We start from the raw sequence: 112,193 nt of genomic DNA on the forward strand, positions 1-112,193 counted from the left end.
TTTTTCAAATCGGTGTTCTCGTGGACGCCCGCCGGCATGATCCTGGAAAACTGGGCGCCGCTGACCGGTCTGTTTTCGGCGATCTGGGAATTGCTCAAGGCCTTGAGTGTGCCGGTGATGGCGCTCCTCAAGGGGCTGTTCGACTGGACACCGTTGGGGATGATCATCAACAACTGGGGGGCGATCACCGGGTTCTTTGCCTCGATCTGGACGGCGCTGCAACCGGCGGCACAAGCCATCAAGGACTTCTTCGGCACGTTGTTCGACTATTCCCCTCTGGGGATGATCGTCAACAACTGGGGCAGTATCGTGGCCTTCTTCGAACCGGTCTGGGCCGCATTGCAAACTTCGGCTCAGCAGATCAAAAGCTTCTTCCAGAGCCTGTTCGAGTGGTCGCCGCTGGAACAAATTGCGACGTACTGGCAGCCGATCAGCGAAGTATTTTCGGCGCTGTGGGGTGTGGTGCAGGCGCTGGCTGCGCCGGTACTGGAGTTTCTGCACAACATGTTCGAATGGACGCCGTTGGGGCAGATCATCAAGAACTGGGGGCCGATCACCGAGTGGTTCGGCGAGTTGTGGCAAAAGCTGCAAACCGTCATTGCGCCGATCAAGGAGTTGTTCGACGGTGGTTTCGCCGGGTTGATCGCCAAGGTCACCGGCAAGGTCGAAACCTTGACTCAGGCGCAACAGCAGACCAATGCAGAAGGCAAGGGGGAACTGGCGCCGGCGTTCTTTGGCGCAAGCCCTCAAACGTCGTCCAACGGTGTGTTGCAGGGCGGTTCGCTGCCACAAACCTCCAGCGCCCTGATCCAGCAAAGCGCCGCCAACAACCGTACGCAACTCGAAGGCGGCCTGACCGTGCGCTTCGAAAATGCGCCGGCGGGGCTGCGCACCGATCAACCGCAAACCAATCAACCGGGCCTGGCGCTGTCTTCGCGCATTGGCTATCGCTCGCTGTCGGCAGGAGGTTCCAATGAACTGGCGTGACCGTTTGTTGCCGGCATCGTTTCGCGGTGTCGGGTTCTGGATCGATCAGGCGAAAACCCCGGTCGGTCGCAAAGGTCAGTTGCATGAGTATCCGCAGCGTGACCTGCCGTTTTTCGAGGACCTTGGTCAGCAGGCAAAGACCCACGATCTGACGGCGTTCATCATCGGCCCTGACTGCCTTGAGCAGCGTGACAAGCTGCTCAAGGCGCTGGAGGCGGGCAGCGGTGAGCTGGTGCACCCGTGGCTCGGCCGCCTGCAAGTCAAGGTCGGCGAATGCGACATGACCCACACCCGCCAGGACGGCGGGTTGGTGACTTTCGCGTTGAAGTTTTACCCCGATAAACCGCTGCCTTTTCCGACCGCCACCGTCAGCACCCAGAAAGTGCTGCTGGCCAAAGCCGACACACTGTTGGGTTCGGCAGTGGCGCGTTTCGAACAGGCCATGACTCTGATCAAGGCTGCGCGGATCGGCATCGCGAATCTGCGCAACAGCCTCACCGGGGTGTACGAGGTGATCAAGGAACAGCTCAAACCGCTGATCGAGCAATACCGGCAGATCACCGAACTGGTCAAAGCGGTCAAGGAATTGCCCAAGGAAGTGGCGACCGAGTTCAAGGGCTTGCTTGGTGATATCAAAGAACTCAAGGCATTCGCGAAGGAAGGCTACCGTGGCGTGATTGCCGACGTGTCCCAACAACTCGAAGCCATCCGCAAGGCTGATGCGCCGAAGATCACCACCGGCAAGGACACCAACGCGGCGGCGCAAGCCATGGCCGATCTGGTGCAGGACACCCTGCTGGTGAAAGTGGCGCAATGGGTGGCGTCGATGCCGATAGCGACCCCTGCGGTGAAATTGTCATCGACACCGTCGGTGGCTCAGCAGGCGGATCAACCGGTGACCCGTCAGGAAGTACCGGTGACCGATGAGATGAAAGCGCTGCAGAAGGCAATCGGGGCGGCCATTGATCCGATGCTGGACAAGGCCGACCCCAAGCATCACCAGGCAATCAATGATGTGAAGGAAGCGCTGATCGCGCATCTCAAGGCTGTGGCGTCATCCGGTGTGCGACAGATCAGTAAATCGTTCCAGGAAAGCCTGCCGGCGCTGGTCGTGGCCTACAAGCAATTTGCCGATGCTACCCGGGTGACTCAAGTGACTCAGAGCAATGCGATGAACCATCCGGGCTTTTCACCTAACGACGTGAACGTGTCCAGGGAGTAAGCCATGAGCGAGATGGATAACCGCGTCACGCTGACGGTCAATAACATGGAATACGGCGGCTGGAAAAGCGTGGAAATCAGCGCTGATCTGGAGCGCCAGTTCCGCACTTTCAAACTCGACATCACCTGGCAATGGCCAGGGCAGACGGTGGATCAGCGGATCAAACCGGGCGACCCGTGCGAAGTGAGAATCGGCCAGGATCTGGTGCTCACCGGTTACGTGTTCAAGGCACCGATTCGTTATGACGGCCGGCAGATCAGCCTGAGTATCGAGGGCAGTTCCAAGACTCAGGACCTGGTCGATTGCGCCGCCACCAACCGGCCCAATCAATGGCAGGAGCAACCGCTACTGAGCATCGTGCAGGCACTGGCGATGGAGTATTCGCTGATGGTCGTCAACGAAATCCCCGAGACCGCACGGTTGACCAAACACACGATCGTGCCGGGAGAAACAGTCTTTCAGTCGATCGACCGTTTGCTCTCGTTGTTGCGGGTGTTTTCCACCGATGACGAGCAGGGCCGGTTGGTGTTGGCCAAGCCTGGCAGTGGCGGGCGCGCTAGCGATGCGCTGGAGTTGGGCAAGAATATTTTGTCGGCCAATGCAGCGATGGATCAAAGCCAGGTGTTCTCCGAATACCGAGTGATCGGCCAGCAGAAAGGCTCGGACAACAAGAGCGGGGCGGCGGTCAGCGAAGTTGAATCCACGGCGGCCGACCTGACCTTCAAGCGGCGGCGTACCACGATTATTAACGAGGGCACGGCGCTGACTTTCGAGCTGGCCCAGCAACGGGCCCAATGGGAGAGCGCCACCCGCATGGGCCGCGCGCAGTCCACCACTTATCAAGTGCAGGGATGGCGCCAGTCCAACGGTGATCTGTGGCGTCATAACACGCTGGTGAAGGTCAAGGATCCGGTGCTCGATTTCGATGGCGACATGCTGATCTCCAAAGTGACGTATTCGCTGTCGGCGCAGGGCTCGGTGACGACCCTGCAAGTGGCGCCGCCGCATACTTTCGATCCCGATCCAATCCCCCCGAAAAAAACCTGAGCCTGACACCCGCCCCCACGTTTGTCCGTGTCGGGGCTGCTCTTTGAGGACAATTCATGAGCCTACTGACACGCCTGCTGGCGCGCGGCACTGTCGTGCTCGCCCATTCGGCATCCAAGCTGCAATCGCTGCAAATGCGCCTCACCGCTGGCGAAGTGAACGATGACATGGAGCACTTCGAACCTTACGGCTTTACCAGTAACCCACTGGCCGGCGCTGAAGGTGTTGTCACGTTTATCGGCGGTGACCGTTCACACGCCATCGCCCTGGTGATCGCCGACCGCCGTTATCGCCTGCAATCGCTGGCCTCCGGTGAAGTGGCGATCTACACCGACGAAGGCGACAAGATTCACTTCAAGCGTGGCCGGATCATCGATATCGAAACCGCCACCCTGAACATCCGCGCCACGACCGCTGTGAATTTCGATACGCCGGTGATCAACCAGACCGGCAAGATCGTTTCCAGCGGCGACCAACTGGCTGGCGGCATCAGCCAGATCAAACATGTGCACGTCGGTGTACAGGCCGGCAACGGCCAGACCGGTGCACCGGCAGGAGGCCAATGATGTTGATCAGCCAGAACCTCCACGCCGCGCTGACCCGCGCCGTGCTTATCAGCCTGTTCACCTGGCGCCGTGCCGCCGATGACGACGCCCTCGACGACGACGAACGTTACGGCTGGTGGGGCGACACATTTCCCACCGTCGCCGACGACCGCATCGGTTCGCGATTGTGGCTGTTGCGCCGGGTCAAGCTGACCCGCCAGACCCAGATGGACGCCGAATTCTATGCCCGCGAAGCCCTGCAATGGCTGATCGACGACGGCCATTGCAGCGCCATCGACATCATCAGCGAACGCCTCGACGCCCAGCGCCTGAACCTGCGCACGGTCCTGACCCTGGCCGACGGCGAACGTCTGGACATCAACCCCGATAACAGTTGGCAGGTGATCTATGCCGTTTGAAACCCCTTCGCTGCCGGTGCTGATCAAGCGCACCCAAAGCGACCTGGCCGGCGATTCGCTGCGCCAGTCCGATGCGCAAGTGCTGGCCCGTGCCCTCGGCGGCGCCGCTTATGGCCTGTACGGTTACCTCGACTGGATTGCCGAGCAGATCCTGCCGGACAAGGCCGATGAATCGACCCTGGAACGCATCGCCGCATTGCGCCTGAATCAGCCGCGCAAACCTGCGCAAGTGGCCACCGGCAGTGTGAGTTTTACTGCGACGGCCGGTGCTGTTCTGGACGCCGACACACTGCTGCAATCAAGCGATGGTCGCACCTACAAAGTGACGACCGCGCGCACCACGGTGAATGGCAGCAACAGCACCACCATCGCCGCACTCGACGCCGGTAGCCTGGGCAATGCCGACGCGGGTCTGGCGCTGACACCGGTGCAACCGATTGCCGGCGTGGTCGGCAACAGTTTCGTGGTGCTGGCGCCGGGTCTCAGCGGCGGCGTGGCGCGGGAAAGTCTGGAATCGCTGCGCTCGCGGGTGATTCGCTCTTACCGCGTGATTCCCCATGGCGGCTCGGCCAGTGACTACGAGACGTGGGCGCTGGAAGTGCCGGGCGTGACGCGCGCATGGTGCCGGGGTGGTTTGCTCGGGCCGGGCACGGTAACGGTGTTCATCATGCGTGATGAAGATCCGCAACCGGTGCCCAACGACGAGCAACTGGCCGAGGTTCAGGACTACATCGAACCGCTGCGCCCGGTGACCGCCGAGGTCCATGTGCAGCGACCGATCCAGGTGCCGGTGGTCTATCGCTTCAAGAGCGTCAACCCGGACACCACCGCTGTGCGCGCCGCCGTCGAAGCGCAACTGCGCGACCTGCACAACCGTGAGGCCGATCTGGGTGTGCCGTTGCTGATCAGCCATATCCGCGAAGCCATCAGCAGTGCCGGCGGTGAATACGATCACACGTTGACCGCGCCGGCCGCTGATGTACCGGCCGGTCAAAGCGAATTGCTGACCTTCGGAGGTTGCGTATGGGGGGCATAAGAACCGCCGCGCAATATCAGGCGCAACTGCGCGCCCTGCTGCCGAGCGGCCCGGCATGGGACCCGGAGCATGTGCCGGAACTCGAAGAAGTGCTGCAAGGCGTCGCCGTCGAACTGGCCCGCCTCGACGCCCGCGCCGCCGACCTGCTCAACGAGATGGACCCGGCAGGCGTCAGCGAACTGGTGCCGGACTGGGAGCGGGTGATGGACCTGCCCGACCCGTGCCTGGGCGCCACGCCACTGTTCGACGACCGCCGCCTCGCCGTGCGCCGCCGCTTGCTCGCGGTCGGCAGCCAGGCCGTCGGCTACTACCTCGAAATCGCCAAAAGCCAGGGCTACCCCAACGCCAGCATCACCGAACACGAAGCCCCACGCATGGGCCGTGCGCGCTTCGGTGCCGCGCATTGGGGCACGTGGGAAGCGCAGTTCATGTGGACGCTCAACACCGGCGGACGGCTGTTGCTCGGCCGGCGATTCGGCGCGAGCTACTGGGGCGAGCGCTTCGGCGTCAACCCAGGCTCGGCACTGGAATGCCTGATCCACCGCAGCGCACCGGCGCATACCAAGGTGCACATTAATTATGACTAGGGAGGAATGAAGGGATGGATTATCCGAAAAGCATGCCCGGTGTCGGTTTGGTCAACAGTCGTTTTGTCGATGAAAATCCCGTCACCGGAACCCCCGGATCGCTGATTCCTGCGGAGTGGGGCAATGCCCTTACCGAAGAGGTGCTGGCAGTTATCAAAGCGGCGGGTATCGAACCGACCGAAGGCTTGAACACCCAACTGCTCGAGGCCATCCGTGGCAAAAAGCTGTTTGAAACGCCGCCACAATTCGATGTCAGTCAGAAAGTCGCGACGACGGAGTTTGTGCAGCGCGCACTCGGCAGTCTGGCGGGGCAGACCAATTACGTGGGTGATGTTTCGTTGACGGTCGCTGACGTCGGCAAACTCTCGATCTTCACCAGCCCAGGTACGGTGACCCTGCCGGAATGGTCAACTGTGCCTGCGGGAGGCTTGGTGTCGCTGGTCGCAGGTTCCGGTGGTTTGAACGTGAAAGTCAGGAGTGGCGAGAGTCTGGGCACCGCCAGCGCTGGTGCACCGGATAACACGTTGTCATTTGTCGGTGGCAGCTACGTTACTTTTCGCCGGCTTCTGCTCGGTGGTGGCTGGGGCCTGGATTCTGGTGATGGTGCGCTCAAGTACTCGCCAGCGTTTACCGCTTCCTTGAACACTGCAGGCGGTTATCAGCGTTTGCCCAGTGGCCTGATCCTGCAATGGGGAATGGCCACGGGCGGCGCACTCAGCGAAACCATTACCTATCCGATTGCCTTTCCCAAAAGCGTGCTCTTCCTGTCGGGCGGCGATATTTCGCCAGGATTCGCTGATCTGCGCTTCTCTCTGTTCAGACTCTCGCAAAGCCAGTTTCAGCGCTTCTCCAATGCTGACCCTGGCGGCTGGAACTGGTTCGCCATCGGCTTCTGAAATCAACGGTGAATGAAATGAAGTACATTGATTTTGATGCCCAGGGCGAACTGCTCGGGCGCTATGACTCGGCGATTCACACGCAGATGCCTGCCACTGCTGTAGAAATCTCCGATGAGCTGTTCCTGCGCACGATCGAGGAACGCGATGGCATCTGGAAGTGGACCGACGGCAAGGTCACCAAACATGCATTGCCCAACGCATCGCTGCTGGTTGAAAGCGAACAGCGAGCATCTGCCCTGGCTCGGCGTGACGAGCTGCTGGCTGAAGCCGATCAGCAGACCGTCGGTATGGCCGACGCCTACATTGCAGGATTGCTGGATGCCGAAGACATGCAGCGGTTCAAGGCGTATGCCTCCTACAAACTGGCGCTCAACAAGATCGACAGGCAGCCAGGTTATCCGCAGAACGTCGACTGGCCAGTGCTGCCGGCTTGATGCTCTTTCTGACATGAAGCCTGCAAAACAGCTTCGTAAACAGTCACCCAGAATAACGGGAGGTCCCCGCGTGGATTATCCAAACAGTGTGCCCAGCGCCGGATTGGTGAATGGGAAGTTCGTTGATGAAAACCTGATGACCGGAACGCCCGGATCGCTGATTCCGGCGGATTGGGGGAATGGGGTCACGCAGGAAATTCTCAACGTAATCAATGCCGGGGGGCTAACCCCCGACGAGAAAAAATACGATCAGTTGTTGCAGGCGATTCAATCGGTGACGGCCAAGGGCTGGAATCAGGATCTGGCGTTGCCGCTATCGGCTTTGCCTTTGCCAACCGTTGCCACGGCGGATGCCCGGTTAACCATCACGCCAGCCGCCGTATCGAGCAGTGGCGGGCGAGTGTCCGTACCGGCGGGCGTATACGTCAGCCTTGGTCAGGAAGTGGTGGCGGGTCAGTTGGGGCGTTCACGTACTTTCACTACCCAGGCCTGGAGCAGTGCAGATCTGCTGCCCAGCTCGAGCTACTTCTTGCGGGCGCAGGTGGTGGGTGGTGTGCTGAGTTTCTATACCCAGCGCGGTACGATTTACGACGTGATACCCGAGACGCTGAAAGGTGTGGCCAACGGCGCTGCCGGCGGCGGTTTTCAGAGTTCGGTGTTGGACATGTGTCTGGCCTGGGTCGTCACCGGCGCGCCAGGCTCCATGCCGACAGTGCGTGCGATTTACAACCGTGCACGCTTGACCTGGACTCAGACCGTCAACGGCACGGGTGCAGTGTTTCTGCCCCTAGACCCGCATGCGCGTGCTGCGCGGCTTGTGGTAGGCAATCCGACGCCGTCATCGACAGCCGTAACGAGCGTCGCGTTTCCGGCGACTGGATGGGCCGGGGGCAACTATAGCTATCTGTCACCGGTATCGACGGGTGTATCCAATAATGCGGGAGGCTGGAACCCGGCTACTGTGCAACCGTGCGTGATATTCACCAACAACATCGTCTACGACGTCACGGTCTCGACGCTGACCGCCAGTTTTGATCATGCCAATTTGCGCTCGCTCTGGCAGTCCTATCAGGCTGAGCACAATCTGGGGCAATCCAATGCTGACAGTGATGAATTGCTACTCAGCATGGGGATCAAGAGCCATCCGCTAACCGACTATACCGCCGGCATCGCGATCAATTTCGGGGACGCTGTGAACGTCCAATTGCAGTGGGAACTGATTCGATGATCGTCATTCAGGAACTCCATCAGATTGACGGCGAGTTGCGCCTTCCTCAACCCTCCGCTGCCCATGACTGGGACGGTGAGAAATGGGTATTGAACGACGATAAACAGGCTGCGCTGGACATGCAGGAAGCTGAACGCTTGTGTGCCAAAGTCGACGCCGCCGCTGACGGCGCCCGTACCGCTCTGGCTGGTGACCCGCTCAAAGCCATGGAGTACGCCCAGGCTGCCGCCGATGCTCAGGCCTATCAGGACGCCGGTTACCCGAAAAAGGAAGTGCCGCTGTCGGTCGCTGCGTGGGTTGCCAAAGGACGCAGCGCCAAACAGGCCGCCGAGCAGATTTTGAGCAAGGCCTATCAACTGACCGACCATCTGCTGGCGCTGCGTACGCTGCGCCTGAAGGCCAAAGCGCAAATTCGCGCGCAGGCTGCCAAGGGCAACATGGATCTGGCGCGTAGCGCTGGTGATGAAGCTTTGATCGCCATTCGCGAATCGGCCAGCGGCCTTTCCAGCTAAGCCTAAAGCCTTCTTTCAGCGTCACCCAAGCCCACTTCGTTGTGGGCTTTTATTTTCTGAAAACAGAGCGTGAACAGGTAGGCGAAGATCGCTTTGCCGATGCCAGTCATTTGTGACTTCAAAGGAACGAATATTCTATGGATTATCCAAAAAGTGTCCCCAGCGCCGGGCTGGTGGATGGCAAGTTTGTTGATGAAGACCCGCTGAGCGGCAAACCGGGATCGTTGATTCCGGCGAGTTGGGGCAATGGCGTCACCCAGGAAATTCTGGGGGTTGTACAAGCAGGTGGGTTGACGCCGAGTGAAGTGTCCAACAGGCAATTGCTGGGTGCACTTCGCAGTACTCAGTTGTTCAAGACTGCCGCGCCTTTCGATGTCAGTCGTTCGGCGGCGACATGCGAATTTGTCCAGCGGGCGCTTGGCAATTATGCGGGGGCGCGCGACATCACGGTCACTACGCAACTGACTCTCGCTGATCTGGGCTGGTCGTTGGGTCTGGGCGGTAATTCGCCATACACCGTGACCTTGCCGAACATCGACACGGTTCCAATTGGCGCAGCCATCGCACTTCATTGCCGCAGCAACGCTCCCGTCACCATTACTCACCCTGGCGCAGCAAAAATAAGCCCGCAAGGGGCTTTATTGAATTCGATTGTGATCAACAGTGGCGAGAGCGCCACCCTCGTCAGGGAAAGTGGAGCCTGGGCTGTTCACGGGACGGCGAGCCTTAAATATGCCGCGCTGTTTTCCGGTTTGGTGGGTAATCCCGGATATCAGAAGCACGCCAGTGGAAACATTGATCAATGGGGACTCGGCACTACAGATGCCAACGGGGAAATTTGGGTCAACTTTCCTATTGCCTTCCCGAATACTTTTTTCTCGTGTGTCGCCAGCCATGTCGGCGGTGATGGCGCCATGGTGATTGTCGTCGGCGGCACCGCCACCAAACTAGGTGTTCGCTTGAAAGTGCGCAACGCGATCAATCAGGTCGCGGCTGGTTGGACCGTGTTTTATTTTGCCAAGGGATATTAAATGAATACATTCAACGTTTTGTTCAGCGCCAGTACCCGAGGGGTATATGTACCGGGTATCAACTCATCGGACATTCCGGACGACGTCATTGAAATTCCTCAGGCCTATTGGATCTCGCTGCTCCAGCAATTGGCGGTCACTTCCAAAGTCATTGGCGTGCATGTGGAAACCGGTTATCCGGTCGCGATCGATCCGCCACCGCCTTCGGTAGAAAAGGCGGCAGAGGCAGAGCGCGATTGGCGTACCTCACAACTGGCGGCCACCGATGGCTTGGTCGTGCGCGATCGCGATGAATTGGAGGACGGCGGTGGCACCACGTTGACCACCGGTCAATATGCCGAACTGCAAACCTATCGGCGCGAGTTGCGCGACTGGCCGCAAGGCTCTTATTTCCCGTTGAGCGAGCATCGTCCAGTAGCGCCGCGGTGGTTGGTAACGGCACTGTGAGTCCACTTTATTCCACGAGGATGCGGGCGCGGAAAACTCCGGAAAGAAATGGCTGGCACGCGTGGGCCATCGGCCATGGTTCAATCGCAGGACATCCAGGGAGGATCAAGCATTATGCAAATAACTGAAAGCAACCTTATCGACATCATGCCCAACGCCCGCTCCCAAGCGGGCGTTTTTGTTTCTGCACTCAACAGCGCCGTGGCGCGCCGTCATATCGACTCGCCCAAACGCGTCGCGGCGTTCCTTGCGCAAGTCGGTCACGAGTCCGGGCAATTGCGCTATGTGCGCGAACTGGGCAACAACCAATACCTGAGCAAATACGACACCGGCACGCTCGCCCTGCGTCTGGGCAACACACCTGAGGCTGACGGCGACGGGCAAAAATACCGAGGACGCGGGTTGATTCAGATTACCGGCCGTTCGAATTACCGTCAGTGCAGCCTCGGCCTGTTCGGCGATGAACGTCTGTTGTCCCTGCCCGAACTGCTCGAACAGCCACAATGGGCCGTCGAGTCTGCGGCATGGTTCTGGGAACAGAACGGCTTGAACGAACTGGCCGATCGCGATCAGTTCAACACCATCACCCGGCGCATCAACGGCGGGTTGAACGGCCTGCAGGATCGCTTGGAAATCTGGGCGCGGGCGAGGGCGGTGCTATGCCAATCCCCTGGCGAGTGATTGGCATTGTGTTGCTGGCCGCTGCTGCTTTTGCCGCGGCCTGGCAGTTTCAAGACTGGCGTTACGGTCGGCAGTTGGCCGAGCAGGCTCGGTTAAACGCCGAAACGCTCAATCAACAGACCACGGCCGCCGCCACCGCACAACAGGCCGAACAGGATAAACGTCTGGCGCTGGAGCAACGCCTTGCGGCCAGTGAACAAACCCACTATCGAGCCATGAGCGATGCCCAACGTGATCAGGATCGCCTGCGCGATCGTCTTGCCACTGCTGATCTGCGCCTGTCAGTCCTTCTCGACACCGGCGACGTTGCCCAAGGCTGCCGGGTGCCAGCCACCGCCGGTACCGGCAGCGTGGATCATGCAACCGTACGCGCCCGACTTGACCCGGCGCATGCTCAACGAATTGTCGCCATCACCGACACCGGCGACCGCGGACTGATTGCCTTGCAGGCCTGTCAGGCCTATGTCAGAGCATTGGCGCCTGAACATTTTGAATGAGTCTGTGTATTGAAAGCGCAACCGGCTCGTGTACGGTGGTACGCATTCCACACGATCCGGAGAGCACCTTGAAAGAGATCACTCAATTGGCCGCCGAGCTGGGCCGACGTCTGCAAGTGCTCAATGCCCACGTCACCACGGCCGAATCCTGCACCGGCGGCGGCATCGCCGAAGCCATCACACGGATACCGGGCAGCTCGGCGTGGTTCGAGGCCGGCTATGTGACCTACTCCAATCGCCAGAAAACCCGGCAACTGAATGTGCCGGCCGAGTTGTTCGAAACGGTGGGAGCGGTCAGTCGTGAAGTGGTTGAGGCCATGGTGTGCGGCGCCCAGGACAAAAGCCTGGCGCGGTTCGCCGTGGCCGTCAGCGGTGTGGCCGGCCCCGACGGCGGTACACCGAACAAGCCTGTGGGCACGGTGTGGCTGGCGTGGGGCGTCGGCGACGCGGTTTGCAGCGAGGTTCAGCACTTTGCCGGTAACCGCGATGAAGTCCGCCGACAAACGGTGAAGGCCGCGCTAGAGGGGCTCCTGCGACTAGCGGCAAGAGAAATCGAAAATCAGGGGTAGGCGATCCACGAACGCTGTGGAATAATACTGGCTACTTATACAGGTGTTGGCCGTCAGGCCTTATTGATTACGTGAGGACTTTAATGGACGACAACAAGAAGAAAGCCTTGGCTGCGGCCCTGGGTCAGATCGAACGTCAATTCGGCAAGGGTGCCGTAATGCGTATGGGCGATCAGGACCGTCAGGCGATCCCATCCATCTCCACTGGCTCTCTGGGTCTGGACATTGCACTCGGCATTGGCGGCCTGCCAAAAGGCCGTATCGTTGAAATCTACGGTCCTGAATCTTCCGGTAAAACCACACTGACGCTGTCCGTGATCGCCCAGGCTCAAAAAGCCGGCGCGACCTGCGCATTCGTCGACGCCGAACACGCACTCGACCCTGAGTACGCCGGCAAACTGGGCGTCAATGTCGACGACCTGCTGGTTTCCCAGCCGGACACCGGCGAACAGGCCCTGGAAATCACCGACATGCTGGTGCGCTCCAACGCTGTTGACGTGATCATCGTCGACTCCGTGGCGGCATTGGTGCCTAAGGCTGAAATCGAAGGCGAAATGGGCGACATGCACGTCGGCCTGCAAGCCCGTTTGATGTCGCAGGCGCTGCGTAAAATCACCGGTAACATCAAGAACGCCAACTGCCTGGTCATCTTCATCAACCAGATCCGTATGAAGATCGGCGTGATGTTTGGTAGCCCGGAAACCACCACCGGTGGTAATGCGTTGAAGTTCTACGCATCGGTCCGTCTCGACATCCGCCGTACTGGTGCAGTGAAAGAAGGCGACGAAGTGGTGGGTAGCGAAACCCGCGTCAAGGTTGTGAAGAACAAGGTGGCTTCGCCGTTCCGTCAGGCCGAGTTCCAGATTCTTTACGGCAAGGGCATCTACCTCAATGGCGAGATGATCGACCTGGGTGTGCTGCACGGTTTCGTCGAGAAGTCCGGCGCCTGGTATGCCTATGAAGGCACCAAGATCGGTCAGGGCAAGGCCAACTCGGCCAAGTTCCTCGCGGACAATCCTGAAATCGCCACCAAGCTCGAGAAACAACTGCGTGACAAGCTGCTGGCCCCCGTAGCAGACGTCAAGGCTTCGCTGGCCAAGGACAAGGTTGACGATATGGCCGAGGCCGATGTCGACGTTTGAAGCCTTTGAATGACACTTGTACTCGATACCCTCGTCGCGGTGCGGCGAACCGCCATGGACCTGCTCGCACGTCGTGAGCACGGTCGAGTCGAGCTGACGCGTAAACTGCGTCAGCGCGGCGCTCCGGCGGAGATGATCGAAACAGCCCTGGACCGTTTGACGGAAGAAGGGCTGCTTTCGGAGTCTCGTTACCTTGAAAGCTTTGTTTCCTACCGCGCCCGTTCCGGTTATGGCCCTCTGCGAATCCGTGAGGAACTGAGCCAGCGCGGTTTGCAACGTGCCGATATCGAACTCGCCTTACGCGAAAGTGGTATCAGTTGGCAGGAACAACTTCGGGACACGTGGCAGCGAAAGTTCTCCGGGCATCTGCCGATTGATGCCAAAGAGCGGGCCAAACAAGGTCGGTTCCTGGCGTATCGGGGCTTCTCGATGGAGATGATCAACCGCTTGTTCAGCGGCAGAGGGATGGACGATTAAAACGGTTAAACAAAAACGGCCCGCTATGAAAATAGCGGGCCGTTTTTTTTTGCCTTCAAATTACCTTCGAAGGCTCTCGGTTGCGTTGCGCGGTTTGCGGTTTGGAATGGGCCCAGTTTTCCGGCAAGTTGATGTAGTCCACCAGCTCCCTTAAGCGTCCGTGATTGCGGGCATTGAAGGCGAATGCCAATCGCGTCAGGTGGCTGAACTGTGCCTCGTCGTGTTCCTCACCATTGAAAGTGTGTTGATGGAACTGGTCGCTCAAACACAAATCGGCAAAGGCTTCCTGCAGATGCGCCAGTGCCTGATCGCTGAGCTTGTGGTTCATGCGGATCACGAATTGGCGCTTGAGCCAGCGGCTGGAGTGGAAGTTGCTGTAAAACTGGTTGATTTCTTCTACTGCCTCCTCGACCGAGTAGACCAGCCGCATCAGTTTCATGTCGGTCGACAGGATGTAGTGGTTGTCCGCCAGTTGCTGGTGGATGAAATCCATCGCACCCTGCCAGAAGGTGCCCCCTGGTGCATCCAGCAGTATCACCGGTACCAGTGGGCTTTTACCGGTCTGAATCAGCGTCAGCACTTCCAGTGCTTCATCCAGCGTGCCGAAGCCGCCAGGGCACAGCACCAGTGCATCGGCTTCCTTGACGAAGAACAGCTTTCGGGTGAAGAAGAAGTGGAAGGGCAACAGATTGCCGGTGCCGCCCACGGTGGGATTGGCATGCTGCTCGAAGGGCAGGTTGATGTTGAAGCCCAGGCTGTGATCGCGACCTGCCCCCTCATGCGCGGCGGCCATGATGCCGCCACCTGCCCCGGTGATGACCATCATTTCCGAGCGCACCAGCGCTGCACCGAGTTCCCGGGCCATGGCGTACAGGGGATGCTCGACCGGCGTGCGCGCCGAGCCGAAGACGGTGACTTTGCGTCGGCCCTTGAATTGCTCCAGCACCCGAAACGCCTCCTCCAGCTCGCGCAGGGCTTGCAGGGTGATCTTGGCATTCCATCGATTGTGATCTTCCTGAGCCATACGCAGCACGGTCAGGATCATGTCGCGATAGATAGGGATATTGGGGCTATTGGGTGAAACGCGGTTGAGTTGTTCTTCGACCTTGATGACGAGGTCAGGGCCGCTTTCCTGAAAATGACGGCTTAAGAGGTCATTCGGTTGGTAAGGCATTCAACGTCTCCTTCTGCACAGAGCTTGTGGCCCTGACGAGCGGCGTCAGTGCCGCGCTGCAAAAACACACAGTCGGCAGTTCCTTTTCTGCCGTTAACAAGTGATCGGGAATACTCTGAATCTAGACCCTTGTGCGCGATTGCGCCGACTCGATCATTGCGCCGCACGTCCAGACTGGCAATCGCTGATTGATTTTTACGCGATGACAGCACCGCTCGTCCGAACGTGCGCCGAGCGGCAAACCCTCTGATTAACTGATTTACAGGCACCGTACGACAACGTTGCGTCAACGACAGTACGCAAGGTGCGCGCTATTGAAGGATTTGCGGTTGGCAAGGAGGCGGGACATATGCCCAGAGTGATTCTGGAAATCGATACGCAGCTGTATCGGATGTTGAAAGCATCGGCCGAGACCCATCAAGTCAGTCTCGAAGATGAATGTTGCCGGCGGTTGGCGGGAGGAGAGCGCCGTTCACACTATTTACAGGCCTTGCTGGCTGAGCTACGCGCCGAGGATGAACAGCGGCGCGCCAATTCGCGATGATTACTTCTTTTTCGCCGGTGCGGCTTTCGGGCAATCCGATTCCTGGTAACTGGCGGAGCCGATCGCTTTGTTGGTTTTCACTTCGGTGAAGTCGTAACGCATGATCGCGCCCTTGGCCATCAGCTTGCGGTACGACGGGTTATTGCAAACCGAGGCGCCCAGCTGGAAATATACGGCTTTGGGATCAGCGCGCATTTTCTCGGCGTGGCTCTTTTGCACGCTCAGGTGGTTGATCAACTGCGTGCCTTCAACGGTGTAGCCCTGATCAAGAATGTCTTCATTGATGGCCCGTGGCGTACCGACGCTGCTTTGAGCGGCGACGTTGCGCAGCTCTCTGTTCAGATTCTGCTCACTCAAGGACGCCGCCTGAGCGGTGAAGGACGACGCCAGCACAATGGCAGCGGTGGGAACGATAAGGCGCAGCATGAAACTCTCCTGATTCGGTGACTGGTGGTTCGACCAGCCACGGGGCTGTGCGTTCAGTGGCGGCGAATTATAGGGGAGCCGGTCTGGACGGTACAGGCTTGTGCCCGCCGCTCTGGTAAACTGCCGGCCTTTATTGCCCTGCCGAGTGTTGTTCGTGTCGAGTTTTCCTGTCTGCCGGTCGTCCCCGCGATGAATCATGCCCCCAACGCTGTAGCCCGCCTGCGCGATGAGCGCGAGGACGCGGGCATCAAGCCGATTCAGGCGCGAGGTTTTCGCTCCGAGCGGTGCCGCGACTGCCGGGTGATCATCAGTCATTGCCTGTGCGCCTGGCGGCCAAGCGTCGAAACCCGTTCCGGTGTGTGTCTGATCATGACCGGCAAGGAAGTGTTCAAACCGAGCAACACCGGTTGGCTGATAGCTGATGTGGTCAGCGATAACCATGCGTTCATCTGGTCGCGCACCGAGCCGGACCCGCAGATGTTGGCGCTGCTCAACGATCCGCAATGGCAGCCGTATCTGGTGTTTCCCGGCGAATACGTCGAGCCATCGCGAGTGACCAATACCGTCGCGGCTGATGGCAGCAAGCGGCCGCTGTTCATTTTGCTCGACGCAACCTGGACCGAGGCGCGGAAAATCTTTCGCAAGAGTCCGTACTTCGATCGCCTGCCGATTCTCAGTCTGTTGCCCGACAAACTCTCGCGCTACCGCCTGCGCCGCTCAACCCGAAGCGAGCACCTGTGCACCGCCGAAGTGGCGGCGTTGTGCCTTGAGCTGGCCGGCGATACGGACGCCGCCTCGGCGCTGGACGCCTATTTCGATGTGTTCAGCCAGCATTACCTCGGTGCCAAACAGCAATTGGACGTGAACGAATCAACCCCGGCCCACGCCGAGCTGCAACCCTTTATACGAAAGCCGCAAGCAGCGTTGGCCCAATAGTGGCCCATACTGTACAGCGCGCTGGCCGTGCTGCTTGACCGCCCAGTCTTCGCTGGGCATGCTTGGCGCCGATTAGGGTGCGGCCAAGGTTTGAAACGCCGTGTTTGCAAGTGATTGGCGTTGAACGTGCCCCTGTGGATACCGCTACAAAGCGGCATCTTGAGTTGCTTTGGCCAGACCCGAATGCACCGGGCCGGCCATCAAAAACAGGATCATTTGAAAAATGGCCACATACGACATCCTGATTGCCGATGATCACCCCCTCTTTCGTAGCGCACTGCATCAAGCGATTACGCTGGGCCTTGGCCCGGATGTGCGCCTGGTGGAAGTGGCGAGCATCGCCGAACTGGAAACGCGTCTGACTGAAAAGTCTGACTGGGATCTGGTCCTGCTGGACCTGAACATGCCCGGCGCTTTCGGATTTTCCGGGTTGGTGATGTTGCGCGGCCAATACCCGCAGATTCCGGTGGTGATGGTTTCGGCGCAGGAAGAAGCATCTGTGATGGTTAAGTCCCGCGAGTTTGGCGCCAGTGGTTTTATTCCCAAGTCCAGTGGCCTGAGCGTGATTCAGGAGGCCGTGCGCAAAGTGCTCGATGGCGACGTGTTCTGGCCACCGCAAGCGTTCGAGGCGGTCAGCGTTTCGGCTGAGGCCAAGGCTGCCAGCGATGGCCTTGCCAGCCTGACGCCGCAGCAATTTCGCGTATTGACGATGGTCTGCGAAGGGTTGCTGAACAAGCAGATTGCCTACGAGCTGAGCGTGTCGGAAGCGACCATCAAGGCCCACGTCACGGCAATCTTTCGCAAGTTGAATGTGCGCACTCGCACGCAGGCTGCTTTGCTTCTGCAACAACTTGAGTCAATTGCGAGCCAATAATGACTGGCGTCTTCACGCTTTTTTGACTGTCGTTGATCTAGCTTTCCCACTCCTTTTTGGTTGGTTTCTACTTTATGTCACCTTTCAAGGGCCAGACTGGCCTGAAACGCATCCTCAACGCTTCCGGTTACTCGCTCGATGGCCTGCGCGCGGCCTTCACGGGCGAAGCGGCGTTCCGTCAATTGGTGCTGCTCAATGTGGTGCTGATTCCGTTGACGTTCTTCCTCAATGTCAGCCGGGTTGAGCGGGCGCTATTGATCGCTGTGTGCCTGTTGGCGCTGATCGTCGAGTTGCTGAATTCGGCAGTGGAAGCGGCCATCGACCGCATCTCGCTGGAATTGCACCCACTGTCCAAGAACGCCAAGGACATGGGCAGCGCGGCGCAATTCGTTGCGCTGAGCATGATCGCCCTGGTGTGGGCCGTGATTCTGCTTTAAGCGATGGTTGGCAAGACGATCTCGTCGCTGCGCTGCACCCCGGCGGTGAAAGCGCGGCACAGTTCGAGAAACTCGCGCATGGCCGACGTCTGGTATTTCTGTTTGTGCCAGATGAAGTAGAACTGTCGCGCCAGATCCAGATCTGGCGTTTCCACCGCCACCAGACTGCCGCGGCGGAAGGCATCGCGCAGCGCCAGTCGCGAGATGCAGCCAATCCCCAATCCTGATTCCACTGCACGTTTGATCGCTTCGGTGTGCTCCAGCTCCAGCCGGATGTTCAACGCACTGCGATGGTGACGCATGGCCTGATCGAAGGTCAGGCGCGTGCCGGAGCCTTGTTCACGCAGAATCCATGCCTCATGGGTCAACTCTTCCATGGTCGCGCTGCCGCGTTTGGCCAGCGGATGCTGCGGGGCGCAGAACACCACCAGCTCATCCTCGACCCAGCTCTGCACTTCGATGTCCGGGTGGTTGCAATCACCTTCGATTAGACCCAGATCAATTTCGTAGTGGGCCACCTGGTGCACGATATTGGCTGTGTTCTGTACATGCAGCTTTACCTGGCTTTCCGGGTGGCGCTGCATGAAGCCGCCGATCAGCAGGGTCGCCAGATAATTGCCGATGGTCAGCGTCGCGCCGACGGAGAGCGAGCCGAAACCGGATTTGCCGTTGAGCAGGTCTTCGATTTCCTTGGCCTGATCGAGCAGCGCCACTGCTTGTGGCAACAGCTGTTTGCCGAGGGCATTGAGGCTCAACCGTTTGCCGGCGCGGTCGAACAGTTGGCAGCTGGATTGGCGCTCAAGCTCGGTAATAGAGGTGCTGGCCGCCGATTGCGAGAGGTTGAGCAGACCCGCAGCACGGGAAACGCTTTCCTGCTGGGCGACGGCGACGAAGACTTGCAGTTGACGGAGAGTAAATCGCATATCGATATAACCGATAACCCTTATCTTAATAATCCAGTTAACAGATATTGTCGGCGCTATTAGAATGCGATGCAATTGCGCACCATCGGCATTTATTCAGCCCAGAGCAAGCGCAGAGCCAATATCCAGGAGTCAAACGTACATGAGCAACATGAACCACGAGCGTGTCCTCAGTGTTCATCACTGGAACGATACCCTGTTCAGCTTCAAGTGCACCCGCGATCCGGGCCTGCGCTTTGAAAACGGGCAGTTCGTGATGATCGGCCTGCAACAGCCCAACGGCCGCCCGCTTATGCGCGCTTACTCGATCGCCAGCCCGAACTGGGAAGAGCATCTGGAATTTTTCAGTATCAAGGTGCCTGACGGCCCGCTGACCTCCCAGTTGCAGCATCTGAAGGAAGGCGACGAGATCATCATCAGCAAAAAGCCTACGGGCACGCTGGTGCTGGACGATTTGAAGCCAGGCAAACACCTTTACCTGCTCAGCACCGGTACCGGTCTGGCGCCGTTCATGAGCGTGATCCAGGATCCGGAAACCTACGAGCGTTTCGAAAAAGTCATCCTGTGCCACGGCGTGCGCTACGTGAACGAAGTCGCTTACCGCGAATTCATCACCGAGCACCTGCCGCAGAACGAATTCTTCGGTGAAGCGCTGCGCGACAAGCTGATTTACTACCCGACCGTCACTCGCGAGCCGTTCGAGAACGAAGGTCGTCTGACCGACCTGATGCGCAGCGGCAAACTGTTCAGCGACATCGGCCTGCCACCGATCAACCCGCAGGACGACCGCGCCATGTTGTGCGGTAGCCCAAGCATGCTCGACGAGACCAGCGAAGTACTCAACAGCTTCGGCCTGAGCGTGTCGCCGCGTATGCGCGAGCCGGGCGACTACCTGATCGAGCGTGCGTTCGTCGAGAAGTAAGCACCGTCAAAACCCGTGGGAGCGAGCTCCTGAAGAGGGCGGAACATTCAGCCGTTGTGTTGACTGACACGCCACCTTCGCGAGCAAGCCCGTTCCCACATTGGGTTTGTGGTGTGACAGTAAAAAACCCGCGTGCCTGAGAAGGTCACGCGGGTTTTTTCGTTTTCGGGGTTTATGCTTCGGCGGGGATGACCTCGAGGACGCAAATCTGCGCAGGCGTCGGGTAATGCCAGCGCACATCCAGATCCCAGAATTGCGCGCCGTATTCGCGTTCCGGCGCCGGGGTTTGATAGGCCGGGCGCGGATCCTGGGCCAGGCATTGCTCGATCAACTCGACCAGTGGCTCGGCAAGGCGTCGCGCGTGGGCATGCGCCTGTTGCAGCGCGCTGTCCGTCCACTGCACGTCGATCAGTTGCGGCGCGGCGCTGGCGATGCTGTTGGAGGCGCTGTTGATGATGTCGGCGTAAGGCACGTAGGGTTTGATGTCGAGGATCGGCGTGCCATCAAGCAAGTCGATGCCGGAGATGAACAGGCGATGAGCTTCAACCTTGTCCAGTTTCACCACGGATTGGCCGATGCCATTCGGGCGATGGGTGGCGCGGGTGGCGAACACGCCCATCGACTTGTTGCCGCCCAGGCGAGGCGGGCGGACCTTCAGGCGCGGTTTTTCTTCCAGCGCTTGATGGAAGAGGAACAGTAACCAGATGTGGCTGACGTGCTCCAGCCCCTGCACCGCGTCACCCTGATCGAACGGCGTCACCAGTTCCAGCACACCACGGGCGGCGGGGGCCAGTTGTGGCTGACGAGGGATGGCGAACTTCTCCTTGAAGCAGGAGCGCACGAAGCCGATGGGGGAGACGCTGTAAGTCATGGTTTAGAGTCAGAAGCGGGATCGGGCGGGCATGATACCCCGGCATGCCTCAAGACGGGTGCTGGCAGGGCTGGCCTCTTCGCGAGCAAGCTCCACACAGAGAACGCATTGCAAATGTGCAAGCGAGCCTGCTCGCGAAGGCCGCGCCGCCAATATCAGAGGTTGAACCCACCATCCAGCGGAATAATATTCCCCGTCATATAAGCGCCGGCGGTGCTCGCCAGACTGATAGCCAAGGCCGCCATCTCTTCCTCACGCCCCCAGCGCTTCATCGGAATCAGCGCCGTATCCTCGGCCAACGCCTGCTGATCATTGCCAATATGCTGGGTCATCTTGCTCGGAAACCGACCTGGTGCAATCACGTTGACGTTGATGTGCTGGCTCACCAGTTCGCGCGCGAGAATTCGCGACAGTTGATGCAAAGCCGCTTTACTCGGCCCATAGGCATACGCCTGCTCACCAAAAGAAGACATTCCGGCCACTGAGCCGATATTGATGATCCGCGCCGGATTGGCCGCCGACCCCGCTTTGCGCAGCAGTGGCAGAAACTGCTGGATACAGGTGAACACCGACGTCACGTTGAGCTGCATGACTTTCTCCCAGCCCTTGACCGGGTAACTCTCCAGCGGGGCGCCCCAGGTCGTGCCGGCATTGTTCACCAGAATATCCAGATGGGTGATCTGCTCGCCCAGTCGCGCGGCCAGTTCTTGGACGCCTTGTTCAATCGCCAGATTCGCCGCCACGCCATGGCAGATGCCCAGGGCGCTGAGTTCTTCGGCGGTTTGATGACAGGCTTCTGCATCCCGGGAGCAGACGTACACATGGGCGCCGGCCTCGACAAACGCCTTGGCGATCATTTTGCCGATACCACGGGTGCCGCCGGTCACCAGAGCGGTGCGGCCTTTCAGGGAAAAGTACGGGTGCATGGCAAGTCCTGAGGGCTAGGGATGAGTACACCCTAGTCGTCAACCGCGAAAAGCGGAGCCACTATTTTTGCAAGGAATGAACGGTCATGCGCAGCGGCGGCGATTGGATATCGCCGCCGCTGAAGAGCGATCAGGTGCGAACGCGTAGGGTCAGGCCCTTGAGGAAGTTGCGCAGCAACTGGTCGCCGCACGGGCGGTAGTTGGTGTGGCCGACCTTGCGGAACAGCGCGCTCAGCTCGGGCTTGGACACCGGGAACTCGGCAGCCTTGAGGATGGCATGCATGTCGTCTTCTTTCAGTTCGAAGGCCACGCGCAGCTTTTTCAGGATGATGTTGTTGGTCACCGGCACTTCGATCGGCTGCGGCGGACGGCTTTCGTCCTTGCCACGCTTGAAGATCACCAGGCCGTCGAGGAAGTGCGCGATGACTTCGTCCGGGCAGCGCACGAAACCTTCTTCGTCTTCTTCTTTCTTGTCGAGCCAGGTGATTACGTCAGCGAGGTCCACGTCCATGCCGCCGAGTTTGATGATTTCGACGACTTTTTTGTCGCTGATGTCGAGCATGTAGCGCACGCTGCGCAAAACGTCGTTATGAATCATGTGGGTAATCCTGATAAACGTTGTGGGCATCGCGCGGGCGCAATGCCGGAATGTGTGGCGGCAATCGAAGCTTTAGAACTTCTCTTTGCCGGACAAGTAGCGCCATTGACCGACCGGAACCTTGCCAATCGAGACGCCGCCGATGCGGATGCGACGGATGCCGACAACCTTGAGGCCAACCGCTTCGCAGAACTGGGCGATGATCCCCGGCTGCGGGTTTTTCATGGCGAAGCGCAGGCGGTTTTCGTTCTGCCAACTGGCCTTGACCGGCGGCAGTTCCTTGCCCTTGTGGGTGAGGCCGTGCTGCAAGCGGTTAAGGCCGTGAGCGACCATGTCACCTTCGACTTCAACGATGTATTCCTGCTCGATCTTGGCCGAGTCGGCAGTGAGCTTGCGCAGAATCTTCCAGTCCTGGGTGAACACCAGCAGGCCGCTGGCCTTGGCTTGCAGGTCGGTGCTGGCGGTCAGGCGCAGGAAATGGCCACGCAACGGGCGTTTGCTGAAACGGTGTTCTTGGCTGAGGGTTTCAGCACTCAGTGTCTGCATCGCGCTGTCCGCATCCATGCCCGCCGGCACGTTGAGCAGGATGGTCACCGGCTCCGGTGCGGTGGCTTTGGCGTCCTTGTCGAGTTCGACCTTCTGGTCGCCGACCTTGAATTGCGGCTCGTCGATCACTTCGCCGTCCACGGTGACCCAGCCGCCCTCAATGAACAGCTCGGCCTCGCGGCGGGAGCAACCCACCAGTTCGATGAGGCGTTTGGAGAGGCGAATCGGGTCAGTCATGACAGGGCCGTAACAAAAAAGGGGTGGGCATTGTACCTGTGTGGCGCCGGTTAAGCCCGGTTCCATTTACAGGCGGTTAATTGAGGGTGGGAGCGGGCTTGCTCATGAGTGCGCAGTATCTGTTGACGCCAAGGCTGCTGATCCACCGCTTTGGCGAGCAAGCCCGTTCCCACAGGTTGTTCTGTGTTGCATCAGCCGTGTTGCGAGCGCTGCGGGTTCTGCCGCAAGCGCATATGCAGCAAAGGATACGGCTGGCCCATGCCATCGACTTGCGAGCGGCCGATGACTTCAAAACCTTGCTTGAAGTAAAATCCCAGCGCCTGTGGGTTCTGTTCGTTAACGTCGAGTTCGTCGGCGTTCAAATGCTGCATGGCGTAATTCAGCAGTTTTTTGCCCAGACCCTGGCCGCGATGGTCGGGATCAATGAACAGCATTTCGATCTTGCCTGCCGCAACACCGGCGAAACCGGTGATGCGTTGCTCGCGATCCTTGGTGCAGATCAGCATCACCGCGTCGAGGTAGCGAGTCAGCACCAGATTGCGCAACAGTTCGATGTAGCTGTCCGGCAGAAAATCATGGGTCGCGCGGACCGAGGCCTCCCAGACCCGGGTCAGTTCCTGATAGTCGCTGAGTTTCGGTGTGTGGATGACCGAATGGTGACGCATGCCCGGTAGCCTCTTGTCAGGTGTGATGGGAGTCCTTCCCCCCACAAACGATAGACCTAAAAAAGCCCCGCATCTCGTAAAAAGAGCGGGGCTTTTCAATACGACACTATTGCCCTGTGGGAGCGGGCTTGTTCGCAAAAGCGGTGTATCCGTCACCGGATTTGTCGACTGATACGACGTACTCGCGAGCAAGCCCGCCCACAGGTACTGCGTGGTGCTTAGATCTGTTCAGCCCACAGATCGTATTCGTCAGCGTCAGTCACTTTGCACCAGACCTTGTCGCCCGGCTTGAGGTTGCTGCCGTTGTCGATGAACACGTTGCCGTCGATTTCCGGGGCGTCAAAGAAGCAGCGGCCGACGGCGCCTTGTTCGTCGACTTCGTCCACCAGCACTTCGATTTCACGGCCGATGCGCATTTGCAGGCGCGCCGAGCTGATCGCTTGCTGATGCGCCATGAAGCGCTCCCAACGATCTTGCTTGACGTCGTCAGGCACCACGTCCAGATCCAGATCGTTGGCCGGAGCGCCGTCAACCGGCGAGTACTGGAAGCAGCCGACGCGGTCGAGCTGCGCTTCGGTCAGCCAGTTCAGCAGGTACTGGAAGTCTTCTTCGGTTTCGCCCGGGAAGCCGACGATGAAGGTCGAACGGATGATCAGGTCCGGGCAGATTTCGCGCCAGTTCTTGATGCGTGCCAGGGTCTTGTCTTCGAAGGCCGGGCGTTTCATCGACTTCAGCACTTTCGGGCTGGCGTGCTGGAACGGGATGTCGAGGTACGGCAGGATCTTGCCGGCGGCCATCAACGGGATCAGCTCGTCAACGTGCGGGTATGGGTAAACGTAGTGCAGACGCACCCAGACCCCGAGGGTGCTCAGGGCCTCGCAGAGCTCGGTCATGCGGGTTTTTACCGGCGCGCCGTTCCAGAACCCGGTGCGGTATTTCACGTCGACGCCGTAGGCGCTGGTGTCTTGCGAGATCACCAGCAGCTCTTTGACGCCGGATTTGACCAGGCGCTGAGCCTCGTCCAGCACATCACCGACCGGACGGCTGACCAGTTTGCCGCGCATCGACGGGATGATGCAGAAGCTGCAACTGTGGTTGCAGCCTTCGGAAATTTTCAGATAGGCGTAGTGGCGCGGCGTCAGCTTGATGCCTTGCGGCGGCACCAGGTCGATCAGCGGGTTGTGATCCTGACGCGGCGGCACGACTTCGTGCACGGCATTGACCACTTGCTCGTACTGCTGCGGGCCGGTCACGGCCAGCACGCTTGGGTGTACGTCGCGGATGTTGCCTTCTTCCACGCCCATGCAGCCGGTGACGATGACCTTGCCGTTTTCCTTGATCGCCTCGCCGATCACTTCCAAAGACTCAGCCTTGGCCGAATCGATGAAACCGCAGGTGTTGACGACCACGACGTCGGCGTCCTGATAGGTGGACACTACGTCATAGCCTTCCATACGCAGCTGGGTCAGGATGCGCTCGGAGTCGACCAGTGCTTTCGGGCAACCCAGAGATACAAAGCCAACCTTTGGATTGGCCGGCGCAGGAGTGGTGGACATGTCTAACCTCGGTATTTTGTGACATCGATTGCCTGACGCAGGAATCGAGAGACGGGCGCTTGAATGGCGCCTCTGATCAAAAAGTGCGCAATTCTAGCGGCGTGCAACGCACTTGACCAGCTTTATGCCGGGAAATACGACGAGTGCTGCGCTATGCTTCGCGCCGTTGGGCCTTGCCAAATTTTTACAGTCAACAAATCATCTGTAACAGCAAGTAAAACAGCGCATGCTGCACCACACAACATAGTGTTTCATTCGAAGTAGCCGGTCTGGGAATCAGGAGTGTTGGATGGGGCAGGCAAGTAGTCAGGCGGCGGGCGCCGAGCATTCGACGGCAAAGCCGATCGGCATGCTGGTCGCGGCGGTCGGGGTGGTTTACGGCGACATCGGCACGAGCCCGTTGTACACCCTCAAAGAAGTGTTTTCCGGCGGTTACGGTGTGCCCGTCAATCACGACGGGGTGTTGGGCATTTTGTCGTTGATTTTCTGGTCGCTGATCTGGGTCGTGTCGATCAAATACATGATGTTCGTGCTGCGCGCCGACAACCAGGGGGAGGGCGGGATCATGGCGCTCACCGCACTGGCACGGCGAGCGGCGGGCGAGCGCAAGAAATTGCGTTCATTGCTGGTGGTTTGCGGGCTGATCGGTGCGGCGCTGTTTTACGGCGACAGCATGATCACGCCGGCGATTTCCGTGCTGTCGGCCATTGAAGGCGTCGGTCTGGCGTTTGAAGGCATCGACCATTGGGTGGTGCCGTTGTCGCTGGTGGTGCTGGTCGGGTTGTTCCTGATTCAGCGTCACGGCACGGCGCGGATCGGTATTCTCTTCGGGCCGATCATGGTCACCTGGTTTCTGGTGCTCGGCGCCCTTGGCGTGTACGGCATCAGCCACACGCCGGAGGTGCTGTATGCGCTGAATCCAGTGTGGGCGGTACGGTTTTTCATGGTGCATGCGGGCATGGGCGTGGCAATCCTCGGCGCGGTGGTGCTGGCGCTGACCGGTGCCGAAGCACTTTACGCCGACATGGGCCACTTTGGCCGCAAGCCGATTGCCCGTGCCTGGTTCCTGCTGGTGCTGCCGGCGTTGGTGCTCAACTACTTCGGTCAAGGCGCCTTGATGCTGGAAAACCCGGAAGCGGCGCGTAACCCGTTCTACCTGCTGGCACCAAGCTGGGCACTGATTCCGCTGGTGGGGCTGGCAACGCTGGCGACCGTGATCGCCTCGCAAGCGGTGATTTCCGGTGCATTCTCCCTGACCCGTCAGGCGATCCAGCTCGGTTACATCCCACGCATGTACATCCAGCACACCTCCAGCGACGAGCAGGGCCAGATTTACATCGGTGCCGTGAACTGGTCGCTGATGGTTGGCGTGGTCTTGCTGGTGCTGGGCTTTGAATCCTCCGGCGCACTGGCCTCGGCTTACGGTGTGGCGGTGACCGGCACCATGCTGATGACCACGATTCTGGTGTCGGCCGTCATGTTGCTGCTGTGGAAATGGCCACCGATCCTCGCGGTGCCGGTGCTGATCGGTTTCCTGCTGGTGGACGGCCTGTACTTTGCCGCCAACGTGCCGAAGATCGTGCAGGGCGGTGCGTTTCCGGTGATTGCCGGTATCGCCTTGTTCGTGTTGATGACCACCTGGAAGCGCGGTAAGCAGTTGCTGGTCGAGCGTCTCGACGAAGGCGCCTTGCCGCTGCCCATCTTCATCAGCAGCATTCGTGTGCAACCGCCGCATCGCGTCCAGGGCACCGCCGTGTTCCTCACCGCGCGCCCCGACGCCGTGCCTCACGCGCTGTTACACAACCTGCTGCACAACCAGGTGCTGCACGAGCAAGTGGTGTTGTTGACCGTGGTCTACGAAGACATCCCGCGGGTGCCGCCGCAACGGCGATTCGAAGTGGATGCCTACGGAGAAGGCTTCTTCCGGGTGATCCTGCACTTTGGCTTCACTGACGAGCCGGACGTGCCGCAAGCGCTGAAGTTGTGTCATCTGGACGAGTTGGATTTCAGCCCGATGCGCACCACTTACTTCCTCAGCCGTGAAACGGTGATTGCCTCGAAACTTGAGGGGATGGCGCGTTGGCGTGAAGCGCTGTTCGCGTTCATGTTGAAGAACGCCAACGGGAACTTGAGGTTCTTCAATTTGCCGCTGAACAGGGTGATTGAGTTGGGGACGCAGGTAGAGATGTAAGCCCACTGGAATGTAAAAAGCCCCCGCAACTGCAAAGTTACGGGGGCTTTTTGTTGGGTGCGCTTCAGATCACTCTTCAGCCACCTTGCCCGCAGCCTGACGCTTCTCGATCAAGTCCACCAAGCGCTTGGCCAGTGCCGGATAGTTCTCATCGAAGTGATGACCACCCGGCAGTTTCACTGCTTCGCCGACGGCTGTCTTGTCGGTGCAGCCGCTTTCATCGGCCTCTTCTTCACCGTAGATGCACACAACCTTGGCCGCTGGCAGCTTGGCCATTTCCGGGCCGGTGGCGGCTTCTTTGCCGGCGTTGCCGAGCCAGCCTTCGACTTCGATCTCGAAGCTGCCGGTGCGGGCGAAGGCCAGCAGGATGATGGCGTCGACGCGTTGCTGCTCGGTTTCAGGCAGGCGGTTGTAGATCGCCGGCAAGACATCGGCACCGAACGAGTAACCGGTGAGGATGAAGCGCTTGGTGCCCCATTTCTGCCGGTAGTGCTGCATCAGTTCGGTCAGGTCCAGCGCGCTTTGCTCCGGACTCTTGTGCTGCCAGTAGTAGCGCAGGGTGTCGATGCCGACCACCGGGTAGCCGATCTTGGCCATTTCGCCCGCTACGTCCCGGTCGAGGTCGCGCCAGCCGCCGTCACCCGACAGGAACAGGGTGACGGTGTCTTTGGCCTGGCCGGCCGGGACTTCAACCACCGGGATCGCCAGACCACCGTTGGCCTTGTCGCCGCCGACGAGGATTTTGCGCAGTTCGTTGTTCAGCACTTGCGGCAGGTTGATGTCGTAGTCGCTGATACTGGTTTCGGCGTTCGGTTGATCGCGCACGAAACCGGCGCTGGTGTCGTCCGGGTTGTCGTTCCATGCCACCAGCCAGTGGCCGTGGGCAGCGGATTTAGGCAGCAAGTGGGTGCAGCCGGGTTTTTCCAGCGCCAGGCCAACCGATACGGCTTGGGCCTTGTCGTCCTTCTGCTCGGACAACCAGCGCCACGCCAGCACCGCACCAGGGCCGATGCCGCTGACCAGGGTGGCCGGGCCGTCCAGTTCGCGCAGACCCGTCTGCAGGGCGCGGCTTTGCAGCAGGCAGTCCTGGGGCAGAACCACCTGAACGATCTGCGCCGAAGCGCTGCGGCTCAGGGTGGTCAGTTGCTTTTCACTGAGTTTCTGGTCGTCATTGACGGCCACCAGCACCTGAGCCTTGGGCTTGGTGCCGGGAATCACACGGGTCATGGCCGGGCCATCGACGGGCGTGAGTTGTTCGAGGGTCGGTTCCGGTGCCGGACGTTTGAGGTACCAGTAACCGCCGCCGGCAATCACGGCCAGCACAATCAGTGCGGCCAGGATGTACTTCAGGGAGCGTTGAATCATCAGCGTTTCACCAATCCAGTCAAGCCGCCCGCGATCAGGGCGGCAGTATCAGCCAGCGCCACCAGCGGATCCAGTCCGGCGGGCACGGCCATATAACGGGGTTCCCAGTCAGGCTGGAACTTGTCTTTGAAGCGGCGCAAGCCTTGGAAGTTGTACAGCTGCTCACCACGGCGGAAAACCATCGAGCCCAGACGCTGGGTCAGCGGTGCACCCCGTCGAGGTTGCAACCCCGACAACGGCACCATGCCCAGGCTGAAGCGCGCGTATCCGTGACTCTTATAATGTTGAATCAGGCCGACCATCATGAATTCCATGGTCAGCTTGGGAGCCTCCGGGTGCGCGCGCATCAGGTCGAGACTGGCCAAGTCATGGCTGTAGGTCTCGAGCAGGTTGGCGAACGCCACCGGACGACCTTCGAAGCGAATCACCGCAATGCGGAAATGCTTCAGGTAATCGTCGCTGAAACGGCCGAGGGAGAAACCTTTCTCGCGTACATTCTTGCCGGTCAGCCAGGCATCGGAAATAACCTTGAGCTCATCCATCGGCGCTTGCCCCGGCTCGTGGATTTCCAGCGACAGACCGTCGCGGGTGCCACGGTTCCAGGTGTAGCGCAGATCCTTCATCTCTTTGCCCTTGGCTTCCAGGTCAAAGCGATGCAGGTCGACCCGGGCTTCTTCGCCAAGCTTGATCGCGGTCAGGCCGATGTCCATGTAGTACGGCAGGTTTTCCGCGCGTACTTGATAGAACACGGGGCGAGCGTGATGGATGTCGCACAGGTCGCGGAACTGCCAGATCATCTCGGCGCGTTGCTGGCCGGGGCCGATAGGGTCGTACAACGCCACGAGGCTGCGGCCACGGCGGGCATACATCAGGAACGCTTCGTCGTTGGGGTGGAACAGCAACGCCTTGTCACCGGTCAGCGCGAGGCCGCCATCGGGTTGCGAGGACGCCATCAGAATCTTCGCCGCGCGATCGATTTCGTCCGGCGTCGGCAAATGAATCACCGGGCGCGCGGTGCGCAGCAGCCAGGTCAGTGCGATCACCAGCAACAGCACCGCCGCGCCGAGCAGCGAGCGCAGGCCGCGTGGTGCGTCGGCGTCGAGGGTGAACTGCCACCATAGTTGATGGCTGTACGGTACGTCTTGATAAGCGAACAACAGCAGCCAGGTCGAGGCGCCCAGCACGCAGAGGCTGGCCACCAGATACAGCGGCGAGAACGGCAGTTCGGTCAGGCGGCTTGGGCGATAGAACGAGCGACGGAACACACCCAGCAACGCGGCAGTGAGTGTCATCAGCGTGGCTTCTTCCCAGTCGAAGCCTTTGAGCAGCGAGAGCAGGGCACCGACAAGCAACAGAATGGTGGTCAGCATCCACGCGGCCGACAGGCGACGGCGCAGGCCCTGAGCCAGCATCAGACAGAGCACACCGATCAGGCTGGCGCCGAAGTGCGAAGCGTCGACCAAACGATGAGGGATCAGGAAACCGATGTGCTCCAGGCGCGTGTCGATCTCGGGTGTGGCACCGGAGAACAGCAGCACCACGCCGGACAGAAACACCAGCACCGCCAGAATCGGCGCCGCCAGACCGGACGCCGCGCGCATGGTCTGGGTCTGGGTCTGGAACAGGCGCTGGCCTTCATTGATCAACAGCAATACGCAGGCGACCAGCAGCGGCAGCACCACGTAGATCAGGCGATAGAGTAGCAACGCAGCGGCCAGTGGTGCGGCACCGAATTTGTCGGCAAACGCGGCCAGCAGGATCGCTTCGAATACGCCGACACCGCCTGGCACATGGCTGAGTACGCCAGCGGCCAGCGCCAGCAGGTACACCAGCAGGAACGCGCCAAACGGTGGGCTTTCGGGCAGTAACAGATACAGGACAGTCGCAGCAGCGGCGACGTCGAGAGCGGTGATGAGCAGTTGCAGGAAAGTCAGGCGTCGACCCGGCAGGCGCAAGGTGCGACGGCCGGCCTTGACCAGCAGGTTGTCACGATACGGTTGTTCCGGCAGGCGACGACGATAGATGCCGATCATCAGGATTGCGCCGAGCAGCAGCACAGTCGCAGCGATCGTACCCAGCAGTCCCTCGGACAAGCCCAGTGCCTGAGAGGCGGCGGGCAGATCGCTCAGGGTCGCCAGAGCCGCCAGCGGGGGCAGGGCGCAGCCGAGCGACAGGCTGGCGAACAAGGTCATGTGCGCGACTTCCGACGCCCCCAGGCCCAGTCGTGCATATAAACGATAGCGAACCGAACCGCCGGACAGCATCGACAGGCCGATGGCATTGCCAATCGCAAACGCGGTGAAACCGCCGAGCGCCAGTGTGCGCGGTGGCAATGTCACGCCGGCATAGCGACTGGCCGACCATTCGTAACCCAGCAGAATAATAAAGCCGACCACGGTCGCCCCGAATGCACCGAGCAAGGCGGGTGTGGGCACGGCAAGAATCGAGTCATGCAAGGCATCGAGATCGAGCTCGGCGAGCAAATGACGACAGGCAATCAGCGCAATGGTAAACAACAGCAACGTGACCGCCAGGCCAATCGGTTGCCGGTATTTGCTTAACCGATCCAGCAAGCGCAAACGCTCGGGTTTGATCGGGTGTTCCGCTGTGACGGTGTCTTGTGGATCAGACGAGTTGGCGCGCATCAATCACCTCTTGGATTGTGCGCGACAGGATGGAGGTATCCAGCCAAGTTACCAATCCCTGTAGAAAAAAATAATCACAAAATACTACGCCTCTCACCGGGTATCGACGAGGGCAGTCATGGATGGCAGACGTCTTGTTTGCGACACAAGCATAGTCGCAACTCGGTGGGCCTGATGATCCTGGACGATTCACTGCACTGTGACAGCTCATTGTTGCGAAAGGACTTTTTCCACAGATACAAAAAAGGCCACTCTTTCGAGTAGCCTTTTTTGATGTTTGGTTGCGGGAGCCGGATTTGAACCGACGACCTTCGGGTTATGAGCCCGACGAGCTACCAGACTGCTCCATCCCGCGTCTGTGTGGCGGCATTCTACAGGCGAACGGCGAGGTGTCAACCGCTAATTCCGTAAAGGGTCAAATAAGTGTGGAATCGCGCCAAACGGTCGCAGGTGGCGCGTTAAGTTTCGGAAACGAAACGAATTCCTGTTTGACGGTTGTCATGGCTGCGAGGGCTGAAACTGAAAAACACGCACGCACAAAAAAGGCCACTCTTTCGAGTAGCCTTTTTTGATGTTTGGTTGCGGGAGCCGGATTTGAACCGACGACCTTCGGGTTATGAGCCCGACGAGCTACCAGACTGCTCCATCCCGCGTCTGTGTGTCGGCATTCTACAGAGGATCGCTGGGCTGTCAACCTTCAATCCGGATAAAAAGTGTTGAGGTTCAATCGGTTAGCGTTTTATTGGGATGTTGGAACACGCTACAGGTCAGGTGGGACAAGGCTTTCGGCTCTATTGGTTGTCGATTTTCGATTGAGAAAATAAATTCATAGGGCTTTTCCTACAGATGGAAAAGAACATTCAGACCACTGGTGCTATATACAGTTGTCAGTGAGATACTGCCTATCCGGTTCGCCACGTTTCCTTTTCTGACATGACTCAGCGAAAAATCATCCACGTCGACTGTGACTGTTTCTACGCCGCCATCGAAATGCGCGATGACCCGCGCTTGGCCGGCAAACCGTTGGCGGTGGGCGGGTCGGCAGATCGGCGCGGGGTGATTGCCACCTGTAATTACGAGGCGCGTGCCTATGGTGTGCGCTCGGCCATGTCATCGGGGCATGCCCTGAAGCTGTGCCCGGACCTGACCATCGTCAAACCGCGCATGGACGCCTATCGAGAAGCTTCAAAGGAAATTCATACAATCTTTGCCGATTACACTGATCTGATCGAGCCACTGTCGCTGGATGAGGCCTACCTTGATGTGTCGGACAGTGCCCATTTCGGTGGCAGTGCCACGCGCATCGCCCAAGACATCCGCCGTCGCGTCTCCAACCAATTGCACATCACTGTTTCTGCAGGCGTGGCGCCGAACAAATTTCTGGCGAAGATCGCCAGTGACTGGAAGAAGCCCAATGGCTTGTTCGTGATTACGCCGGATCAGGTCGAAGATTTTGTCAGCGGCTTGCCGGTAAGCAAATTGCACGGTGTCGGCAAGGTCACCGCCGACAAGCTGGGCAAGTTCGGCATCGTCGACTGTATGCAATTGCGCGAGTGGGACAAGCTGGCGCTGGTGCGCGAGTTCGGCAGTTTTGGCGAGCGACTCTGGAGTCTTGCCCGTGGGATTGATGAGCGGCTGGTCCACAATGACAGTCGCCGTCAGTCGATCAGCGTGGAAAATACCTACGATGTTGACCTGCCGGATCTGCGCAGTTGCCTGGATAAGCTGCCAGAGCTTCTGGAAACCCTGAAAACCCGTATGGCGCGAATCGATAGCAGTTATCGCCCGGGCAAACCGTTCGTCAAAGTGAAATTCCACGACTTTACCCAGACCACGCTGGAGCAGGCCGGGGCAGGGCGGGATCTTGGCAGCTATCAGTTGATGCTCACGCAGGCGTTCAATCGGGGTGGCAAACCGGTACGTTTGCTGGGGGTTGGCGTGAGGCTTGAGGATTTGCGCGGCGGGTTTGAGCAGATGGAGTTGTTTGAGCGGTAGTTTTGCGGTGAATATCGTTCGGCCTTCGCGGCAAGACCGCTCCCACAGGGAATTTGTGCAAGACACAGATCCAATGTAGGGGCGGGCTTGCCCGCGATGCTTTCAGCTTTTAATTAGATCCTGGATCAGCCACCAGGCGTCCCGCATCCTTGGTCAAGGACTTGAGAAATTCAGCCTGCAACTCGGGATCGTTACGCGTCAGTTCGATCAGGCTTTGTTCCAGTTCGCTGGCTTCTTCTTCCAGGCCCAGTTCCGACAGACGTTTGACTCGGTGCACCCACTGGCTCACTTCGTCATCTTCAAGGTCGTCGTAAATCAGCCCGTGGGCTTCCAGCAGCTTGCCACGCAGGTGGCTGCTGATCACCAGGGATGAGTCAGAGTGCACGTCATCCTTGGCGTCTTCGACGCTGATCTGCAATTTGCCGACATGATTGAGGTCATTTTCGGCGAACGGACTGTCCAGCAGGTTGAGACGCAGCACGCCGTTGCGGTCGGTGGTCATGTCGAAAGTCTGTTTGCCAGCCTTGACTTGTACCGGGCGCTCGCTCCACGGCAGGCTCGAATACTCCGTGCGCTTGTCGCGTTGGACTTCATCGATGCCGGCCAGGTTCTGTTGCGCACGACCGTTGGACTGCACGTTCATGAACGGGTTGAGTCCGGCGAAGCCGTAGCTGAGCCAGTCCTTGGTCACGCTGTCCGGCAAGTTGCCGAGCGCGAATACGTTGACCACGTTCGCGCCGACGCCACCGACCACGGCCACCACACCCAGCGGGATCTCGTAGATTTCCCGCCAGGGCTGGTAAGGCGTGTAGCGATCGTAACGACGGGTGACGTCGAACTCGGTGACTTCGAACGTTTTCTGCTCGTTGATCTTCACGCGTCGCTGCGGCAGCTCAAGCACCTTAGGCTCACCGACATCGATCTGCAGGCTGTGATCGAGCAGCTTGCGCTCGACCCGCTCTTCGTGCTCGCTGCGCTGTGACATGTGATTGGCACAGCCGCTGACCAGCAGGGCACCGCACAGGGCGGTGCCACCGAGGCCTAAGGTGTTTCGCTTGAACATGACGTCTCTATCTGGTTTCAGCGGCGGATACGGGCCTGAAGGAAGGACAATACGTCAGCCACCGGCAGCGCTTGCGCCTCGCCTTCGGTACGGCTCTTGTATTCCAGGTTGCCTTCGGCGAGGCCGCGGTCGCTGACCACGATGCGGTGTGGAATGCCGATCAGTTCCATGTCCGCGAACTTGATGCCCGGGCTGGTTTTCTTGTCGCGATCGTCCAGCAGCACTTCGAAACCGGCCGCAGTCAGTTCCGCGTACAGCTTGTCGGTGGCTTCGCGAACCTGTTCGGTTTCATAACGCAGCGGCACCAGCGCGATCTGGAACGGCGCCAGGGTGTCGCTCCAGATGATGCCGTTTGCATCGTTGTTCTGCTCGATGGCGGCAGCCACCACGCGGGACACGCCAATACCGTAGCAACCCATTTCCAGGGTCACTGGCTTGCCGTTTTCGCCCAGCACTTCGCACTTCATCGCTTTGCTGTACTTGTTGCCCAGCTGGAAGATGTGACCGACTTCGATGCCGCGCTTGATTTCCAGCGTGCCTTTGCCGTCCGGGCTTGGGTCACCCGCCACCACGTTGCGCAGGTCAGCCACGGTCGGAACCGGCAGGTCTCGCTCCCAGTTCACGCCGAAGTAGTGCTTGTCATCGATGTTCGCGCCGATACCGAAGTCGCTCATCAGCTCGACCGAGCGGTCGATGATGATTGGCAGCGGCAGGTTCAGTGGGCCGAGGGAACCGGCACCGGCGCCAATGGCGTCACGCAGTTCGGAGTCGGTCGCCATGACCAGCGGGCTGGCAACGCCGGGTTGCTGGGCGGCTTTGATCTCGTTGAGTTCGTGGTCGCCTCGGATCACCAGAGCGATCAGTTTGCCTTCTTCTTCGGCGCGCACGATCAGGGTCTTGATGGTCTTTTCAATCGGCAGATTGAATTTTTCCACCAGTGCAGCAATGGTCTTGGTGTCCGGAGTGTCCACCAGACGCAGCTCTTGAGTCGGTGCAGGGCGGGAAGTCTCTCGTGGCACCGCTTCGGCTTTCTCGATGTTCGCCGCATAGTCGGAGCCGTTGCTGAAGGCGATGTCGTCTTCGCCGGACTCGGCCAGTACGTGGAACTCGTGGGAACCGGCGCCGCCGATCGAGCCGTTGTCAGCCTCGACAGGGCGGAACTTCAGGCCCAGACGCGTGAACACGTTGCAGTACGCCTGATGCATGCGGTCATAAGTGACCTGCAGCGACGCCTGGTCGGTGTGGAACGAGTACGCGTCTTTCATGATGAATTCGCGGCCGCGCATCAAACCGAAGCGTGGGCGGATTTCGTCACGGAATTTGGTCTGGATCTGGTACAGGTTGATGGGCAGCTGTTTGTAGCTGCTCAACTCGTTGCGCATCAGATCGGTGATCACTTCCTCGTGGGTCGGGCCCGCGCAGAAGTCGCGACCGTGGCGGTCTTTGATGCGCAGCAACTCAGGGCCGTATTCTTCCCAGCGCCCCGATTCCTGCCACAGTTCGGCCGGTTGGGTGCTCGGCATCAACACTTCCAGAGAGCCGGCAGCGTTCATTTCTTCGCGAACGATGGCTTCAACCTTGCGCATAACCCGCAGGCCCATGGGCAGCCAGGTGTACAGGCCCGAGGCGAGTTTGCGGATCATGCCGGCGCGCAGCATCAGCTGATGGCTGATCACGACCGCATCGGAAGGCGTTTCTTTCTGTGTGGCGAGCAAAAATTGACTGGTGCGCATGGTTGGCCGTTGTCGGTTGCTATGACTGGAAATGACGGAGCAGTGTACCGGCGAGTTTTGCTGCCGTACAGAAGTGTGGTCAGTGCAGTGGGGTAACGGCGGGATTCCTCCCGCCGTTGGCGAAACGTCTTACGATTCTTCCGCAACCGGCGTCGGCACGGGCTCCGGCGTCGGTGTCGGGCCTTCGCGACGGCTTTCCTGGAACCAGTGCAGGGCGATCAGCACCAGTGTCGGTACGCCTAGCAATGCGGTGATGAGGAAGAAGTTGTGGTAACCGAACTTCTCCACCATGACCCCGGAATACCCACCAATGAGGCGCGGCAACAGGAGCATGATCGAGCTGAGCAGGGCGTATTGCGTTGCGGAGAATTTCAGGTTGGTCAGGCTCGACAGGTACGCAACAAACGCCGAAGTTGCAAGGCCCGAGCTGAAGTTGTCGAGGGAAATGGTCACCACCAGCATCTTAAGGTTCGGCCCCATGTCGGCCAGCATCAGGAACAGCAGGTTGGTGCCTGCCGAGGCCGCGCCACCGATAAACAGGATCGGCAGAATCCCGAAGCGTACGATCAGCAGGCCGCCCATGCCCGCACCCACGAGGGTCATGATCAGGCCGAAAATCTTGCTGACGCTGGCGATCTGATCCTTGGTGAAGCCCTGGTCGATGTAGAACACGTTGGCCATCACGCCCATGACCGTGTCGGACATCCGATAGGTAGCGATCAGCCCGAGCAACAACAGGGCTTGCCAGCGGTAGCGCAGGATGAAGTCGTTGACGGGCGTCAGCACGGGCGCAAGCCCACGGCGTCCCATGGCCGACAGGCACATCCAGGTGAGCAAGGTGTAGAGAATGGCGCGCAGGAAGGCGCGGTCTTCGAGCAGCAGGTCCAGCGGGCTGACGCCTTCAAACAGCACGCTGGCGAAATCGGTGTTGTACAACTGAGTGAACATCGCCGGCACGGACACCAACAAGATGATCAGTACCAATACCGACATCAATTGGTGCATGAAGGTGTAGCGGCCGGCCTGCAATTGGGTGCGCAGCGGCACTGGCGGTTCACGCATGAACAGGGTCGTGAGCAGGGCGGGAATCATCAGCGCGCCGAACAGCGCATACGTGCCAGCCCAGGCCGAATGTTTGTAGTTGAAACCGGTCGAGCCAAAGCCTTCGGCGAAAAACAATGCGCCAGCGGTCGCCAACAGGGCGGCGACACGATAGCCAGACATATAACTGGCGGCCAGTGCTGCCTGGCGGCTGTCGTCTGCGATTTCCAGGCGATAGGCATCCACCGCGATGTCTTGGGTGGCGGAAGCGAAGGCGACGACAACGGCGATGGCGATCAGCCAGGACAGATGCTTCTGCGGATCGCAGAAACCCATGCCGATCAGGCCCAGAATCACCAGCACCTGCGAGAGCACCAGCCACGAGCGGCGACGGCCAAGCTTGCCCAGCAAGGGCAGGCGCCATTGGTCGAGCAGCGGTGACCAGACCCATTTGAACGCATAGGCCAGGCCGATCAGGCTCGCGTAACCAATGGTTTCCCGGGCCACGCCGGCCTCACGCAGCCAGACGGAAAGCGTTGAAAACACCAGCATGTACGGCAGGCCGGCGGCGAAACCCAGCAGCAACAGCACGAGTGTCGAAGGACTGGCATAGGCGGCGAGCGCGGCGCGCCAGGTTTTACGGGGCATGGGCTGAAGTCTGCCTCAAGATTGCGAAAACAAAGCGCGCACTCTAACCGCTGTGCTCTACCGGACGCCAGCCATGGCGCTGAATATCCACACGATTGTTCAGGATGGTGATGCCTTCCATGCGCAAACGCGCACGTTGTTCATCGCCCGATGGGCTGCCTGCCGGCAGGCTGATCCGACCGCCGGCGCCCAATACGCGGTGCCAGGGCAGTTTGGTGTCGCCGGGCAATTGACTCAGGGTGCGCCCGACCCAGCGCGCGGCACGCCCCAGCCCGGCAAGGTCAGCCAATTGACCATAGCTGACGACCTTACCCTCGGGCACTTGGGCGAGGGTCGAGTAGAGCGCCGTGCGTCGGATTTGCGCTTCGCTCTCGTTTTCGTGAATCAGGTCTGTCACGTCCGCGGTTCCTGAATGTGTTCGTTCGATATTTTCAAGGGTAAATGCAGACCGTGCAGTTGAGAAATGAACTCAATAGAAATAGTCCGGTCAGTCCTTGTCAGGGTCTTATTCCTACGGATAATGCCGAACTTTTTCGCAAACTTGAGCCCTCGATTCGCTTATGTTTTCCAGAACCTTGCTGTGCCTTGCTGTTTTCAGTGCGTCCACGCCCCTGCTTGCCGACACCGTCTGGATGAAGAACGGCGACAAGTTGAGCGGTAAAATCACCCTGTTCGATGGCGGTAAGCTGTTGGTTCAGACCCAGTACGCTGGTGCGGTCTCGATCAACTGGAAAGAGGTCAAGACCCTGGAAAGTGACCAGGAGTTGCTGGTCAAGCAGGATGCCTATAACGGTGAGAAAGCCAAATCGCTGACCGCTGCCGGCGACGGAAAGGTCACGCTGGCCAACGGCGAAGCGCCGAAAACCGTGGAGCTGGCGAGCATTCAGCAAATTCTCAAGCCCAAGCCGGTGGTCGAGGATCTGGTGTGGAAGGGTAATGTCGACCTGGCACTCGATTATCAGCGCGCCGAAAAGGACACTGATGATTACGACATCGGCTTCAAGACCTCTGCGCGTCATGGGCGCTGGCGTCATACCGCTGAAGGCGAATACAACCGCGAAGTGCAGAATGACGTGACCACCACCGACAACTGGCGCGCCGAGTATGCACTCGACCGGTTCCTGACCGATCAGTGGTTCTGGCAGGGGCGCCTGAACTACAAACGCGATCACGTCGAGGAATTGTCACGTCAGCGAGTCGTAGGTACCGGCCCCGGCTACCAGTTCTGGGATGACGAATTGGGTGCGTTCTCGCTCGGCTCGCTGTTGAATCGCACTGACTATGAATACAGCGATGGCAGCAAGGACAACTTTTACTCCGTCGCGATGAAGTGGGACTACAACCGCTACCTGATTGGCAAGAAGGTCGAGTTCTTCACTAACGGTGAGGTCGGCAAGCCGTTGTCCGGTGTGGCGGACTACGCGCTGGATGCCGAAATGGGGCTGCGCTACAAGGTTACCGACTGGGCTTCGCTGAATCTCAAGGCTGAGCGCGACATCATCAGCGGTACCGATGATGCGGATTTGAGCAAGACACGTTACACCGCAGGCTTTGGCGTGGCCTGGTAAGGCAAAAGCAAAAGATCGCAGCCTGCGGCGGCGCCTACAAAGAATCAGCGTAGGAGTTGCTGCGGGCTGCGATCTTTTTTTGCGCCTGGAAAACAAGCGCCCACAAAAAAGCCCCGCTTTTAAGGGCGGGGCTCTTTTCTAAAGAAGCAACAAGTTAGATAACTTGTACTTCTTCAGCTTGCATGCCTTTCTGACCGCGGGTAGCGATGAAAGAAACCTGTTGGCCTTCTTTCAGGCTTTTGAAGCCGTCGGATTGGATAGCTTTGAAGTGAACGAACAGGTCGTCACCGGATTGTGGAGTGATGAAGCCGAAGCCTTTTTCATCGTTGAACCACTTAACGGTACCGGTTTGGCGATTAGACATGGTGTAACTCCTTGAACAAAGATAACTGCGACGCAGGAAGAACCCTGGCCGAGACTGAGTGCAAAGAGCAGGAAAAATTCTTGTAGATGGTTGGATCGAAATTCAACATATCGTGTAGAGATTCTCAGTGACACAAGCAGCACAGTGGCGCCACCTTAACCCTTTTTCCCGAACGTGCCAATGCTTCTTGCGAAGGTTTCTCTGTTTTAAGGATCAGCGGTGCGACAGTTCGTCTCCAGAACCCGTATTTTCAGCGTGTTCGGCGAGAATTGCAGCGCGCACTTTGAACCCGGCGGCGCGCCCGGTAAGATGCCGGACAGAATTTTTCCACCTCGCTATTCAGGACACCCGCCATGAGCATCAAATCGGACAAGTGGATTCGCCGCATGGCGCAGAAACACGGCATGATCGAACCGTTCGTCGAGCGCCAGATGCGCGGCAGCGACGACAGCCGGGTGATCTCCTACGGTGTGTCGAGCTACGGCTACGATGTGCGTTGCACCAGCCACTTCAAGGTGTTCACCAACATCAATTCGGCCATCGTCGACCCGAAAAACTTCGACGCTGGCAGCTTTGTCGATATCCACAGCGATGTCTGCATCATTCCACCGAACTCCTTCGCGCTGGCCTGCACGGTCGAATACTTCCGCATTCCACGCAACGTATTGACCATCTGCCTGGGTAAAAGCACCTACGCGCGCTGCGGCATCATCGTCAACGTCACGCCGCTTGAGCCGGAGTGGGAGGGCCACGTGACGCTGGAGTTTTCCAACACCACTAACCTGCCGGCGAAAATCTACGCCAACGAAGGCGTGGCGCAGATGCTGTTCCTTGAGTCCGACGAGGAATGTGAAGTGTCCTATAAGGATCGCGGCGGCAAGTATCAGGGCCAGCGTGGCGTCACTCTGCCGCGTACCTGATCGTCCATCCGGCGGATGTCGGGAATTCTTTGGCGGGCAGACACTCTATGGGGTGTACTGCCCGTTTTTGTTTCTGGCAAAACGGGCCTTCGCTGAGGAGTGTTCCATGAAGATCGATCCGCATATCACTGCCGAACTGGCAAGGCTTGAGCCCAATCAGGTTGGCGTTTTAGCCTGGTCCTTGTTGGCACACCCGACCCTGAGCATGGCGGGGGGAATTCCCGGTCAGCCCGATCCTGATACCCCCAACGAACAACCGACCGAGCCGGGTGAGCCGACGCGTCCCGACGAGCCGCCACCGGCGCCAGTTGCCTAACTCACATGCGATGGCCCCTCATTTGAAGTCCTCGAAGGCTTCAACTGACGGGCCATACTTCGTTATCACCGATGACAAATATCCTGCAGTTGTCATCTCGTTTGATCGCATAACCACCGGTGAACGCGCCGAACGCCGGCATCAAGCTGACGCGTTCGCCCACGCTGAAACACGCCAAACGCAAACTCTGCCGGCCCTTGCCATGCAGCCGATAAACCGGGTGCACATGACCGGCCAGCACATGTCTTTCGGGATGAGGAATCGGTTCATGCTGCAAGGCAAACGGCCCGAGCAGCATCGGTTCTGCAACCACTCTGATGTTAAGCGCCACTGGTGGATCGCCCGCACGTTTGTCGTGATTGCCACGGATCAGCGTCATCGGCAGATCCGCGTGGCGAGCTCGCCATTGCGCCAGCGCGTTCAATGTGCTGGGCGAATGAGAGCCCGGACCATGAAGGAAATCACCCAGAAAAATGAGTTGCCGACAGGGATGCTGGTTCAGCAGTCGATCGAGCATCGCGATATTGCTCGCCGTCGTGCCTTGCGGAACGGGCTGCCCGAGGCTGCGATAGGCGCCAGCCTTGCCAAAATGGACATCGGCGATGAGCAGCGCCTGTTGTGCCGGCCAATACAGGGCTTTTTCCGGCAATAGCCAGAGTTCTTCACCGGCCAGATGCACAGGGTAGAGCGTACTCATCAGCGTTTGCCCGTGTCGGCAGATTGCTCCAGGTCGCCGACCATCCGTCTGATACGGTCAGCGAGTTTTTCCGAACTCATGCGCTCGCGCATACGTTCCACCAAGAGGGGAAACCCCAGGGGCGTAGGGCGTTTGATCCGGTGCATGTCCAGTTTCATTCCTTGGAGGCGCTCCAGCGTCTGTTCCAGCCTGCGAATATCCAGTTCTTCACGCAGGACTTCTTCCCCGGCTTGCGCCAGCAGCAGATTGTCACGGTCATATTGTTTGAACACTTCGAAGAATAATCCGCTGGAGGCTTGCACCTGGCGGGTACTTTTCGGTGCGCCTGGAAAACCGGCGAACACCAGTCCGGCGATCCGGGCGATTTCCCGAAAGCGCCGCAAGGCCAGTTCTCCGGCGTTGAGACTGGCCAGAACGTCGGCTAACAGATGATCGCAAGTGAATAACGCCTCGTTCAGGTGTTCTGCCCAATCAACCGGCGTGGCGCTGAGCAATTCCAGCCCGTAGTCATTGACGGCAATCGAGAATGTCAGCGGCTGACGCTGACTGACGCGCCAGGCCAGCAGGCTTGCAAGCCCCAGATGCACTTGTCTTCCGGCGAACGGGTAGAGAAACAGGTGCCAGCCTTCACGGGATTTCAGCGCTTCGGTCAGCAGGTGGTGGGTCGTGGGCAAGCCAGAGGCGCGCGCCTGCGTTTCCAGCAGGGGGCGCAGTGCCTGCATTTCCGGACCGGCAAACTCACCTTGCGCGGCGGCGCTCAAGCGCGTCACCACCGCTTGCGCCAGTTCACTGGAAAGCGGCATGCGTCCGCCGTTCCAGCGTGGTACGGCGGCTTTTTTAGCGGCGCTGCGTTTGACGTAAGCGGTCATGTTTTCCACGCGCACCAGTTCCAGCAAACGTGCAGCGAACAGAAAACCATCACCCGGTTTAAGGCGGGCAATGAAGCCTTCTTCGACGCTGCCCAATGGCTTGCCTGCGCCGCCCTTGCTCCAGAACTTCAACTGCATGCTCGCGTCGCTGACGATGGTGCCGATGCTCATGCGGTGCCGCCGCGCCAGTCGCGCATCGGGCACGCGCCAGACACCATGCTCATCCGGTTCGACCCGGCGGTAATCCGGATAAGCCGTCAGAGACATGCCGCCATGGCGTACGAAAGCCAGCGCCCATGCCCAATCGACGGGTGTGAGGTCGCGATAAGCCCAAGCGCCACGGACTTCTTCGTACAACGCTTCGGGTATAAATCCGCCCCCCAGTGCCATGCTGACCACATGCTGCACCAGCACATCCAGCGGTTGATGCGGCGACCATCGTGGTTCAATTTGTCTTTGCTCCACGGCATCGCGAGCGGCGGCGGCCTCGATCAGTTCAAGGCTGTGCGTCGGCACCAGCGTTACTCGTGAAGTGCGCCCCGGTGCGTGGCCAGATCGCCCGGCGCGCTGCATCAGACGTGCCACGCCCTTGGCTGAGCCGATTTGCAGCACGCGCTCTACCGGCAGGAAGTCCACGCCCAGATCCAGGCTTGAGGTACACACCACGGCTTTGAGTTGCCCGTCCTTGAGCGCCTGCTCAACCCAGTCGCGGGTGTCGCGGGACAGCGAACTATGGTGCAAAGCGATCAACCCGGCCCAGTCCGGGCGCGCCTCAAGCAACGCCTGATACCAGATTTCCGACTGCGCCCGGGTGTTGGTGAACACCAGGCTGCTGGCGCAGGCGTCGAGTTCGGCGACCACTTGCGGCAGCATCTTCAGACCGAGATGCCCGACCCATGGAAAACGTTCGATGGTCGGGGGGAGGAGGGTGTCGACTGTCAGGGATTTTTCGCTCTGGCCCTGAATACTCACGCCACCGCCCTGTGGGATCAGCACCTGTTCGGCGTGGGATTGATTACCCAGCGTGGCGGAGACGCCCCAGACGATCAGGTCGGCTTGCCAGTGGCGCAGGCGGGCGAGGGCCAATTGCAATTGCACGCCGCGTTTGTTACCGAGTAGTTCGTGCCATTCGTCGACAACCAGCATACGCAGGGTTGAGAGCGCAGTTTGTGCGTCAGCGCGGGCGAGCATCAGCGTCAGGCTCTCAGGTGTGGTGATCAGCGTGGTGGGCAGGCGTCGACTCTGACGGGCCCGTTCGCTGCTGGCGGTGTCGCCTGTGCGCAGGCCGATGCTCCAGGGAATGTGTAAATCATCGACAGGCATTTGCAGGGCGCGCGCAGTGTCGGCGGCGAGGGCGCGCATTGGCGTGATCCACAGCACGGTCAGCGGTTCGGCCAGCGGTTTGCGTTTGCGCGATGTTTCGACGGTTGGCGCGGATCTGGCGAAACGATTGAGTGCCGCAAACCACACGGCATAGGTTTTACCGGCGCCGGTGCTGGCATGGAGCAAACCGGATTCGCCGTTTTTGACAGCGGCCCACACCTGTTTCTGGAACGCGAAGGGCTTCCAGTGTCGGGCGCTGAACCAGGTTTTTGCGAGGTCGGGGGATTTCGCCATGCGGGCTGCGCGCATTCTGGAGGGGTTATTCCAGTGACCGCGGTGCCCGCTAACAAGTTTAATTTCGTCAGTAGCTCAATACCCTTGTGGGGGCGAGCCTGCTCGCGAAGACGTCGCCACATTCAACATCATTGTTGACTGACCGATCGCTTTCGCGAGCAGGCTCGCTCCCGCAGGTTTTATGTGTGCAAATTATTTGAGGTTGCCGCTGAGGAATTGTTGGAGGCGCTCGCTTTTCGGATTGCCCAGCACGTCCTCAGGCGCGCCTTCCTCTTCGACCAGTCCTTGGTGCAAAAACAGGACCTGACTGGATACTTTGCGGGCGAAGCTCATTTCGTGGGTCACCATGATCATGGTCCGGCCTTCTTCAGCCAGCCCCTGAATCACCTTCAGTACCTCGCCCACCAGTTCCGGATCCAGCGCCGAGGTCGGTTCATCGAACAGCATGACTTCCGGCTCCATCGCCAGCGCGCGGGCAATCGCCACACGCTGTTGCTGGCCGCCCGACAGAAACGCCGGGTACTGATCCGCCACCCGCGCTGGCAGGCCGACCTTGTCCAGATAACGTCGGGCACGGTCTTCGGCTTCCTGTTTGCTGCAGCCCAGCACCCGGCGCGGGGCCATGGTGATGTTTTCCAGCACGGTCATGTGGCTCCACAGGTTGAAATGCTGGAACACCATCGCCAGGCGCGTGCGCAGGCGTTGCAGTTCATTGGCATCAGCCACATGCACGCCATGGTGGTCGGTGACCATGGCAATCGCTTGGTCGTCGAGACTCATCGCGACTTGATTGGGTTGTTCGAGAAAATTGATACAGCGCAAAAAGGTACTTTTGCCCGAGCCGCTGGCGCCGATCAGGCTGATCACGTCGCCAGTCCTGGCCTTGAGCGAAACGCCTTTGAGCACCTGATGGTCGCCATAGCTTTTGTGCAGGTTTTCAACGGTCAGTTTGTACATGGGACAGACATCCTCAAGGCGAAAGTAGGTAGCCGCTGCGATAGGCTTCAGCGCCCGCGACGTGGGCGATCACCATGCCGGCCGTGGCCATGCGCCGCAATGAGCGGGCGTACATCAAACCGGCAATGGTGCAATGAATGGGCGTGACCCGGTCGTTGATCGGGTCAATGATTTCGGCGATCTGCTGACCAGCCTCCAGGTATTGCCCCGCAGTGGCGCAATACACCAACAGGCCGCCGACTGGCGTGATCACCGGTTCCACCCCGGCCAGCGGCGTGGCGGGGAACGGCAGTGGCGGCTGCGGCTTGGTTTCGCCAACGATCGCATCGAACTGCACCAGATAATCGAGCAGCGCCTGGCAGTCGCGGCTGGCCATCGGGTGATTGACATCACCCTGGCCGCGCAACTCCACGGTCACCGAGAAACTGCCCAGCGGAATCTTGAAGTGTTCGCCGAAACGTTCTTTGAGTTGCCACCAGAGCAGGGTGAAGCATTCATCGAACGACTGACCGCCGGAATCGGTGGCCAACAGACTGGCCTGGGATTCGATGTAACGCGCCAGAGGCTCGACCTGCGGCCACGCTTCGGGCGTGGTGTAGAGGTGAACCACCGATTCGAAGTCGCAATGCAGGTCGAGCACCATGTCCGCATCGCAAGCCAGCCGTTGCAGGATCAGGCGTTGGGATTGCAGTTGCGTACTGGCGGTCTGGCGGGCGAGGGCGCTGCGCAGGCTGGCGCGGATCAGCTCGAGGTTGCGCTGCGGGTCGTCGCTCAGTCTGCCCTCGATGTCGTTGCCGATTTCTTCGCTCAGGTCGACGAACCAGCGGTTGAAGTTCTGCCCGCTCTCCAGCTCGTAGCGGCCCAGCGGCACGTCCATCAGCACTTGTTCGAGGCCAACCGGGTTGGCCACCGGCACCAGCACGATTTCGCTGCGCAGGCGCCCGGCGGCTTCGAGCTCCTTCAGGCGCTGCTTGAGGTGCCAGGCCACGAGCATCCCGGGCAGTTCGTCGGCGTGCAGCGAAGACTGGATGTAGACCTTGCCTTTGGCCTGCTCCGGGCCGAAGTGAAAACTGTGAATCTGTCGTGCGGTCCCCGGCAGCGGGGCCAGCAAGTCATGTATCTGGTGGCGCATTTGAGCTAAGTCCTAGTGGGTCGGCCCGAGGAAGGCCAGCCATCGGCGTTCGGCGAGGCGGAACAGGCCGACCAGCGCGAAAGTAATGGTCAGGTAGATCAGCGCGGCGATGCCGAACGACTGAAACGTCAGGAAGGTCGCCGAGTTGGCGTCCCGGGCCACTTTCAAAATGTCAGGGACGGTCGCGGTGAAGGCCACGGTGGTCGAGTGCAGCATCAGGATCACTTCGTTGCTGTAATAAGGCAACGAGCGGCGTAGCGCCGAGGGCATGATCACGTAGGCATACAGCTTCCACCCTGTCAGCCCGTAAGCTTTGGCCGCTTCGACTTCGCCGTGGTTCATGCTGCGAATCGCCCCGGCGAAAATCTCCGTGGTGTAGGCGCAAGTGTTCAGGGCAAAGGCCAGAATGGTGCAGTTCATCGCATCGCGAAAGAAGCTGTCGAGAATCGGCTGCGCGCGCACGGCGGCCAGGCTGTAGATGCCGGTGTAGCAAATCAGCAACTGGATATACAGCGGCGTACCCCGGAACAGGTAGGTGTAGAACTGCACGGGCCAGCGGATGTAGAAGTGCGTGGAGACCCGAGCGATCGACAGCGGAATGGATGCGAAGAATCCGATGAAGATCGAGGCGCTGAGCAGCCACATCGTCATCGCCAGCCCGGTGATGTTGTTGCCGTCGGTATAAAGGAAGGGTTTCCAGTATTGCTGTAGAAGTTCGATCATCGTACGGCCTCCCGGGAGCCGGCGGCATAACGGCGTTCGAGCCTGCGCAGGATGATGTTCGAGGCGCTGGTGATCAGCAGATAGATCAACGCGGCGAGTACCAGAAAGTAGAACAGTTGATAGGTGCTTTTGCCGGCGTCCTGCGCGGCTTTGACCAAATCGGCCAAGCCGATGATCGACACCAGCGCGGTGGCCTTGAGCATCACCATCCAGTTGTTGCCGATGCCGGGCAGGGCGAAGCGCATCATCTGCGGGAACACCACCAGGCGAAAACGCTGGCCGCGTTTGAGGCCATAGGCGGTGGCCGCTTCAACCTGGCCGCGTGGCACCGCGAGGATTGCGCCACGGAAGGTCTCAGTGAAATACGCGCCATAAATGAAGCCCAGGGTCAGGACCCCGGCGCTGAACGGGTCAATCTCGATGTAATCCCATTCCAGGTAGTCGGTGAGCAGGGTCAACCAGGTTTGCAGGCTGTAGAAAATCAGCAGCATCAGCACCAGGTCGGGCACCCCGCGAATGAGCGTGGTGTAGAGCTGGGCGGGCAGGCGCACCAGTTTGACTTTTGACAGCTTGGCACTGGCGCCGATCAGACCGAGCAGCACGGCCACCAGCAGCGACATCGCCGATAATTTGATGGTCATCCAGGTGCCTTCCATCAGCAAAGGACCGAAGCCCTTGAGGCTGAAGGCAGAGAGCCCCAGATTTTGTAAGAGGGTTTCAAACATAAATCAGCAACCTGAGCGGGTGGAAAAGGCGCCCATCGAGTGATGGGCGCCGGGGTGTTATTTGCCGCTGTACAGATTCAGATCGCCAAAGTGTTTCTTCTGGATGGTGGCGTAGGTGCCATCATCGTGTAACGCTTTGATACCTTTATCCAAAAGTGCCTTCAGCGCAGTGTTACCTTTCTTAATACCGACAGCAGTTTTGGCTGGCAGCAATTCGCTGTCCACTGGCTTGCTGACGTCATAATCGGCGCCCTGTGGCGACTTCAAAAAGCCCAGTTCGGCTTGCAGCATGTCCTGGATGCCAGCGTCGAGACGGCCGGACGTCAGGTCGGAATACACCTGATCCTGGTTTTGATAGGCCTGGGTTTTCACGCCTGCCTTGTCCAGAACGGCTTTGGCATAGGCTTCCTGAATGGTGCCTTGCTCGTAGCCCACGGTTTTGCCCTTCAGGGACGCCACGTCTGCTGTGACGCCAGAACCTTTCTTGAACACATAAGCGGTCGGACCGGAGAACAGTTCGCTGGAGAAGTCGATGACTTTTTCACGGGCCGGGGTCACGGTCATCGACGAGATCACACCGTCGAATTTATTGGCCTTGAGGCCCGGAATCATGCCGTCGAAGTCACTTTCGACCCACTTGCACTTGACCTTCAGTTCGGCGCAGATCGCGTTGCCCAGGTCGATGTCGAAGCCCACCAGGCTGCCGTCGGCCGCTTTCGACTCAAACGGTGCGTACGAAGGGTCAACGCCAAAGCGCAACTCTTTGTATTCCTTGGCCAGCGCGGAGCCGGCGGCCATGCACAACGCCAGTGCAGAAAGGGTCAGCAATGCTTTTTTCATTATTCAATCCCTAAGAACCAATATGAGCGCTTGTGGCGCAGAATTATTGTTACTGGAACGCGTACGACCCATTAAAAGTAGCAATTTCCGAACCACAGTCCCGAACAAGTGTTTTAAAAGGTTGGGGAAGGGAGAGGAGAGAGTGATTGGTGCACAGAAACGGGCACCGTAAATACCTTGCACCAAATCAGTTCAAATGGCGTCGACGCGCGGCGTGGTACTGATCCAGTCAGGCCAGCAGATCTTGCAGTGTTGCCAGACTGTCCGCTTCTTCTACGGTTTTGTCCTGGCGCCAGCGCAGCATCCTTGGGAACCGCACCGCAATCCCGCTTTTATGCCGTCGCGACAGGGCGATCCCTTCGAAACCCAGTTCAAATACCAGGCTCGGCTTGACGCTGCTGACCGGGCCGAATTTTTCCACGGTGGTCTTGCGTACGATGCTGTCGACTTCGCGCATTTCTGCGTCGGTCAGCCCGGAATAGGCCTTGGCGAACGGTACCAATGTACGTTGACTCGACTCCGGCGGCCCGTCCCACACGGCAAAGGTGTAATCGCTGTAGAGGCTGGCGCGCCGCCCGTGACCGCGCTGTGCGTAGATCAACACCGCATCGACACTGAACGGATCGACCTTCCATTTCCACCAAACGCCCATGTCCTTGGTGCGGCCGATGCCATACAAGCCGTCGCGTGCCTTGAGCATCATGCCCTCGACACCTAATCGGCGAGAGGCTTCGCGCTGGCGGGCGAGGTCAGACCAATCGGTGCCGGTCAACACCGGCGAGGCGAGCAACACCGGGCTGTTGCAGCGCGCAATGACCTCTTCCAATTGGGCGCGGCGCTTGGCTTGCGGCTGGTTGCGCCAGTCTTCGCCCTGCCATTCCAGCAGGTCGTAGGCAAGCACCACCACCGGCACCTCCTGGAGAATTTTCCGGTCAAGGTTTTTGCGGCCGATCCGCTGTTGCAGCAGGGCGAACGGTTGCACCGCTGGCGGCTCTGGCGATTGCGGATCGAAGGCGTCTTCAGTGCTCGGATGGGTGCTTTTCCACACCACGATTTCGCCATCGATCACTGTGCCATCGGGCAGGCCGTGTACCAGCGCATCAAGTTCGGGGAAGCGCTCAGTCACCAACTCTTCGCCCCGCGACCAGACCCACAAGCGGCTGTCACGCTTGATCACTTGCGCACGAATGCCGTCCCACTTCCATTCCACTTGCCAATGACTGGCAGGCCCGATCAGCCCTTCAAACGCTTCAACCGGTTGCGACAAAGCATGAGCAAGAAAAAACGGGTACGGCTGACCGCCGCGCTGGGCATGTTCATCGGCAGATTCTGGCGCGATCAATTTCAGATAGCTGGCGGCGTTCGGTCGGTTGGACTGATCGGTGTAACCGACCAGGCGTTGCGCTATGCGCTTGCTGTCCAGGCCGGCCATTGAGGCCAACGCCCGTGTCACCAATAATTTCGACACGCCGACGCGCAAACTGCCGGTGATCAACTTGATGCACAACATCAGGCTCGGTCGATCCAGTTGCGCCCACAGCGCCGGCAGTTGCTTGGACAGGTAGTCCGGGGTTTCACCGCGCAGCGGCAGCAATTTGTCCTCGATCCATTGCGCGAGGCCGGCATCGGAGTTGTGCGGATTTTCCGGAAGCACCAGCGAAATGGTTTCCGCCAGATCGCCTACCGATTGATAGCTTTCCTCGAACAGCCAGGGTTCCAGGCCGGACACCCCGACCGCACGTTCACGCAGGATGCGCACCGGGACCAGTTGCCGAGGGCGTCCGCCGCAGAGGAAGTACACCGCCCACGCCGCATCTTGCGGTGCTGCCTGGGCGAAGTAGGCTTGCATTGCCGCCAGTTTGGCGTTGCTCGACGTGGTCGCGTCGAGCTCGGCGTACAACTCGGCGAAGGCTTTCATGCAGACGTCTCGGCAATGGTCGGTTCGACGGTGATGTTTTCGTCTTCGTCATCGCCGTATTCGGTGTTGAAGCCTTGAGCATCCAGACCTTGTTCACGCAGATGGCGCACCAGGACGCCTATCGAGCCGTGGGTAACCATCACCCGTTCGGCGCCGGTCTGATTGATCGCCCAGAGCAGGCCGGGCCAATCGGCGTGATCGGACAGCACGAAACCGCGATCGACCCCGCGCCGTCGGCGGGGGCCGCGCAGACGCATCCAGCCGCTGGCGAAACCGTCGCTGAATTCACCGAAACGCCGCATCCAACTGCTGCCACCGGCCGAGGGCGGAGCAATGACCAAGGCCTGGCGCATGATCGGGTCGTTCTTTTTCAGGTCACCGGCATAGATCGTCGGCGGCAGGTACACGCCAGCGTCGCGGTAAACCCGGTTCAGCGGCTCCACAGCGCCGTGGCTGAGGATCGGGCCGAGTGTTTCATCGATGCCATGGAGAATCCGTTGGGCTTTGCCGAATGAGTAACAAAACAACACGCTGGCCTTGCCGGCGGCGATGTTGGCCGACCACCATTGATTGATCTCGCTTAACACCTGTGCCTGCGGCTGCCAGCGGTAGATCGGCAGGCCGAAGGTCGATTCGGTGATGAACGTGTGGCAGCGCACCGGTTCGAATGGCTGGCAGGTGCCGTCCGGCTCGATCTTGTAATCGCCCGACGCGATCCAGACTTCGCCGCCGTATTCCAGACGTATCTGAGCCGAGCCGAGTACGTGGCCAGCCGGATGAAAGCTCAATGTGACGCCGTGATGAGTCAGGCGCTGACCGTAAGCCAGGGTTTGCAAGTGGATGTCCTGGCCGAGGCGGGCGCGCAGGATGCCTTCGCTGGCGCTGCTGGCCAGGTAATGCTGGTTGCCGGTGCGGGCGTGATCGCCATGGGCATGGGTGATCACCGAGCGTTCGACCGGCCGCCACGGGTCGATGTAAAAATCCCCGGCGGGGCAGTACAAACCTTCAGGGCGGGCGATAACAAGATCCATGTCGTTACCAGAATGGAGGGCTTGTTAGCTATGAGGTTTGGGCGTGCTCAGAAGTTCTATGGATTTTTCAGTGCGTGGGGACAAAGCCAATGTGGGCTTGTTCGCGAGGGTGTCGTGTCAGTCGAGATATTTCGTAATGACACAGCGCTTTCGCGAGCAAGCCCGCCACAGAGGGACGGCGTTTTATTCACCCGGCGTAAGGGTCAAGCGCGTCTTGCCGTAAACCCGCTCAAAGTTCTGCGGTTGCATCGGCAAACCGATGTACTGGCCCTTGAGCCATGCATCAATCCCGTTGAGGTAATTCGGGCTGACCGGATTGCCCGACTGGCCCGTACCGTTTTGCCCCATCAGCGGTTCGGTCTGGCCGAAGTCGACGATAAACCGCATCGACGGCGCATGGGTCGTGTTGAAGTCCTGCCCCCAGTTAAACGCCGCCGTGTTCAACGTCGTGTGATCGCCGCCCGCCGCCAGCGGCCCACGAACGGTCTGGCCATCGGCATTCTTCCACGCGTAGCTGTGCAGTTTGCCCCACTGCCAGGCCTTGTGATCGCCACCCAACAGACTGTCGCCGGCGGTAATCGCTGCGGCCAGGCTGCGGGCGAGAATCAGCGCTTTATCCTCTTTCTGCGCCGTGCGAATGTCATCCCAGAACGGACTGTCCTCGCGTCCCAGCAGATGATCAGCCTGGGCTGTGTAGGATAAGTTGCCATTGGCAATAAACGCTTTCCACGCCGGGCTGGACTCGGGGCCGAGTTCGTCGAGGAAGATCTGTTTCATGCTTTCTTGCAGGAACAGTTCGTAGATCGCCGCGTCGGCGGACGTCGGGCTGAGCTTGCCGTCGAACGCCATCAACCGGCTAAAGGCTTCGCGGGCCTTGCCGCGTTCAATCGGCGGCAAAGCGTCGATGGCCTGTTTCAGCGATTGTTTCATGCCCGGTGCTTCGAATACCTTTTTCAGCTTGGCGGCGAACGTGGTGGTCTGGTCGTATTGCATGGCAATCACGCTGCGACTGTCGTGTTTGCCGCTGCCGGCCAGTTCGGCCAAGCGTTCGCCACGCTCCGGCGCGGCCCAGGAGTTGGACAACTGCATGCCGTAACCGTGGGGGATGACACGCTGGTTGGCGGTGCCGAGCCAGCCCTGTGCCGGATCCTGATCATAGGGATGTAGCATGGGGTCGGCGTAACCGTCCCAATCGTAACGGCCTTCCCAGCCCGGCGATGGCAGCAGGCCTTCGCCTTCACGACGGTTGGGGAAACGCCCGGTGACTTGCCAGCCGATGTTACTGGCGTCGGCGAACACCAGATTCAGGGCGATCGCGCGGATTTCCCGGCTCGCGTCCGAGGCGCGCTCAACATTCTGCGCACGGCTCAGGTCAAAAAACGCGTCCAGGGATTTGTCGTCGGTAAAACTCGGCGTCTGCAAGGCCAGGCCAAAACCGTTGCCTTGTGCCGCCGCCTGAGCGCTATTGAGCAGGGCACCGTGACGGGTTTCGTACACTGCTTCGCGAATCGGCCGCTGGCCTTTGACGAAGTAGGTTTCGTTGCGCACGCCCAGCGGCTGCCATTTGCCGTTGACCTCGTAGGTCAGGCTGCTGCCCTGGCGGCGGATCTTTTCCAGAAACAGGTCCTGGTTGTCGCCGAGCACGCTGCTCAGGCTCCACGCCACTTTGCCGTTGAAGCCCCCGAGGACCATCGGCAAACCGGCGACGGTGACGCCGGCGGCCTGATATTTCGGCGCGCGGATCTGTACAAAGGTCCACAACGACGGCGCGGCCAGCGGCCCATGGCTGTCGCTGGCCAGCAGGCTTTTGCCGCTGCGGCTGCGTTGCGGGGCCATTGCCCAGTTGTTCGAAGAGGTGGCGCCGAGCAAGTTCAGTGCCGATAGCTGCTGGCTGGTGTTACTCAGTTCGTTCAGGCCCGGTATTTGCCCGTTGAGCTTGAGCCCTTTGAGCTTGTCGGCTTCAGCCAGCGGCAGGTTCTCGTCTGGTGCGGAGGGGGTCAGCCAGGCAAGTTTGTCGGTGGTCATGGTTTGCGCCAGGACCAGCGACGAGATCTCTTGCGGCAGATTGGCCGACTGGCTGAAGTTCAGCAGTGCAAAAATCAGCGCCGAATCTTCCGGTTTCCAGTATTCAGGCTTGTAACCGCTGGAGGCGAGATCCCCCGGCAATTTGTCGGCGTAGCGGAACAGGTAGGCGTTGACGCCCCGGGCATAGACTTCGAAGAAACGCTTGAGCCGTGGCGACGAGGCTTTATACAACTCGCCGGCACTTTTCTTCAGGTTGACGGCGCGCATGTAGCGGTCGGCATCCAGCATCGAGGCGCCAGACATTTCCGCCAGACGGCCCTGAGCCAACAGACGCAGCGTGACCATTTGGTTGATGCGATCGCTGGCATGCACGTAGCCGAGGCTGAACAGCGCGTCATGGAAGCTGTTGCTTTCGATCAACGGCATGCCCATGGCATTGCGCCGCACCGAAACGTTCTGCGCCAGCCCCTTGAGCGGTTGCACGCCGGAGGTGGGTGGGAGGCTGTCCTGAGCGTTCCAGGTCTGGCAACCGGACAGGCCCAAAACACTGGCCACTGCTGCGGCAACGCCGAACCGGGGAAGAAAATGTGTAAGGGCTGGCGAGGCCATGGCAAAGCTCCTGCGGGGGGTAGCGTCAGTAAAGGCGCTACGTTAGTGAGCAGGAGGATGCCGCGCAAGCGGGGGCGGGGGTTATTTCCAGATTTATGGCGGACGGTAAACCCCGGCATCAGGTCGTCCCGTGTGCGTTCGATCGCTTGCTTTGAGGAAGGGGGGGATGCTCAAGTGCACATTATTCAATGAACCGCGTGAGAGAAATCGCCATGGAGCTTCAGGCCAACGCCGCACTGATCATCATCGACCAGCAAAAAGGCATCCTGCATCCGCGCTTGGGGCGGCGCAATAATCCTGACGCTGAAGCGCGAATCCTTGATTTGCTGGGCATTTGGCGTAGCAGTGGGCGACCGGTGATTCATGTGCAGCACTTGTCGCGCTCGCCGGAATCAGTGTTCTGGCCCGAGCAGTCCGGAGTGGAGTTTCAGGCAAGGTTTATGCCGCAGGACGGCGAGTGGCTGATTCAGAAACAGGTCCCGGATGCATTTTGTGGCACGGGGCTGGAGGCGCGGTTGCGTGAAGCGCGGATCGCACAGGTGATCATCGTTGGCGTGGCGACCAACAACTCGGTGGAATCCACCACGCGCACGGCGGGCAATCTGGGGTTCGAGGCGTGGGTCGCGGAGGATGCGTGTTTCACCTTCGACAAGGCCGATTATTTCGGTACGCCGCGTTCAGCCCAGGAGGTACACGCGATGTCGCTGGGGAATCTGGATGGGGAGTATGCGACGGTGGTCAGTTCAGGCCGGATTCTGGCTATCGCCTGAGAAACCTGTGGGAGCTGGCAAGCCCGCTCCCACAAGGATCGCGATGCAAACAAAAATGGCGACTGACGTTGATTAACCTGTAGGCGTGAGCCTGCTCGCGATGGCGACTTTCAGGCAAAGAAGATCTGCGCCCGAGGCATCAGGCGCCGTGGCACTTCTTGAATTTCTTGCCGTTGCCGCATGGGCAAGGGTCGTTGCGGCCGACGTCTTTCAGGGCATTGCGCACCGGTTCCTGGTGGGCGTGGCCGCAGTTCGGGCCGTGGACATGGCCATGGTCGTGATCGTGGTGATGGTCATGATCGTGGTTGCAGTCAGGGCCATGGACATGAGGTTGCTGAGTCATCGGTGTTGCTCCGGAATTAAATCGGCGGGGATTATCACGCCATTGCGCTCAAGGTGCACGTAGTGGGCGATGAATAAACCGGTTTCCATGTCGCCCTGCAGTCGGTAAGGAATCTGCTGGTTCGGCCTTTTCAGCATTTTCACCACCTCTTTGACCTGAGGCCACAGGTTGGTGCGAATCGGCACTTTGTAGAAAGCGCTGTGTTTGGCCCCGACAGTGATCCAGCGTTCATACGCACCCTCGGTCAGCAGCATGTCAGCCAAATGGATGCGGTATTCCAGGCCGCGCACGGTCAAGTCACTGCTGTTGGGGTTGTCGATGCGAAAGTGCAGGATGAATTTCTGCTCAAGTAACCTGGCGCGCACCACTTCGACTTTGACCAGATGCACGGTGGGGTCGACGCTGACATCACTGAACCACGAGGCGCAACCGCCCAGGTTCAGGATCAGCATCAGAGATAAAGCCTGAAATGTGCGCCGTTGACTGAGCATCGCGTAAAACTCCCTTTCGCCTCAGTCTAGTCGCCAGCGGATTTACGCGCCGAAATACCCCGCGCAGCACTTTTTAAACTTCTGCCCGCTGGCGCATGGGCAACTGTCATTACGGCCCAGCTTCAATTGCACAGTCGGGTCGATGAAGTACCAGCGCCCGGCGTTCTGTACAAACGAGGAGCGCTCGCGGTGACTGTGTTCGCCCTGGCTGTCATGCCAGCGTGCGGTGAAGGTGACGAAGGCATGTTCCGGCTGGCCGCCGAAGACTTCCGAGTTTTCGACGTCGAGGCCCAGCCAAGTGCTTTGTGCGCTCCAGGCGCTGATCGACTGACGATCAAGGCCCGATTGCTGGACGGGCAGGGTGGTCGCCACCAGATAGTCGATCAGCCCCAGCACATAGGCGCTGTAACGCGAGCGCATCAAGGCTTCGGCGCTCGGCGCCGGGAGGCCGGCGTGATAGTGACCGCAGCAGGCATCCAGCAGATTGCCGCTGCCGCAAGGGCAAATAGCTGTACTCATTGCATTACCACCAGTATTTCCCGAAGTTTTCCGGATTGGCCCAGAACCGTGAATTCAGCCAGTCGGGGACTTGTTTGTAGTCAAGCAGGTCGTAGGTGAACAGGGTCAACACTTGATCGTCACGCTGAAAGCGCTCACTGGCTTGCAGTGCCAGTGAGTAAAAATCAGTCTCCTGCCAGCCACTGGCCGACAGATCCGCCATTACCGCGATGCGGCTGGCGTTGAGGTTGCGAATCCCGCCCAGAAGATTCAGGCCGTCACGCTTGGGCAAATGTTCCAGGCAATCGACCACCAGTGCCAGGTCGAAGCGCTGTGCCGCCAGTTCGGCAGGCAAGGTGCCGGGTTCGGCGTGGGCGACGCAGCAGTCCGGGTGCGCTTGTTTGAAAGCGGCCAGCGCCGGAAACTCGCTGGCGCCGATCAGCAGCAAGCGCTCCGGAGCGTAGCGATCCAGCAAAGCGGCCAACGCCTGTTGCGGCGTGCGGGAAGAAATGGCGACGTTCATCGAGGCTCCTCAATCAGACCGCCAAGACTAGCCTGCCTGACGGCGGCGGCAAAGCGTGGTGTGCCGCCGGTTTGCGGCCAATGCGCCAAAGTCCTGTGAACTCGGTCGCAAACAGCCATGGCCTATTGCTGGCGGAGATTAAAACTCCGGTCTTTACTCCCTGAATCGGTTCTAAGCCGATCCCTCAGGAGAAAACCAGATGAGCATAGTTCGGACAGCGTTACCCTTGATTCTGTTAACCAGTGTGTTGACTGGTTGTGCAGGTTTGCAGAAAACCGACTGGCCGACCTGTGCGGCGGTCGGTGGCGTCGTCGGTGCCGGTCTTGGTGCCACCGAGAGTTCCTCGTGGGCAGGTGGTGGTGCACTGATCGTCGGAGGCATGGCGGCGGCCTATTGCTGGGTTCATGGTGATGGCGATGAGGACGGCGATGGTGTGCCGGACAGTCGCGACAAGTGCCCGGGCACGCCTAAAGGCGTACAGGTCGATGCTGACGGCTGCCCTCCACCTGCACCGATGCCTATGGTCGAAGAAGCTGTAGTGGTCAAGGAAGAAACCATCGTCATTCGCGATGTCCACTTCCAGTTCGACAAAGCCACGCTCACGGGCTCTGATAAACAAGTGCTCGACAAGGTCGCCACACGTCTGAAGCAGGAATCCTCTACAGCGCAACTGACTGTGACCGGTCACACCGACAGCGTGGGCAGCGATGCCTACAACCAGAAGTTGTCTGACCGTCGTGCGCACTCGGTGGTGGAATACCTCATCCAGCAAGGTGTGCCGCGTGCCAGCTTCGTTTCGGTGTCCGGTATGGGTGAGATGCAACCTGTCGCCGACAACAAAACCGCTGACGGCCGCGCGCAAAACCGCCGTACCGAAATCAAAATCGTCCGCTAGACCTCTCGCATCCTCGGCTTGTGCAGTCGCGGATGCGGGTCTTTACTCCTGTGTAACCGGTATGGGCCGGTGACACAGGAGCTTTCAAAATGACTGTTTTCTCAAGGTCCGTCTTGCCGGTACTGCTGCTGGGCAGCTTGCTTACCGGTTGCGCTACTCACAGCGATGGCACTGCCCCCCTCAATCAACGTACCTGGCCGATCTGCAGCCTTATTGGCGGGCTGGTCGGTGGAGGTCTAGGCGCCATCGAAAGTGGTGGCTGGGCCGGTGGCGGCGCAGCGCTGGGGATCCTGACCGGCGGATTGATCTGTTATGCCCAGGATGGCGATGAAGACGGCGATGGCGTGTTCGATCGCCGCGACCGTTGCCCTGATACACCGGCCAATACGCCGGTCGATCACCGGGGTTGCCCACTGCCGCAATATCCGGTGACTGAAAAAGTACCGGAGCCTGCGCCTCAGACTGAAGTCATCACCCTGAGCGATGCCGGCGATGTACTGTTCGATTTCGACAAGTCCGACCTGACCCCGGCGGCCAAATCCCAGCTTGATACGCTGATGGATAAACTGCGCAATGCTGATGTGGTGAGCATCAAGGTGATCGGTCATACCGACAGCAAAGGTTCGGATGCCTACAACCAGGCATTGTCGGAACGACGCGCCAGCAGTGTGGCGGCGTACCTGCTGAGTCAGGGCCTGGCCCCGAACAAACTCACAAGTGAGGGGCGCGGCGAGAGCGAGCCGGTGGCCGATAACGCCACCGACGAGGGCCGCGCGAAAAACCGTCGAGTGGAGTTGCACATCAATCGTTAGGATGGCGCTGAAGTGCGCCAGCTAGAGCTGTCGGGCGACGATCTTCGTCGACCCGGCAGCGATTTGGCGGCCAAGCGAGTTTTTTTCATTTAACCCTCTGGCTTATCCCCCGTAGAAGCCGTTACTGTGCGTGCAAAGAATAATTCGCAATACAGGGGAGCGTATGAAAGTGTTTTGGGGGCTGGGGCGGTTATTGACCCTGCTGTTCTGCTGCGTGGTGCTGGTCGATCAGCTCATGCCGTTCATACATCCGTTGCACCTGCTGGTCAATCTGGCCGGCAGTCTGCTGTTGCTGATCCATGTGCTTGAAGTGCTGCTGTGCAACCGCAGCCTCAAAGGGCGCCCGCACCCTTGGCGTGACCGTGGCCGCATCCTGCTGTTCGGCATCTTCCACCTGCAAACCATCCCGGCCCCGGCCGCTCCGGAGGCTTCTTCCCATGCGTAAACTCTGCCTGCTCGCTGCATTCATCAGCCCTTTGGCCTGTGCCCAAGTGGTCAGCGTCGAAGCCAACTCCCTGATGCGTCTGCCCAACACTGCCAACACCTTGCAGTTGGACAAGCTGGAAGTGGCCGATTACGGCACGTTGCTGATTCCACCGAATGTGACTGAGCTCAGCGTGGGTGAATTGCGCCTCGGTCATGATGCGCGTATCGCTATCGTCCCGGGTGAACAGGCTTTGGACATGAAAGTCGTTCGAGCCGAACTGAGTGATGGCAGCCAGATTACTGCGCGCGGTGCGCCGGGAACTTACGAAAAAGCTGCGCGTGCGGGGCGCAATCTGAATCTGCAATTCAAGGCACTGGATGCGCCGCAACTGGTGGTCGACGCTCGTGGCGGCCGCGGGACGCCAGGTTTTGTCGGTCTTGACGGTGGCAACGGTGAAGATCCGGGCTGCACCTGGGGTCAGGCCGGACACGGTGCCGACGGTAGCGATGGCAGCGACGGTCAGCCGGGCGCACCGGGTGGGTTGGTGCGTCTGCAAGTGCCGCGTGAATTCCCGGCCGAACAGATCAAGATCAACGTTGCAGGCGGTGCCGGTGGGCCAGCGGGCGTTGGCGGCAAGGCCGGCAAGGGTGGCAAGTCCAAGGGCTGTCTGGTGTATCGCGCCGATGGCGGCAAGAGTGGCAAGGCCGGGGCGGATGGCCAGGCTGGGCCGGTTGGGGCCGCTGGCTCGGTGACTGTTCAGCGCCTCTAAAGATCAACGCCAGTGTTGTGGCGAGGGGGCAAGCAGCCTCGCCACAACAGTGTCCAGCGCAAATGAAGGGTACCGATCAAAACATCGGTCGTGCCGCCGCAACGGCCACCAGCACCAGCCCGACCAGCAGATTAATCCCCACCACCCGGCGAATTCGCCCCAGCACCGCCGCACCTGCCGGCCAGTCCTTGGCCTCAACCGCTTTACGCAACTCTGGCAGCATCAAGCCCTGAATCCGGATGAATAGCGCCGTCATCACCACATACAACCCGATCATCACCTGCACATATTTCGGCGCGGTCTCAAACCCGACCTGCTGAAGATGCAACATGCCCACGCCGCTGATCGGCAACACGATCACGGCAACCCAGACCCAGCGAAAAAAACCTTGAAACACTTCCACCCACAGCGTCAGCCGATTTGGCCCGTCCAGAGCCTTCACTGCCGCAGGACGCAAGATCATCCAGGCGAAAAACATACCGCCGACCCACACCAGAGCGGACAGGACATGCAGCGGATAAACGAGGCTAAAAGGTGTCATTGGGGCACTCCGTTCTGCGCGGGATTAATTAGCGGGGTATGATAGCCGCCATCTGAAACCACTGAAAATTTATCCAGCGTTTTTTTGCGCCCGACAATCCATGATCAGCACTGAACTCAAAACCACGATCCAGGGCGCCTACTCGCGTTTTCTTGAAGCCAAGAGCCTCAAGCCGCGTTACGGCCAGCGCCTGATGATCGCTGAAATCGCCAAGGTTCTCGGGGATATCGACACCGACGACGAAGGCCGGCGCAGTGGCGACCCCGCGATTGTTGCGGTGGAAGCCGGCACCGGTACCGGCAAAACCGTGGCCTACAGCCTGGCAGCGATCCCTACGGCCAAACTGGCCGGCAAGCGTCTGGTGATCGCCACGGCGACCGTGGCCCTGCAAGAGCAGATCGTCTACAAGGATTTGCCCGACCTGATGCGCAACAGCGGGCTGAACTTCAGCTTCGCGCTGGCCAAGGGGCGTGGCCGCTACATGTGCCTGTCCAAGCTCGACATGCTGTTGCAGGAAGGCCACGCACAGACGGCCACTGCCCAGCTTTTCGAAGAAGAAGGCTTCAAGATCGAGGTCGATGAGGCCAGTCAGAAGCTGTTCACCAGCATGATCGAGAAACTCGCCGGCAATAAATGGGACGGCGACCGCGACAGTTGGCCCAATGCCCTTGAAGACGCCGATTGGGCGCGCCTGACCACCGATCACAGCCAGTGCACCAACCGTCATTGCCCGAACTTCGGCCAGTGCGCCTTTTACAAGGCCCGCGAAGGCATGGGCAAGGTCGATGTGATTGTCACCAACCACGATATGGTGCTGGCCGACCTGGCATTGGGCGGCGGCGCTGTTTTGCCTGATCCGCGCGACACCATTTACGTGTTCGACGAAGGCCATCATCTGCCCGACAAGGCGATCGGCCATTTCGCTCACTACACACGTCTGCGCTCTACCGCCGACTGGCTGGAAACCACCGCCAAGAACCTCACCAAACTGCTGGCTCAGCATCCATTGCCGGGCGATCTCGGCAAGTTGATCGAACAGGTGCCGGAGCTGGCGCGGGAGATCAAGGCCCAGCAGCAATTCATGTTCAGCGCCTGTGAGCAGATTGCCGATTTCAAACCCGGTGAAGATGTCGAGGGCCGTGAGCGCCCGCGTCATCGTTTCGTCGGCGGGGTGATTCCCGAGCACATGCGCGAAATGGGCATCGAGCTGAAAAAGGGCTATTCGCGTCTCAATGATCTGTTCACCCGCCTGACCGATCTGCTCAAGGAAGGCATGGATGGCGAGGTCAACATAGGCATCGCCAGCAATCAGGCCGAAGAGTGGTATCCGCTGTTCGGCAGCCTGTTGTCCCGTGCCTCGGGCAATTGGGAACTGTGGACGGCGTTCACCGCCGAAGATCCGGAAGACAGCCCGCCAATGGCGCGTTGGCTGACACTGGCTGAAAGCGGTTCGCTGTTCGATATCGAGGTCAACGCCAGCCCGATCCTGGCGGCGGAAACCTTGCGCCGCAGCCTGTGGAACGTGGCGTATGGTTGCCTGGTGACCTCCGCAACCCTGACCGCGCTTGGCACTTTCGATCGCTTCCGCATGCGCGCGGGCCTGCCGAAAAAATCCATCACCGCCGTGGTGCCGAGCCCGTTCCATCACGCCGACGCTGGCGTGCTGCGGGTGCCAGATCTGAAAGCCGACCCACGCGACGCCGCGGCCCATACCGCCGCAATCATCCGTGATTTGCCTGACCTGGTCGAAGGTTCGCGCGGTACGCTGGTGCTGTTCTCCTCGCGCAAACAGATGCAGGACGTGTTCGACGGCCTCGACCGCGACTGGCGCAAGCAAGTGTTCATTCAAGGCAACCTGTCGAAACAGGAAACCCTGAACAAGCACAAAGCGCGGGTCGATGGCGGTGACTCCAGCGTGTTGTTCGGTCTGGCCAGTTTTGCGGAAGGTGTCGATTTACCCGGGGCTTACTGCGAACACGTCGTGATCGCCAAGATCCCGTTCTCGGTGCCGGACGATCCTGTGGAAGCGGCATTGTCCGAGTGGATCGAGGCCCGGGGCGGCAATCCGTTCATGGAAATCTCCGTGCCCGACGCTTCGTTGAAGCTGGTTCAGGCTTGCGGCCGTCTGCTGCGCACCGAAGAAGATCGCGGCACCATCACGTTGCTGGATCGGCGACTGGTGACCCAGCGTTACGGCAAGGCGATCCTCAATGCGTTGCCGCCTTTCCGTCGTGAAATATCCTGAGACATCGGTGGGCCGTTTTGCCCGCCGCGTTGTCTATCTCTCTGCCATCGCGTTTCCATTGGCCTTTGTTGGTCGCTAGGGAGAACTCCGTTCTTATGATCCGCCGTTCGTTGCCTGCCGTGTTTGCCTTGCTCTTTGCTGCCCCGTTGCTGGCGGCGCCTGCTGGTCAACAGACCCTGTTCAATTTTGTCCGTCCCGCTGACGTGGTGAAAGTCGCGACCGAAAACGCTGACCTGCCGCAAGCCAATGCCGAACAAACGGCTGAAGGTGAAGTGCTGCGTCGTGTGACGTTCAACCCGGTGGCCCGCCCGACCTTGCGTCTGACGCCACAAACCGGCGCTTGGGACTGGTCACAATCGGGCATGATGACCCTGCGTTTGCAGAGTGCAATGAACTGGGCCGTGACGGTTTATGTGCAGATCCAGAGCAACAACGGGCAGACGCTGACCAGCCGCGTCGATTTGCCGGCCGGCCCTGCACAAACCCTGTTGGTGCCGCTGGTCGCCACTTCACCGCTCAGCCAGGGCATGAAAGCCGGGCCGCCGATGCCGATGCTGGTCGAGGGTCAGCGAATATTGCTGGCCAGCAGCAGCGGCGAAATTGATCGCAGCCAAGTGGTGTCGGTGAGCTTGTCGATGGATCAGCCAAAAGTTGCCCAGAGCCTGTTGCTCGAGCGTTTCGGCGTGGAGGACGGCGATGCGGTCATGCGAGCGGTGTATAGCAATCTGGTCGACGCTTACGGGCAGTCGACCCGCAGCAAATGGCCGGAAAAGGTCAGTAATGATGAACAGCTCAAAGCCGCCGCCGGTAAAGAACAGCAACAGCTGAAAACCTGGCTGGCCCAGCGCGAAAAATCATCGCTGGACACGTTCGGCGGCTGGAACAAAGGCCCGGCGTTCAAGGCCAGCGGCTTCTTTCGCACTGAAAAGCGTGACGGCCGCTGGTATCTGGTGACGCCTGAGGGGCATCCGTTCTACTCCCTTGGCGTCAACACCGTCAGCCCGGAGGTCAACCAGACTTACGTTGCCGGTCGCGAGAACATGTTTGAAGCCTTGCCCAAACCTGACGAACCGTTGGCCGGGCATTTTGGCGAGGACGACCACCGTGGTGGCAATGGCGCCGATCAGGGCCGAGGTCATGCCAGCGGGCGTTGGTACGATTTTTACGGTGCCAACCTGCAGCGCCTGTATGGCGAACCGTGCAAGCCGGCCAGCGCCACCAAGGCTGGGGTCGCCGAGGCGGCCAAGGCGGGTGCGGCTGAGCAAAGCGCAGCAAACGCTGCAGAACCGCTCGCTACGTCTGAGCAGCCCAAGGCTGGCGTTGCTGAAGCGGCCAAATCGTCATCATCCAATCCGCCCGCTGCTGTGCCTTGCACCGCTTCGGTCGATGAACAGAAGTGGGTGAGCCACACCCTTGATCGCCTGCAAGCCTGGGGTTTCAACACCGTCGGTAACTGGAGCGCGCCGTCGCTTGGCAACGCCGCTCGCGTGCCTTACACCTTGCCGCTGTCTATCGTCGGCGATTACACCAGCATCAGCACCGGCAGTGACTGGTGGGGCGGTATGCCGGATCCGTTCGATCCGCGCTTTGCCATGGCCACCGAGCGCGCCGTGGCCATCGCTGCCCGCGATCACCGCGACGATCCATGGCTGATCGGCTACTACGCCGACAACGAGTTGGCGTGGGCCGGCCCTGGCGAGGATCCGAAATCCCGCTATGCGCTGGCTTACGGCACCTTGAAAATGACCACTGACGTGCCGGCCAAACGTGCGTTCCTCAAGCAGTTGCGCGACAAATACCGCAATCAGGCCGGGCTATCGAAGGCGTGGGGCATTGATCTGCCCGCGTGGGAATTGATGGAAGACCCGGGCTTCGAGCCGCCGTTGCCGAGCGCGGAACACCCGGAAATCGAGGCCGACTTCAAATACTTCCAGAAAGTGTTCGCCGACACCTATTTCAAGACCATTTCCGACTCGCTGAAATGGCACGCGCCGAACCAGTTGCTGCTCGGCGGCCGCTTCGCTATCAGCACCCCAGAGGCCGTGGCGTCCTGCGCGCAGTTTTGCGACGTGCTGAGCTTCAACATGTACACCCTCAAGCCGCAGGACGGTTATGACTTCGCCGCCCTGGGCGCCCTGGACAAACCGGTGCTGATCACCGAATTCAACTTTGGCTCCACCGATCGCGGCCCGTTCTGGGGCGGTGTGACGCAATTGGCCAAGGAAGAAGACCGCGGTCCGGCGTACGCCAACTTCCTCAAACAGGCGTTGAGCGAACCTTCGATTGTGGGTGTGCACTGGTTCCAGTATCTGGATCAACCGGTGACCGGGCGCTTGCTCGATGGCGAGAACGGCCACTTTGGCTTGGTAGGCGTGACAGATCTGCCCTATCAGGATTTCGTCGAGACGGTGCGCAAGAGTAATTTGCAGGCGATTGATCAGTTGGGCAAAGAGGCTGGGAAAGCCGCGGCCGCGGCGGGTCATGAGGCTGAAGGTGGGCGAAAGGCTGAAGCCGGCAAAGGGCCAGGGCGGGGCGTAGGCCATGCGGGTGGGCATTCCGGCAACGGTCACTAGTCTTTACGTGCGCGTTAGCGCTCTTCGCGAGCAAACCCGCTCCCACAGGTTGTTCGTAAACTTTGTGGGAGCGGGCTCGCTCGCAAAGGCCTCGATTGTTGCACCACAGCATCAACCGTCCAGCCCATAGCTGTTCCCAAATCCCTCAAGGGCTGGAACAATGCGGGCCACTTTGTAGAGCGTTTTCGCGGGGGAGTTGCGGGTGCAGATTCAGGGACATTACGAGCTTCAATTCGAAGCGGTGCGCGAAGCTTTCGCCGCACTGTTCGACGATCCCCAGGAACGCGGCGCAGCGTTGTGCATTCAGGTCGGCGGAGAAACTGTTCTCGATCTCTGGTCCGGTACCGCCGATAAGGACGGCGCTGAGGCCTGGCACAGCGATACCATCGCCAACCTGTTCTCCTGCACCAAAACCTTCACCGCTGTCACGGCACTGCAACTGGTCGCCGAAGGCAAGTTGCAGCTCGATGTTCCGGTGGCCCGCTATTGGCCGCAGTTCGCCGCCGCCGGCAAAGAATCCGTCACCCTGCGCCACTTGCTCTGCCATCAGGCCGGTCTGCCGGCCCTGCGCGAACTGTTGGCGCCCGAAGCCCTTTACGACTGGCAAACCATGGTCGACGCCCTGGCGGCCGAAGCGCCGTGGTGGACGCCGGGCACCGGTCACGGGTACGCCGCGATCACATACGGCTGGCTGATCGGCGAATTGCTGCGTCGTGCTGATGGTCGCGGCCCTGGCGAATCGATCGTCGCCCGTGTCGCCAAGCCATTGGGCCTGGATTTCCACGTCGGCCTGGCCGATGAAGAATTCCACCGCGTGGCGCACATCGCTCGGGGCAAGGGCAATGCCGGCGATGCGGCCGCGCAACGTCTGCTGCAAGTGACCCTGCGCGAACCCACCGCCATGACCACCCGCGCTTTCACCAATCCGCCGTCGGTGCTCACCAGCACCAATAAGCCGCAATGGCGACGCATGCAGCAACCGGCGGCCAACGGCCACGGCAATGCGCGCAGTCTCGCCGGTTTCTACGCCGGACTGCTCGACGGCAGCCTGCTCGAAAGCGACATGCTCGAAGAGCTGACCCGTGAGCACAGTCTCGGCGAAGACAAGACCCTGCTGACCCGGACCCGTTTCGGCCTCGGCTGCATGCTCGATCAACCGGACGTGCCCAATGCCACCTACGGCCTCGGCCCAAGGGCGTTCGGTCATCCGGGGGCGGGCGGCTCCATCGGTTTTGCTGACCCTGAGCATGATGTCGCGTTCGGTTTTGTGACAAATACCCTTGGGCCATACGTCTTGATGGATCCGCGCGCGCAGAAGCTCGCGCGGGTGCTTGCCACTTGTCTATAAAGCATCAAAGGAGGTTCCAGGGCTGGAACCTCGACACGATTTTCGATTCAAAGCGACTGTTTATCCGGGCGATAGTGCTCTGATTTTTCATTACTTCATTTTGTGGATTTTCAATGTCATCTAAAAAGACGCTCGCCCTGGCCTTGTGTGTTGCGATCACCGGTTGCGCACAGACCCCGAAAAACGATGCGGACGGCAGCAGTTGGTGGCCGTTCGGATCTTCCGACAAGGTGGCGGCCAAAGAGCCGGCCCCGGCCCCGTTGAAGCCTGCCGCCACTGCCCCGGTTGCCAAAGCCGAGAGAAGCAACCCTTGGTACTGGCCGTTCGGTTCCGATGATTCGGCTACCAAAACTGAAGCAAAAAACGAAGCCAAACCGGCCGCCGTGGCCAAGGCCGACGCTGAGGCGGGCGGTAAATGGTGGTGGCCGTTCGGCGGCAAGGATCAGAACACGGCCAAAATCGTGCCGATGCCTGACCCGAAAATCACTCAGGCCTGGCTCGACGATTATGAGCCGCGCCTGCGCGAAGCGGTCAAGGACAGCAATCTGCAACTCGAGCGTCGCGACAACGTGCTGGTCGTAACGGCGCCGGTCGAAGGCTCGTTCAACCCGGATCGTCCCGCCATGCTGCTGCCGGTCACCCTAGGCCCGTTCACCCGCGTTGCGAAAATCCTCGAAGCCGATCCGAAAACCGCCGTGCTGGTTCTGGGGCACAGCGACTCCAGTGGCGCCGCGCCCGCCAACGTCAAATTGAGTCAGGAACGTGCCCAGGCCATTGCGGCGATTTTCCGTCTCAGTGGCTTGCAACGTGATCGCCTGATGCTGCGCGGTATGGGTTCCGAAGCGCCGCGTGCGGCCAATGACAGTGCAGAGGGGCGTGCCCTGAACCGTCGTGTGGAACTGCTGGTCACTCCGCAGAACACCATGGTTGCGCTGTTGAGCAAGTACAACATGCCGGCGCCGAGGCCCGTGACCCTGGTCGCTAAGCAGGACGTCAAGCCAGCGGCCAAACCGGTGGCCCCGGCACCCGCGGCGAAGAAAGCTGCCGCACCGGCGACTAAAAAAGCGCCGGTCAGGAAAGCTGCTGCCAAGGCGCCGGCGAAGAAAGCACCGGCCAAGGCTCCAGCCAAGAAAGCCGCTCCAGCCAAAGCCGCTGCAACAGACAAGAAAGTCGCAGCGACCGATACCACCAAAAAGTGATTCGCTAACGAAAAGGAATGCGCCATGACCCAGGCTCTGGCAGATATGCGTCGTGATTACACTCGGGATGGTTTGACCGAGGCTCAAGCCCCGCGGGAGCCGTTTGCGCTGTTTCACCAGTGGTTCGCTGACGCGGTGAAAACCGAGCAGGCGCCGGTGGAAGCCAACGCCATGACCCTGGCCACGGTTGATGCGCACGGGCGTCCGCATTGCCGCATTCTGCTGCTCAAGGGCTTGGATGAGCAGGGTTTCACCTTCTTCACCAACTACGACAGTGCCAAGGGCCAGCATCTGGCGGCCAATCCGTTTGCCGCCATGACCTTCTTCTGGCCGTCCCTTGAGCGCCAGGTGCGTATCGAAGGGCGGGTGGTGAAGGTCACGCCTGAGGAATCCGATGCGTATTATCAGGTGCGCCCGCTGGGCAGCCGTCTCGGTGCCTGGGCGTCGCCGCAGAGCCGGGTGATCAACGGGCGTGGCGAGCTGGAGGATCTACTCAAGGCTACCGAGCAGCGCTTCAGTGACACTCAGCCTGACTGCCCGGAACATTGGGGCGGTTACCGCCTGCTGCCCGAGCGCATCGAATTCTGGCAGGGCCGTCCGAGCCGTCTGCACGATCGCCTCAACTACCGCTTGCAGGGCGCCGACTGGATTGTTGAACGTCTGGCACCTTAAGCAGTCTACCGAGCGGGATAGCCTGCCGCAGCGGCCTCAAGCCATTGCGGCAGATCCCGACGCTTGATCTTCTGCGTCTGTGCCTGTTTCAATTTTTCGAGCATGAAGGCGCGTTTGCCTTCATCCTTGCCGGCCAGCGACAATGCCAGATCGCGGTCCATCCAGCGTTTGATCCGCACGTAAAGCCACCAATGGAAGTACAGACCGGCAACGCTAGTGACGACAATGATCAAGTAATCCATGAAAATCCTTGGGTCGGCGGCGCAAGAAATGGAATTTGGCGCTAATGTTGGTGAGTTCGCAGGGCGCCTGTACCGGGCCTGAATGAAAGCAATTTTATCCGGGTTGCGCCGTGACAGGCGTCAAGCTGCGGAGTTTAATGAATACCTGTCCTTTGGAGTTGATGCTATGCGTAAGTCTGTTCTGCTGGTTGCTTCCTTTTCCACGATGGCGATGTTGCTTACCGGCTGCCAATCGAGCCTGACCGGTGACTCCTACTCCCGTGACGAAGCACGTCGCGTGCAGACGATTCGCATGGGCACCATCGAGTCCCTGCGACCGGTGAAAATCGAAGGCACCAAGACCCCGATCGGCGGCGCAGCAGGCGCAGTGGTTGGCGGTGTCGGCGGCAGCGCCATTGGTGGCGGTCGCGGCAGCATCGTCGCAGCGGTCATCGGCGCGGTGGCGGGTGGTCTGATCGGTTCGGCGACCGAGGAAGGCCTGACGCGTACCCAAGGTGTGGAAATCACCGTGCGTGAGGATGACGGCAGCATGCGTGCCTATGTGCAGCAGGTTCAGGAGAATGAAGTGTTCCGTGTTGGCGAGCGCGTGCGCATCTCCACCGTTGGCGGGACCAGCCGCGTTTCGCACTAAGCGCGAGCGAGCGGTAAAAGAAAACCCCGATCAGGTGACTGGTCGGGGTTTTTGTTTTTTGCTTACAACCCGGGTAAGTCAGTAATCGGCACATGTGCCCAAAAAAAACTCCAAACCGTTCGGAAGGCTAACTTTGAGAAGAGTTTCCAGCGCAGCTACCTGATCTGTGCTCAATAACAACTCCCCGGGTTCCAGTTCACTTAGGGGTTTGGACTCAATGAGCTGTGCGACTTTTTCATTCATCTCGCTACCGGTGATATCTAACTCGAATTGCAGAGAGTCGTCTTGAGCGTCATCGGGGTAAAAGCCGGTTATAGAAAGGTAGCGCATGTCTCAATCCTTAGTTTCTAGAGGTTCTTCTGTCCGGCACTGCAGGCCCGGTTTGCTCACCCGTCAGGTGATTGAACTCGCCCAAATGAGTAGTTCCCAATTTGTCGTATTTTTCGACCGCGTTACTTTTGTAATCCCATTCATAAATTCGACCTTTGCGGTCTACCCAGCGTGCTCGCCGCTTCCCGCCACCTTTCACCGATGATTTCGACTTTACTCTAACTGCATCAGGGAAGGCGGGTAGCGTCTTAGGGTGGTCGTAGTAAGCATGGTCGCGCGCCCTGCTTAGAACGATGTACACAGGCCGAATTCCAGAATCCGCCGGAAACACCAGAATGAAATCCCGATACTCCGGCGGATAAACCGGATTCACCAGAATCCCGTCTGCTGCTTTCGTTGGCGGATAAACCCAGATGTGCGGCGCCTGCGGAGCGGCCTCCAGTGCAGGAATGCCAAGAATGTCCGCACCATCCACGGCCGGTGTCCAGATCAGTTCGACGCCTTCACCCAAGTCAGCAATGAACTGACTGCCACGCGCAGTGAACTGCACGACATCCACCATTTCCCAATCACGGTTCTTGCCGGTGTAGAAGCCGTAACCCTTGAGGCTGCCGTCGGCCTGTTGCTCTACCCGCAAACGAACGCGGGTGCGGGCCTGCTTCAGGGCGCGCAGTTGATCATCGGTGTAGAGGGCGCTGTCGCCCAGGCTTGAGGGCATGAACAGCGCGACCAGTCCAACCAACGTGGCGGCAGCAGTGCTGGCGGCAACGGCAGGCAATGCTTCGAATGCAGATCCGGCCAGAGCGAAGTTGCCAAATCCTGTCGGGATGGCCGTCGCACTGATGTTCTTCAACGCGACGGCACCGTTGATATCGGCTTCGCGGGCACCGAGCAGGATCAGTTCGCCGTAGTCTTTCAAACTATCGGTCGGCACCATCCCCGAAGGATTGGAGTAATCAATGATCGCGTCTGGCAACTTGCAAGATTTGGCAAAGACGCATCCGGCGCGCAGGGGGTCAGGTTTTGTCGCAGCGATTTCACGACTGCGCTCGAAGGCCTCCTGGCGCGCCAGCATGGCGTCGTAAGCGTTTTGTCTGGCATCGCGCGCAGCCAGTTCACTGGCCGTCATATAGCGGTAGGTGACGTAATGCCCGTCGCCTTGTGGTGGGTTGGGAACCCGGGGAATGTCCTTGTTGCGAGCCACTGATCGTCCTTTCGTTCATCCATCGACCGTCCCTGGGGAGGGGCTGGGCGACGTTAACGAAGCAGGCATTTTGTGGCTGTAGGACGCGTCTCTACAAGCGTGGGATTGTTCGACTACAACAATTTATCGAGTACGAACTCTTTGAATCAGGGGGGGCTGGATAGCTGACTTGATTTCAATCAGTTCTCCATCAGTGATTTCTGCTATTTGTGTCAGCCTTTCGCTGCCTTCATCCGAGTTATCGAAAATGTAGGCTCTGTTGGATGTAAGGATAGCTTCAGACAAAAGCTCCAGAGATCTCCAGTAACGGGCCTTTATTTTTTCAGGAGGAACGCTATGTCCACCTTGCGATACGCGGTAGGCAACCCTGGCTATATTGATTTCAGGATCAGCTGTAGCGACGTAATAAACGTAGACTCTGTAGCCAGAGTCATGAGCCTCGGCGAGCAGGTTAACTTTGTCTGAGGAGGACATGACTGTTTCAAACGTAAAGCTGATGCGTTCTTTGATCAGCGACCGGCGTATGAAATCGGAAAGGGCTGAAGCGACGTAGGAGTCGATTTCAGTATTTGCGAAGCTGAGTCTTTCACCTTCAATCGCAAGTGAGTCCAGCTTTGCCAATGAACGTGGGGATTTCTTTAAAAGCGCATGTTCACGGAAAAATTCAAAAATCCCTGCTTTATGAGATTCGATTCGATATGAGGTGAAGTCAACGTATCCCGTATCGTTAATCGCCCGTTCGATATCATCAGGATTGATGTAGTTTCCAAGCAAATGGGCAGGAACAAGTCGATTGAAGGTGCTTTTTCCCTATCCATTAGGTCCCGCAAATATCCGTATTCTTGGTGTGCTCAAGAAGTAACCTGTTTTGAAGATTTATTGATGTGCAGGCGAGTACCGCTTTTCAGGTTTCCATAAGTGCCGATCGAGCGCAAAGCAACGGAGGTCTACTCCGTCACCTCGAACAGTTGGCCAGCTTTAGCAACAAGAACGGCTGCGCTGTTGGCAAGTGCCATCCTATAGGCGTTATTGAATGCCTTCAGGGCGATATCTGGAATCCGGGATTCCTGCACGGCAATCTGATCATCCGTCATTGGGCGTTTTTCTGCTTTACGTGACATGGATGGCTCCGAGAAATACCGTGCTCGAGAGGCGGCTGAGGTTAACGAAAGACATAGCACACTTGCGCGGCTCATTGCTAAGCCTTGCGCGAAGCGTGCTGATACTCATGACGCAGCTGGTTTCTCAGATTGTAGGGTGCTTTGGCGGCTCGCCGCCGCCGTCACCGCATACCCGATCAATGCCGCCAGAATCGAGCCGGTCAAAATGCCCATCCGGTCCATCCCGGCGTAATCGCTGAGACCTGGCTCAAAGGCCAGCGAGCCAACGAACAGGCTCATGGTGAAGCCGATGCCGCAGAGAATCGCCACCCCCAGCACCTGACCCCAATTCGCACCTTGGGGCAGGGTGGCGATGCCGATCTTGACTGCCAGCCAGGTCAGGCCAAACACGCCAACGGTCTTGCCCAGCAGCAGGCCCACAGCGATACCCATCGGGACGTGGTGGGTGAAGCTTTCGACGGTCACGCCACTCAGCGAAAGGCCGGCGTTGGCGAAGGCGAACAGCGGCAGGATGCCGTAGGCCACCCACGGGTGCAGCGCGTGTTCGAGGGTCAACAGCGGCGAAGGCTCGGCGTTTTTTGTCCGTAGCGGAATGCAGAAGGCCAACGTCACACCGGCCAGCGTTGCGTGGACGCCGCTCTTGAGTACGCAAACCCAAAGGATCAGGCCGATGATCATGTACGGCCCGAGCTTGACCACCCCTAGGCGGTTCATCGCCACCAATGCTGCGATGCACGCTGCCGCCAGACCCAGTGACAGGGTCGAGAGTTCGCCGGAGTAGAAGATCGCAATGATCACGATGGCACCGAGGTCATCGATGATTGCCAGGGTCATCAGGAACAGTTTCAGCGACACCGGCACACGCTTGCCGAGCAGAGCCAGCACGCCGAGGGCGAAGGCGATATCGGTGGCGGTTGGAATCGCCCAACCGTCGAGGGCCGGCGGGTTGTCACGGTTAAGGAACCAGTAGATCAGCGCTGGCACGACCATGCCGCCGATCGCCGCGGCACCGGGCAGGACAATCTGCGAGGGTTTCGACAACTGGCCGTCAAGCACTTCGCGCTTCACTTCCAGACCGATCAGCAGGAAGAACATTGCCATCAGACCGTCGTTGATCCACAGCAGCATGGGTTTGGCGATTTTCAACGCACCGATCTGCGCCACCACCGGAGTGTCGAGCAGCCCGGTATACAGCCACGACAGTGGCGAGTTGTTGATAATCAGAGCCAGAATGGCCGCGGCGATCAATAACAGACCGCTGGCAGCTTCCAACTGAAAGAAACGCGTGAAAGTGCTACGCAGAGGCAAGGTCGCTCTCCATCGAATAGTCAAAAGGTGGAACACCCTAACCCGGACTGTTGGTTGTTAAAACAAAACTCATATTCTTTTTTTGTTATATGTCGTTACAGAGTGGTTTGCCGTTGGCCCTGCTGAGCCTAGCAGTTACTCGACATATTGAAACTCAGCTGTACCTGTGCGTGATGCAGGTTTTTTCCTAAGCTGACGACTGAGCCTTTTGACGAGGCTGATTTCCTGCCAGATTCAACGAGAACCCTCACCATGAGCGACAACCGACAGTGGGCCCGCGAAGCCATCCGAATCATTGAAGCGGACTTCCAGCGCAGCGCCGACACCCACCTGATTCCCTTGCCGCTGCCGGGGTTTGCGGGCATTGAGTTGTACTTCAAGGATGAATCCAGCCATCCCACCGGCAGCCTCAAGCATCGGCTGGCGCGTTCACTGTTTCTCTACGCGTTGTGTAATGGCTGGCTCAAGCCCGGCGCTCCGGTGATCGAGGCATCCAGTGGGTCGACGGCGATCTCCGAGGCGTATTTCGCACGGATGCTGGGTTTGCCGTTTATTGCGGTGATGCCGGCGACCACCTCCAAGGAAAAGATTGCCCAGATCGCTTTCTATGGCGGCCAGAGCCACCTGGTGAACGATCCGACGCAGATTTACGCTGAATCCGAACGTTTGGCCCGTGAGCACGGTGGCCACTTCATCGATCAGTTCACCTATGCCGAGCGCGCCACCGACTGGCGAGCGAACAACAACATCGCCGAGTCGATTTTTCAGCAAATGCGCTACGAGCGGCACCCCGAACCGAGTTGGCTGATTTCCAGCCCCGGCACTGGCGGCACCACAGCAACCCTTGGCCGCTACGTGCGCTATCGCCAGCACTGCACCCGCGTGTTGTGCGCCGACGCCGAACGCTCGGTATTCTTCGATTACTACAAGAGCGGCGATGCGAGTCTGCGTCTGGATTGTGGTTCGCGGATTGAAGGCATTGGCCGGCCTCGGGTGGAAGCGTCGTTCTTGCCCAAGGTGATCGATGCGATGGTCAAAGTGCCGGACGCCTTGTCGCTGGCGGCCATGCATTATATGGCGCAACGTCTGGGCCGGCATGTCGGTGGGTCAAGCGGCACCAACCTGATCGGTGCGCTGATGGCGGCGCAGCAGATGAAAGCAGCGGGTGAGTCGGGGTCGATCGTGGCGATTCTGTGCGACGGCGGCGAGCGCTATGCCGACACTTATTACGATCAGGACTGGCTCAAGGCGCAGGGTTATGAGTTGGAGGGGTTGATTGCCGCGGTGGCGGCGACAGCCGAGCGCGGTGAGGCGCTGCCAGCTTCAGTGTTGCGCGCCAATATCTGAATAAAACGCAGCAACCAATGTGGGAGCGGGCTTGCTCGCGAAAGCGTCGGGTCAGTCATCATTGTCGTTGACTGACACACCGCCTTCGCGAGCAAGCCCGCTCCCACAGGTTTAAGTGATCAAGCTTGCAGGCCGAGAATGTCGCGCGCCACAGCTTCGGCGATGCGAATGCCATCCACACCCGCCGACAGGATCCCGCCCGCGTAACCCGCGCCTTCACCGGCCGGGAACAGGCCTTTGACGTTCATGCTCTGCAACGACTCGTTGCGGGTAATGCGCAACGGCGACGATGTACGGGTTTCAATCCCGGTCAGTACCGCATCGTGCAGCGAATAACCGCGAATCTGTTTCTCGAACGCCGGCAACGCTTCACGAATGGCTTCAATGGCGAAGTCCGGCAAAGCCAGCGCCAGATCGCCGAGCGCTACGCCCGGTTTATAGGACGGTTCAACTTCACCCAGTTCGGTCGAAGGCGTGCCATTGATGAAGTCACCCACCAATTGCGCCGGGGCCTTGTAGTCGCTGCCGCCGAGAATGAACGCGTGAGATTCCAGGCGTTCCTGCAACTCGATCCCGGCCAGCGGTCCGCCCGGATAATCGACTTCCGGGGTGATGCCGACGACTATGCCGGAGTTGGCGTTGCGCTCGTTACGCGAGTATTGGCTCATGCCGTTGGTGACCACCCGGTTCGGCTCGGAAGTCGCCGCTACCACGGTGCCGCCCGGGCACATGCAGAAGCTGTAGACCGAACGACCGTTCTTGGCGTGGTGCACCAGTTTGTAATCGGCGGCGCCGAGTTTTGGATGGCCGGCGTATTTGCCCAGTCGCGCACGGTCGATCAGCGATTGCGGGTGTTCGATACGGAAACCCACCGAGAACGGCTTGGCTTCCATGAATACGCCGCGCCCGTGGAGCATGCGGAAGGTGTCACGGGCGCTGTGGCCCAGAGCCAGAACCACGTGCCTGGAATGCAAGGTTTCGCCGCTGCCCAACTCGACGCCGACCACTTGGCCGTCTTCGATCAGGACATCGGTGACGCGCTCCTGGAAGCGCACTTCACCACCCAGGGCGCGGATCTCTTCACGCATGGTCTCGACCATACCGGTCAGGCGGAACGTACCGATGTGCGGTTTGCTGACGTAGAGGATTTCTTCCGGTGCGCCGGCCTTGACGAACTCGTGCAGCACTTTGCGGCCAAGGAACTTCGGGTCCTTGATCTGGCTGTACAGTTTGCCGTCGGAGAACGTGCCCGCGCCGCCTTCGCCGAACTGCACGTTGGATTCGGGGTTGAGCACGCTTTTACGCCACAGGCCCCAGGTGTCCTTGGTGCGCTGGCGCACTTCGGTGCCGCGCTCGAGGATGATCGGCTTGAAGCCCATTTGCGCCAGCAGCAAGCCGGCGAATATGCCGCACGGGCCGAAGCCGACCACGATCGGGCGTTGACTCAGATCGCTCGGCGCCTGGCCGACGAACTTGTAGCTGACATCCGGCGCCACGTTGACGTTACGGTCATCGGCGAACTTGCCCAGCACCTTGGCCTCGTCGCGTACGTTGAGGTCGATGGTGTAGATGAAGCACAGTTCGGAGGACTTTTTGCGCGCATCGTAGCTGCGCTTGAACAAGGTGAAATCGAGCAAGTCATCGCTGGCGATGCCCAGGCGTTGCACGATGGCGACGCGCAGGTCTTCTTCGGGATGATCGATTGGCAGCTTGAGTTCAGTGATTCGTAACATGGCGAGGATCCGGGTTCGCGGGGCGCACAACTGCGCCAGGGCGTTTGAAGGCCGCGATTATAAGCCGCAAAGGCCGGATCCGGTGAGGCAAAAACGCTCAGTCGTTGCGCGATCCGCCGAAATACCCGCAGCCTCGCTGCACTTTGCCATCGATACGCAACTCGGCACTCATGTGTTGCACGCTGCCGGTATGGCTGTCGACACAGCGTTGTGGCGCAACCCACAATTCGATGCGTTGATTGTTGGCTTCGCTGCTGAGATTGAAGCGGCCGTCGCCCAATTGCTCCTCAACATAAGGCACGGCGAGCGGTGGTTGACCTTCGCGTTCGATGACCATGCCTCGACCGCTGACCTTGGCGTTCCATTCCGGGCCGTGGCCGGCGGCGCGCAGGATCAGCAATTTGAAATTGGGATCATCACAAGCCGTGCCGGAACGCTCGACGCGATAGAGTTGAGTCAGGTCGAGGCGCTCGCCGACAGTTTTCCCGCGTACGTCGGCGAACAGTTTGCCTTGCTCGTCGGCGAGGGTCGCTGCCTCTTGCAGGATGCTGGTGCCGCCAATGTCGTTGACCACGAACCGGCGCTGATCCTGGCACGGCTGGAACACCAGTTTGCCGTCGGCAGCAGTCAGTTGCCCCTGCATCCGCGTCTGGCCGACATGGAAGGCACTTTGTCGCGGGCCATCAAGCAACTGGCAGGCGGCGAACAACGGCAGCAGGGCAACAAGGACTAACGAACGGGCAACACGCATCTTCGGCTCTCCAGACAAGTGCGGCCACGTTACGCAGGCTGACCGTTGATCACAAGGGTTTAGCCCACGCGAAACGTCTGACCGGTTTGCAGGCCTTCGACACTTTTTGCGTAGGCCAACGCCACATCCGCCGCAGGAACCGGTTTGTAGCCTCGGAAATACGGGGCGTAGCTGCCCATGGCTTCGAGCAACACGGTCGGGCTGATCGAGTTCACGCGCAGACCGCGTGGCAATTCGATAGCCGCCGCACGCACGAAGCTGTCCAGTGCGCCGTTGACCAGTGCGGCCGAGGCGCCACTGCGGATCGGATCGTGGCTGAGCACGCCGGTGGTGAAGGTAAACGAAGCGCCGTCATTGGCAAATTCACGGCCGATCAGTAACAGGTTGACCTGGCCCATCAGTTTGTCCTTGAGGCCAAGCGCGAAGCTGTCTTCGGTCATCTCATCCAACGGGGCAAAGGTCACATTGCCCGCAGCACAGACCAGCGCATCGAACTTTCCGGTCTGTTCGAACAGGTTGCGGATCGACGCGCTGTCGCTGATATCCACTTGCAAATCACCGCTGTTGCGACCGATACGAATGACTTCGTGGCGCTGCGAGAGTTCGTTGTCTACGGCTGAGCCGATGGTGCCGCCCGCGCCTATCAACAGAATTTTCATCGAACTGTGCCTCAAGTAATTGAACGAGGTTTCAGTCTAGAGTGGTTTTTTCTGCGGATAAGCGTGCTAATGGGCAACCTTTGGTTTTCAAATGGAAACAATCCATGAGCGAAATGGATGATCTGGCCGCGTTTGCCGTGTTGATCGAGGCCGGTAGTTTCACTCTCGCAGCGCAGCAACTGGGCTGCAGCAAGGGGCAGTTGTCCAAGCGCATCAGTCAGTTGGAAGCGCAGTTTTGCGTGGTGCTGCTGCAACGCACGACTCGGCGTTTGAGCCTGACGGCGGCGGGTGCGGCGTTGTTGCCGCAAGCCCAAGCGTTAGTCATCCAGGTCGAAAGAGCGCGTCAGGCATTGGCGCGCTTGAAGGATGACATGGTCGGCCCGGTGCGCATGACCGTTCCGGTGTCGCTGGGAGAAACCTTCTTTGAGGGGCTTGTGTTGGAGTTCTCGCACAAATATCCCGAAGTGCAGATTGAGCTTGAGCTAAACAACAGCTATCGCGATTTGTCCCGGGACGGTTTCGATCTGGCAATCCGTAGCGACGTGACCAATGACGAACGACTGGTGGCCAAACCGTTACTGGCCTGGCAGGAAATGACCTGTGCCAGCCCCGCCTACCTCGAACGTTTCGGCGAGCCGACGACGCCGTTGGCACTCGCTGAACATCGGTGTTTGCTCAACAGCCACTACAGCGGTCGCGAGGAGTGGCTCTATCATCAGCATCACGAGTTGCTGCGGGTACGGGTGTCGGGGCCGTTCGCCAGCAATCATTACAATTTGCTCAAGAAAGCCGCGCTCACGGGGGCGGGGATCGCCCGGTTGCCTTCGTACCTGCTGCAAACGGAATTGGCTGACGGGCGATTGCGCTGGCTTCTGCGCGACTATCAGACCCGCCGTATGCCGATGTACCTGGTGCATCCGTATCAGGGGGGGCTGCCAAAGCGCACACAAGTGCTCGCCGATTATCTGATCGACTGGTTCAAACGCAGCGGCGAGGCGCTGGATCGGCTTCAGCGATAACGCTTGGCAATCAGGTGATCAATCGAGATTTTCCCCGGCCCGGTCGCCATCAGATACAGCAACACCGCCGCCCAGGTACCGTGAGTCGGGTAGGCATCCGGGTACACAAAGAGCTGAATGGTCAGGGTCATGCCCAGCAGCGCCAGCGCCGAAAACCGTGTGGCGAAGCCGATCAGAATCAGGATTGGAAAGAAGTGCTCGGCGAACGCGGCCATGTGCGCGGCGATTTCCGGCGACAGCAGCGGTACGTGGTATTCGCTCTTGAACAAGGGGATCGTCGAGTCGGCCAACCGTGGCCAGCCAAGTTCAAAGGTGCCATCGATCAAGTCGATGGCCAGCCCCTCGACCTTGGTCTGCCCTGATTTCCAGAACACCGCGGCAATCGAAAAGCGAGCAATGAAGGCAATCAGGCTGTGCGGGATTTTTTCCAGCAGCGTGATGGCGGCAGTGATGAGGTTGTTCATGGGCACTCCTTGTTGTTGTGCAAATGGCTGATGGCGTTGTGGGCGATCAGCAGCGCCAGAGTTTGGCTGAGGTCGAACGCAGGGCTGTTTTCCACGGCTGCCAGTAGGGGATGGCCGTCGATCAGATTGCCGATAAACGCCCTGGCGCCGTGTTCAAGGACAAAGACTTCAACGTCGAGACCGTTGCGCAGCACCAAGGCGTGTTGTCCCTGGCTGATGTGGATGCCTTCGAGCGTCCCGTCGTGTTGATGCGCAGCCCAGATCGCGACCACGGCATAGGCTGAATCGAGCAGGTGCACTGACGGATGCAGTTGGAAACACAGCTCGCCCAGACCTTGCGGGTTGGCGAGGGCTGCGCTGATCTGCTCATGTTGCACCGGGGCTGCGTCGGCGGCGTGATAGGCGAGGGTGCGCAAGCGTTCAAGCCGTGCGACGTCGGCCAGATACGGCACGCTGGAGGCCGGTTCAAACGTGGCGATGAAGTCCGCCAGACCTGCACCGTAGCGGCTCATCAGCGGACTGTCAGGCGGCTGGCGCTGTATGAAAATGGCCGCCATGGCACGGAAAAACGCCTCACCGACCAATTGCGCAACCACCGGGTAGCTGTCAGCCAGTGCGTTGATCAATGAACTTTGCACATTGTTGCGATACACCGAAAAACGACTCGCTGGATCGGCGCCGTTGGCGCTGCACAGGCCCTCGGGGCAAGGTGACTGTGGGTCAAGTAGCGCAGCGCTGAACGCCGCTTGAGTGCTCATGGCTGACTCCCGACGTGCGTCAAAAGGTCATCGGCCTGCTGCGCCTCGGCCAGCAAAACATCGAACGCCGGCACCTGATTGTCACGTTCGATCAACGTTGCCACTGGGCCGATACGCTCCAGCACTTGCCGGTACAAACCCCAGACGGCTTGATCGATCGGTGCGCCGTGATCATCGATCAGCAAACGCTCGCCGAGGCTGTCGCTATCTTCGGCGAAACCGGCCAGATGAATCTCGCCAACCGCCTGCAGCGGCAGGGCATCGAGATAGGTCAGCGGATCACGCTGATGGTTCACACACGACACATGGATGTTGTTGACGTCCAGCAACAGACCGCAGCCGCTACGGCGGATGACTTCAGCGATGAAGTCGGGTTCGTCGATGGTTGAGCGCTGAAACGCCAGATAGGTCGCCGGATTCTCCAGCAACATGGGGCGTTTGAGGGTGTTCTGTACCTGATCGATATGGTCGCAGACGCGGTTCAGCGTCGGCATGTCATACGCCAGCGGCAACAGGTCATTGAGGAACACCGGGCCGTGGCTCGACCAGGCCAGATGTTCGGAAAAGGATTGGGGTTGATAACGCTCGATCAGCATGGCCAGTCGTTGCAGATGTTGGTCGTCCAGTGCGCCTTCGGCGCCAATGGACAACCCGACACCATGCAGTGACAGCGGATACTGCTGGCGAATCAAACCGAGAAAATGATGAAACGGGCCGCCGGCCACCATGTAGTTTTCGGCGTGGACTTCGAAGAAACCGATGTCTGGCAAGGAACCGAGCACTTCACGAAAGTGCCCGGTCTTGAGCCCCAGCCCGGCACGGGCAGGGAGCCCGGTGTGGGCTGCCTGAGTGCAGGGGAGGGCAGGCTCGGGGGATGTGAACATGATTGTCACTCAGGCAGACCGGTTATCAGGACTTGGCTTTGAAGGCTTCCATCTGACCGAATCCGGTCGGCGAGGTTTTGCTTTCGGTGGTGGTGCAGGTGCCTTTCGGAACGAGTTTCCAGGCATTGGCCTGGTAGTTCATTTTGGATGTGCCGGCGCAAGTGGTGCCTGCACCTGCGGCACAATCGTTTTGACCTTTCATGGCTACGCCGAAGCATTTTTCCATGTCATCGGCAGCGTGGGCGGTGGAAACGGCGGCGATGTTCAGGGCAGAACCGAGGGCCAGAACCAGGGCAGTGGCGGACAGGGTGCGAGTGGTAGCAGTCATGATGTTTCTCCAGTCTTGTTCAGGTTTTTACAAGCGTTTTTTCCGCTTGCTTACCCCTCTAGAGAAAGCTCATGGCAATGCGTTACAGCCCACCGCAAATCTTTTTAGGCGTTGTCGCAGCGGTAGCCCCTGCAGGGGGCGCGTATCGAGATGTGTTCTATAGTGATTTTAGAGGCCCATCGAGGCGGGCCTATTTACCAGGACGGTATCTCATGACAAAGGATCGCTCGCCTTCAGTTGTGCTATGGCGCAGGACTGCATCCCTGGCTTTGGCCTGCACGTTGCCCTTGATGTTCTCGACGGTCGCAGCCCAAACCGTCTCCGATCCGCTGGACACGCTCAGGCGCATCAACCACAACTACAACACCCTCAAGGATGCCTGCCAGGAACCCGATACCGGCGCCGCACGCGGTCTCTATTATTGCAGTGGCGTGACCTTGCGCATGGTCAATGACGGGCCGTTCAACCCTTGGGATTACAGCCCTTACGCGATCAAGATCGGCGCGACGTCCTACTCGTGGATCCGCAAGGACCTGAGCACGCGAATCCTCATTCACCCCGCCGGGTTGGTCCTGCGCACGCCAACCGATGCTGCGGCTTTGAACTTGCCGGTCAAGGAGCAGGGTTTCACCTGTATCTACGCCTTCGATGGCGGTACCGGGCCTGAGCGCAAATGGTACGGCTGCGGTTTCTTCGACAGCCGCGAACCACCGCGTGCCGCGCAAGGCGTGATGAACAACCGCAATGCCGCGTTGGCCTACGGTACCTGTGCAGAAGCGGGCGTCACCACTGCCGAGCAATGGACACAGAAATACACCGGGCTGATGAAAGGGCCGATCCAGTACGGCCAATGTTCCTGGAACGCGGAGAAAACCAGCGACTGGCACGCGATGATCCGGGTGCACGAATCCCGGCCCAGTACCACCAACAAGGATCCTTTTTCCTTCAGTGGCCAGGTCAACGAGTTCATGTTGAAAAATGCCACGGCGACCCGCGACGGCAGCGAAAACATGAAGTACATCGATGCCTTCATCTACAACGTCAACAGCACGCAAAACTTCGCCACTCGCGGTGATCAGGCGCCGCCGAAACCCGAGAATGGCCTGAACAGTGCGCGCAATTTTCAAAAGAAACTTCAGACCCAAGGCTACAGCGTGCCGATCCTGCGACTGGACTTCACTAAGCCGGCAGCGGAGCGCTTCAGCTACGTGGCGGCGGATCAGGCGATCGACGAAATGGTGGTGGCGGGTGTTCCTGCGCCCAAGTACATCGCCGCAGCGACGTGGATCGAGCGTTACGACCCCGGCAGAAAGAAAAACGAATGGTCGCTCAAGGTCACGCCCACCGCTCAAGGCCAGGCGATTCAGGCCAGTGATCAAGAGGCTTTGTACAAGGAGCTGTTTGCGCTGCGTGGCGCCGACAGCCAGTGGCGCGATTACGAAAAATCGGCGGGCAGCATGCGTGGTCAACTCAGTTGCCTGATCCAGAACTATCCGGCCAAAACCCAATGGAACCTTGAACCGTTCCGTCCCAATGTGAGCCCGCAGGACTCAGCGAAAGCCGGCTGCAATCCGCTGGCGCCCACCGCGGCGCAATACATCGCTTCTGCCGACTGGATCAAACGCTACGACCCTGGCACCCGTCAGGATGAGTGGAGCCTGAGCATCGTGCCGACGGCGGTGGGGCGCGCACTGCCCAGCGAGCAGGTCGGCGCTTTGTACGACCAGTTGTTCGCCCTCAGGGGCTCGGACAGTCGCTGGCGCGATAACGAAACGTCCGTCGGCAGCATGCGTCAGCAATTGAACTGCGTGCTGGTCAATTACCGCAACAAGACGCCGTGGAATCTCGAGCCGTTCCGGCCGGCGTTATCGGACAGCGAAACCCGGGCAGCGGGTTGTAATCCTGTCCCGCGTTGAAGGTGTGTGTTGGCTAATCAAGGAGATGCAAGCCATGCAAAAACGTTTGAACACAATCGCGCCATTGCTCTTGTTACCGCTGCTGGTGCAGGCGACATGGGCCAATGCCGAGTCATGCGACGAGACCCTGAAAAAGGTCGAAACGTTGTACAACAAAACCGTCGACAGCTGCGGTCAGGATCCCGCCTCGGACTGTTCGGGATTGTTGGTGCGCGGCACGCACCGTGCCGATCCGGCCAAGGGGCAGAAGTGGGATGTGTGGAATCCCAGCCCGAAAGCGCTGGAACTGGGCACATTCGCCGCCTCTTATATGCGTGCCGACGGCATCAGTTATGAAGACCCCGGCATGAGCACGCAGAACGGCTACCTGATTACGCCGAGGGATCTGGTACGCGACCCTGAAACGCCGGTGCATGTCTATTGCGCGTTTCCCAACGACGCCTGGACTGATTTTCGCAACGACCGTGGCTGTGGCGACAACAAAAACACCGCCCCGACCGAGGCGGTCTGCCAGGCCATGAAGCCGCCGATTGCGACGCCGAATGCCTGGGTGGCGCACTTTACCCAGTACAACAACAACCGTCAGCAGGACCAGTTGCAGTGCGGTTTCAATATGCGCAATCCCATGAGCAGCAAGGAGCGGGTCGACGCCTTTCGCAACTTCATGGGCGCACGCAAAGTCATCAACAGCCGTGAGTTTCAGACGCAGACGGAGTTGCGCCTGGGCAACCCGAAAACTGACGAATTGCCGATTCTGGCGTTTTTCTACAGTGACCAGCGCGGCTTGAACGATGCCATGGCCAACCAGCGCGACTACAAGGCCAAGACCGGCAAGGATCGCAACATCATCAAGATCGATTTCCCGAGAACCCCGGTCGGCAAGGCCAGCTTCTCGTGCATCCAGGCCGCCACGCCAGCGGCGCCGAAGTTCTGCGAAAAATACATCGAGTCGAGCACTTGGGTGCAACGTCCCGACCCGAAACTGGGACCGAACACCTGGTCACTGCAAGTCGTGCCGACCGCGTGCGGTCGAGCGATCAAGGATGATCAGACTGACCGGATGTTTGCCGAGTTGTACAACAAACACAAAGACGATCAGCAATGGCGGCAGTACAGCGTCAACGGCGGGTCGTTGCGGCGGCAGATGGTTTGCCACCTCGCGGCAACCTATGAGGGCAAGCCTGTGCGCAACAAACCCGAGTGGAACCTTGAGCCGGCGCGTCCTTACGTCGATCAGGCCACTGCCGTGGCCCAACACTGCAACCCTTATTAACGGCTTTTGATTTTGTGAGGGCGGTGGGTTGAAGGTTTGTAGCGCGCACAAAAAAACGGCCCGAAGGCCGTTTTCCTGTTTCGCGAAAGGCCTCAACCGCCCAGATACGCCTCGCGTACTTTCGGGTCGGTCAGCAGCGCTTCACCGGTGCCTTGCATCACTACGCGGCCGTTCTCCAGAACGTACGCACGATCAGCGATTTTCAAAGCCTGGTTGGCATTCTGCTCGACCAGGAACACCGTCACACCGTCCTTGCGCAGCATTTCGATGATGTCGAAAATCTGCTGGATGATGATCGGTGCCAGGCCCAGCGACGGCTCGTCGAGCAGCAGCAGTTTGGGCTTGCTCATCAGCGCACGGCCGATGGCGAGCATTTGCTGTTCGCCGCCGGACATGGTGCCGCCACGCTGGTTGAAGCGTTCTTTCAGGCGTGGGAAAAGGCCGAGAACCTTGTCCATCTGTTCCTGATAGTCGCCCTTGTCGGTGAAGAAGCCGCCCATGGACAGGTTTTCTTCAACGGTCAGACGGGCGAACACCCGACGACCTTCCGGCACCACCGCGATGCTCTTGCGCATGATCTGCGACGAGTCCTGGCCGACCAGTTCCTCACCCATGTAGCGGATGCTGCCGCTGTGGGCTTGCGGCGAGCCGCACAGCGTCATCAGCAGCGTGGACTTGCCGGCACCGTTGGCGCCGATCAGGGTCACGATCTCGCCCTGACGGACTTCGACGTTGACGCTGTGCAGGGCCTGGATCTTGCCGTAGAAGGTGGAAACGTTTTCGAACTGCAGCATTTACGCTTCCCCCAGGTAGGCTTTGATCACTTCAGGATTGTCGCGGATCTGTTCCGGCGTGCCGTCAGCCAGAGGTGTGCCCTGGTTGATCACGACGATATGGTCGGAAATGCTCATGACCAGTTTCATGTCGTGTTCGATCAGCAGCACGGTCACGTTGTGCTCTTCGCGCAGCACGCTGATCAGCGCCTTGAGGTCTTCGGTTTCCTTTGGGTTCAGGCCGGCGGCCGGTTCGTCGAGCATGAGGATCCGCGGGCGGGTCATCATGCAGCGGGCGATTTCCAGACGACGTTGCTGACCGTAGGCCAGGGTGCCGGCGCTCCGGTTGGCGAACTCTTTGAGGTTGACCTTTTCCAGCCAGTACTCGGCAAACTCCATCGCCTCGCGTTCGCTTTTGCGGAACGCCGGGGTCTTGAACAGGCCGGACAGGAAGTTGGTGTTCAGGTGACGGTGCTGAGCGATCAACAGGTTCTCGATCGCCGTCATGTCTTTGAACAGTCGCACGTTCTGGAAGGTACGAACCACGCCTTTGAGGGCGATCTTGTGACCCGGCAGGCCCTGAATCGGCTCGCCGTCAAGCAGGATGCTGCCGCCGGTGGGCTGATAGAAACCGGTCAGGCAGTTGAACACGGTGGTCTTGCCCGCGCCGTTCGGCCCGATCAGTGCAACCACCTGTTTTTCCTTCACCGTCAGCGCCACGCCGTTGACCGCCAGCAAGCCGCCGAAGCGCATGCTCAGATTTTCGACTTTAAGGATCTCGCGGCTCATTTGCTCAGCTCCATGTGGGGGCGTTGCATCGGCAGCAGACCTTGTGGACGCCAGATCATCATCAACACCATCAGGGCACCGAACATCAACATGCGGTACTCGCTGAACTCACGCATCATTTCCGGCAACAGGATCATCACCACGGCCGCGAGGATCACGCCCAGTTGCGAGCCCATGCCACCGAGCACCACGATGGCGAGGATGATCGCCGACTCGATGAAGGTGAACGATTCCGGCGTTACCAAGCCCTGACGGGCGGCGAAGAAGCTGCCGGCGAAACCGGCGAACGCGGCCCCCAGCGTAAACGCCGAAAGCTTGATCACGGTCGGGTTCAGACCCAGCGCGCGGCAGGCAATTTCGTCTTCACGCAGCGCTTCCCATGCACGACCGATCGGCATGCGCAGCAAGCGGTTGATGACGAACAGCGCGGCCAGTGCCAGCAGCAACGCCACCAGGTACAGGAAAATCACCTTGTTGATCGAGTTGTACTGCAGGCCGAAATACTCGTGGAAGGTCTGCATACCTTCTGCCGCCTTGCGTTCGAAGGTCAGGCCGAAGAACGTTGGCTTCTCGATGTTGCTGATGCCGTTCGGGCCACCGGTGATGTCGGTCAGGTTACGCAGGAACAGACGGATGATCTCGCCGAAGCCGAGCGTCACGATTGCCAGATAGTCACCGCGCAGACGCAATACCGGGAAGCCCAGCAGGAAGCCGAACGTCGCCGCCATCAGGCCGGCAATCGGCAGGCAGATCCAGAAGCTCAGGCCATAGTAGTGCGACAGCAGCGCGTAGCTGTAGGCACCGACGGCGTAGAAGCCGACGTAACCCAGGTCGAGCAGACCGGCCAGACCGACCACGATGTTCAGGCCAAGGCCGAGCATCACGTAGATCAGGATCAGCGTTGCGATGTCCACCGCGCCACGGGAGCCGAAGAACGGCCAGACCAGCGCGCCAAGGATCAGCGCGATGATGATGTAGCGTTGGGTGGTCGGCAGGGTCAGGAAGTTACTGGCCTTGGCCGGGATCAGCGGCATGCCGGGCGAGGACTTCCACGCCTTGCTGATCTGCTGGTTGAACAGCACACGCAGGAACATCAGCACCGAGCAAATGGCGATGGTCGCCAGAATGGCCGGGCTGGTGTTATGCACTTCAAGGTTGATGCCGACGATGGTCAGTTTCAGACCCAGTACCGGGTAGGCCACAGCCCACACCAGCAAAGCGCTGAACAGCGCCTGTTTAAGATTCCTAGTCATACTTTCTCAACCTCCGGACGGCCCAGAATGCCGGTCGGACGGAACAACAGCACCAGAACCAACAAGCCGAAAGCCACGACGTCCTTGTACTGGTCGCCGAAGATATCGGCACCAAAGGCTTCCGCCACCCCAAGCACCAGCCCGCCGAGCATGGCGCCGGGAATGCTGCCGATGCCGCCCAGTACCGCAGCGGTGAAGGCTTTGAGGCCGACCAAGAAACCGGCGTTCGGGTTGATCACGCCGTATTGCATGCTCAGCAGCACGGCCGCGATGGCCGCCAGCGCAGCACCAATGACGAAGGTCAGGGCGATGATGTTGTTGGTGTTGATGCCGAGCAGGTTGGCCATCTTGATGTCTTCGGCGCAGGCGCGGCAGGCGCGACCCAGGCGAGAGCGGGAGATGAACAGCGTCAGGCCGAGCATGGCGATGAGGGTCACCACGAACACCACGATTTGCATGTAGGAAATCAGCACTTCATGTGCGCCACCTGGCCCGAAAGTAATGTTGCCCGGAATCAGGTTGGGGATGGATTTGTCCTTGGAGTCTTGCGCCAGCAGAACCGTGTTCTGCAGGAAGATCGACATACCGATGGCGGAAATCAGCGGAATCAAACGGTTGCTGCCGCGCAGGGGGCGGTAGGCGATCCGTTCGATGCTGTAACCGTAGGAACTTGTCACGACGATGCTCGCGATGAAAGCAGCGGTCATCAACAGCGGGACGTTGTCGATTCCCATCATGGCCAGCCCGGCGATGGCGATGAACGCCACGTAGGAACCGATCATGTACACCTCGCCATGGGCGAAGTTGATCATTCCAATGATGCCGTAGACCATCGTATAGCCGATGGCAATCAGGGCATACGTGCTGCCAATGGTCAGACCATTAACCAGCTGCTGGAAGAAGTGATAGAGGTCAGGCATTACAACGCTCCTAAAAACCTGATACGCATTTCACTGGTGGAGTCATTTTCCCGCCCGGCCCCGTGGATCTTTATCCACTTCGAATCCGGGTTTTGCCAGCGAACCGCTGATGACGGTTTTGAGATTTTCAGGTGGGGAGACTGGCGGATCACGCCAGCGCGGCCCATACATTCGTAAAACAAAGCCCACGGCACGCCGTGGGCTTTATTGGCAGTCAGTCAGGCAGGGCCTTACTGAGGCGAAGCTTCAGTTTTTGGTTTGCCGAAGTGCCACTCGTAAACCACAAATTTGAAGTCCTTCAGGTCGCCCTTGGCGTCGAAGCTCAGATCGCCGGTCGGGGTTTTGAAGGTGCCAGCGTGGATGGCTTCAGCCACTTTGGCAGTGTCTTCGCTCTTGGCGGCAGCGATACCGCCGGCAATCACTTCAACAGCCGAGTAGGACGGGAATACGAACGGGCCGCTCGGGTCTTCTTTCTTCGCCTTGAAGGCATCAGCCAGGGCGACGTTGGCCGGATCCTGGTCGAAGGATTTCGGCAGGGTTACCAGCAGACCTTCGGAAGCGTCTTTGGCGATCTGCGAAATGGAGTCGTTACCCACGCCTTCCGGACCCATGAACCTGGCTTTCAGGCCTTTTTCAGCGGACTGACGCAGGATCAGACCCAGCTCTGGGTGGTAGCCGCCGTAGTAAACGAAGTCGACGTTGGCTTGCTTGAGTTTGGCGATGATCGAGGAGAAATCCTTGTCGCCGGCGTTGATGCCTTCGAACACGGCGACTTTCACGCCATCCTTCTCCAGCGTGGTTTTCACGGCGGTGGCAATGCCTTCACCGTATTGCTGCTTGTCGTGCAGAACAGCGACGACTTTCGGTTTGACGAACTTGGCGATGTAGTTACCGGCGGCAGGGCCCTGGGCGCTGTCCAGGCCGATGGTGCGGAAGACCATTTTGTAACCACGGGCGGTGATTTCCGGGCTGGTGGCAGCCGGGGTGATCATGATCACGCCTTCGTCTTCGTAGATGTCCGAAGCAGGCTGAGTGGAGCTGGAGCACAGGTGACCGACCACGAACTTCACGCCGTCGTTGACGACCTTGTTCGCGACCGCGACCGCTTGTTTCGGATCGCAGGCATCGTCGTATTCAACGGCTTCGAGCTTCTTGCCGTCGACGCCGCCCTTGGCGTTGATCTGTTCGATGGCCATTTTCGCGCCACTGAACTGCATGTCGCCGTATTGGGCTACTGGACCGGTTTTAGGACCGGCGATACCGATTTTGATGGTGTCAGCTGCGAACGAATGGCTGGCAACACCGGCCAGAACCATAGCGGCAAACAGTTTGGAAATCTGCTTAGTAGCCTTTGTCATAGTGCTCCACTCTTACTGTTGTAATTTTTTTGAGTTCTGGCGCCGTAGCAGCAGAACCGGGTCAGATATCTTTGCGATACCCTCCGGAAAATGCCCCCGGCAACTGTACCGGTACAGTGTAGAGCGCCGGTTGTAAGCCTGGGAAGCGGGCGCCGAGGGACAAAACCTGAGGGTGTCGCATTTTTGAATGAAAAAGACAGAATTGCGGCGGGGCGGTCGTGGGCATATATCCCAATCAGCAGCATTCCTTGGCGTTCCTGCTCTTTTCGTTCGGTGAAGCGATTTGCTACCGGGTTTTGCTGGCGGACCACCGACGTTATCATTCGCGTCGATTTCTTTTCCGGACAGTTCCCATGAATCAAGAACCTAGCACCCTCTATGCCAAGCTGCTTGGTGAAACCGCATCTATCACCTGGAAAGAGTTGGAGCCGTTCTTTGCCAAGGGTGCCCTATTGTGGGTCGACCCAAGCCTTGATTTGATCGCCGCTGCCGAGGCCGTGGCCTCGGACGATGGTGCCAAAGTGGCTGCCTGGCTGGCCGAAGACAAGGTCGCCAAGCTGTCTGAAACGCGGGCACTGGATATTTTCGAGCGTGACCCGGCGCTCTGGGCGGTGGTGGTTTCACCGTGGATTCTGATCCAGGAAAGGGCGCTTGCCACTGATGTCGCACCTTGATGGTGCGGACGGTCGTCAGCGAAAAGTGTGTAGCCGAGTAGCGTGATGGCACGTTGCCGTGAAGAAAGGCCACAAGCGAGGGTGGCATCACGGTGACGTAAACGTAACGGGAACAGTTTAGTAAGCAGCCTAACGGCTGCTTAATTGTTTCTGGATGTTGGAAAGGTTGAGATGTTCAGTGAACTTGAGGGCCTCTTCGCGAGCAAGCCCGCTCCCACATTTGGAATGCATTCCCCTGTGGGAGCGGGCTTGCTCGCGAAAGGGGCGACTCGGTTCTGGATCAGACCGTGAACGACTTGCCGGTATGGCTATTGAGGGAAATAACCTTGGTCTTGCCAATCCGGTGACGATAAATCTCACGCAGGTACTTGATCGCCTTCTTCACGCAATCGCGTGACAGGCGAATATCGTTGATCGAGACAAACTTCTCTTTGTCGTTGATCAACTCGCGATACTTCTTCTCATACATCGGTTTGATCGCGTACCAGTTGGTGTCGAGGATCTTCGCCGGGTTCTCGAACTCGTTGAGCAGTTCATCGATGCGGTCTTCGTCGAAGTCCTCATGGATGATGAAGTCGAGGATCGAATTGTCCAGCGTCTCGTCGAAACGGTACGGGTTTTTCGCAAAGCAGCGCTTGATGAACGCCACGATCAGCGTCAGGAAGTCATCCGACAGGCACGGGCTCTTGGCGATGAGGGTGGTCAGCGACAAGTTGGCCGAGGCACCGATCACCAGTGCGTAGCGCTTGAGCGTGGTGTTGGGGAACAGGCTGTTGAGGTGGGTCTTCAACCGGTTCAGGTCCATGTACGACAGCTTGTAGTCTTTTGGCAGCGAAACGATCGAGACCACCGACGAGCAGTTCTTGAAGAAGTGCAGGTCGTGCAGCGCGGCGGCGTCGTAGCCGGAGTTCTTGTACTGCTCCAGCGAGGCGCGATAACGCTTGGATTCGATCGGCAGCAAGCTGATGCCCTCGATCGCCTGGGTCACTTTGTTGAAGTGCGGCAGGTCGATCGAGCGGAAGAACAGATCGTCGATGTTCAGGCGCTGTGGTTCTTTGTCGAACACCTTGAACTTGTCGCTGCTCGGCGGCGGCGTTTCCGGCACCACCGATTCGGCATAGGCAATCGCCACCGGGCCGGCCAGACTCATGAACAGGTCGTTGGCGTCGAGGCGAATGGTTTCGCCGATGTCGATGCCGGCGCGGCGGAAATAGTTCTGGTCGTAGTCAGTCGTGACCGCCTGCGCCGTCAGAATGTTGAAGATCTGCTGCGAGATGTACTGGTTGGCGTGCTTCTCCATCGCATTGACATCAATGTTCTGGATGTTGCCGTCATCGCTTTCTTCGGCGTAACGCATGATGTCGTTGGAGATCAGCATCATTGCGTTCCATGGGCGGATACGGCCCATGACGCTGGCTTCGCTGCTGTCTTCATTGGCGAAGTTGTAGGAGAAATCCCATTCTTCCGACAGGTATTTGCACAGCAAGCGACCGGCGTTGATGTGCAGCGCCTCGGACATTTCGCTGCGGTGGTCGGAGATGTTCGGCAGCACGCAGATGCCGCTGGTGAAGATCGGCTCGAACACGAACGAATGCCCGCTCTTGCCGTCATGCTCGTCCATCGGCTTGGTGTCGAACGTCTTGTTCATGTACGAGTGCTGTTGGGCCAGGCCGAATTCCGAAGCCATGCCCGAACCGGTACCGCCGCCGGCACTGAAGATCGAAAAGTACAGACGCGACTGGTTGGCCTTGATGCCGCAGCTGTCGATCAGGTACGAGTGGATCATTTTCCAGTCAGGGCTGGAGAAACGCTGGGTGTCCTTGTTGAGGATGATCTTGGCCAGGTACTGGCCGAGGATCGGCGCGTTACCGGCGCCACCGGCGTGGACTTCAGACAAGTCCATGATCTTCATTTTGCTGTAGTCGCGCAGGAAGCCGCTTTTCTCGCCCTTGCGCGAGAAGCGGATGCGCCCGGCGATGTCTTTGTCGAGGTCGCCGAGCATCACCAGCGGCTCAACCAGGAACACCGGTTTGCTCGCCTTGTTCGGGCCGATCCGCAGGTTGTTTTTGATCCACTGAGCCGGGCTGTAGCCCTTTTCGGCGTAGCGCTTGTCCGGCGACAGGCGATCTTCGTTGTTGAATTCGTTGAGATAGAACTTGCGCGCGTTGTACACCAGCTCAGCGACATCGAGGGCGATGTTGGAGCCGCAGCGACCGAGGCCGATCAGGCACACCGACGGAAATTCCTGATCGTTGTGCTGCTCGTTGTCGCCTTCAAGGTGTGGCGGACGCGGGAACACCAGATCACGCAGGCCGTCGAGGTTGTCCAGGATACGGTCGGTATTGGTTTCGGTGAAGTACAGGTATTGCTGGGTCGACAGCGGGCGCGAGGGAACCAATGGCTTGGACGATGACGGGCTGTTCGCAGCGGGGCTCGCGGTCAGATCGGATACCGCTGTGGCGGGATTGTTTTTAGAAGTCATTGTGCGCCATATACCTGGACTGGGTCGGCTCGATAACCAATGTCAGCGAACCTCACGGAATAAGATCTCGCGTCTTTTTTGCGCGAATTGAGCCCGAGCGCCAGGGATTTGGCCTGACTGTCGCTGGGGGGAATCCTTTCCTGATCGATGATGAATCGGCCATTATTCGGCGATCTTTAATCAAAAGGAGGCTAAATGATGTCAACGCTACCTTCGTTGGGATTCGGCGGAATCGGTCTGATGGGCCTGCCGATGTGTCGGCGCCTGTTGGCGGCGGGTTATCCGCTGACGGTGTGGAATCGCAATCCGGCCAAGTGCGCGGCGCTGGTCGACGCCGGTGCCCTACAAGTCGCCAGCCCGGCCGAGCTGTGCGAACACGCCGAGGTGGTGATGCTGTGCCTGGCGGATACGGCGGTGGTGCGTGAGGTGGTGTTCGGCCCGGCCGGCGTTGTCGAGGGCGCGAAGCACGGTCAGTTGCTGGTGGACTTTTCCAGCCTTGAACCGACGGCGACGCGTGAGATGGCGGCTGAACTGGCAGACAAAACCGGTATGCGCTGGATGGACTCACCGGTGTCCGGCGGTGTGGTCGGCGCCGAGGCGGGCAGTCTGGCGATCATGGTCGGTGGCGATGCGGCGGACCTTGCGCGTGTGCGCTCGGTGCTGCTCAATCTCGGTCAACGCGTTACGCACATGGGCGGCATCGGTGCGGGACAGGTGACCAAAGCCTGCAACCAGATGATCGTCGCCTGCAATGCACTGGTGATCGCCGAAGTGGTGGCGCTGGCCGAACAGGCCGGGGTCGATGCAAGCCTGATTGCCGAAGCGCTGGCCGGTGGTTTTGCCGACTCCAAACCGTTGCAGATCCTCGCCCCGCAAATGGCTGCAAGCCGTTTCGAACCGATCAAATGGCATGTGCGCACGCTGCTCAAGGATCTCGACACGGCGGTGAAATTCTCTCGCGAGCAGGGTTCGGCGACGCCGATCAGCGGATTGGCCGCACAACTGATGCGCCTGCATGGGGCGCAAGGCTTTCTGGAGAAAGATCCTGCGACGCTGGTGCAAATGTACCGCGCGCCAGAATCAACGGATTGACCCCAGGCGAATGTTTGCGCTGATTGATTTCTTCCAGTACCGGGCGCAGTTCGTCCATTGGTACCGGACGACTGAGCAGGTAGCCCTGAATGAAATCGCAGCCCGAACGCTCGAGGAATTCGTACTGCGCCAGGCTTTCCACGCCTTCGGTGACCACCTGCAAATGCAGGGTGTGCGCCATGGCGATGATCGCCTGGACGATCTCCATGTCCGCCGTGGCTTTGGGGATGTCGAGAATGAAGGAGCGGTCGATCTTCAGGGTGTTGAGCGGCAGGCGCTTGAGGTAGGCCAGCGATGAATAACCGGTGCCGAAATCGTCGATCGACAACGACACGCCCAGGGCACGGATCTGCCGCAGTAGCACGAGGGTGTTGGCGATGTTGCCCATCAGGGCGTTTTCGGTGACTTCCAGTTCCAGGCGCTCCGGCGCGACACCTGCCGCGCGCAACGCGCTTTCGATTTCGTCAGCCAACGCTTCGCGTGTGAGGTTGAGCGGCGAGCAGTTCCAGGCGATTTTCAACGCTTCGCAGCCATGGCGCGACAACTCGCCCAGGTCCTTGCAGGCCCGGCGCAGCACCCAATTGTCCAGTTCGGCGATCAGACCGTTGTTTTCGGCGATGCTGATAAAACGGTCCGGCGTCAGCAGACCCTGTAACGGATGCTGCCAGCGGATGAGCGCTTCGAGTTTGGTGACCCGACCGGTTTTCAGTTCGAAAATCGGTTGGTAATACAGCATCAGACCGTTTTCTTCACCCAACGCCTGGCGCAGTTCTTCCTCCAGTTGCAGCTCCATGCTGGCTCGGCTTTTCAGGTTGGAATTGAAAAAATGCAGGCCATTGCGCCCCGCGCCTTTGGATTGATACAGCGCCAGATCCGCGTGCTTGAGCAGTTCCTCGCAGGTGGAACCGTCGTCGGGATACAGGCTGATGCCGATGCTGGTGGTCATTACCATGCGCCGTCCGGCCAGCTCGATCGGCTCTTTCATTCTCAGCATGATGCGTTGAGCCATGTTGCGGGCTTCTTCACGGTCGTTCAGCCCGATCAGGATGCAAAACTCATCTCCGCCAAAACGCGCGACGACATCTTCATGGCTGCGCACTGAGCCTTTGATGTGATTGGCAATCACTTTGAGCAGTGCATCGCCGGCGTCGTGACCGAGGCTGTCGTTGATGCGTTTGAAGTGGTCGATGTCGAGAAACATCACCGCAAGCATGCCGCCCTCGGTGGTTTTCTGGCTGAGTTTCTCGGCGAAGATCTGGTTGAAGCCGCGACGGTTGATCAGGTTGGTCAGGGCGTCGTAGTTGGCCGCTTGTTGCAGCGACATACGCGCTTGATCAAGTTGGCTGAGCAGGGCGTTGACCCGGCGCAGGTCGTGTTCCTTGTTCTGCAGTTTCCTGTCGGCCAGCGCGGCGCTGATTGCACTGCCCAGGATCAGCAAGATGATCAGCGCCACGGTCAGGCCCAATTGCAGGTGGTTGGTTTGCGCTGGCAGGAACGGAACGCTGCCCGGCGCCAAGACCTGTTTCAGCGCGGCCATTGCCGTGAAGTGCGTACCGAAAATGCCTGCGCCGAGGATCAGCGCGGCGCCGTACTTGAGCATCTGATGAAACAGGCCACTGCCGTCGCGCAGATAGCGCGCCACCCACAGCGCAGCGAAGCTGGCCCCCATGGCGATCACGATCGACAGCACGAACAGGAACGGCTGGTAGTAGAGGGTGGCATTCGATTTCATGGCTGCCATGCCAACGTAATGCATACCGGCGATGCCGAGCCCGATCAGCAGGGCGTTTTTGAGGCAGTGCACCAGGCTCGGTTGCGCCTCGCCCAACGTGTGCATCGCCAGCCAGGAGGCGAGCAAGGCGATCAGCAGTGAAAACAGGGTGATCGGCAGGTCGTAGTGGATGTCGATCGGGGCCTGGAAGGCAAGCATGCCGATAAAGTGCATGGCCCAGATGCCGCCGGCCAGACAGGTCGCACCGATCCAGCGCCACACCCGCTGCGAGCCCGGGTCTTCGGCATGACCGACTCGTTCGGCCATGTCCAGGGTGGCAAAACTCGCGGCGCAAGCGACCAGATAGGCCGCCAGCATCAGCAAGGGGTTGTATGTGCCATTGAGTATGACCTGCCCGCTCTCCGGCAGCTCGGTAACAAACTGCAAACCAAGCCACTCCATAGCATGCCCCGTCTCTGAAGTCGTCACTACCGCGCGGTTAACGCAGGCGAATGTCTGGAGTATAGAGGCGGTTTTTGCTGTAGAAGCCGTAGTGGCACATTGGCTGTAATGATTTCGGAATTACCGCAATAGCGATTGGCGCTAAGTGTCAGGCGATCTTTTCCAATGGGATTTCGCTCCAGCCCTGTTGCAAGGGCGGCAGGCCGAAGCGGGCGCGGGCGGCGTCGCAATCGGTATTCTGTTCACCGTTTTCCCAAGATGCCTCGAACTCGCGGCAGGGGCTCGAACGTTTGTCGTAGATCGTGCATTGCACCGCGTTGCCGATTTCGCCAGCCAGCGAGATGCAACGCGGTGATTTGCGGTCAGTGCCGATCATTGCCACCCGGCTTGGGGTGATTTGTGTAACCAGTTCATCAGGAACTGTACCGCCAGAGGATGAGCACTCACCCCAAAAGAAAGACACGCGAAAATGGGAACAGCAGGCACCGCAATTCAGACACGGACTGACTTCGGACATGGGCGGGGGTATCAAAGGGATTGATCGGAAGATCCGGACGGATCCGGCGGCCATTCTATGCTTCGCCACGGACTTGGGAAGGGGGGCGCGGAACTATTTTTTTGTGGCAGGTTTTTTCGCCAAAAGCCCCTGTTTTCGGGGGATTGCAGCGTTATCAAGAGCTTACGTTTCGTTACAGTGCCATGGCTCGATATCAGGCACACGAATGATCACAGACAGCCCCTGCACGGCTGACTAGATTGCAGGTTCCGGGCTCGGTTGCGTCGGCAGTGAAGCCCCATAACAATAAAGAGACGGACCCATGCAGAACTCGACCCAAGCGGCGAATGCCTGGCGCATTCTGTTCCTGTTGTTCCTTGCCAACCTGTTCAACTTCTTCGACCGCACCATCCCGGCGATCATCATTGAGCCGATCCGTATGGAATGGCACCTCAGTGATTTTCAGTTGGGGATCATCGGCACAGCCTTCACCATCGTTTATGCCGTCGCCGGCCTGCCTTTAGGGCGCATGGCCGACACGGGTTCGCGTAGCAAACTGATGGGCTGGGGCCTGGCGACGTGGAGCGCATTGACCGCCGTCAACGGATTGGTCGGCAGTTTCTGGAGCTTTCTGATCGTGCGCATGGGCATCGGCATCGGCGAGGCGAGTTACGCGCCGGCGGCCAACTCGCTGATTGGCGATCTGTTCCCCGCCCATCGTCGGGCGCGGGCCATGGGCATCTTCATGCTGGGTCTGCCATTGGGGCTGCTGTTGGCATTCTTCACCATTGGCGCGATGGTCAAGGCGTTCGATAGCTGGCGGGCGCCGTTCTTCATCGCCGCCGTACCGGGGCTGATTCTCGCGATTTTCATGTTTTTCATCAAGGAGCCCGCGCGCGGCGCAGCGGAAGCCGTGCAGGTTTCCCAAGCGAAAGTCGACAAGCCGATCCGTCGCGTTCTGGCGGTTCCGACTTTTCTGTGGCTGGTGATGGCCGGGTTGTGCTTCAACTTCGCCACTTATGCCTGTAACTCGTTCCTGGTGCCGATGCTGCAGCGCTATTTCCTCATGCCATTGCAGGATGCGGCGGTGGCGACGGGATTGATCGTCGGCGTCACCGGGTTGATCGGCCTGACGCTGGGCGGCTGGATCGCTGACAAGATTCATCAGCGGGTGGCCAGTGGCCGACTGTTGTTCGCGGGGTTCAGTCTGATCATCTCGACCCTGTGCACGGCGTGGGCACTGCATGCCGGGCGAATCGAAATAGGGGTGTTTGTCGCGGTGTTCAGCGTCGGCTGGCTGTTTGCCTATAACTTCTACACCTGTGTGTACACAGCAATACAGGACGTGGTCGAACCGCGTCTGCGAGCGACGGCGATGGCGTTGTTCTTTGCCGGGTTGTACCTGCTGGGCGGTGGTTTGGGGCCGGTGGTGGTTGGCGGGTTGTCGGATCATTTTGCGCACACGGCGATGTTGGCCGAGGGCGCAGAGCAAATGACCGAGGCTTATAAAGCCGTTGGCTTGCATGACGCCATGTACCTGATTCCGGTGGCGCTGTTTTTGACGATGGTGTTTCTGTTTTTGGCCTCGCGATGTTTTGTCCGCGATGCCAAGCGGATGAAGGAGGGGCTGGTGGCTGTCGTCGAGCCTGATGGAGCAGTGGCGACGGCATGATCACTTTCGCGAACACGCCCGCTCCCACCATTTGAAATGCATGCCAAAGCGGGCTTGCTCGCGAAGAGGCCGACAGCATCACCCTGTTAATTGCCAGGCAAACAAAAAGGCCCGCATCGCTGCGGGCCTTCTTGCTTGACGCGGTGGAGCAGGGCGGTTTAACCCGCCACCAGCACCCGAATCGCTTCCAGACGCAAAGCAGCCTTATCCAGCATCGCCAGACCTTGCTCTCGCTGTTCACGCAAGGCAACCAGTTCGCTGTCACGCACGGTCGGGTTGACCGCTTGCAACGCGGTCAGGCGCGCCAGTTCTTCGTCGGTGTCGGCCGCCAGACGGCGGCGAGCCTCGGCCACGCGCTCGGCGTGACGCGGGGTGATCTTGTCTTCACCGGCGTTGATTCGTGGCGTCAGTTGATCGCGCTGGGCCTGGATGAATTTGTTGGCGCTGGCACGCGGCACGCTCTCCAGTTGATCGTTCAGGGTTTCGAACGACACGCGTGCCGACAGGTCGTTGCCGTTGGCGTCGAGCAGGCAGCGCAATGCGGCCGGCGGCAGGTAACGGCCCAGTTGCAGCGAGCGCGGGGCAACCACTTCGCTGACGTAGAGCAGTTCCAGCAGCACGGTGCCCGGTTTCAGCGCCTTGTTCTTGATCAGTGCGACGGCGGTGTTGCCCATCGAACCGGACAACACCAGATCCATACCGCCCTGCACCATCGGGTGTTCCCAGGTGATGAACTGCATGTCTTCACGCGACAGCGCCTGGTTGCGGTCGTAAGTGATGGTCACGCCTTCGTCGTCGCCCAGCGGGAAACTGGCGTCGAGCATCTTCTCGCTCGGCTTGAGGATCAGGGCGTTTTCCGAATGGTCTTCGCTGTCGATGCCGAACGCGTCGAACAGGGTTTCCATGTAGATCGGCAGGGCGAACTGATCGTCTTGCTCAAGGATGTCCTCGACCAACTGATCGCCTTCGCCCGAACCGCCGGAGTTGAGCTCCAGCAGACGGTCGCGACCGGTGTGCAGCTCTTCTTCCAGACGCTCGCGCTCGGTGCGGGCTTCGTCGATCAGCGCTTGCCACTCGCTGTCGTCGGCTTCTTCGAGCAGCGGCAGCAGACGCGAGCCGAACTGATGCTGCAAGGCATTGCCGGTCGGGCAGGTGTTGAGGAAGGCGTTCAGCGCTTCATTGTACCACTGGAACAGGCGCTCTTGCGGGCTGGTTTCCAGGTACGGCACATGCAGTTCGATGATGTGCTTCTGGCCGATTCGGTCGAGACGACCGATACGCTGCTCCAGAAGATCCGGGTGCGACGGCAGGTCGAACAGCACCAGGTGGTGAGCGAACTGGAAGTTGCGACCTTCACTGCCGATTTCCGAGCAGATCAGCACTTGCGCGCCGAATTCTTCGTCAGCGAAGTAGGCGGCAGCGCGGTCACGCTCAAGGATGTTCATGCCTTCGTGGAACACCGTGGCCGGGATGCCGGAGCGCACGCGCAAGGCGTCTTCCAGATCCATCGCGGTTTCGGCGTGGGCGCAGATCACCAGCACTTTGGTGCGCTTGAGCATTTTCAGCTGATCGATCAGCCATTCGACGCGTGGGTCGAATTTCCACCAGCGTTCTTCTTCGCTGGCATCCGGCTGGGCCTGGAAGCTGACTTCCGGGTACAACTCGGCGTGATCGCCCAACGGCAGTTCCAGATATTCGTCCGGGCACGGTAGCGGGTACGGGTGCAGTTTGCGCTCCGGGAAACCCTGCACGGCGGCGCGGGTGTTACGGAACAGCACGCGGCCGGTGCCGTGGCGGTCAAGCAGCTCACGCACGAGGCGAGCACTGGCTTCGGTGTCGCCATCGTTGACCGCGGTCAACAGGGCTTCGCCTTCGTTGCCGAGGAAACCATGAATGGTCTTGTGTGCTTCAGGCGACAGGCGCCCTTTGTCGAGCAGTTCCTGCACGGCTTCGGCCACCGGGCGATAGTTCTCGCTCTCGGCGCGGAACGCGGCCAGGTCATGGAAACGGTTCGGATCAAGCAGGCGCAGACGGGCGAAGTGGCTGTCCTGACCGAGTTGTTCCGGGGTGGCGGTAAGCAACAGCACGCCCGGGATCACTTCGGCCAGTTGCTCGACCAGCGAATACTCGGGGCTGGCTTTTTCTTCGTGCCAGACCAGGTGGTGCGCTTCGTCGACCACCAGCAAGTCCCAACCGGCGGCGAACAAGGCGTCCTGCGCCTTTTCGTCGTCGACCAGCCATTCCAGCGCGACCAGCGCCAGTTGGGTGTCTTCGAACGGGTTGGTCGCATCGCTTTCGATGAAACGTTCTTCGTCGAACAGTGCAACCTGCAGGTTGAAGCGGCGGCGCATCTCCACCAGCCACTGGTGCTGGAGGTTTTCCGGCACCAGAATCAGCACGCGGTTGGCACGGCCCGAGAGCAGTTGGCGGTGGATCACCAGACCGGCTTCGATGGTTTTACCCAGACCCACTTCGTCCGCCAGCAAAACCCGCGGCGCGATACGGTCGGCGACTTCACGGGCAATGTGCAACTGGTGCGCGATCGGCTGCGCACGCACGCCGCCCAGGCCCCAGAGCGAAGATTGCAACTGGCGGCTGGTGTGTTCGAGGGTGTTGTAGCGCAGGGAGAACCAGGCCAGCGGGTCGATCTGCCCGGCAAACAGACGGTCGCTGGCCAGACGGAACTGAATGAAGTTCGACAACTGGGTTTCCGGCAGCGTTACCGCTTCGTTCTGCGCGTTGAGGCCGTGATAGACCATCAGCCCATCGACATCGTCGACTTGCTGCACGGTCATCTTCCAGCCTTCGAAGTGGGTAATGCTGTCACCCGGCGAGAACCGCACACGGGTAAGGGGCGCATTCCGTAGCGCGTACTGGCGGGTTTCGCCAGTGGCCGGGTAAAGCACGGTCAACAAGCGGCCGTCCTGTGCCAGAACGGTGCCTAAACCAAGCTCTGCTTCGCTGTCACTGATCCAGCGTTGCCCCGGTTGATACTGCTGCGCCATGCTGCCTGACTCCCACCTTGAAAAAGCGGGCTATCTTAACGGAATGAGGCCCCGAGGCCAAAGGATAAGGAGCCGCGCCCAGCTTTTATATGTTCAGGGAAGATTAGGCCATGCGTCGGTTTCAGGAAGTGGCAGGGCACCTGTGAGTGCCAATCCGGTCACAAGTTTGCGACCGACGGCTCAAGCCGTGATCGCTCAAGCCGATAGCCTGCTGACAGGAGACCCTCTATATGCTGCCACCGATGCTCCCCCTGAGCGCTGTGCCGATCACTTCCCAGCAGGACCCGATCCGCCAGCGCCCGGACATTCCACCGGTGGTGCCGGTGCAGGAAAGCTCCAGCGAAAGCACGATCGACCTGCAAAAGCGCGACCCGGAAGAGGCCGCGCTGCAATTGCGCGAGGAACAGCGCCGTAAGCAGGAGCGCGAGCGTCGCCGCCGCGAAGCGGATGAAGACCCCGAAGAACATCTCGCCGTGCCAGGCACAGAACTCAATGCCGACAACACCGTGCCGGTGGTGCCGCTGATGGAAGATCAACCGCGTCAGGGCATGTGGGTTGATATCGAGATCTGATGGCTGGTCAGCGCTGACGTCAGGCGGCATTATTGACGCAGTCCTGCCGGTGATCTGGCAGTTGTGTTTTCTTCAAGCGATGCATCGAACGCCATGAGCCAAGACGACAAACTGATCGACCTCAGTACCGAACGCGCCAAACGCGTGCATGACCTCAACGAGAAGCGTCTGAATGAAGTGCGCAATGCCTTCGAACAGGCCATGCCGTTGGGAAAAGCCAGGAAAAAGTCGAAAAACAAACCGAAAAAGCGTTGATTTCCCCCTGCATCCTTTGATGCAGGTCAGTTATTTTCCCGCCTTTACTCCCCTTCTTCATTGGCATTGACCCCGGTCAATTTCTGCGCCTGCCTGATTGGTTAACTTAGCTCCATCGCAGCAGAGCAGGGGCCAGGAGGCCAGTCATGTTTTTCGATAACGTGGTGTTTGCCGGAGTCCTCACAGTGGGCCTCATGGTTCTGTTTTTTGCAGGGTTTGGATTTTTTATCTGGAAGGATGCGAACAAGCGCAAGAAGTAGGTTCTTCTGGATTGACGAGCACGCAAGGCATTTTGGGCAACTTCGGTTGCCCTTTTTTTTGTGTGCCTGGCGGCCTGTGGACCCACCCTGGTGTATGCGGTTTGAAATGTGTGCGGGCTGGCTCGCGAAGAGGCCCGTCCAATCGCACAATCTCTGCCCGTGTGACCTTTTTCCCGAGATGAACAAAAAAGGCGCGATCCTTTCGAATCGCGCCTTTTTCATTTTTCGCTGCCTATCAGCTACCCAGCACCATGGACGCCAGCCAGAACAATCCGGCCGACAGTGCCACGGTTGCCGGCAGGGTCAGCACCCATGCCAGCAGGATGGTTTTCACCGTCCCGCCTTGCAGGCCGCTTTTGTTGGCGACCATGGTACCGGCCACGCCCGAGGACAGAACGTGGGTGGTGGACACCGGCAGGCTGAAGATGTTGGCCAGGCCAATCATGCATGCGGCGGTGATCTGGGCTGACATGCCCTGTGCATAGGTCATGCCTTGCTTACCGATCTTCTCGCCGATGGTCTTTACTACGCGCTTCCAGCCGACCATGGTGCCCAGACCCAAGGCCATGGCGACCGCCAGAATGACCCAGAACGGGGCGTATTCGGTGGTGGTGGTCAGGTCTTTACGCAGTTTGTCCAGATCAGCTTTTTCGCGAGCCTGAAGGCCCGGCAGCTTGGCGACTTTCTTCGCGGTGTCGTCCAGGCAGAGCAGGTAGCGACGCACTTCGATGCGGCTGTCGGCCGGCAGCGAATGGTAGTCCGCTACACCCTTGAGGGTGTGGAGCAGGGCGGAGATGGTCGGTTCGGTCTGCTGCGGGTTGCAGCGGAATTTCTCCGGCAGGTCGCCTTCGACGCTTTTACCCAGGGCCAGGAACTCGCCGAGGGTTTCGGCGTTGCGCTGGTAAAACTGGCTCAGGTGCAGGGTGGCGTCGCGGGTACGTTCGATCTGGTAAGTGGTGCTGTTCAGGTCGAGTACGAACTGAGCAGGCACGATACCGATCAGGACCAGCATGATCAGGCCGATGCCTTTCTGACCATCGTTGGAGCCGTGCACGAAGCTCATGGCCATGGCTGACATCACCAGTACCAGGCGATTCCAGAATGGCGGGTGCTTCTTGTCGTCGATCTTGCGGCGTTGTTCCGGTGTCTTGTGCATCTTCGACAGCGGGCGCCACCATTTCAGGCCAACCAGCACCAGGCCTGCAACCAGGAAACCGGCCATTGGCGAGAACACCAGCGAGGCGCCGATATCGATCGCTTTCTGCCAGTTAACCCCGTCGGCCAACGGAATATCGTTGATCAGGGCATTGGCCAGACCGACACCGAGAATCGAACCGATCAAGGTGTGGGAACTGGAGGCGGGGATACCGAAGTACCAGGTGCCAAGGTTCCAGGCGATAGCCGCGGCGAGCAACGAGAACACCATTGCCAGGCCATGGCCCGTGTTCACGTTGATCAGCAGTTCAACCGGCAGCAAGTGAACAATGGCATACGCCACGCCAACGCCGCCCAGCAGCACGCCGAGGAAATTGAACACACCGGAAAAGAACACCGCCAGATGAGGCGGCATGGCTTTGGTGTAGATAACAGTGGCTACCGCGTTAGCGGTGTCATGAAATCCATTGATGAACTCGAAGGCGAGGACAAACGTCAGGGCGAGCAAGAGGCTCACAAGCACCCAAGCATCCAGTCCGCTGAATAAATCGATCATGAAGGTTTTCTGACCCGGTCGTAAGGGGGCGCGATTATGCCAGAAAAGTCTCGAAATCGATGCCCTACCTGCTCATTGGTAACATTCTTCTTCTATTTAATTTGTTGCAGGGCGTTAAAACCCAGTGTTATGGAGGGTTTTTCAAGTCATTGATTTTATTGGTGAATATTGCTGATGGTGAGCATTTTTCAGGCAGTGTCGCAGGCTCAAACGCTTGTCTGAAATATCTCTGAAACCTGTCTGAAGCATGCCATTGGTCTGTAGGGCGGTGCATAGCCGCCGCTGCCCGCGGATAGCGGGCGGGCAAGGCATCGTCGATACACCGCGCTTGTAGCCGGTGCGCACGCGACCTTCGAAATAATCAAAACCGGTGGCTCATGGCTCTTCGGCTTTGAGTTCCTTTTCGATCTTTTCAATCTCTTGTTTGAAGACCTGATCCTGAACGGTGGCGCGCTTACGCCAAGGCTTGCGCTCCGGTTCGGGCTGAGCGGCGTAGGTGGTGACTTCCCCGCCGTAAACTTCCTTGTAACGTTGTTCCTGGCGCTCAAGTTCCGCGCGCAGTTCGTCTTTCGTCACAGTGCTACCTGTTTGAGTTGAGATAAATATCTGGTGAAACGCACTGCAACGAATCAATTGAACAGACCCGTCGAGCGCGCCACGCCTGAACAGGCATTGGTGGCATCGGCAGGGCGATCAAGACTTCCGTGTTACAGGCGGCTACGGCACCAGATTAAAACTGACGCAGCATCAGTTTCCTGTTTCAGCGAGCGCTGGCGTTGCATGAATAATGAGCGTCAAGCGCTGGCTGGGGCTGACGACGATGGATATCGCGAAAGCCAGTGGCGACCTTGCTGATTAAAAAATCGCGGCCTCACTGGGGTGCATTATAGCGGCCGATTCAGGAATGACTATCTTTGCCAAGTTAAAAACGGTTCTGGATGTGTGATTGTTTTGTTACTCGCAACTTTTGTCGCTAGTTGAAGTGCAGGTAAATCGTTATTTGCCACGCGTTCTGTTTTTGGCGCCATTTACTCGATCAACTAAGGGGGCGATTGAGTGTGTCAGCGAAGTTGGGCGAGCGGATCAAGCGGTGATGCGGGCCTGCGGGTTTGTTGCGATTATCGGTCGGCGGTTCGATAATCGCCCGATCTTGAGGGGCGTTGCTTGTGTATTGGCCCGCGAGCCGTTTGTATAACCACTGATCCGAGCCGGATAAAGGACCTGAAATGAACGATCAAATGCGCAACTCCTTCACCTCCGTGGCGCCGCCGATTGTCGCCTCGCCGGCCAAGCGGATCCAGGCGTTGACGGGCGATCCGGATTTCATGACCTCGCTGGCCCGTGGCTTGGCCGTGGTGCAGGCGTTTCAGGAGCGCAAGCGGCACCTGACCATCGCTCAGATCAGCCACCGCACGGAAATTCCCCGCGCGGCCGTGCGCCGTTGCCTGCACACCTTGATCAAGCTTGGCTACGCCACCACCGATGGCCGTACCTACTCGTTGCTGCCGAAAGTGCTGACCCTGGGCCACGCTTATCTGTCCTCAACGCCGCTCGCCGTCTCGGCTCAGCCCTACCTCGACCGTATGAGCGAGCAACTGCACGAAGCCTGCAACATGGCCACGCTGGAGGGCGACGACATTCTCTACATCGCCCGTTCGGCGACGACTCAACGGCTGATTTCGGTGGATTTGTCAGTGGGCGGGCGCCTGCCGGCCTATTGCACTTCAATGGGCCGCATTCTGCTGGCCGCGCTGGACGACACGACCTTGGGTGAATACCTGGACCACGCCGAACTGGTGGCCAAGACCAGCCGCACGATTCACACGCCCCAGGCGTTGCTCGAATGCCTGCAAGAAGTGCGGCAGCAGGGCTGGTGCATCGTCGACCAGGAACTGGAGCAAGGGCTGCGTTCGATTGCGGTGCCGGTCTACGACGCATCAGGCCAAGTGGTGGCGGCGCTCAACGTCAGTACCCACGCCGGCCGCGTCAGCCGCAGCGAGCTGGAACAGCGCTTCCTGCCAGGCCTGCTCAGTGCCAGTCGCGACCTCAGTGCGCAGTTGTTCGCCTGATGAAGCTGTTCGATAAACGCACAGTGTTGCGTTTATCGAATTGACGCTAAAACCCTCGGATCATTAATGTCGCGGCAGCGTCATCCGGCGCTGACGTCAATGGCCTCGCCGGACTGCCGACTCCCATAATAATGACAAGAGGCAACTCTCCATGTGCACGTTCCCCGACTGTCACAGCTTCAGCCCGTATTGCCGGGTTCACCGCAACGCCTGATTCACACCTTCTATTCTTGTGACCGTGCCGCTCTGTGGCCGGCCGCCGTTCGACTGCGTTTTTTGCGTGGAATAAAAATAATGAACCAGCCTCAGTCCGCTGTAGGTCAATGCCTCGACGTGCAGACCTTCATCAATGCCCAACCGATCTCGCGCTATCAATGGCGGGTGGTGATCCTGTGTTTTCTGATTGTGTTCCTCGATGGTCTCGACACCGCCGCGATGGGCTTCATTGCCCCGGCGTTGTCCCAGGACTGGGGCATCGATCGCGCCAGCCTCGGCCCGGTGATGAGCGCTGCGTTGATCGGCATGGTGTTTGGCGCCCTCGGTTCCGGCCCGCTGGCTGACCGTTTTGGGCGAAAAGTCGTACTGGTGGGCGCGGTCCTGCTGTTCGGTGCATTCAGCCTCGCGTCGGCGTACAGCAGTAATCTCGATCAACTGCTGGTGCTGCGCTTCTTGACCGGTCTGGGTCTTGGCGCCGGGATGCCCAACGCCACCACGCTGCTCTCGGAATACACCCCGGAGCGCAAGAAGTCGCTGCTGGTGACCAGCATGTTCTGCGGCTTCAACCTGGGTATGGCTGGCGGTGGATTCATTTCGGCAAAACTGATTCCAGCGTTCGGCTGGCACAGCCTGTTGCTGATCGGCGGGATTCTGCCGCTGATCCTCGCTGTCGTATTGCTGTTCTGGCTGCCGGAGTCGGCGCGCTATCTGGTGGTGCGTAACCGTGGCTCCGACAAGGTGCGCAAGACCTTGGCACCGATTGATCCTGTCGTCGTCGCCCAGGCCTCAAGCTTCAGCGTGCCGGAACAGAAAACCGTCAAGGCCCGCAACGTGTTCGCGGTGATTTTCTCTGGCACCTACAGCGCAGGCACGCTGCTGCTGTGGCTGACCTACTTCATGGGTCTGGTCATCGTTTACCTGCTGACCAGTTGGTTGCCGACGCTGATGCGTGACAGTGGCGCGAGCATGGAGCAGGCGGCGTTCATTGGCGCGTTGTTCCAGTTCGGCGGCGTGTTGAGCGCGGTCGCTGTGGGATGGGCGATGGATCGGTTCAATCCGCACAAGGTCATCGGCACGTTCTACCTGTTGGCCGGCGTGTTTGCCTACGCGGTAGGGCAGAGCCTGGGCAACATCACATTGCTGGCGACGCTGGTGCTGGTGGCGGGGATGTGCGTGAACGGTGCGCAATCGGCGATGCCTTCGCTGGCGGCGCGGTTTTATCCGACGCAAGGGCGGGCGACCGGGGTATCGTGGATGCTGGGGATTGGTCGTTTTGGCGCGATTCTCGGGGCCTGGATGGGCGCGACGCTGTTGGGCCTGGGCTGGAACTTTGAGCAGGTTTTGACGGCGTTGGTGATTCCGGCGGCGTTGGCGACGGCGGCAGTGCTGATCAAAGGGATGGTCAGTCACGCGGATGCGACGTGAGTTTAAAGGGTAAGAATATTTGTTGGATGTTCTGGCCTCTTCGCGAGCAAGCCCGTTCCCACATTGGAATGCATTTCAACCTGTGGGAGCGGGCTTGCTCCGAGCGGCGTTTCGGCGAAGCTTTTGCGGCCGATTGTTAGGGTGATAACAATCTGTTCGATAAACGAACACTCAGTCGATTATCGGATTGTTTGGCGATTTTCCCAGGCTTAATCTGCAGTGACTCCGGCGCTGAACCTCGCGCCTTTTTATCACTGGCGATTCATTACAAAAACGGGAGCCCGCTCCATGGCTGAGATCCTTTCGCTGCACGACGCGGTGAAGCAATTCGTCAACGACGGCGACACGGTCGCGCTCGAAGGCTTCACCCACCTGATCCCTACGGCAGCGGGTCATGAAATCATTCGTCAGGGCAAGAAAGATCTGACGCTGGTGCGGATGACGCCTGACCTGATCTACGACCAACTGATCGGCGCCGGTTGTGCACGCAAGCTGATTTTCTCCTGGGGCGGTAATCCCGGTGTGGGTTCGCTGCACCGTCTGCGCGACGCGGTCGAGAAGCAGTGGCCGCACCCACTGGAAATCGAAGAACACAGCCATGCCGACCTGGCCAATGCTTACGTGGCTGGCGCCTCTGGCCTGCCGTTCGCGGTGCTGCGGGCTTACGCCGGTTCCGACCTGCCGAAGGTCAATCCACTGATCAAGTCCGTCACTTGCCCGTTTACCGGTGAGGTGCTGGCAGCCGTGCCTTCGGTACGGCCGGACGTGACCGTGATCCACGCGCAGAAAGCCGATCGCCAAGGCAACGTTCTGTTGTGGGGCATTCTCGGTGTGCAGAAAGAAGCGGCACTGGCAGCCAAACGCTGCATCGTCACCGTGGAAGAAATCGTCGACGACCTCAAGGCTCCGATGAACGCCTGTGTCCTGCCGACCTGGGCCCTGAGCGCGGTTTGCCACGTACCGGGCGGTGCGCATCCGTCCTACGCCCACGGTTACACCGAACGCGACAATCGTTTCTATCAGGCGTGGGATCCGATCGCCCGTGACCGTGGGACGTTTACCGCATGGATCAACGAATACATCCATGGCTGCGCTGACTTCAGCGAGTTCCAGGCCAAGTTGGCCGCTGCTTCGGAGGCCAAATAATGACGTACTCCACCAACGAAATGATGACCGTCGCGGCGGCCCGTCGCTTGAAGAACGGTTCGGTGTGCTTCGTCGGCATCGGCCTGCCGTCGAAAGCGGCAAACCTGGCGCGCCTGACGTCATCGCCGGACGTGGTGCTGATTTACGAATCGGGCCCGATTGGCGCCAAGCCCAGTGTGTTGCCGCTGTCCATCGGGGACGGTGAGTTGGCGGAAACCGCTGACACCGTCGTACCGACCGGTGAGATTTTTCGCTATTGGTTGCAGGGCGGGCGCATCGACGTCGGTTTTCTCGGCGCGGCGCAAGTGGACCGTTTCGGCAACATCAACACCACCGTAGTTGGCGATTATCACGCACCGAAAGTGCGCTTGCCGGGTGCCGGTGGCGCGCCGGAAATTGCCGGTTCGGCGAAGAGTGTGTTGATCATCCTTAAACAGTCGGCGCGTTCGTTTGTCGACAAGCTCGACTTCATCACCTCAGTCGGTCATGGCGAGGGTGGCGATTCACGCAAGCGTCTGGGCCTGCCGGGGGCCGGGCCGGTGGGCATCATTACCGACCTGTGCATCATGGAGCCGGAAGCGGGGACTCACGAGTTCGTGGTCACCGCGCTGCATCCGGGCGTCACCCGCGAGCAAGTGGTTGCCGCCACCGGTTGGGCGATCCGGTTTGCCGACGACGTTGAAACGACTGCGGCACCGACTGACGTCGAACTGACCGCGCTGCGTGATCTCGAAGCGCGCACCGCCGCCGCCCATGGCCAGGCACCGGGAGAAGCATGATGCGTGATGTGTATATCTGCGATGCGATTCGTACGCCCATCGGCCGTTTCGGCGGTGGTTTGTCTGCCGTGCGTGCCGATGATCTCGCCGCCGTGCCGATCAAGGCGCTGATGGAGCGCAATCCGTCTGTGGACTGGAGCGCGATCGACGAGGTATTCCTCGGCTGCGCCAACCAGGCCGGCGAAGACAACCGTAACGTCGCACGTATGGCGCTGCTGCTGGCTGGCTTGCCGGAAACCGTTCCGGGCGTAACGCTCAATCGTCTCTGCGCTTCGGGCATGGATGCGATTGGTACGGCGTTCCGCGCCATCGCCAGCGGTGAGATGGAGTTGGCGATTGCCGGCGGCGTCGAGTCGATGTCCCGCGCGCCGTTCGTGATGGGCAAGGCCGACGCGGCGTTCTCTCGCAACATGAAACTGGAAGACACCACGATTGGCTGGCGTTTCATCAACCCTTTGATGAAAGCTCAGTACGGCGTCGATGCGATGCCGCAGACCGCTGATAACGTTGCCGACGACTATAAGGTGTCGCGTGCGGATCAGGACGCTTTCGCCCTGCGCAGCCAGCAACGGACTGCCGCCGCGCAGGCCGCCGGCTACTTCGCTGAAGAGATCGTCGAAGTGCGGATCGCCCACAAGAAGGGCGAAACCGTGGTCAGTCAGGATGAACACCCGCGTGCGGACACGACACTTGAAGCGTTGGCCAAACTCAAACCGGTCAACGGCGTGGACAAAACCGTCACCGCCGGCAATGCCTCGGGCGTTAACGATGGCGCCGCGGCGTTGATTCTGGCCTCGGCTCACGCCGTGAAAAAACATGGCCTGACTGCCCGCGCCAAAGTGCTGGGCATGGCCAGTGCCGGTGTCGCGCCACGCGTGATGGGCATCGGCCCGGTGCCAGCGGTTCGTAAACTGATCGAACGGCTCGGCGTGGCGGTCAGCGATTTCGACGTGATTGAGCTCAACGAAGCGTTCGCCAGCCAAGGCTTGGCGGTGCTGCGTGAGCTGGGGCTGGCGGATGACGCCGCAAAGGTCAACCCCAACGGTGGCGCGATTGCCCTGGGGCACCCGTTGGGCATGAGCGGTGCGCGGCTGGTGCTGACTGCGTTGCATCACTTGGAAAAGACCGGTGGCAAGAAAGGTCTGGCGACCATGTGCGTCGGTGTCGGCCAAGGCCTGGCCCTGGCCATCGAGCGCGTCTGACGCGCAGCGGCAAGAAAAAGAACTGAGGAAAGCGAAATGACTGACAAGCCTGGTTACCGTCGCCCGCAGGAAGGCACCCAGCCTGAGTACCTGCACCCGACCTACCAATCCACCAATTTGCGCTCGCCGTCGAAGCCTTTGGTGTATCTGCCACATTCGTTGTCGGAGATCACCGGGCCGACCATCGGTGCCGAGCGTGTGGCTGAAACCGACAACGATCTGACGGCTCAGCACAGCGGCGAACCGCAGGGCGAGCGCATCATCATCCACGGCCGGGTCCTGGATGAAAACGGTCTGCCGGTGCCAGGGATTCTGGTGGAGATCTGGCAGGCCAACGCCGCCGGTCGCTACAACCACCCGCGCGACCTGCACGACGCACCGCTGGACCCGAATTTCACCGGCACCGGCCGCACCGTGACCGACGCCGACGGCTGGTACCAGTTCCAGACCATCAAGCCCGGCGCCTATCCGTGGGGCAACCACCACAATGCCTGGCGCCCGGCGCACATCCACTTTTCGCTGTTCGGGCCGAGCATCCTCACCCGGCTGGTGACGCAGATGTATTTCCCCGGCGATCCGCTGCTGGCCTACGACCCGATCTACAACTGTGTACCGGACACGTCGGCCAAGGAGCGTCTGATCGCTGCTTTCGATCTGGAAAAAACCATTCCTTCCTATGCTCTCGGTTACCGCTGGGACATCGTGCTGCGCGGCCGTGAAGCCACGCCGATGGAGAAGTAAGATGACCCTGACTGCAACCACGTCCCACACCGTCGGGCCGTATTACCACATCGGCCTGACCTGGCTGAACCGCGAGAACCTGGCCGTCGAACAAACCCTCGGCGAGCGCGTGGCGATCACCGGGCAAGTCGTCGATGGCAACGGCGACATCGTCAACGACGCCATGCTTGAAGTCTGGCAAGCCAATGCGGCCGGCAAATACGACCATCCGGAAGACGAACAGGACAAACCGCTGGACCCGCACTTCGAAGGTTTCGGCCGCGTACCGGTGGATGCCGAAGGACGCTTTCGTTTCACCACGATCAAACCGGGCACGGTCGAGGGTTTGAAGGGCTCGACCCAGGCGCCGCATCTGGTGGTGTTGGTGTTTGCTCGCGGGTTGGTCAAGCACTTGCTGACGCGGATTTACTTCGAGGGCGACCCGGCGAACGTGAATGATCCACTGCTCGAATGCGTACCGGCCGAGCGCCGTGGGACATTGCTGGCCAAGCCGGATGCGGCGGGTGTCTATCAGTGGAATGTGGTTCTGCAAGGCACTGACGCCGAAACGGTGTTCTTCGATTATTGAAGAACGCCTCCCCGCTGATCGTCCCCGCGCTCTGCGGGGGACGGATATCTCTGTGGAACGGGAGTGTTGCAAAGTATGTCTAGACTCTCACTGTCCCTATT

The 112,193-nt window shown here is 59.5% G+C and carries 111 protein-coding genes and 2 tRNA genes (1 of these 113 only partly in view); 56 read left to right on the top strand and 57 right to left on the bottom strand.

Going from position 1 to position 112,193, the window contains the following annotated elements; all coding sequences use genetic code 11:
- The 18 genes from AACY02_RS02350 to recX all read left to right on the top strand — a co-directional run.
- Positions 1-987, top strand: the 3' portion of a protein-coding gene (locus tag AACY02_RS02350; RefSeq protein WP_339430583.1) for a phage tail protein. Its footprint begins 789 nt before the window's first position; only the last 987 of its 1,776 coding nucleotides appear in the window; its start codon lies off the left edge, out of view; its stop codon occupies positions 985-987.
- Positions 974-2,209, top strand: coding sequence for a DNA circularization protein (locus tag AACY02_RS02355; RefSeq protein ID WP_339430584.1), 1,236 nt, complete (start codon positions 974-976; stop codon positions 2,207-2,209). The genes AACY02_RS02350 and AACY02_RS02355 overlap by 14 nt, the downstream gene beginning before the upstream one ends.
- 3 nt (positions 2,210-2,212) lie before the next feature.
- Positions 2,213-3,256 (top strand): phage baseplate assembly protein, encoded by a 1,044-nt coding sequence (locus tag AACY02_RS02360; RefSeq protein WP_339430585.1) that lies wholly within the window; start codon positions 2,213-2,215, stop codon positions 3,254-3,256.
- A 56-nt stretch (positions 3,257-3,312) separates the two neighbouring features.
- Positions 3,313-3,822, top strand: a complete 510-nt coding sequence (locus tag AACY02_RS02365; RefSeq protein WP_221732489.1) for a phage baseplate assembly protein V — start codon at positions 3,313-3,315, stop codon at positions 3,820-3,822.
- On the top strand, positions 3,822-4,220 hold the full coding sequence (locus AACY02_RS02370) for a phage GP46 family protein (protein ID WP_221732523.1): 399 nt from the start codon (positions 3,822-3,824) through the stop codon (positions 4,218-4,220). The genes AACY02_RS02365 and AACY02_RS02370 overlap by 1 nt, the downstream gene beginning before the upstream one ends.
- Positions 4,210-5,256: a baseplate J/gp47 family protein gene (locus AACY02_RS02375; RefSeq protein ID WP_339430586.1), complete on the top strand. Its 1,047-nt coding sequence runs from the start codon at positions 4,210-4,212 to the stop codon at positions 5,254-5,256. The genes AACY02_RS02370 and AACY02_RS02375 overlap by 11 nt, the downstream gene beginning before the upstream one ends.
- Complete coding sequence (locus tag AACY02_RS02380; RefSeq protein ID WP_339430587.1) at positions 5,244-5,843, top strand: YmfQ family protein; 600 nt, start codon at positions 5,244-5,246, stop codon at positions 5,841-5,843. Before AACY02_RS02375 ends, AACY02_RS02380 begins: the two co-directional genes overlap by 13 nt.
- A 14-nt stretch (positions 5,844-5,857) precedes the next feature.
- Positions 5,858-6,739, top strand: coding sequence for a gp53-like domain-containing protein (locus AACY02_RS02385; RefSeq protein WP_339430588.1), 882 nt, complete (start codon positions 5,858-5,860; stop codon positions 6,737-6,739).
- A 17-nt stretch (positions 6,740-6,756) separates the two neighbouring features.
- On the top strand, positions 6,757-7,176 hold the full coding sequence (locus tag AACY02_RS02390) for a tail fiber assembly protein (protein ID WP_339430589.1): 420 nt from the start codon (positions 6,757-6,759) through the stop codon (positions 7,174-7,176).
- 70 nt (positions 7,177-7,246) lie between these two features.
- Positions 7,247-8,404, top strand: a complete 1,158-nt coding sequence (locus tag AACY02_RS02395) for a phage tail protein (protein ID WP_339430590.1) — start codon at positions 7,247-7,249, stop codon at positions 8,402-8,404.
- On the top strand, positions 8,401-8,916 hold the full coding sequence (locus AACY02_RS02400) for a phage tail protein (RefSeq protein ID WP_339430591.1): 516 nt from the start codon (positions 8,401-8,403) through the stop codon (positions 8,914-8,916). Before AACY02_RS02395 ends, AACY02_RS02400 begins: the two co-directional genes overlap by 4 nt.
- A 137-nt stretch (positions 8,917-9,053) precedes the next feature.
- Positions 9,054-9,947, top strand: coding sequence for a gp53-like domain-containing protein (locus AACY02_RS02405; protein ID WP_339430592.1), 894 nt, complete (start codon positions 9,054-9,056; stop codon positions 9,945-9,947).
- Complete coding sequence (locus tag AACY02_RS02410; protein ID WP_339430593.1) at positions 9,948-10,394, top strand: phage tail assembly chaperone; 447 nt, start codon at positions 9,948-9,950, stop codon at positions 10,392-10,394. It begins immediately after the preceding gene.
- A 114-nt stretch (positions 10,395-10,508) separates the two neighbouring features.
- Positions 10,509-11,075: a glycoside hydrolase family 19 protein gene (locus tag AACY02_RS02415; RefSeq protein ID WP_339430594.1), complete on the top strand. Its 567-nt coding sequence runs from the start codon at positions 10,509-10,511 to the stop codon at positions 11,073-11,075.
- Positions 11,054-11,572, top strand: coding sequence for a lysis system i-spanin subunit Rz (locus tag AACY02_RS02420; RefSeq protein WP_339430595.1), 519 nt, complete (start codon positions 11,054-11,056; stop codon positions 11,570-11,572). Before AACY02_RS02415 ends, AACY02_RS02420 begins: the two co-directional genes overlap by 22 nt.
- 68 nt (positions 11,573-11,640) lie before the next feature.
- Positions 11,641-12,141 carry a CinA family protein gene (locus AACY02_RS02425; protein WP_339430765.1) on the top strand — a complete coding sequence of 167 codons (501 nt, stop codon included), beginning with the start codon at positions 11,641-11,643 and terminating at the stop codon, positions 12,139-12,141.
- Between the two features lie 83 nt (positions 12,142-12,224).
- Positions 12,225-13,283 (top strand): recombinase RecA, encoded by a 1,059-nt coding sequence (gene recA, locus AACY02_RS02430; RefSeq protein ID WP_339430596.1) that lies wholly within the window; start codon positions 12,225-12,227, stop codon positions 13,281-13,283.
- Between the two features lie 9 nt (positions 13,284-13,292).
- A complete protein-coding gene (gene recX / locus AACY02_RS02435; RefSeq protein ID WP_339430597.1) occupies positions 13,293-13,760 on the top strand; it encodes a recombination regulator RecX in 468 nt (155 codons plus the stop codon).
- Between the two features lie 55 nt (positions 13,761-13,815).
- Here recX and AACY02_RS02440 read toward each other — a convergent pair whose 3' ends face one another.
- A complete protein-coding gene (locus AACY02_RS02440) occupies positions 13,816-14,934 on the bottom strand; it encodes an LOG family protein (protein ID WP_339430598.1) in 1,119 nt (372 codons plus the stop codon).
- Positions 14,935-15,283: 349 nt separating this feature from the next.
- Between AACY02_RS02440 and AACY02_RS02445 the strand changes: the two genes are divergently transcribed.
- Positions 15,284-15,478: a hypothetical protein gene (locus AACY02_RS02445; RefSeq protein WP_339430599.1), complete on the top strand. Its 195-nt coding sequence runs from the start codon at positions 15,284-15,286 to the stop codon at positions 15,476-15,478.
- Here AACY02_RS02445 and AACY02_RS02450 read toward each other — a convergent pair whose 3' ends face one another.
- Positions 15,479-15,904 carry a PA3611 family quorum-sensing-regulated virulence factor gene (locus tag AACY02_RS02450; RefSeq protein ID WP_221732506.1) on the bottom strand — a complete coding sequence of 142 codons (426 nt, stop codon included), beginning with the start codon at positions 15,902-15,904 and terminating at the stop codon, positions 15,479-15,481. It abuts the gene before it with no gap.
- A gap of 189 nt (positions 15,905-16,093) precedes the next feature.
- On the opposite strand from AACY02_RS02450, the gene AACY02_RS02455 reads away from it, so the two are divergent.
- The 3 genes from AACY02_RS02455 to AACY02_RS02465 all read left to right on the top strand — a co-directional run bounded on the left by AACY02_RS02455 (position 16,094) and on the right by AACY02_RS02465 (position 18,151).
- Positions 16,094-16,840 carry a tRNA-uridine aminocarboxypropyltransferase gene (locus AACY02_RS02455; RefSeq protein WP_339430600.1) on the top strand — a complete coding sequence of 249 codons (747 nt, stop codon included), beginning with the start codon at positions 16,094-16,096 and terminating at the stop codon, positions 16,838-16,840.
- 223 nt (positions 16,841-17,063) lie between these two features.
- Entirely contained in the window at positions 17,064-17,714 is a 651-nt protein-coding gene (gene erdR, locus AACY02_RS02460; protein WP_339430601.1) for a response regulator transcription factor ErdR, read from the top strand.
- Positions 17,715-17,788: 74 nt separating this feature from the next.
- Positions 17,789-18,151 carry a diacylglycerol kinase gene (locus AACY02_RS02465; RefSeq protein WP_236190235.1) on the top strand — a complete coding sequence of 121 codons (363 nt, stop codon included), beginning with the start codon at positions 17,789-17,791 and terminating at the stop codon, positions 18,149-18,151.
- Here the strand turns inward: AACY02_RS02465 and AACY02_RS02470 are convergent.
- On the bottom strand, positions 18,148-19,074 hold the full coding sequence (locus AACY02_RS02470) for a LysR family transcriptional regulator (RefSeq protein ID WP_221732510.1): 927 nt from the start codon (positions 19,072-19,074) through the stop codon (positions 18,148-18,150). The genes AACY02_RS02465 and AACY02_RS02470 overlap by 4 nt on opposite strands.
- A 142-nt stretch (positions 19,075-19,216) precedes the next feature.
- Between AACY02_RS02470 and fpr the strand changes: the two genes are divergently transcribed.
- On the top strand, positions 19,217-19,996 hold the full coding sequence (gene fpr / locus AACY02_RS02475; protein ID WP_339430602.1) for a ferredoxin-NADP reductase: 780 nt from the start codon (positions 19,217-19,219) through the stop codon (positions 19,994-19,996).
- A gap of 172 nt (positions 19,997-20,168) precedes the next feature.
- Here the strand turns inward: fpr and tsaA are convergent, their stop codons facing one another.
- From tsaA to rimO, 6 genes are all read right to left on the bottom strand, one after another.
- Complete coding sequence (gene tsaA, locus AACY02_RS02480; RefSeq protein ID WP_339430603.1) at positions 20,169-20,867, bottom strand: tRNA (N6-threonylcarbamoyladenosine(37)-N6)-methyltransferase TrmO; 699 nt, start codon at positions 20,865-20,867, stop codon at positions 20,169-20,171.
- Between the two features lie 155 nt (positions 20,868-21,022).
- Positions 21,023-21,793 (bottom strand): SDR family oxidoreductase, encoded by a 771-nt coding sequence (locus tag AACY02_RS02485; RefSeq protein ID WP_339430604.1) that lies wholly within the window; start codon positions 21,791-21,793, stop codon positions 21,023-21,025.
- A gap of 130 nt (positions 21,794-21,923) precedes the next feature.
- On the bottom strand, positions 21,924-22,391 hold the full coding sequence (locus AACY02_RS02490) for a YehS family protein (RefSeq protein ID WP_339430605.1): 468 nt from the start codon (positions 22,389-22,391) through the stop codon (positions 21,924-21,926).
- A 72-nt stretch (positions 22,392-22,463) separates the two neighbouring features.
- Entirely contained in the window at positions 22,464-23,174 is a 711-nt protein-coding gene (locus tag AACY02_RS02495) for an rRNA pseudouridine synthase (RefSeq protein WP_339430606.1), read from the bottom strand.
- Between the two features lie 191 nt (positions 23,175-23,365).
- Complete coding sequence (locus AACY02_RS02500; RefSeq protein WP_339430607.1) at positions 23,366-23,839, bottom strand: GNAT family N-acetyltransferase; 474 nt, start codon at positions 23,837-23,839, stop codon at positions 23,366-23,368.
- 218 nt (positions 23,840-24,057) lie between these two features.
- Complete coding sequence (rimO, locus tag AACY02_RS02505) at positions 24,058-25,395, bottom strand: 30S ribosomal protein S12 methylthiotransferase RimO (protein WP_075946795.1); 1,338 nt, start codon at positions 25,393-25,395, stop codon at positions 24,058-24,060.
- Positions 25,396-25,684: 289 nt separating this feature from the next.
- Between rimO and AACY02_RS02510 the strand changes: the two genes are divergently transcribed.
- On the top strand, positions 25,685-27,586 hold the full coding sequence (locus AACY02_RS02510) for a potassium transporter Kup (protein ID WP_339430608.1): 1,902 nt from the start codon (positions 25,685-25,687) through the stop codon (positions 27,584-27,586).
- A 69-nt stretch (positions 27,587-27,655) separates the two neighbouring features.
- Here the strand turns inward: AACY02_RS02510 and AACY02_RS02515 are convergent, their stop codons facing one another.
- The 4 genes from AACY02_RS02515 to AACY02_RS02530 form a co-directional block, all read right to left on the bottom strand.
- Positions 27,656-28,951, bottom strand: coding sequence for a virulence factor family protein (locus AACY02_RS02515; RefSeq protein ID WP_339430609.1), 1,296 nt, complete (start codon positions 28,949-28,951; stop codon positions 27,656-27,658).
- Complete coding sequence (mprF, locus tag AACY02_RS02520; protein WP_339430610.1) at positions 28,951-31,596, bottom strand: bifunctional lysylphosphatidylglycerol flippase/synthetase MprF; 2,646 nt, start codon at positions 31,594-31,596, stop codon at positions 28,951-28,953. Before mprF ends, AACY02_RS02515 begins: the two co-directional genes overlap by 1 nt.
- 278 nt (positions 31,597-31,874) lie before the next feature.
- Positions 31,875-31,951 (bottom strand) — tRNA-Met (locus AACY02_RS02525).
- A 221-nt stretch (positions 31,952-32,172) separates the two neighbouring features.
- Positions 32,173-32,249 (bottom strand) — tRNA-Met (locus tag AACY02_RS02530).
- Positions 32,250-32,529: 280 nt separating this feature from the next.
- On the opposite strand from AACY02_RS02530, the gene dinB reads away from it, so the two are divergent.
- Positions 32,530-33,591 carry a DNA polymerase IV gene (gene dinB / locus AACY02_RS02535; RefSeq protein ID WP_339430611.1) on the top strand — a complete coding sequence of 354 codons (1,062 nt, stop codon included), beginning with the start codon at positions 32,530-32,532 and terminating at the stop codon, positions 33,589-33,591.
- A gap of 109 nt (positions 33,592-33,700) precedes the next feature.
- Here the strand turns inward: dinB and AACY02_RS02540 are convergent, their stop codons facing one another.
- From AACY02_RS02540 to AACY02_RS02555, 4 genes are all read right to left on the bottom strand, one after another.
- On the bottom strand, positions 33,701-34,654 hold the full coding sequence (locus tag AACY02_RS02540; RefSeq protein ID WP_339430612.1) for a hypothetical protein: 954 nt from the start codon (positions 34,652-34,654) through the stop codon (positions 33,701-33,703).
- 17 nt (positions 34,655-34,671) lie between these two features.
- A complete protein-coding gene (locus AACY02_RS02545) occupies positions 34,672-36,387 on the bottom strand; it encodes a proline--tRNA ligase (protein WP_339430613.1) in 1,716 nt (571 codons plus the stop codon).
- Positions 36,388-36,516: 129 nt separating this feature from the next.
- A complete protein-coding gene (locus AACY02_RS02550; RefSeq protein ID WP_339430614.1) occupies positions 36,517-38,076 on the bottom strand; it encodes an AmpG family muropeptide MFS transporter in 1,560 nt (519 codons plus the stop codon).
- A 43-nt stretch (positions 38,077-38,119) separates the two neighbouring features.
- On the bottom strand, positions 38,120-38,473 hold the full coding sequence (locus tag AACY02_RS02555) for an MGMT family protein (protein ID WP_339430615.1): 354 nt from the start codon (positions 38,471-38,473) through the stop codon (positions 38,120-38,122).
- 163 nt (positions 38,474-38,636) lie between these two features.
- Between AACY02_RS02555 and AACY02_RS02560 the strand changes: the two genes are divergently transcribed.
- Entirely contained in the window at positions 38,637-39,644 is a 1,008-nt protein-coding gene (locus AACY02_RS02560; protein WP_221731464.1) for a DUF481 domain-containing protein, read from the top strand.
- Between the two features lie 154 nt (positions 39,645-39,798).
- Here the strand turns inward: AACY02_RS02560 and AACY02_RS02565 are convergent, their stop codons facing one another.
- Positions 39,799-40,008: a cold-shock protein gene (locus AACY02_RS02565; protein WP_002554837.1), complete on the bottom strand. Its 210-nt coding sequence runs from the start codon at positions 40,006-40,008 to the stop codon at positions 39,799-39,801.
- A gap of 353 nt (positions 40,009-40,361) precedes the next feature.
- Between AACY02_RS02565 and dcd the strand changes: the two genes are divergently transcribed.
- Together dcd and AACY02_RS02575 are read left to right on the top strand one after the other, a co-directional pair.
- Positions 40,362-40,928 carry a dCTP deaminase gene (dcd, locus tag AACY02_RS02570; protein ID WP_339430616.1) on the top strand — a complete coding sequence of 189 codons (567 nt, stop codon included), beginning with the start codon at positions 40,362-40,364 and terminating at the stop codon, positions 40,926-40,928.
- Between the two features lie 106 nt (positions 40,929-41,034).
- On the top strand, positions 41,035-41,244 hold the full coding sequence (locus AACY02_RS02575) for a hypothetical protein (protein WP_339430617.1): 210 nt from the start codon (positions 41,035-41,037) through the stop codon (positions 41,242-41,244).
- A gap of 40 nt (positions 41,245-41,284) precedes the next feature.
- Here AACY02_RS02575 and pdeM read toward each other — a convergent pair whose 3' ends face one another.
- The 10 genes from pdeM to AACY02_RS02625 all read right to left on the bottom strand — a co-directional run bounded on the left by pdeM (position 41,285) and on the right by AACY02_RS02625 (position 54,387).
- Positions 41,285-41,941 (bottom strand): ligase-associated DNA damage response endonuclease PdeM, encoded by a 657-nt coding sequence (gene pdeM / locus AACY02_RS02580; RefSeq protein WP_339430618.1) that lies wholly within the window; start codon positions 41,939-41,941, stop codon positions 41,285-41,287.
- Positions 41,941-44,427, bottom strand: coding sequence for a ligase-associated DNA damage response DEXH box helicase (locus AACY02_RS02585; protein WP_339430619.1), 2,487 nt, complete (start codon positions 44,425-44,427; stop codon positions 41,941-41,943). Before AACY02_RS02585 ends, pdeM begins: the two co-directional genes overlap by 1 nt.
- A 192-nt stretch (positions 44,428-44,619) precedes the next feature.
- Positions 44,620-45,384, bottom strand: coding sequence for an ABC transporter ATP-binding protein (locus AACY02_RS02590; protein WP_339430620.1), 765 nt, complete (start codon positions 45,382-45,384; stop codon positions 44,620-44,622).
- A 13-nt stretch (positions 45,385-45,397) separates the two neighbouring features.
- A complete protein-coding gene (locus AACY02_RS02595) occupies positions 45,398-46,516 on the bottom strand; it encodes a succinylglutamate desuccinylase/aspartoacylase family protein (RefSeq protein ID WP_339430621.1) in 1,119 nt (372 codons plus the stop codon).
- Between the two features lie 12 nt (positions 46,517-46,528).
- A complete protein-coding gene (locus tag AACY02_RS02600; protein WP_221731458.1) occupies positions 46,529-47,239 on the bottom strand; it encodes an ABC transporter permease in 711 nt (236 codons plus the stop codon).
- Complete coding sequence (locus AACY02_RS02605; RefSeq protein WP_339430622.1) at positions 47,236-47,964, bottom strand: ABC transporter permease; 729 nt, start codon at positions 47,962-47,964, stop codon at positions 47,236-47,238. The genes AACY02_RS02600 and AACY02_RS02605 overlap by 4 nt, the downstream gene beginning before the upstream one ends.
- Before the next feature lie 57 nt (positions 47,965-48,021).
- Positions 48,022-48,804, bottom strand: coding sequence for a transporter substrate-binding domain-containing protein (locus tag AACY02_RS02610; RefSeq protein ID WP_221731456.1), 783 nt, complete (start codon positions 48,802-48,804; stop codon positions 48,022-48,024).
- Positions 48,805-49,033: 229 nt separating this feature from the next.
- On the bottom strand, positions 49,034-50,722 hold the full coding sequence (locus AACY02_RS02615; protein ID WP_339430623.1) for an ATP-dependent DNA ligase: 1,689 nt from the start codon (positions 50,720-50,722) through the stop codon (positions 49,034-49,036).
- Positions 50,719-51,753 carry a ligase-associated DNA damage response exonuclease gene (locus AACY02_RS02620; protein ID WP_339430624.1) on the bottom strand — a complete coding sequence of 345 codons (1,035 nt, stop codon included), beginning with the start codon at positions 51,751-51,753 and terminating at the stop codon, positions 50,719-50,721. The genes AACY02_RS02615 and AACY02_RS02620 overlap by 4 nt, the downstream gene beginning before the upstream one ends.
- Before the next feature lie 183 nt (positions 51,754-51,936).
- Positions 51,937-54,387, bottom strand: coding sequence for a penicillin acylase family protein (locus AACY02_RS02625; protein WP_339430625.1), 2,451 nt, complete (start codon positions 54,385-54,387; stop codon positions 51,937-51,939).
- Positions 54,388-54,599: 212 nt separating this feature from the next.
- On the opposite strand from AACY02_RS02625, the gene AACY02_RS02630 reads away from it, so the two are divergent.
- Positions 54,600-55,157 carry a cysteine hydrolase family protein gene (locus AACY02_RS02630; RefSeq protein ID WP_339430766.1) on the top strand — a complete coding sequence of 186 codons (558 nt, stop codon included), beginning with the start codon at positions 54,600-54,602 and terminating at the stop codon, positions 55,155-55,157.
- Between the two features lie 139 nt (positions 55,158-55,296).
- Here the strand turns inward: AACY02_RS02630 and AACY02_RS02635 are convergent, their stop codons facing one another.
- The 4 genes from AACY02_RS02635 to AACY02_RS02650 are packed head-to-tail and all read right to left on the bottom strand — an operon-like array spanning position 55,297 to position 57,012.
- Complete coding sequence (locus tag AACY02_RS02635; RefSeq protein ID WP_003198420.1) at positions 55,297-55,500, bottom strand: SEC-C metal-binding domain-containing protein; 204 nt, start codon at positions 55,498-55,500, stop codon at positions 55,297-55,299.
- Entirely contained in the window at positions 55,497-55,991 is a 495-nt protein-coding gene (locus tag AACY02_RS02640; protein WP_339430626.1) for an LEA type 2 family protein, read from the bottom strand. The genes AACY02_RS02635 and AACY02_RS02640 overlap by 4 nt, the downstream gene beginning before the upstream one ends.
- A 42-nt stretch (positions 55,992-56,033) precedes the next feature.
- Entirely contained in the window at positions 56,034-56,510 is a 477-nt protein-coding gene (locus AACY02_RS02645; protein ID WP_339430627.1) for a YchJ family protein, read from the bottom strand.
- A gap of 4 nt (positions 56,511-56,514) precedes the next feature.
- A complete protein-coding gene (locus AACY02_RS02650) occupies positions 56,515-57,012 on the bottom strand; it encodes a DUF6231 family protein (protein WP_339430628.1) in 498 nt (165 codons plus the stop codon).
- A gap of 199 nt (positions 57,013-57,211) precedes the next feature.
- On the opposite strand from AACY02_RS02650, the gene AACY02_RS02655 reads away from it, so the two are divergent.
- From AACY02_RS02655 to AACY02_RS02670, 4 genes are all read left to right on the top strand, one after another.
- Positions 57,212-57,907 carry an OmpA family protein gene (locus AACY02_RS02655; RefSeq protein ID WP_221731448.1) on the top strand — a complete coding sequence of 232 codons (696 nt, stop codon included), beginning with the start codon at positions 57,212-57,214 and terminating at the stop codon, positions 57,905-57,907.
- An 89-nt stretch (positions 57,908-57,996) separates the two neighbouring features.
- Positions 57,997-58,719, top strand: a complete 723-nt coding sequence (locus AACY02_RS02660) for an OmpA family protein (protein ID WP_339430629.1) — start codon at positions 57,997-57,999, stop codon at positions 58,717-58,719.
- A gap of 163 nt (positions 58,720-58,882) precedes the next feature.
- Complete coding sequence (locus AACY02_RS02665; protein ID WP_339430630.1) at positions 58,883-59,164, top strand: DUF1145 domain-containing protein; 282 nt, start codon at positions 58,883-58,885, stop codon at positions 59,162-59,164.
- Complete coding sequence (locus tag AACY02_RS02670; protein ID WP_339430631.1) at positions 59,157-59,915, top strand: collagen-like protein; 759 nt, start codon at positions 59,157-59,159, stop codon at positions 59,913-59,915. The genes AACY02_RS02665 and AACY02_RS02670 overlap by 8 nt, the downstream gene beginning before the upstream one ends.
- Positions 59,916-59,991: 76 nt before the next feature.
- On the opposite strand, the gene AACY02_RS02675 is transcribed toward AACY02_RS02670, so the two are convergent.
- Positions 59,992-60,456 (bottom strand): CopD family protein, encoded by a 465-nt coding sequence (locus AACY02_RS02675; protein ID WP_221731444.1) that lies wholly within the window; start codon positions 60,454-60,456, stop codon positions 59,992-59,994.
- Between the two features lie 100 nt (positions 60,457-60,556).
- Between AACY02_RS02675 and dinG the strand changes: the two genes are divergently transcribed.
- From dinG to pdxH, 5 genes are all read left to right on the top strand, one after another.
- Positions 60,557-62,701, top strand: coding sequence for an ATP-dependent DNA helicase DinG (gene dinG / locus AACY02_RS02680; RefSeq protein WP_339430632.1), 2,145 nt, complete (start codon positions 60,557-60,559; stop codon positions 62,699-62,701).
- A 95-nt stretch (positions 62,702-62,796) separates the two neighbouring features.
- Positions 62,797-65,274, top strand: coding sequence for a beta-agarase (locus tag AACY02_RS02685; protein WP_339430633.1), 2,478 nt, complete (start codon positions 62,797-62,799; stop codon positions 65,272-65,274).
- A gap of 202 nt (positions 65,275-65,476) precedes the next feature.
- Positions 65,477-66,622: a serine hydrolase domain-containing protein gene (locus AACY02_RS02690; RefSeq protein WP_221731441.1), complete on the top strand. Its 1,146-nt coding sequence runs from the start codon at positions 65,477-65,479 to the stop codon at positions 66,620-66,622.
- Positions 66,623-66,735: 113 nt separating this feature from the next.
- A complete protein-coding gene (locus AACY02_RS02695) occupies positions 66,736-67,821 on the top strand; it encodes an OmpA family protein (protein ID WP_339430634.1) in 1,086 nt (361 codons plus the stop codon).
- Between the two features lie 24 nt (positions 67,822-67,845).
- Positions 67,846-68,493: a pyridoxamine 5'-phosphate oxidase gene (gene pdxH / locus AACY02_RS02700; RefSeq protein WP_339430635.1), complete on the top strand. Its 648-nt coding sequence runs from the start codon at positions 67,846-67,848 to the stop codon at positions 68,491-68,493.
- A gap of 5 nt (positions 68,494-68,498) precedes the next feature.
- Here pdxH and AACY02_RS02705 read toward each other — a convergent pair whose 3' ends face one another.
- Positions 68,499-68,735 (bottom strand): hypothetical protein, encoded by a 237-nt coding sequence (locus AACY02_RS02705; protein ID WP_339430636.1) that lies wholly within the window; start codon positions 68,733-68,735, stop codon positions 68,499-68,501.
- Positions 68,736-68,901: 166 nt separating this feature from the next.
- Between AACY02_RS02705 and AACY02_RS02710 the strand changes: the two genes are divergently transcribed.
- Positions 68,902-69,366 (top strand): outer membrane lipoprotein, encoded by a 465-nt coding sequence (locus AACY02_RS02710; protein ID WP_024776354.1) that lies wholly within the window; start codon positions 68,902-68,904, stop codon positions 69,364-69,366.
- A gap of 78 nt (positions 69,367-69,444) precedes the next feature.
- Here AACY02_RS02710 and AACY02_RS02715 read toward each other — a convergent pair whose 3' ends face one another.
- The 5 genes from AACY02_RS02715 to nhaA form a co-directional block, all read right to left on the bottom strand.
- Positions 69,445-69,696 (bottom strand): pyocin S6 family toxin immunity protein, encoded by a 252-nt coding sequence (locus AACY02_RS02715; RefSeq protein WP_339430637.1) that lies wholly within the window; start codon positions 69,694-69,696, stop codon positions 69,445-69,447.
- A gap of 10 nt (positions 69,697-69,706) precedes the next feature.
- The gene (locus AACY02_RS02720; RefSeq protein WP_339430638.1) at positions 69,707-70,900 is read right to left on the bottom strand and encodes an S-type pyocin domain-containing protein; all 1,194 of its coding nucleotides are present in this window, start codon (positions 70,898-70,900) and stop codon (positions 69,707-69,709) included.
- Positions 70,901-71,023: 123 nt separating this feature from the next.
- Positions 71,024-71,674: a zeta toxin family protein gene (locus tag AACY02_RS02725; RefSeq protein WP_339430639.1), complete on the bottom strand. Its 651-nt coding sequence runs from the start codon at positions 71,672-71,674 to the stop codon at positions 71,024-71,026.
- Between the two features lie 173 nt (positions 71,675-71,847).
- The gene (locus tag AACY02_RS02730; protein ID WP_339430640.1) at positions 71,848-72,021 is read right to left on the bottom strand and encodes a hypothetical protein; all 174 of its coding nucleotides are present in this window, start codon (positions 72,019-72,021) and stop codon (positions 71,848-71,850) included.
- 105 nt (positions 72,022-72,126) lie between these two features.
- Positions 72,127-73,329, bottom strand: coding sequence for a Na+/H+ antiporter NhaA (nhaA, locus tag AACY02_RS02735; RefSeq protein WP_339430641.1), 1,203 nt, complete (start codon positions 73,327-73,329; stop codon positions 72,127-72,129).
- A 252-nt stretch (positions 73,330-73,581) separates the two neighbouring features.
- Here nhaA and AACY02_RS02740 point away from each other — a divergent pair, with 252 nt between their 5' ends.
- On the top strand, positions 73,582-74,676 hold the full coding sequence (locus AACY02_RS02740) for a PLP-dependent cysteine synthase family protein (RefSeq protein WP_339430642.1): 1,095 nt from the start codon (positions 73,582-73,584) through the stop codon (positions 74,674-74,676).
- 119 nt (positions 74,677-74,795) lie between these two features.
- On the opposite strand, the gene AACY02_RS02750 is transcribed toward AACY02_RS02740, so the two are convergent.
- The 3 genes from AACY02_RS02750 to AACY02_RS02760 all read right to left on the bottom strand — a co-directional run bounded on the left by AACY02_RS02750 (position 74,796) and on the right by AACY02_RS02760 (position 77,819).
- Entirely contained in the window at positions 74,796-76,409 is a 1,614-nt protein-coding gene (locus AACY02_RS02750; RefSeq protein ID WP_339430643.1) for an NAD(P)/FAD-dependent oxidoreductase, read from the bottom strand.
- 97 nt (positions 76,410-76,506) lie between these two features.
- Positions 76,507-77,160, bottom strand: coding sequence for a COG3650 family protein (locus AACY02_RS02755; protein ID WP_339430644.1), 654 nt, complete (start codon positions 77,158-77,160; stop codon positions 76,507-76,509).
- 59 nt (positions 77,161-77,219) lie between these two features.
- Positions 77,220-77,819, bottom strand: coding sequence for a short chain dehydrogenase (locus AACY02_RS02760; RefSeq protein WP_339430645.1), 600 nt, complete (start codon positions 77,817-77,819; stop codon positions 77,220-77,222).
- A 104-nt stretch (positions 77,820-77,923) separates the two neighbouring features.
- Here AACY02_RS02760 and AACY02_RS02765 point away from each other — a divergent pair, with 104 nt between their 5' ends.
- Complete coding sequence (locus AACY02_RS02765; protein WP_339430646.1) at positions 77,924-78,838, top strand: LysR family transcriptional regulator; 915 nt, start codon at positions 77,924-77,926, stop codon at positions 78,836-78,838.
- On the opposite strand, the gene AACY02_RS02770 is transcribed toward AACY02_RS02765, so the two are convergent.
- From AACY02_RS02770 to AACY02_RS02785, 4 genes are read right to left on the bottom strand one after another with little or no spacing between them, the layout of a single operon-like run.
- Positions 78,829-79,302, bottom strand: coding sequence for a DoxX family protein (locus AACY02_RS02770; protein WP_339430647.1), 474 nt, complete (start codon positions 79,300-79,302; stop codon positions 78,829-78,831). The two genes, AACY02_RS02765 and AACY02_RS02770, sit on opposite strands and share 10 nt — an antisense overlap.
- Entirely contained in the window at positions 79,299-80,060 is a 762-nt protein-coding gene (locus AACY02_RS02775) for an HvfC/BufC N-terminal domain-containing protein (protein ID WP_339430648.1), read from the bottom strand. The genes AACY02_RS02770 and AACY02_RS02775 overlap by 4 nt, the downstream gene beginning before the upstream one ends.
- Positions 80,057-80,944, bottom strand: a complete 888-nt coding sequence (gene bufB, locus AACY02_RS02780; protein ID WP_339430649.1) for an MNIO family bufferin maturase — start codon at positions 80,942-80,944, stop codon at positions 80,057-80,059. Before bufB ends, AACY02_RS02775 begins: the two co-directional genes overlap by 4 nt.
- A 25-nt stretch (positions 80,945-80,969) precedes the next feature.
- Positions 80,970-81,272, bottom strand: a complete 303-nt coding sequence (locus AACY02_RS02785) for a BufA1 family periplasmic bufferin-type metallophore (protein ID WP_339430650.1) — start codon at positions 81,270-81,272, stop codon at positions 80,970-80,972.
- 212 nt (positions 81,273-81,484) lie between these two features.
- Between AACY02_RS02785 and AACY02_RS02790 the strand changes: the two genes are divergently transcribed.
- Entirely contained in the window at positions 81,485-83,188 is a 1,704-nt protein-coding gene (locus AACY02_RS02790; protein ID WP_339430651.1) for a DUF2599 domain-containing protein, read from the top strand.
- 34 nt (positions 83,189-83,222) lie between these two features.
- Positions 83,223-84,461, top strand: a complete 1,239-nt coding sequence (locus AACY02_RS02795; protein WP_339430652.1) for a DUF2599 domain-containing protein — start codon at positions 83,223-83,225, stop codon at positions 84,459-84,461.
- 92 nt (positions 84,462-84,553) lie between these two features.
- Here AACY02_RS02795 and AACY02_RS02800 read toward each other — a convergent pair whose 3' ends face one another.
- From AACY02_RS02800 to AACY02_RS02820, 5 genes are all read right to left on the bottom strand, one after another.
- On the bottom strand, positions 84,554-85,255 hold the full coding sequence (locus AACY02_RS02800; RefSeq protein WP_008082262.1) for an ABC transporter ATP-binding protein: 702 nt from the start codon (positions 85,253-85,255) through the stop codon (positions 84,554-84,556).
- The gene (gene livG, locus AACY02_RS02805) at positions 85,256-86,023 is read right to left on the bottom strand and encodes a high-affinity branched-chain amino acid ABC transporter ATP-binding protein LivG (RefSeq protein WP_339430653.1); all 768 of its coding nucleotides are present in this window, start codon (positions 86,021-86,023) and stop codon (positions 85,256-85,258) included.
- The gene (locus tag AACY02_RS02810; RefSeq protein ID WP_221731426.1) at positions 86,020-87,276 is read right to left on the bottom strand and encodes a high-affinity branched-chain amino acid ABC transporter permease LivM; all 1,257 of its coding nucleotides are present in this window, start codon (positions 87,274-87,276) and stop codon (positions 86,020-86,022) included. The genes livG and AACY02_RS02810 overlap by 4 nt, the downstream gene beginning before the upstream one ends.
- A complete protein-coding gene (gene livH / locus AACY02_RS02815) occupies positions 87,273-88,196 on the bottom strand; it encodes a high-affinity branched-chain amino acid ABC transporter permease LivH (RefSeq protein ID WP_221731425.1) in 924 nt (307 codons plus the stop codon). Before livH ends, AACY02_RS02810 begins: the two co-directional genes overlap by 4 nt.
- Positions 88,197-88,426: 230 nt before the next feature.
- Positions 88,427-89,554 carry a branched-chain amino acid ABC transporter substrate-binding protein gene (locus AACY02_RS02820; protein WP_339430654.1) on the bottom strand — a complete coding sequence of 376 codons (1,128 nt, stop codon included), beginning with the start codon at positions 89,552-89,554 and terminating at the stop codon, positions 88,427-88,429.
- A gap of 353 nt (positions 89,555-89,907) precedes the next feature.
- Between AACY02_RS02820 and AACY02_RS02825 the strand changes: the two genes are divergently transcribed.
- Positions 89,908-90,228 carry a DUF2288 domain-containing protein gene (locus AACY02_RS02825; RefSeq protein WP_339430655.1) on the top strand — a complete coding sequence of 107 codons (321 nt, stop codon included), beginning with the start codon at positions 89,908-89,910 and terminating at the stop codon, positions 90,226-90,228.
- A gap of 280 nt (positions 90,229-90,508) precedes the next feature.
- On the opposite strand, the gene AACY02_RS02830 is transcribed toward AACY02_RS02825, so the two are convergent.
- Positions 90,509-92,710 (bottom strand): hypothetical protein, encoded by a 2,202-nt coding sequence (locus AACY02_RS02830; RefSeq protein ID WP_339430656.1) that lies wholly within the window; start codon positions 92,708-92,710, stop codon positions 90,509-90,511.
- Positions 92,711-92,905: 195 nt separating this feature from the next.
- Here AACY02_RS02830 and AACY02_RS02835 point away from each other — a divergent pair, with 195 nt between their 5' ends.
- Positions 92,906-93,802, top strand: coding sequence for an NAD(P)-dependent oxidoreductase (locus AACY02_RS02835; RefSeq protein ID WP_339430657.1), 897 nt, complete (start codon positions 92,906-92,908; stop codon positions 93,800-93,802).
- On the opposite strand, the gene AACY02_RS02840 is transcribed toward AACY02_RS02835, so the two are convergent.
- Together AACY02_RS02840 and AACY02_RS02845 are read right to left on the bottom strand one after the other, a co-directional pair.
- Positions 93,693-95,975: a putative bifunctional diguanylate cyclase/phosphodiesterase gene (locus AACY02_RS02840; protein WP_339430658.1), complete on the bottom strand. Its 2,283-nt coding sequence runs from the start codon at positions 95,973-95,975 to the stop codon at positions 93,693-93,695. The two genes, AACY02_RS02835 and AACY02_RS02840, sit on opposite strands and share 110 nt — an antisense overlap.
- A 148-nt stretch (positions 95,976-96,123) precedes the next feature.
- Positions 96,124-96,492: a YkgJ family cysteine cluster protein gene (locus AACY02_RS02845; protein ID WP_339430767.1), complete on the bottom strand. Its 369-nt coding sequence runs from the start codon at positions 96,490-96,492 to the stop codon at positions 96,124-96,126.
- A 301-nt stretch (positions 96,493-96,793) separates the two neighbouring features.
- Here AACY02_RS02845 and AACY02_RS02850 point away from each other — a divergent pair, with 301 nt between their 5' ends.
- Positions 96,794-98,143, top strand: coding sequence for a spinster family MFS transporter (locus tag AACY02_RS02850; RefSeq protein ID WP_339430659.1), 1,350 nt, complete (start codon positions 96,794-96,796; stop codon positions 98,141-98,143).
- A gap of 158 nt (positions 98,144-98,301) precedes the next feature.
- Here the strand turns inward: AACY02_RS02850 and rapA are convergent, their stop codons facing one another.
- Positions 98,302-101,148, bottom strand: a complete 2,847-nt coding sequence (gene rapA, locus AACY02_RS02855; RefSeq protein ID WP_339430660.1) for an RNA polymerase-associated protein RapA — start codon at positions 101,146-101,148, stop codon at positions 98,302-98,304.
- Positions 101,149-101,378: 230 nt separating this feature from the next.
- Between rapA and AACY02_RS02860 the strand changes: the two genes are divergently transcribed.
- The 3 genes from AACY02_RS02860 to ccoM all read left to right on the top strand — a co-directional run bounded on the left by AACY02_RS02860 (position 101,379) and on the right by ccoM (position 102,235).
- A complete protein-coding gene (locus AACY02_RS02860; protein ID WP_339430661.1) occupies positions 101,379-101,720 on the top strand; it encodes an aspartate-semialdehyde dehydrogenase in 342 nt (113 codons plus the stop codon).
- 93 nt (positions 101,721-101,813) lie between these two features.
- Positions 101,814-101,975, top strand: coding sequence for a hypothetical protein (locus AACY02_RS02865; RefSeq protein ID WP_339430662.1), 162 nt, complete (start codon positions 101,814-101,816; stop codon positions 101,973-101,975).
- Positions 101,976-102,121: 146 nt separating this feature from the next.
- The gene (ccoM, locus tag AACY02_RS02870; RefSeq protein ID WP_003222396.1) at positions 102,122-102,235 is read left to right on the top strand and encodes a cytochrome c oxidase subunit CcoM; all 114 of its coding nucleotides are present in this window, start codon (positions 102,122-102,124) and stop codon (positions 102,233-102,235) included.
- 235 nt (positions 102,236-102,470) lie between these two features.
- Here ccoM and AACY02_RS02875 read toward each other — a convergent pair whose 3' ends face one another.
- Positions 102,471-103,946 carry an inorganic phosphate transporter gene (locus tag AACY02_RS02875; RefSeq protein WP_339430663.1) on the bottom strand — a complete coding sequence of 492 codons (1,476 nt, stop codon included), beginning with the start codon at positions 103,944-103,946 and terminating at the stop codon, positions 102,471-102,473.
- A 375-nt stretch (positions 103,947-104,321) separates the two neighbouring features.
- On the bottom strand, positions 104,322-104,522 hold the full coding sequence (locus AACY02_RS02880; RefSeq protein WP_221731414.1) for a hypothetical protein: 201 nt from the start codon (positions 104,520-104,522) through the stop codon (positions 104,322-104,324).
- Positions 104,523-105,172: 650 nt separating this feature from the next.
- Here AACY02_RS02880 and pcaR point away from each other — a divergent pair.
- The 7 genes from pcaR (at position 105,173) to pcaG (ending at position 112,092) form a co-directional block, all read left to right on the top strand.
- Positions 105,173-106,015 carry a pca regulon transcriptional regulator PcaR gene (pcaR, locus tag AACY02_RS02885; RefSeq protein WP_339430664.1) on the top strand — a complete coding sequence of 281 codons (843 nt, stop codon included), beginning with the start codon at positions 105,173-105,175 and terminating at the stop codon, positions 106,013-106,015.
- Positions 106,016-106,309: 294 nt separating this feature from the next.
- Entirely contained in the window at positions 106,310-107,656 is a 1,347-nt protein-coding gene (locus AACY02_RS02890) for an MFS transporter (RefSeq protein ID WP_339430665.1), read from the top strand.
- Between the two features lie 288 nt (positions 107,657-107,944).
- Positions 107,945-108,802, top strand: a complete 858-nt coding sequence (locus AACY02_RS02895; RefSeq protein ID WP_339430666.1) for a CoA transferase subunit A — start codon at positions 107,945-107,947, stop codon at positions 108,800-108,802.
- Positions 108,799-109,581: a CoA-transferase subunit beta gene (locus AACY02_RS02900; protein WP_221731475.1), complete on the top strand. Its 783-nt coding sequence runs from the start codon at positions 108,799-108,801 to the stop codon at positions 109,579-109,581. The genes AACY02_RS02895 and AACY02_RS02900 overlap by 4 nt, the downstream gene beginning before the upstream one ends.
- Entirely contained in the window at positions 109,578-110,783 is a 1,206-nt protein-coding gene (gene pcaF, locus AACY02_RS02905; RefSeq protein WP_339430667.1) for a 3-oxoadipyl-CoA thiolase, read from the top strand. The genes AACY02_RS02900 and pcaF overlap by 4 nt, the downstream gene beginning before the upstream one ends.
- 36 nt (positions 110,784-110,819) lie before the next feature.
- Positions 110,820-111,524: a protocatechuate 3,4-dioxygenase subunit beta gene (gene pcaH, locus AACY02_RS02910; protein ID WP_339430668.1), complete on the top strand. Its 705-nt coding sequence runs from the start codon at positions 110,820-110,822 to the stop codon at positions 111,522-111,524.
- A gap of 1 nt (position 111,525) precedes the next feature.
- Positions 111,526-112,092 carry a protocatechuate 3,4-dioxygenase subunit alpha gene (gene pcaG, locus AACY02_RS02915; RefSeq protein ID WP_339430669.1) on the top strand — a complete coding sequence of 189 codons (567 nt, stop codon included), beginning with the start codon at positions 111,526-111,528 and terminating at the stop codon, positions 112,090-112,092.
- The last annotated feature ends 101 nt before the right edge of the window (positions 112,093-112,193 follow it).

The sequence above is a fragment of the Pseudomonas sp. EA_65y_Pfl2_P78 genome, from assembly GCF_963970495.1.
GTDB lineage: Bacteria > Pseudomonadota > Gammaproteobacteria > Pseudomonadales > Pseudomonadaceae > Aquipseudomonas > Aquipseudomonas baetica_A.

Excerpts from the sequence above, each read along its gene's own strand:
- AACY02_RS02765 (WP_339430646.1), top strand. The coding sequence starts at position 77,924 with ATGAGCGAAATGGATGATCTGGCCGCGTTTGCCGTGTTGATCGAGGCC.
- AACY02_RS02770 (WP_339430647.1), bottom strand. The coding sequence starts at position 79,302 with ATGAACAACCTCATCACTGCCGCCATCACGCTGCTGGAAAAAATCCCG.
- pdxH (WP_339430635.1), top strand. The coding sequence starts at position 67,846 with ATGACCCAGGCTCTGGCAGATATGCGTCGTGATTACACTCGGGATGGT.
- AACY02_RS02740 (WP_339430642.1), top strand. The coding sequence starts at position 73,582 with ATGAGCGACAACCGACAGTGGGCCCGCGAAGCCATCCGAATCATTGAA.
- bufB (WP_339430649.1), bottom strand. The coding sequence starts at position 80,944 with ATGTTCACATCCCCCGAGCCTGCCCTCCCCTGCACTCAGGCAGCCCAC.
- AACY02_RS02750 (WP_339430643.1), bottom strand. The coding sequence starts at position 76,409 with ATGTTACGAATCACTGAACTCAAGCTGCCAATCGATCATCCCGAAGAA.
- AACY02_RS02665 (WP_339430630.1), top strand. The coding sequence starts at position 58,883 with ATGAAAGTGTTTTGGGGGCTGGGGCGGTTATTGACCCTGCTGTTCTGC.
- AACY02_RS02875 (WP_339430663.1), bottom strand. The coding sequence starts at position 103,946 with ATGATCGATTTATTCAGCGGACTGGATGCTTGGGTGCTTGTGAGCCTC.
- AACY02_RS02405 (WP_339430592.1), top strand. The coding sequence starts at position 9,054 with ATGGATTATCCAAAAAGTGTCCCCAGCGCCGGGCTGGTGGATGGCAAG.
- AACY02_RS02670 (WP_339430631.1), top strand. The coding sequence starts at position 59,157 with ATGCGTAAACTCTGCCTGCTCGCTGCATTCATCAGCCCTTTGGCCTGT.
- AACY02_RS02490 (WP_339430605.1), bottom strand. The coding sequence starts at position 22,391 with ATGATTCATAACGACGTTTTGCGCAGCGTGCGCTACATGCTCGACATC.
- AACY02_RS02500 (WP_339430607.1), bottom strand. The coding sequence starts at position 23,839 with ATGCGTCACCATTCGGTCATCCACACACCGAAACTCAGCGACTATCAG.
- AACY02_RS02615 (WP_339430623.1), bottom strand. The coding sequence starts at position 50,722 with ATGAAAGCCTTCGCCGAGTTGTACGCCGAGCTCGACGCGACCACGTCG.
- AACY02_RS02650 (WP_339430628.1), bottom strand. The coding sequence starts at position 57,012 with ATGAACGTCGCCATTTCTTCCCGCACGCCGCAACAGGCGTTGGCCGCT.
- AACY02_RS02590 (WP_339430620.1), bottom strand. The coding sequence starts at position 45,384 with ATGTACAAACTGACCGTTGAAAACCTGCACAAAAGCTATGGCGACCAT.
- livH (WP_221731425.1), bottom strand. The coding sequence starts at position 88,196 with ATGCCTGACCTCTATCACTTCTTCCAGCAGCTGGTTAATGGTCTGACC.
- AACY02_RS02830 (WP_339430656.1), bottom strand. The coding sequence starts at position 92,710 with ATGACTTCTAAAAACAATCCCGCCACAGCGGTATCCGATCTGACCGCG.
- AACY02_RS02795 (WP_339430652.1), top strand. The coding sequence starts at position 83,223 with ATGCAAAAACGTTTGAACACAATCGCGCCATTGCTCTTGTTACCGCTG.
- AACY02_RS02360 (WP_339430585.1), top strand. The coding sequence starts at position 2,213 with ATGAGCGAGATGGATAACCGCGTCACGCTGACGGTCAATAACATGGAA.
- recX (WP_339430597.1), top strand. The coding sequence starts at position 13,293 with ATGACACTTGTACTCGATACCCTCGTCGCGGTGCGGCGAACCGCCATG.
- AACY02_RS02550 (WP_339430614.1), bottom strand. The coding sequence starts at position 38,076 with ATGCCCCGTAAAACCTGGCGCGCCGCGCTCGCCGCCTATGCCAGTCCT.
- AACY02_RS02890 (WP_339430665.1), top strand. The coding sequence starts at position 106,310 with ATGAACCAGCCTCAGTCCGCTGTAGGTCAATGCCTCGACGTGCAGACC.
- AACY02_RS02840 (WP_339430658.1), bottom strand. The coding sequence starts at position 95,975 with ATGGAGTGGCTTGGTTTGCAGTTTGTTACCGAGCTGCCGGAGAGCGGG.
- AACY02_RS02400 (WP_339430591.1), top strand. The coding sequence starts at position 8,401 with ATGATCGTCATTCAGGAACTCCATCAGATTGACGGCGAGTTGCGCCTT.
- AACY02_RS02495 (WP_339430606.1), bottom strand. The coding sequence starts at position 23,174 with ATGACTGACCCGATTCGCCTCTCCAAACGCCTCATCGAACTGGTGGGT.
- AACY02_RS02560 (WP_221731464.1), top strand. The coding sequence starts at position 38,637 with ATGTTTTCCAGAACCTTGCTGTGCCTTGCTGTTTTCAGTGCGTCCACG.
- AACY02_RS02730 (WP_339430640.1), bottom strand. The coding sequence starts at position 72,021 with ATGTCACGTAAAGCAGAAAAACGCCCAATGACGGATGATCAGATTGCC.
- AACY02_RS02825 (WP_339430655.1), top strand. The coding sequence starts at position 89,908 with ATGAATCAAGAACCTAGCACCCTCTATGCCAAGCTGCTTGGTGAAACC.
- AACY02_RS02375 (WP_339430586.1), top strand. The coding sequence starts at position 4,210 with ATGCCGTTTGAAACCCCTTCGCTGCCGGTGCTGATCAAGCGCACCCAA.
- pcaF (WP_339430667.1), top strand. The coding sequence starts at position 109,578 with ATGATGCGTGATGTGTATATCTGCGATGCGATTCGTACGCCCATCGGC.
- AACY02_RS02440 (WP_339430598.1), bottom strand. The coding sequence starts at position 14,934 with ATGCCTTACCAACCGAATGACCTCTTAAGCCGTCATTTTCAGGAAAGC.
- AACY02_RS02595 (WP_339430621.1), bottom strand. The coding sequence starts at position 46,516 with ATGCGCCACCAGATACATGACTTGCTGGCCCCGCTGCCGGGGACCGCA.
- erdR (WP_339430601.1), top strand. The coding sequence starts at position 17,064 with ATGGCCACATACGACATCCTGATTGCCGATGATCACCCCCTCTTTCGT.
- pcaR (WP_339430664.1), top strand. The coding sequence starts at position 105,173 with ATGAACGATCAAATGCGCAACTCCTTCACCTCCGTGGCGCCGCCGATT.
- AACY02_RS02845 (WP_339430767.1), bottom strand. The coding sequence starts at position 96,492 with ATGTCCGAAGTCAGTCCGTGTCTGAATTGCGGTGCCTGCTGTTCCCAT.
- recA (WP_339430596.1), top strand. The coding sequence starts at position 12,225 with ATGGACGACAACAAGAAGAAAGCCTTGGCTGCGGCCCTGGGTCAGATC.
- AACY02_RS02790 (WP_339430651.1), top strand. The coding sequence starts at position 81,485 with ATGACAAAGGATCGCTCGCCTTCAGTTGTGCTATGGCGCAGGACTGCA.
- AACY02_RS02450 (WP_221732506.1), bottom strand. The coding sequence starts at position 15,904 with ATGCTGCGCCTTATCGTTCCCACCGCTGCCATTGTGCTGGCGTCGTCC.
- AACY02_RS02455 (WP_339430600.1), top strand. The coding sequence starts at position 16,094 with ATGAATCATGCCCCCAACGCTGTAGCCCGCCTGCGCGATGAGCGCGAG.
- AACY02_RS02850 (WP_339430659.1), top strand. The coding sequence starts at position 96,794 with ATGCAGAACTCGACCCAAGCGGCGAATGCCTGGCGCATTCTGTTCCTG.
- AACY02_RS02385 (WP_339430588.1), top strand. The coding sequence starts at position 5,858 with ATGGATTATCCGAAAAGCATGCCCGGTGTCGGTTTGGTCAACAGTCGT.
- AACY02_RS02365 (WP_221732489.1), top strand. The coding sequence starts at position 3,313 with ATGAGCCTACTGACACGCCTGCTGGCGCGCGGCACTGTCGTGCTCGCC.
- AACY02_RS02640 (WP_339430626.1), bottom strand. The coding sequence starts at position 55,991 with ATGCTCAGTCAACGGCGCACATTTCAGGCTTTATCTCTGATGCTGATC.
- AACY02_RS02630 (WP_339430766.1), top strand. The coding sequence starts at position 54,600 with ATGGAGCTTCAGGCCAACGCCGCACTGATCATCATCGACCAGCAAAAA.
- AACY02_RS02465 (WP_236190235.1), top strand. The coding sequence starts at position 17,789 with ATGTCACCTTTCAAGGGCCAGACTGGCCTGAAACGCATCCTCAACGCT.
- AACY02_RS02835 (WP_339430657.1), top strand. The coding sequence starts at position 92,906 with ATGATGTCAACGCTACCTTCGTTGGGATTCGGCGGAATCGGTCTGATG.
- AACY02_RS02785 (WP_339430650.1), bottom strand. The coding sequence starts at position 81,272 with ATGACTGCTACCACTCGCACCCTGTCCGCCACTGCCCTGGTTCTGGCC.
- pcaG (WP_339430669.1), top strand. The coding sequence starts at position 111,526 with ATGACCCTGACTGCAACCACGTCCCACACCGTCGGGCCGTATTACCAC.
- AACY02_RS02610 (WP_221731456.1), bottom strand. The coding sequence starts at position 48,804 with ATGAAAAAAGCATTGCTGACCCTTTCTGCACTGGCGTTGTGCATGGCC.
- AACY02_RS02760 (WP_339430645.1), bottom strand. The coding sequence starts at position 77,819 with ATGAAAATTCTGTTGATAGGCGCGGGCGGCACCATCGGCTCAGCCGTA.
- AACY02_RS02865 (WP_339430662.1), top strand. The coding sequence starts at position 101,814 with ATGAGCCAAGACGACAAACTGATCGACCTCAGTACCGAACGCGCCAAA.
- AACY02_RS02775 (WP_339430648.1), bottom strand. The coding sequence starts at position 80,060 with ATGAGCACTCAAGCGGCGTTCAGCGCTGCGCTACTTGACCCACAGTCA.
- dcd (WP_339430616.1), top strand. The coding sequence starts at position 40,362 with ATGAGCATCAAATCGGACAAGTGGATTCGCCGCATGGCGCAGAAACAC.
- AACY02_RS02445 (WP_339430599.1), top strand. The coding sequence starts at position 15,284 with ATGCCCAGAGTGATTCTGGAAATCGATACGCAGCTGTATCGGATGTTG.
- AACY02_RS02710 (WP_024776354.1), top strand. The coding sequence starts at position 68,902 with ATGCGTAAGTCTGTTCTGCTGGTTGCTTCCTTTTCCACGATGGCGATG.
- AACY02_RS02540 (WP_339430612.1), bottom strand. The coding sequence starts at position 34,654 with ATGTTCAAGCGAAACACCTTAGGCCTCGGTGGCACCGCCCTGTGCGGT.
- AACY02_RS02705 (WP_339430636.1), bottom strand. The coding sequence starts at position 68,735 with ATGGATTACTTGATCATTGTCGTCACTAGCGTTGCCGGTCTGTACTTC.
- AACY02_RS02755 (WP_339430644.1), bottom strand. The coding sequence starts at position 77,160 with ATGCGTGTTGCCCGTTCGTTAGTCCTTGTTGCCCTGCTGCCGTTGTTC.
- AACY02_RS02575 (WP_339430617.1), top strand. The coding sequence starts at position 41,035 with ATGAAGATCGATCCGCATATCACTGCCGAACTGGCAAGGCTTGAGCCC.
- AACY02_RS02675 (WP_221731444.1), bottom strand. The coding sequence starts at position 60,456 with ATGACACCTTTTAGCCTCGTTTATCCGCTGCATGTCCTGTCCGCTCTG.
- AACY02_RS02415 (WP_339430594.1), top strand. The coding sequence starts at position 10,509 with ATGCAAATAACTGAAAGCAACCTTATCGACATCATGCCCAACGCCCGC.
- AACY02_RS02655 (WP_221731448.1), top strand. The coding sequence starts at position 57,212 with ATGAGCATAGTTCGGACAGCGTTACCCTTGATTCTGTTAACCAGTGTG.
- AACY02_RS02605 (WP_339430622.1), bottom strand. The coding sequence starts at position 47,964 with ATGTTTGAAACCCTCTTACAAAATCTGGGGCTCTCTGCCTTCAGCCTC.
- AACY02_RS02380 (WP_339430587.1), top strand. The coding sequence starts at position 5,244 with ATGGGGGGCATAAGAACCGCCGCGCAATATCAGGCGCAACTGCGCGCC.
- AACY02_RS02565 (WP_002554837.1), bottom strand. The coding sequence starts at position 40,008 with ATGTCTAATCGCCAAACCGGTACCGTTAAGTGGTTCAACGATGAAAAA.
- AACY02_RS02820 (WP_339430654.1), bottom strand. The coding sequence starts at position 89,554 with ATGACAAAGGCTACTAAGCAGATTTCCAAACTGTTTGCCGCTATGGTT.
- AACY02_RS02510 (WP_339430608.1), top strand. The coding sequence starts at position 25,685 with ATGGGGCAGGCAAGTAGTCAGGCGGCGGGCGCCGAGCATTCGACGGCA.
- rimO (WP_075946795.1), bottom strand. The coding sequence starts at position 25,395 with ATGTCCACCACTCCTGCGCCGGCCAATCCAAAGGTTGGCTTTGTATCT.
- AACY02_RS02800 (WP_008082262.1), bottom strand. The coding sequence starts at position 85,255 with ATGCTGCAGTTCGAAAACGTTTCCACCTTCTACGGCAAGATCCAGGCC.
- livG (WP_339430653.1), bottom strand. The coding sequence starts at position 86,023 with ATGAGCCGCGAGATCCTTAAAGTCGAAAATCTGAGCATGCGCTTCGGC.
- tsaA (WP_339430603.1), bottom strand. The coding sequence starts at position 20,867 with ATGACTTACAGCGTCTCCCCCATCGGCTTCGTGCGCTCCTGCTTCAAG.
- AACY02_RS02600 (WP_221731458.1), bottom strand. The coding sequence starts at position 47,239 with ATGATCGAACTTCTACAGCAATACTGGAAACCCTTCCTTTATACCGAC.
- AACY02_RS02390 (WP_339430589.1), top strand. The coding sequence starts at position 6,757 with ATGAAGTACATTGATTTTGATGCCCAGGGCGAACTGCTCGGGCGCTAT.
- pdeM (WP_339430618.1), bottom strand. The coding sequence starts at position 41,941 with ATGAGTACGCTCTACCCTGTGCATCTGGCCGGTGAAGAACTCTGGCTA.
- rapA (WP_339430660.1), bottom strand. The coding sequence starts at position 101,148 with ATGGCGCAGCAGTATCAACCGGGGCAACGCTGGATCAGTGACAGCGAA.
- AACY02_RS02695 (WP_339430634.1), top strand. The coding sequence starts at position 66,736 with ATGTCATCTAAAAAGACGCTCGCCCTGGCCTTGTGTGTTGCGATCACC.
- mprF (WP_339430610.1), bottom strand. The coding sequence starts at position 31,596 with ATGCGCGCCAACTCGTCTGATCCACAAGACACCGTCACAGCGGAACAC.
- AACY02_RS02355 (WP_339430584.1), top strand. The coding sequence starts at position 974 with ATGAACTGGCGTGACCGTTTGTTGCCGGCATCGTTTCGCGGTGTCGGG.
- AACY02_RS02685 (WP_339430633.1), top strand. The coding sequence starts at position 62,797 with ATGATCCGCCGTTCGTTGCCTGCCGTGTTTGCCTTGCTCTTTGCTGCC.
- AACY02_RS02810 (WP_221731426.1), bottom strand. The coding sequence starts at position 87,276 with ATGACTAGGAATCTTAAACAGGCGCTGTTCAGCGCTTTGCTGGTGTGG.
- dinG (WP_339430632.1), top strand. The coding sequence starts at position 60,557 with ATGATCAGCACTGAACTCAAAACCACGATCCAGGGCGCCTACTCGCGT.
- AACY02_RS02860 (WP_339430661.1), top strand. The coding sequence starts at position 101,379 with ATGCTGCCACCGATGCTCCCCCTGAGCGCTGTGCCGATCACTTCCCAG.
- AACY02_RS02715 (WP_339430637.1), bottom strand. The coding sequence starts at position 69,696 with ATGCGCTACCTTTCTATAACCGGCTTTTACCCCGATGACGCTCAAGAC.
- AACY02_RS02515 (WP_339430609.1), bottom strand. The coding sequence starts at position 28,951 with ATGATTCAACGCTCCCTGAAGTACATCCTGGCCGCACTGATTGTGCTG.
- dinB (WP_339430611.1), top strand. The coding sequence starts at position 32,530 with ATGACTCAGCGAAAAATCATCCACGTCGACTGTGACTGTTTCTACGCC.
- AACY02_RS02485 (WP_339430604.1), bottom strand. The coding sequence starts at position 21,793 with ATGCACCCGTACTTTTCCCTGAAAGGCCGCACCGCTCTGGTGACCGGC.
- AACY02_RS02635 (WP_003198420.1), bottom strand. The coding sequence starts at position 55,500 with ATGACTCAGCAACCTCATGTCCATGGCCCTGACTGCAACCACGATCAT.
- AACY02_RS02620 (WP_339430624.1), bottom strand. The coding sequence starts at position 51,753 with ATGGATCTTGTTATCGCCCGCCCTGAAGGTTTGTACTGCCCCGCCGGG.
- AACY02_RS02625 (WP_339430625.1), bottom strand. The coding sequence starts at position 54,387 with ATGGCCTCGCCAGCCCTTACACATTTTCTTCCCCGGTTCGGCGTTGCC.
- AACY02_RS02645 (WP_339430627.1), bottom strand. The coding sequence starts at position 56,510 with ATGAGTACAGCTATTTGCCCTTGCGGCAGCGGCAATCTGCTGGATGCC.
- AACY02_RS02545 (WP_339430613.1), bottom strand. The coding sequence starts at position 36,387 with ATGCGCACCAGTCAATTTTTGCTCGCCACACAGAAAGAAACGCCTTCC.
- ccoM (WP_003222396.1), top strand. The coding sequence starts at position 102,122 with ATGTTTTTCGATAACGTGGTGTTTGCCGGAGTCCTCACAGTGGGCCTC.
- fpr (WP_339430602.1), top strand. The coding sequence starts at position 19,217 with ATGAGCAACATGAACCACGAGCGTGTCCTCAGTGTTCATCACTGGAAC.
- AACY02_RS02660 (WP_339430629.1), top strand. The coding sequence starts at position 57,997 with ATGACTGTTTTCTCAAGGTCCGTCTTGCCGGTACTGCTGCTGGGCAGC.
- AACY02_RS02470 (WP_221732510.1), bottom strand. The coding sequence starts at position 19,074 with ATGCGATTTACTCTCCGTCAACTGCAAGTCTTCGTCGCCGTCGCCCAG.
- AACY02_RS02370 (WP_221732523.1), top strand. The coding sequence starts at position 3,822 with ATGTTGATCAGCCAGAACCTCCACGCCGCGCTGACCCGCGCCGTGCTT.
- AACY02_RS02420 (WP_339430595.1), top strand. The coding sequence starts at position 11,054 with ATGCCAATCCCCTGGCGAGTGATTGGCATTGTGTTGCTGGCCGCTGCT.
- AACY02_RS02585 (WP_339430619.1), bottom strand. The coding sequence starts at position 44,427 with ATGGCGAAATCCCCCGACCTCGCAAAAACCTGGTTCAGCGCCCGACAC.
- pcaH (WP_339430668.1), top strand. The coding sequence starts at position 110,820 with ATGACTGACAAGCCTGGTTACCGTCGCCCGCAGGAAGGCACCCAGCCT.
- AACY02_RS02895 (WP_339430666.1), top strand. The coding sequence starts at position 107,945 with ATGGCTGAGATCCTTTCGCTGCACGACGCGGTGAAGCAATTCGTCAAC.
- AACY02_RS02410 (WP_339430593.1), top strand. The coding sequence starts at position 9,948 with ATGAATACATTCAACGTTTTGTTCAGCGCCAGTACCCGAGGGGTATAT.